Annotated in this window: 99 protein-coding genes and 3 pseudogenes; 34 read left to right on the forward strand and 68 right to left on the reverse strand. The window is 63.7% G+C overall.

The features are described from left to right. A partial coding sequence (locus tag SO140_RS00340) for a hypothetical protein (RefSeq protein ID WP_498542186.1) occupies nt 1–451 on the forward strand: 451 nt, incomplete at its 5' end. 700 nt (nt 452–1,151) lie between these two features. Here SO140_RS00340 and SO140_RS00345 read toward each other — a convergent pair. From SO140_RS00345 to SO140_RS00405, 13 genes are all read right to left on the reverse strand, one after another. Then, the gene (locus SO140_RS00345; protein ID WP_449379780.1) at nt 1,152–1,529 is read right to left on the reverse strand and encodes a hypothetical protein; all 378 of its coding nucleotides are present in this window, start codon (nt 1,527–1,529) and stop codon (nt 1,152–1,154) included. Nucleotides 1,530–1,564: 35 nt separating this feature from the next. Beyond that, entirely contained in the window at nt 1,565–3,355 is a 1,791-nt protein-coding gene (locus tag SO140_RS00350) for an adenylate/guanylate cyclase domain-containing protein (RefSeq protein WP_449379781.1), read from the reverse strand. A gap of 209 nt (nt 3,356–3,564) precedes the next feature. Then, nucleotides 3,565–4,299: an amino acid ABC transporter ATP-binding protein gene (locus SO140_RS00355; protein WP_449379782.1), complete on the reverse strand. Its 735-nt coding sequence runs from the start codon at nt 4,297–4,299 to the stop codon at nt 3,565–3,567. Then, complete coding sequence (locus SO140_RS00360; protein ID WP_449379783.1) at nt 4,283–4,930, reverse strand: amino acid ABC transporter permease; 648 nt, start codon at nt 4,928–4,930, stop codon at nt 4,283–4,285. Before SO140_RS00360 ends, SO140_RS00355 begins: the two co-directional genes overlap by 17 nt. Nucleotides 4,931–4,946: 16 nt before the next feature. After that, a complete protein-coding gene (locus tag SO140_RS00365) occupies nt 4,947–5,630 on the reverse strand; it encodes an amino acid ABC transporter permease (RefSeq protein ID WP_449379784.1) in 684 nt (227 codons plus the stop codon). Nucleotides 5,631–5,663: 33 nt separating this feature from the next. Next, nucleotides 5,664–6,461 (reverse strand): transporter substrate-binding domain-containing protein, encoded by a 798-nt coding sequence (locus tag SO140_RS00370; protein ID WP_449379785.1) that lies wholly within the window; start codon nt 6,459–6,461, stop codon nt 5,664–5,666. Nucleotides 6,462–6,798: 337 nt separating this feature from the next. Then, nucleotides 6,799–7,596 carry a shikimate dehydrogenase family protein gene (locus tag SO140_RS00375; RefSeq protein ID WP_449379786.1) on the reverse strand — a complete coding sequence of 266 codons (798 nt, stop codon included), beginning with the start codon at nt 7,594–7,596 and terminating at the stop codon, nt 6,799–6,801. Between the two features lie 27 nt (nt 7,597–7,623). Beyond that, on the reverse strand, nt 7,624–8,097 hold the full coding sequence (locus tag SO140_RS00380; protein WP_449379787.1) for a nuclear transport factor 2 family protein: 474 nt from the start codon (nt 8,095–8,097) through the stop codon (nt 7,624–7,626). Between the two features lie 4 nt (nt 8,098–8,101). Further along, nucleotides 8,102–8,833 carry an RraA family protein gene (locus SO140_RS00385; RefSeq protein WP_449379788.1) on the reverse strand — a complete coding sequence of 244 codons (732 nt, stop codon included), beginning with the start codon at nt 8,831–8,833 and terminating at the stop codon, nt 8,102–8,104. A 154-nt stretch (nt 8,834–8,987) separates the two neighbouring features. Further along, complete coding sequence (locus tag SO140_RS00390) at nt 8,988–10,103, reverse strand: mandelate racemase/muconate lactonizing enzyme family protein (protein ID WP_498542187.1); 1,116 nt, start codon at nt 10,101–10,103, stop codon at nt 8,988–8,990. A 136-nt stretch (nt 10,104–10,239) separates the two neighbouring features. Beyond that, complete coding sequence (locus SO140_RS00395; protein ID WP_449379790.1) at nt 10,240–11,892, reverse strand: IclR family transcriptional regulator domain-containing protein; 1,653 nt, start codon at nt 11,890–11,892, stop codon at nt 10,240–10,242. A 153-nt stretch (nt 11,893–12,045) separates the two neighbouring features. Continuing rightward, nucleotides 12,046–13,350, reverse strand: a complete 1,305-nt coding sequence (locus tag SO140_RS00400; RefSeq protein WP_449379791.1) for a TadE/TadG family type IV pilus assembly protein — start codon at nt 13,348–13,350, stop codon at nt 12,046–12,048. 308 nt (nt 13,351–13,658) lie between these two features. After that, the gene (locus SO140_RS00405; RefSeq protein ID WP_449379792.1) at nt 13,659–13,910 is read right to left on the reverse strand and encodes a hypothetical protein; all 252 of its coding nucleotides are present in this window, start codon (nt 13,908–13,910) and stop codon (nt 13,659–13,661) included. Nucleotides 13,911–14,022: 112 nt separating this feature from the next. Between SO140_RS00405 and SO140_RS00410 the strand changes: the two genes are divergently transcribed. Both SO140_RS00410 and SO140_RS00415 read left to right on the forward strand, forming a co-directional pair. Then, nucleotides 14,023–14,304, forward strand: coding sequence for a hypothetical protein (locus tag SO140_RS00410; RefSeq protein ID WP_449379793.1), 282 nt, complete (start codon nt 14,023–14,025; stop codon nt 14,302–14,304). A gap of 208 nt (nt 14,305–14,512) precedes the next feature. Next, on the forward strand, nt 14,513–16,093 hold the full coding sequence (locus SO140_RS00415; protein WP_449379794.1) for a GGDEF domain-containing protein: 1,581 nt from the start codon (nt 14,513–14,515) through the stop codon (nt 16,091–16,093). Nucleotides 16,094–16,256: 163 nt separating this feature from the next. Here SO140_RS00415 and SO140_RS00420 read toward each other — a convergent pair whose 3' ends face one another. Further along, a complete protein-coding gene (locus SO140_RS00420) occupies nt 16,257–16,817 on the reverse strand; it encodes a carboxymuconolactone decarboxylase family protein (protein WP_449379795.1) in 561 nt (186 codons plus the stop codon). A 219-nt stretch (nt 16,818–17,036) separates the two neighbouring features. On the opposite strand from SO140_RS00420, the gene SO140_RS00425 reads away from it, so the two are divergent. Next, a complete protein-coding gene (locus tag SO140_RS00425) occupies nt 17,037–17,234 on the forward strand; it encodes a hypothetical protein (protein ID WP_449379796.1) in 198 nt (65 codons plus the stop codon). A gap of 18 nt (nt 17,235–17,252) precedes the next feature. Here SO140_RS00425 and SO140_RS00430 read toward each other — a convergent pair whose 3' ends face one another. From SO140_RS00430 to SO140_RS00440, 3 genes and pseudogenes are all read right to left on the reverse strand, one after another. Continuing rightward, nucleotides 17,253–17,825 (reverse strand): peroxidase-related enzyme, encoded by a 573-nt coding sequence (locus SO140_RS00430; protein ID WP_449379797.1) that lies wholly within the window; start codon nt 17,823–17,825, stop codon nt 17,253–17,255. Next, nucleotides 17,822–18,292, reverse strand: a complete 471-nt coding sequence (locus tag SO140_RS00435; protein WP_449379817.1) for a CMD domain-containing protein — start codon at nt 18,290–18,292, stop codon at nt 17,822–17,824. The genes SO140_RS00430 and SO140_RS00435 overlap by 4 nt, the downstream gene beginning before the upstream one ends. A gap of 17 nt (nt 18,293–18,309) precedes the next feature. After that, a pseudogene (locus SO140_RS00440) lies at nt 18,310–19,466 on the reverse strand (PLP-dependent cysteine synthase family protein). An 86-nt stretch (nt 19,467–19,552) separates the two neighbouring features. Here SO140_RS00440 and SO140_RS00445 point away from each other — a divergent pair. Genes SO140_RS00445 through SO140_RS00455 form a run of 3 tightly spaced genes read left to right on the forward strand, consistent with a single transcriptional unit; the run spans nt 19,553 to nt 23,325 of the window. Beyond that, entirely contained in the window at nt 19,553–20,533 is a 981-nt protein-coding gene (locus SO140_RS00445) for a LysR family transcriptional regulator (protein WP_449379798.1), read from the forward strand. Continuing rightward, nucleotides 20,530–21,990, forward strand: coding sequence for an NAD(P)-binding domain-containing protein (locus tag SO140_RS00450; protein WP_449379799.1), 1,461 nt, complete (start codon nt 20,530–20,532; stop codon nt 21,988–21,990). The genes SO140_RS00445 and SO140_RS00450 overlap by 4 nt, the downstream gene beginning before the upstream one ends. A gap of 27 nt (nt 21,991–22,017) precedes the next feature. Continuing rightward, nucleotides 22,018–23,325 carry a citrate-proton symporter gene (locus tag SO140_RS00455; protein WP_449379800.1) on the forward strand — a complete coding sequence of 436 codons (1,308 nt, stop codon included), beginning with the start codon at nt 22,018–22,020 and terminating at the stop codon, nt 23,323–23,325. 59 nt (nt 23,326–23,384) lie between these two features. Here SO140_RS00455 and SO140_RS00460 read toward each other — a convergent pair whose 3' ends face one another. Further along, nucleotides 23,385–23,849, reverse strand: a complete 465-nt coding sequence (locus tag SO140_RS00460; RefSeq protein WP_449379801.1) for an Lrp/AsnC family transcriptional regulator — start codon at nt 23,847–23,849, stop codon at nt 23,385–23,387. Nucleotides 23,850–24,012: 163 nt separating this feature from the next. Between SO140_RS00460 and SO140_RS00465 the strand changes: the two genes are divergently transcribed. After that, entirely contained in the window at nt 24,013–25,029 is a 1,017-nt protein-coding gene (locus SO140_RS00465; protein ID WP_449379802.1) for a 1-aminocyclopropane-1-carboxylate deaminase, read from the forward strand. A gap of 209 nt (nt 25,030–25,238) precedes the next feature. Here SO140_RS00465 and recQ read toward each other — a convergent pair whose 3' ends face one another. The 5 genes from recQ to SO140_RS00490 form a co-directional block, all read right to left on the reverse strand. Next, nucleotides 25,239–27,104: a DNA helicase RecQ gene (recQ, locus tag SO140_RS00470; protein ID WP_449379803.1), complete on the reverse strand. Its 1,866-nt coding sequence runs from the start codon at nt 27,102–27,104 to the stop codon at nt 25,239–25,241. A gap of 247 nt (nt 27,105–27,351) precedes the next feature. Then, entirely contained in the window at nt 27,352–28,095 is a 744-nt protein-coding gene (locus SO140_RS00475) for a polysaccharide deacetylase family protein (protein WP_449379804.1), read from the reverse strand. Between the two features lie 110 nt (nt 28,096–28,205). Next, a complete protein-coding gene (gene metA / locus SO140_RS00480) occupies nt 28,206–29,201 on the reverse strand; it encodes a homoserine O-succinyltransferase MetA (protein WP_449379805.1) in 996 nt (331 codons plus the stop codon). Nucleotides 29,202–29,213: 12 nt separating this feature from the next. Beyond that, a complete protein-coding gene (locus SO140_RS00485; RefSeq protein ID WP_449379806.1) occupies nt 29,214–30,515 on the reverse strand; it encodes an O-acetylhomoserine aminocarboxypropyltransferase/cysteine synthase family protein in 1,302 nt (433 codons plus the stop codon). Between the two features lie 196 nt (nt 30,516–30,711). Beyond that, nucleotides 30,712–31,647: an alpha/beta hydrolase gene (locus tag SO140_RS00490; RefSeq protein ID WP_449379807.1), complete on the reverse strand. Its 936-nt coding sequence runs from the start codon at nt 31,645–31,647 to the stop codon at nt 30,712–30,714. 148 nt (nt 31,648–31,795) lie between these two features. Here SO140_RS00490 and SO140_RS00495 point away from each other — a divergent pair, with 148 nt between their 5' ends. Next, on the forward strand, nt 31,796–32,683 hold the full coding sequence (locus tag SO140_RS00495) for a branched-chain amino acid aminotransferase (RefSeq protein WP_449379808.1): 888 nt from the start codon (nt 31,796–31,798) through the stop codon (nt 32,681–32,683). A gap of 223 nt (nt 32,684–32,906) precedes the next feature. On the opposite strand, the gene SO140_RS00500 is transcribed toward SO140_RS00495, so the two are convergent. The 4 genes from SO140_RS00500 to SO140_RS00515 form a co-directional block, all read right to left on the reverse strand. Then, complete coding sequence (locus SO140_RS00500; protein WP_449379809.1) at nt 32,907–33,527, reverse strand: class I SAM-dependent methyltransferase; 621 nt, start codon at nt 33,525–33,527, stop codon at nt 32,907–32,909. Nucleotides 33,528–33,764: 237 nt separating this feature from the next. Continuing rightward, the gene (locus tag SO140_RS00505; RefSeq protein WP_449379810.1) at nt 33,765–34,640 is read right to left on the reverse strand and encodes an acyl-CoA acyltransferase; all 876 of its coding nucleotides are present in this window, start codon (nt 34,638–34,640) and stop codon (nt 33,765–33,767) included. A gap of 36 nt (nt 34,641–34,676) precedes the next feature. Next, nucleotides 34,677–35,657, reverse strand: a complete 981-nt coding sequence (locus SO140_RS00510; RefSeq protein WP_449379811.1) for an amino acid--[acyl-carrier-protein] ligase — start codon at nt 35,655–35,657, stop codon at nt 34,677–34,679. A 79-nt stretch (nt 35,658–35,736) separates the two neighbouring features. Beyond that, nucleotides 35,737–36,957 carry an acyl-CoA dehydrogenase family protein gene (locus tag SO140_RS00515; RefSeq protein WP_449379812.1) on the reverse strand — a complete coding sequence of 407 codons (1,221 nt, stop codon included), beginning with the start codon at nt 36,955–36,957 and terminating at the stop codon, nt 35,737–35,739. Between the two features lie 340 nt (nt 36,958–37,297). Between SO140_RS00515 and SO140_RS00520 the strand changes: the two genes are divergently transcribed. From SO140_RS00520 to mtnA, 3 genes are all read left to right on the forward strand, one after another. Further along, nucleotides 37,298–37,570 carry a phosphopantetheine-binding protein gene (locus SO140_RS00520; RefSeq protein WP_449379813.1) on the forward strand — a complete coding sequence of 91 codons (273 nt, stop codon included), beginning with the start codon at nt 37,298–37,300 and terminating at the stop codon, nt 37,568–37,570. A 266-nt stretch (nt 37,571–37,836) separates the two neighbouring features. Then, complete coding sequence (locus SO140_RS00525) at nt 37,837–38,712, forward strand: S-methyl-5'-thioadenosine phosphorylase (RefSeq protein ID WP_449379814.1); 876 nt, start codon at nt 37,837–37,839, stop codon at nt 38,710–38,712. An 18-nt stretch (nt 38,713–38,730) separates the two neighbouring features. Beyond that, the gene (gene mtnA, locus SO140_RS00530) at nt 38,731–39,840 is read left to right on the forward strand and encodes an S-methyl-5-thioribose-1-phosphate isomerase (RefSeq protein WP_449379815.1); all 1,110 of its coding nucleotides are present in this window, start codon (nt 38,731–38,733) and stop codon (nt 39,838–39,840) included. Nucleotides 39,841–39,954: 114 nt separating this feature from the next. Here the strand turns inward: mtnA and SO140_RS00535 are convergent, their stop codons facing one another. Then, nucleotides 39,955–40,590 carry an HAD-IA family hydrolase gene (locus SO140_RS00535; RefSeq protein ID WP_449379816.1) on the reverse strand — a complete coding sequence of 212 codons (636 nt, stop codon included), beginning with the start codon at nt 40,588–40,590 and terminating at the stop codon, nt 39,955–39,957. A 137-nt stretch (nt 40,591–40,727) separates the two neighbouring features. Here SO140_RS00535 and SO140_RS00540 point away from each other — a divergent pair, with 137 nt between their 5' ends. From SO140_RS00540 to SO140_RS00555, 4 genes are all read left to right on the forward strand, one after another. Beyond that, nucleotides 40,728–41,489 carry a S1 family peptidase gene (locus tag SO140_RS00540; RefSeq protein ID WP_474798603.1) on the forward strand — a complete coding sequence of 254 codons (762 nt, stop codon included), beginning with the start codon at nt 40,728–40,730 and terminating at the stop codon, nt 41,487–41,489. Nucleotides 41,490–41,608: 119 nt separating this feature from the next. Next, nucleotides 41,609–43,111 (forward strand): flavin-containing monooxygenase, encoded by a 1,503-nt coding sequence (locus SO140_RS00545; RefSeq protein ID WP_498542188.1) that lies wholly within the window; start codon nt 41,609–41,611, stop codon nt 43,109–43,111. Between the two features lie 420 nt (nt 43,112–43,531). Beyond that, nucleotides 43,532–44,947, forward strand: coding sequence for a beta strand repeat-containing protein (locus tag SO140_RS00550; RefSeq protein ID WP_498542189.1), 1,416 nt, complete (start codon nt 43,532–43,534; stop codon nt 44,945–44,947). Then, nucleotides 44,853–47,177: an autotransporter outer membrane beta-barrel domain-containing protein gene (locus SO140_RS00555; RefSeq protein WP_449384544.1), complete on the forward strand. Its 2,325-nt coding sequence runs from the start codon at nt 44,853–44,855 to the stop codon at nt 47,175–47,177. The genes SO140_RS00550 and SO140_RS00555 overlap by 95 nt, the downstream gene beginning before the upstream one ends. 194 nt (nt 47,178–47,371) lie before the next feature. Here SO140_RS00555 and SO140_RS00560 read toward each other — a convergent pair whose 3' ends face one another. From SO140_RS00560 to SO140_RS00585, 6 genes and pseudogenes are all read right to left on the reverse strand, one after another. Beyond that, complete coding sequence (locus SO140_RS00560; protein WP_449384543.1) at nt 47,372–48,193, reverse strand: MlaD family protein; 822 nt, start codon at nt 48,191–48,193, stop codon at nt 47,372–47,374. 84 nt (nt 48,194–48,277) lie between these two features. Beyond that, nucleotides 48,278–50,491, reverse strand: a complete 2,214-nt coding sequence (locus SO140_RS00565) for an acetate--CoA ligase family protein (RefSeq protein WP_474798598.1) — start codon at nt 50,489–50,491, stop codon at nt 48,278–48,280. A gap of 123 nt (nt 50,492–50,614) precedes the next feature. After that, a pseudogene (locus tag SO140_RS00570) lies at nt 50,615–51,608 on the reverse strand (glycosyltransferase family 2 protein). Nucleotides 51,609–51,784: 176 nt separating this feature from the next. Beyond that, complete coding sequence (locus SO140_RS00575) at nt 51,785–52,501, reverse strand: DUF1614 domain-containing protein (protein WP_449377835.1); 717 nt, start codon at nt 52,499–52,501, stop codon at nt 51,785–51,787. A 175-nt stretch (nt 52,502–52,676) separates the two neighbouring features. Continuing rightward, on the reverse strand, nt 52,677–53,246 hold the full coding sequence (locus tag SO140_RS00580; RefSeq protein WP_449377834.1) for a class GN sortase: 570 nt from the start codon (nt 53,244–53,246) through the stop codon (nt 52,677–52,679). Between the two features lie 305 nt (nt 53,247–53,551). Further along, complete coding sequence (locus SO140_RS00585; protein ID WP_449377833.1) at nt 53,552–55,816, reverse strand: marine proteobacterial sortase target protein; 2,265 nt, start codon at nt 55,814–55,816, stop codon at nt 53,552–53,554. Between the two features lie 186 nt (nt 55,817–56,002). On the opposite strand from SO140_RS00585, the gene SO140_RS00590 reads away from it, so the two are divergent. Then, nucleotides 56,003–56,764, forward strand: coding sequence for a helix-turn-helix domain-containing protein (locus tag SO140_RS00590; protein WP_449377832.1), 762 nt, complete (start codon nt 56,003–56,005; stop codon nt 56,762–56,764). Between the two features lie 48 nt (nt 56,765–56,812). Here the strand turns inward: SO140_RS00590 and SO140_RS00595 are convergent, their stop codons facing one another. After that, entirely contained in the window at nt 56,813–57,373 is a 561-nt protein-coding gene (locus SO140_RS00595) for a hypothetical protein (protein ID WP_474798595.1), read from the reverse strand. Here SO140_RS00595 and SO140_RS00600 point away from each other — a divergent pair. Then, complete coding sequence (locus SO140_RS00600; RefSeq protein ID WP_474798593.1) at nt 57,353–58,294, forward strand: hypothetical protein; 942 nt, start codon at nt 57,353–57,355, stop codon at nt 58,292–58,294. The genes SO140_RS00595 and SO140_RS00600 overlap by 21 nt on opposite strands. Nucleotides 58,295–58,297: 3 nt before the next feature. On the opposite strand, the gene SO140_RS00605 is transcribed toward SO140_RS00600, so the two are convergent. After that, nucleotides 58,298–59,851, reverse strand: a complete 1,554-nt coding sequence (locus SO140_RS00605; RefSeq protein WP_449377829.1) for an acyl-CoA synthetase — start codon at nt 59,849–59,851, stop codon at nt 58,298–58,300. A gap of 268 nt (nt 59,852–60,119) precedes the next feature. Here SO140_RS00605 and SO140_RS00610 point away from each other — a divergent pair, with 268 nt between their 5' ends. From SO140_RS00610 to SO140_RS00640, 7 genes are all read left to right on the forward strand, one after another. Continuing rightward, nucleotides 60,120–61,256, forward strand: coding sequence for an acyl-CoA dehydrogenase family protein (locus SO140_RS00610; protein ID WP_449377841.1), 1,137 nt, complete (start codon nt 60,120–60,122; stop codon nt 61,254–61,256). 117 nt (nt 61,257–61,373) lie between these two features. Then, on the forward strand, nt 61,374–62,534 hold the full coding sequence (locus tag SO140_RS00615) for an acyl-CoA dehydrogenase family protein (protein WP_449377828.1): 1,161 nt from the start codon (nt 61,374–61,376) through the stop codon (nt 62,532–62,534). An 83-nt stretch (nt 62,535–62,617) separates the two neighbouring features. Continuing rightward, on the forward strand, nt 62,618–63,274 hold the full coding sequence (locus SO140_RS00620) for a glutathione S-transferase family protein (protein WP_449377827.1): 657 nt from the start codon (nt 62,618–62,620) through the stop codon (nt 63,272–63,274). A 186-nt stretch (nt 63,275–63,460) separates the two neighbouring features. Continuing rightward, nucleotides 63,461–64,261, forward strand: a complete 801-nt coding sequence (locus tag SO140_RS00625; protein ID WP_449377826.1) for a helix-turn-helix domain-containing protein — start codon at nt 63,461–63,463, stop codon at nt 64,259–64,261. 199 nt (nt 64,262–64,460) lie between these two features. After that, nucleotides 64,461–65,327 carry a beta-keto acid cleavage family enzyme gene (locus SO140_RS00630; RefSeq protein ID WP_449377825.1) on the forward strand — a complete coding sequence of 289 codons (867 nt, stop codon included), beginning with the start codon at nt 64,461–64,463 and terminating at the stop codon, nt 65,325–65,327. Nucleotides 65,328–65,440: 113 nt separating this feature from the next. Beyond that, complete coding sequence (locus tag SO140_RS00635; RefSeq protein WP_449377824.1) at nt 65,441–67,057, forward strand: acyl-CoA carboxylase subunit beta; 1,617 nt, start codon at nt 65,441–65,443, stop codon at nt 67,055–67,057. Then, the gene (locus tag SO140_RS00640; RefSeq protein ID WP_449377823.1) at nt 67,054–69,042 is read left to right on the forward strand and encodes an acetyl/propionyl/methylcrotonyl-CoA carboxylase subunit alpha; all 1,989 of its coding nucleotides are present in this window, start codon (nt 67,054–67,056) and stop codon (nt 69,040–69,042) included. Before SO140_RS00635 ends, SO140_RS00640 begins: the two co-directional genes overlap by 4 nt. Nucleotides 69,043–69,130: 88 nt before the next feature. On the opposite strand, the gene SO140_RS00645 is transcribed toward SO140_RS00640, so the two are convergent. The 7 genes from SO140_RS00645 to kce form a co-directional block, all read right to left on the reverse strand. After that, nucleotides 69,131–70,117, reverse strand: a complete 987-nt coding sequence (locus tag SO140_RS00645; protein WP_449377822.1) for an ABC transporter ATP-binding protein — start codon at nt 70,115–70,117, stop codon at nt 69,131–69,133. Further along, on the reverse strand, nt 70,114–71,124 hold the full coding sequence (locus tag SO140_RS00650; RefSeq protein ID WP_449377821.1) for an ABC transporter ATP-binding protein: 1,011 nt from the start codon (nt 71,122–71,124) through the stop codon (nt 70,114–70,116). The genes SO140_RS00645 and SO140_RS00650 overlap by 4 nt, the downstream gene beginning before the upstream one ends. Next, on the reverse strand, nt 71,124–72,017 hold the full coding sequence (locus SO140_RS00655; protein ID WP_449377820.1) for an ABC transporter permease: 894 nt from the start codon (nt 72,015–72,017) through the stop codon (nt 71,124–71,126). Before SO140_RS00655 ends, SO140_RS00650 begins: the two co-directional genes overlap by 1 nt. 9 nt (nt 72,018–72,026) lie before the next feature. Continuing rightward, nucleotides 72,027–72,974 carry an ABC transporter permease gene (locus tag SO140_RS00660; protein WP_449377819.1) on the reverse strand — a complete coding sequence of 316 codons (948 nt, stop codon included), beginning with the start codon at nt 72,972–72,974 and terminating at the stop codon, nt 72,027–72,029. A gap of 43 nt (nt 72,975–73,017) precedes the next feature. Then, nucleotides 73,018–74,616, reverse strand: a complete 1,599-nt coding sequence (locus tag SO140_RS00665) for an ABC transporter substrate-binding protein (RefSeq protein WP_449377818.1) — start codon at nt 74,614–74,616, stop codon at nt 73,018–73,020. Between the two features lie 190 nt (nt 74,617–74,806). Continuing rightward, nucleotides 74,807–74,995, reverse strand: a complete 189-nt coding sequence (locus tag SO140_RS00670) for a hypothetical protein (RefSeq protein ID WP_449377817.1) — start codon at nt 74,993–74,995, stop codon at nt 74,807–74,809. Between the two features lie 98 nt (nt 74,996–75,093). After that, complete coding sequence (gene kce, locus SO140_RS00675) at nt 75,094–76,032, reverse strand: 3,5-dioxohexanoate:acetyl-CoA acetone transferase (RefSeq protein ID WP_449377816.1); 939 nt, start codon at nt 76,030–76,032, stop codon at nt 75,094–75,096. A gap of 68 nt (nt 76,033–76,100) precedes the next feature. Between kce and SO140_RS00680 the strand changes: the two genes are divergently transcribed. Beyond that, complete coding sequence (locus tag SO140_RS00680; protein ID WP_449377815.1) at nt 76,101–76,877, forward strand: SDR family oxidoreductase; 777 nt, start codon at nt 76,101–76,103, stop codon at nt 76,875–76,877. 96 nt (nt 76,878–76,973) lie between these two features. Here the strand turns inward: SO140_RS00680 and SO140_RS00685 are convergent, their stop codons facing one another. Together SO140_RS00685 and SO140_RS00690 are read right to left on the reverse strand one after the other, a co-directional pair. Next, a complete protein-coding gene (locus SO140_RS00685; protein WP_449377814.1) occupies nt 76,974–78,524 on the reverse strand; it encodes an AMP-binding protein in 1,551 nt (516 codons plus the stop codon). An 18-nt stretch (nt 78,525–78,542) separates the two neighbouring features. After that, the gene (locus SO140_RS00690) at nt 78,543–79,697 is read right to left on the reverse strand and encodes an iron-containing alcohol dehydrogenase (RefSeq protein WP_449377813.1); all 1,155 of its coding nucleotides are present in this window, start codon (nt 79,695–79,697) and stop codon (nt 78,543–78,545) included. A 387-nt stretch (nt 79,698–80,084) separates the two neighbouring features. Here SO140_RS00690 and SO140_RS00695 point away from each other — a divergent pair, with 387 nt between their 5' ends. The 3 genes from SO140_RS00695 (at nt 80,085) to SO140_RS00705 (ending at nt 85,841) form a co-directional block, all read left to right on the forward strand. Beyond that, nucleotides 80,085–81,284 carry an efflux RND transporter periplasmic adaptor subunit gene (locus SO140_RS00695; RefSeq protein ID WP_449377812.1) on the forward strand — a complete coding sequence of 400 codons (1,200 nt, stop codon included), beginning with the start codon at nt 80,085–80,087 and terminating at the stop codon, nt 81,282–81,284. Continuing rightward, complete coding sequence (locus SO140_RS00700; protein ID WP_449377811.1) at nt 81,281–84,436, forward strand: efflux RND transporter permease subunit; 3,156 nt, start codon at nt 81,281–81,283, stop codon at nt 84,434–84,436. Before SO140_RS00695 ends, SO140_RS00700 begins: the two co-directional genes overlap by 4 nt. Nucleotides 84,437–84,641: 205 nt before the next feature. Then, entirely contained in the window at nt 84,642–85,841 is a 1,200-nt protein-coding gene (locus SO140_RS00705) for an ABC transporter substrate-binding protein (protein WP_449377810.1), read from the forward strand. 191 nt (nt 85,842–86,032) lie between these two features. Here SO140_RS00705 and SO140_RS00710 read toward each other — a convergent pair. The 4 genes and pseudogenes from SO140_RS00710 to SO140_RS00725 all read right to left on the reverse strand — a co-directional run bounded on the left by SO140_RS00710 (nt 86,033) and on the right by SO140_RS00725 (nt 90,632). After that, nucleotides 86,033–86,418: pseudogene (locus SO140_RS00710) on the reverse strand (MAPEG family protein). A gap of 29 nt (nt 86,419–86,447) precedes the next feature. Next, nucleotides 86,448–87,530, reverse strand: coding sequence for a lipocalin-like domain-containing protein (locus SO140_RS00715; RefSeq protein WP_449377809.1), 1,083 nt, complete (start codon nt 87,528–87,530; stop codon nt 86,448–86,450). Continuing rightward, nucleotides 87,520–89,982, reverse strand: a complete 2,463-nt coding sequence (locus SO140_RS00720; RefSeq protein WP_449377808.1) for an ABC transporter permease — start codon at nt 89,980–89,982, stop codon at nt 87,520–87,522. The genes SO140_RS00715 and SO140_RS00720 overlap by 11 nt, the downstream gene beginning before the upstream one ends. Then, entirely contained in the window at nt 89,979–90,632 is a 654-nt protein-coding gene (locus SO140_RS00725; protein ID WP_449377807.1) for an ABC transporter ATP-binding protein, read from the reverse strand. Before SO140_RS00725 ends, SO140_RS00720 begins: the two co-directional genes overlap by 4 nt. 146 nt (nt 90,633–90,778) lie before the next feature. Here SO140_RS00725 and SO140_RS00730 point away from each other — a divergent pair, with 146 nt between their 5' ends. Then, nucleotides 90,779–92,110 (forward strand): MFS transporter, encoded by a 1,332-nt coding sequence (locus SO140_RS00730; protein ID WP_449377806.1) that lies wholly within the window; start codon nt 90,779–90,781, stop codon nt 92,108–92,110. A 172-nt stretch (nt 92,111–92,282) separates the two neighbouring features. On the opposite strand, the gene SO140_RS00735 is transcribed toward SO140_RS00730, so the two are convergent. From SO140_RS00735 to soxX, 10 genes are all read right to left on the reverse strand, one after another. Further along, a complete protein-coding gene (locus SO140_RS00735; RefSeq protein WP_449377805.1) occupies nt 92,283–93,491 on the reverse strand; it encodes an MFS transporter in 1,209 nt (402 codons plus the stop codon). A gap of 256 nt (nt 93,492–93,747) precedes the next feature. Then, complete coding sequence (locus SO140_RS00740) at nt 93,748–93,903, reverse strand: hypothetical protein (RefSeq protein ID WP_449377804.1); 156 nt, start codon at nt 93,901–93,903, stop codon at nt 93,748–93,750. Nucleotides 93,904–94,009: 106 nt separating this feature from the next. Further along, a complete protein-coding gene (locus SO140_RS00745; protein ID WP_449377803.1) occupies nt 94,010–95,050 on the reverse strand; it encodes an MBL fold metallo-hydrolase in 1,041 nt (346 codons plus the stop codon). A gap of 351 nt (nt 95,051–95,401) precedes the next feature. After that, nucleotides 95,402–95,860 carry a DsrE family protein gene (locus SO140_RS00750; RefSeq protein ID WP_449377802.1) on the reverse strand — a complete coding sequence of 153 codons (459 nt, stop codon included), beginning with the start codon at nt 95,858–95,860 and terminating at the stop codon, nt 95,402–95,404. Continuing rightward, complete coding sequence (gene soxB / locus SO140_RS00755) at nt 95,857–97,605, reverse strand: thiosulfohydrolase SoxB (RefSeq protein WP_449377801.1); 1,749 nt, start codon at nt 97,603–97,605, stop codon at nt 95,857–95,859. The genes SO140_RS00750 and soxB overlap by 4 nt, the downstream gene beginning before the upstream one ends. Nucleotides 97,606–97,662: 57 nt before the next feature. Beyond that, nucleotides 97,663–97,983, reverse strand: coding sequence for a hypothetical protein (locus SO140_RS00760; protein ID WP_449377800.1), 321 nt, complete (start codon nt 97,981–97,983; stop codon nt 97,663–97,665). After that, nucleotides 97,980–98,843: a sulfur oxidation c-type cytochrome SoxA gene (gene soxA / locus SO140_RS00765; RefSeq protein ID WP_449377799.1), complete on the reverse strand. Its 864-nt coding sequence runs from the start codon at nt 98,841–98,843 to the stop codon at nt 97,980–97,982. Before soxA ends, SO140_RS00760 begins: the two co-directional genes overlap by 4 nt. Beyond that, a complete protein-coding gene (gene soxZ / locus SO140_RS00770) occupies nt 98,843–99,154 on the reverse strand; it encodes a thiosulfate oxidation carrier complex protein SoxZ (protein WP_449377798.1) in 312 nt (103 codons plus the stop codon). Before soxZ ends, soxA begins: the two co-directional genes overlap by 1 nt. A gap of 12 nt (nt 99,155–99,166) precedes the next feature. Continuing rightward, on the reverse strand, nt 99,167–99,667 hold the full coding sequence (gene soxY / locus SO140_RS00775) for a thiosulfate oxidation carrier protein SoxY (protein ID WP_449377797.1): 501 nt from the start codon (nt 99,665–99,667) through the stop codon (nt 99,167–99,169). 49 nt (nt 99,668–99,716) lie between these two features. Continuing rightward, nucleotides 99,717–100,073, reverse strand: coding sequence for a sulfur oxidation c-type cytochrome SoxX (gene soxX / locus SO140_RS00780; RefSeq protein WP_449377796.1), 357 nt, complete (start codon nt 100,071–100,073; stop codon nt 99,717–99,719). A 238-nt stretch (nt 100,074–100,311) separates the two neighbouring features. Here soxX and SO140_RS00785 point away from each other — a divergent pair, with 238 nt between their 5' ends. Further along, entirely contained in the window at nt 100,312–100,998 is a 687-nt protein-coding gene (locus tag SO140_RS00785; RefSeq protein WP_449377795.1) for a DUF938 domain-containing protein, read from the forward strand. Between the two features lie 280 nt (nt 100,999–101,278). Here SO140_RS00785 and SO140_RS00790 read toward each other — a convergent pair whose 3' ends face one another. Further along, on the reverse strand, nt 101,279–103,348 hold the full coding sequence (locus SO140_RS00790; RefSeq protein ID WP_449377794.1) for a prolyl oligopeptidase family serine peptidase: 2,070 nt from the start codon (nt 103,346–103,348) through the stop codon (nt 101,279–101,281). A gap of 202 nt (nt 103,349–103,550) precedes the next feature. Between SO140_RS00790 and SO140_RS00795 the strand changes: the two genes are divergently transcribed. Beyond that, on the forward strand, nt 103,551–104,795 hold the full coding sequence (locus SO140_RS00795; RefSeq protein ID WP_449377793.1) for an MFS transporter: 1,245 nt from the start codon (nt 103,551–103,553) through the stop codon (nt 104,793–104,795). A gap of 137 nt (nt 104,796–104,932) precedes the next feature. Here SO140_RS00795 and SO140_RS00800 read toward each other — a convergent pair whose 3' ends face one another. Both SO140_RS00800 and SO140_RS00805 read right to left on the reverse strand, forming a co-directional pair. After that, nucleotides 104,933–105,427, reverse strand: coding sequence for a VOC family protein (locus tag SO140_RS00800; RefSeq protein ID WP_449377792.1), 495 nt, complete (start codon nt 105,425–105,427; stop codon nt 104,933–104,935). Nucleotides 105,428–105,517: 90 nt separating this feature from the next. Further along, nucleotides 105,518–106,063, reverse strand: coding sequence for a carboxymuconolactone decarboxylase family protein (locus SO140_RS00805; protein ID WP_449377791.1), 546 nt, complete (start codon nt 106,061–106,063; stop codon nt 105,518–105,520). 158 nt (nt 106,064–106,221) lie between these two features. Between SO140_RS00805 and SO140_RS00810 the strand changes: the two genes are divergently transcribed. After that, entirely contained in the window at nt 106,222–107,436 is a 1,215-nt protein-coding gene (locus SO140_RS00810) for an acyl-CoA dehydrogenase family protein (RefSeq protein WP_449377790.1), read from the forward strand. 139 nt (nt 107,437–107,575) lie between these two features. Continuing rightward, nucleotides 107,576–108,715: an acyl-CoA dehydrogenase family protein gene (locus SO140_RS00815; RefSeq protein WP_449377789.1), complete on the forward strand. Its 1,140-nt coding sequence runs from the start codon at nt 107,576–107,578 to the stop codon at nt 108,713–108,715. Between the two features lie 439 nt (nt 108,716–109,154). Here SO140_RS00815 and SO140_RS00820 read toward each other — a convergent pair whose 3' ends face one another. The 6 genes from SO140_RS00820 to SO140_RS00845 form a co-directional block, all read right to left on the reverse strand. Continuing rightward, on the reverse strand, nt 109,155–110,192 hold the full coding sequence (locus tag SO140_RS00820; protein WP_498542190.1) for an amino acid ABC transporter substrate-binding protein: 1,038 nt from the start codon (nt 110,190–110,192) through the stop codon (nt 109,155–109,157). 109 nt (nt 110,193–110,301) lie between these two features. After that, on the reverse strand, nt 110,302–110,895 hold the full coding sequence (locus tag SO140_RS00825) for a L,D-transpeptidase (protein ID WP_449377787.1): 594 nt from the start codon (nt 110,893–110,895) through the stop codon (nt 110,302–110,304). 196 nt (nt 110,896–111,091) lie between these two features. Next, complete coding sequence (locus SO140_RS00830; protein WP_449377786.1) at nt 111,092–112,078, reverse strand: hypothetical protein; 987 nt, start codon at nt 112,076–112,078, stop codon at nt 111,092–111,094. A 102-nt stretch (nt 112,079–112,180) separates the two neighbouring features. Further along, nucleotides 112,181–112,744, reverse strand: coding sequence for a thioredoxin family protein (locus tag SO140_RS00835; RefSeq protein WP_449377785.1), 564 nt, complete (start codon nt 112,742–112,744; stop codon nt 112,181–112,183). A 31-nt stretch (nt 112,745–112,775) separates the two neighbouring features. Further along, nucleotides 112,776–113,474 (reverse strand): cytochrome c biogenesis CcdA family protein, encoded by a 699-nt coding sequence (locus SO140_RS00840; RefSeq protein WP_449377784.1) that lies wholly within the window; start codon nt 113,472–113,474, stop codon nt 112,776–112,778. Nucleotides 113,475–113,926: 452 nt separating this feature from the next. Then, entirely contained in the window at nt 113,927–114,538 is a 612-nt protein-coding gene (locus SO140_RS00845; RefSeq protein WP_449377783.1) for a sigma-70 family RNA polymerase sigma factor, read from the reverse strand. Between the last annotated feature and the right edge of the window lie 117 nt (nt 114,539–114,655).

Raw genomic sequence — 114,655 nt, forward strand, 5'->3', positions numbered from 1 at the left:
ATCTATCGCCGATGCTCAGGCTTTGCCGCCGACCGCAAAGGACGCGCCGAGCCGCGACGAGATTACTGCCGCGTCTGAAGCCACCCGTCAGAGGCAGACGGGAAATAGTGAGCTGTCATCTGAAACCCTGTTTAGGCAATTCCAAGCTTGGGCGGCCAAGCAAGATGCGCAGGCACAGGTCAGGCCGGTAAAGCCCGTTCAAGATGCACCGGCACAGGTTGCGGAAAATGCCCGAGCACCGCTTCGGTCCAGGCAAACGCACCAACACGTCCGGCCCGTCCATCATGCCCGGACAGAGATACCGGCCGTGCAAAATCCGCAAAAAAAGATCCGGCGGGAGCAAACTGCACGGGCACAGGTCCCACCTGCACAAGACGCCCGAGCCCAGGACCAGTCTGTGCAAAATGCCCAGGCCCCATCGTACTTACAAATCTTCGGTTTGCGCAATTAGGCCCAGCAGGAAGTGAATCCCGGCGCGCTTAGGCGCGCCCGGAGAGGGACCCCTGTGCATCCTGCATTTACCATTGCCGGCGACTTGCATGGCTTCCGGGTCCGCGTTCTCGCTCCGCAACGCTTCGCCTTTTGTATATCCAAGAGCATGGGGTTGATCCTCCGATTTAGTTAGCACCCCACCCCCTGGACATTGCCTACGATAGCTTGCCTGCCGCTGTGGACGTGGACGTGTTCGACGGTCACTCTCTCCGCCATCTTCCCCATATCTCATTGAATCCAAGATATTCTTTGAATTTGATCCCCGCTTTGGGCCTGCAAAGTCTGCGTGACCCGCGTCGTTTCGTTGTCTTCACGGGATGAGACATAGCGCGCGTGGTGGCAAGCGGGGGTGTCAAGATCGGCCCAGCGTGTGTACCCTCCTATTTCCGACGACGCGGTTTGTCTTTTGTAGGGTCCATTCCTGTAATTGCCCGATACCACGCGGCGTCTGATTGCGCGCGTGCTCTCGCAGCGGCCAGATCGGATTGTCCCTGATAGAACTGACTTAGAGCGAGGTAGCAATCGGTGCGCGCCGGTCCGCGAGGTATCGTAGTGCAGTCCGCCTGCGCGCTCGCGACGCCGGGACAACCTGCCAGTAAGGTTGCGACAACACCCGCGATCCAATGTGTCATGTCGCCTCCAAGCGCGTGCAATGGACGCTATTTCATCGTCGCGTGCACGGTGATTACCGACGTGCCAGAAGCCGTCGGCCCCTGACCCGTTGCCTTGATGGCAAAAGTATCGCTCCCCTTGTATTTGGCCTTCGCTTTGTATTCGAACGTTGACGGGGTGAGCCTCTTCAGCTTGCCGTGTGACGGCTTTTGAGCGACGTCCGAGCCACTCACCGTGCCGCGCATTCTGATTGGAAATTGGCAACTTCCTCCGGACGTGAGGTCAATGTCGGCGGTGGAATTCTCGCCCCAATCCGCCAGTGTCCCAGAAACTGAACATTCGGGAGCGGCCTGCGCCAAAGACACGGACAGTAGGCTCAGACAGTCAACGATAAGCGTCAAAGCAGCGACCTTGGACAACCGCATAGTAGCTTCTCCGCAGCGTTATCTGGTTACGGACATCACTCTTCCGGCACATCAGCCAATCGCAAGCCTGTATACAGGCGTTCGCGGCCAGCGAGGAAGGTTGGATTGTCGCTTGGTTTGGAGGCATGCAAGCGGCGGACGGTGAAGCCAGGGTTGAGCGCTAGTCCAATCCGCGCAACTGTTCTTGCCTCATCAAGGAAGCCCTGCAAACCTAGTGCGGCGGCGAGCCCAAAATGCGTGAGAGGAGAATTTCGGTTGGCCTCGATGCTTCGCCTGAACCAACTGGCGGCTTCTGCGTCCGCACCAAGCTGTACCTTGGCCGCGCCTACAAAATGCAGCCACCGGTGGGCAAAGATATCGCGGGAAGAAAGACGGAGAGCGTCGAGTATATGACCTTCGGTCTCGGCTGCGCGACCCAGATAGTATTTAGCCATCCCGATAACGCCATGCGCATTAGCCAAATTGCGATCAAGCGTTAGCGCCTGCTCGCACTCGGCAATCCCCTGGGTAGCCCGGTTTGTCGAAATGTAGAGGTTACCTAGGATCAAGTGAGCCACTGCATGGTCCGGGGTTAATGAAAGTGCTTTGATCGCATTTTCTTCAGCTGCCGAATAGCGCACGGCTCGGTCATCCGTTAGTAGGTAGGCTCCTATTGTCAGATCGACCATTGCCATGCCGCTCAGTGCTCCGACCCCCTGGGGATCAATAGCCAAGGCACGTTCGAAGAAGCTCCGTGCTTGCGCCATGTGTTCGGGGGTCGGCCCCTTGTTGAACCGAGCGACGCCCTGAAAGTACAGGTCCATCACATCAGGATGCAGTGAGCGTTCCGCCCGTCGCGCTTCGGCCTCAACGAGTTGGGCATTCAGTGTATTGGCGAGCCGCGATACGATTTCGTCCTGTATGTCGAAGAGGTCCGCGACTGGCTTAGTGAAGCGCTCGGCCCACAGGTGATTGCCGGGTTCGGTGTCGATCAACTGCACATTGATCCGAAGCCGATCACCGCCCCGCTGCACCGAGCCTTCGAGCGCGTAACGGACGTTTAACTCGCGGCCGACCTGTTTAAGATCGACCGCTCTGCCCTTGTACGTGAATGCGGTGTGCCGACCGATAACGAATGAGCCGCTGATCCGTGACAAGTCCGTAGTCAGGCTCTCCGTCACTCCATCGACGAAATAGTCCTGCTCGGGATCGCCACTGAGGTTGGCAAAGGGCAGCACAACGATGGAAAGACGAGGCGGCGAACGCGGGGTCGGCCCGACGCTGTCAGCCGGTGTTATCGGGGTGCGTCCATGCGCGACCGCTGCATAGGCGCGGACCGGGCGGGCAATATTTTTGAGGTTTTGCTCACCCAGGTCAAGAAACTCAGCGCCGATCTTGCCTCGGATGTGGTCATAGGCAGAGGACGAAATGCAAATGCCGCCGGGTTCGGCGATGCTTTCAAGCCGCGCCGCAATATTTACATCGTCGCCAAAAACATCGTGCGGCTCGATAATCACGTCGCCAACATTGATGCCGACACGGAAAGCTATCCGCCTGTCTTCCGGATCGGCGGTTGTAAGCTCTCCGATGCGGGCTTGGAATTGGACAGCGGCTCGAACGGCTTCGACCGCGCTTGGAAACTCCGCCAGGAACCCGTCGCCGGTATTCTTCACGATCCGACCGCCGTGTGTGGAGATTGCGGGCGTGACACCGTCCGCGAGGAGCGTTGTCAGTTTAGCATGCGTGGCTTCTTCGTCATGGTGCATTAGCCGCGAATAGCCCGCAACGTCAGCGGCCAATATCGCCGCCAACCGACGTTCAACTCGGATGGGCGGCTCTTGCACCATGGCATGCAGTCCAACCCAGGGCCCACTCTACGGGGGATCAGAGGAGGGTGCCAAACCCGTTACTCGCGTAGCCATCATGCCGATCCGTTGGAAGAGGGTCAAAAGAATAAGTGTTGCCCAAATCCAAATTTCTTCCGAGCGTCGCGATCGGAAGGCCAGGGGGTACTGCGCAGGTGCAAGGAATGGACGTGGCGTTGACTGCCTATGTGTCAGTGCTCCGCCGACTCCGAGACGAACGTGGCCAGTTCGGGCGTTGCGGGAGTGCGCAGGATGTCCGAAGACCCCATTTCGTGGACCTTGCCGTCCCGCATGTAGATCACACGGTCCGCCACCTTGCGGGCAAACGCCATCTCATGCGTCACCAGGATCATCGTCATTCCGTCGGCTGCGAGCTGCTCCATGACGCGGAGGACTTCACCGGTGAGCTGCGGGTCAAGCGCCGAAGTGACCTCGTCGAACAGCATCAGCTTGGGTTCCATGGCGAGGCTGCGGGCGATCGCCACGCGCTGCTGCTGCCCGCCGGAGAGCTGCTCGGGATAGTAATCCATCTTCTCGCGCAGCCCGACCTTGGAAATCACCGTGTCGGCGATCTCGCGCGCTTCTTTCGGCTTGATGCCCTTCACCATGCGCGGAGCCAGCATGATGTTCTGGGCGACCGTCAGGTGTGGGAAGAGATTGTAGCTCTGGAAGACGATACCGACATCACGGCGCAGCGACTTCAGGTCGACGCCGTCATCGTGGAGCTGATGACCGCAGATCAGCATCGATCCCCCCTGGATCGTCTCGAGGCGGTCCATGCAGCGAAGCGCCGTGCTCTTGCCCGAGCCGCTTTGGCCGATGATCGCAGCGACCTCGCCCCTGTTGACCTCGAAGGTGACGCCTTTGAGGACCTCGAGATTGCCGAAGCTCTTGCGGACGTCCTTGAGTTCAACGATGGCCGACATTGAGTTTCCTTTCGAGGGCCCTGCTCTGGACCGACAGCGGATAGCAGATCGCGAAGTACATCAGCGCGGCGATCCCGAAATACAGGAACGGCTGAAACGTCGCGTTGTTGATGATCTTGGCGTTATAGGAGAGCTCGGCGTAGCCGACGACCAGCGAAGCAATCGACGTGTTCTTCACGATCTGAACCATGAAGCCGACGGTCGGGGGTATCGCAATCCGCAGCGCCTGCGGCAGGATGACGGCCGTCATGCGCTGCCAGCGGGTGAGGCCGAGACACTCGGCGGCCTCCCACTGCGGCTTCGCCACCGCCTGAATACATCCACGCCAGATCTCGCCGAGATAGGCGCTGGCATATAGCGTGAGCGCAAAGGTGGCAGCCCCGAGCGGCGACAGGGAATCGTAGCCGAAGATGCTCGGGCCGTAGAAGCAAAGGCCCATCAGAACGAGAAGCGGCAGGCCCTGCATGATTTCGATATAGGCAGCCGCCACGCGCGAGACCGCGGCAATCGGTGAGATGCGGGCGAGCCCGACGAGGAAACCGATCAGGCCGCCGAACAGGAAGGTCAGCAAGCTAAGGACAATGGTCCCCCAGAGTCCCTTGAGCAACGAGATGATGAAAGCACTGTTCATTTGCTGTTTCCCGCGCTCAAAGAGGAGTTCCGAGCTTGCGGCGGCGTGGAAACATCGCGAGCCCCAGCAATGTGAAGCCGGCGCGCACAAGCACGGCCAGCATCAGGTAGATGATTCCAAGCACGACGAAGATCTCGAAGTTGCGAAATGTCTCGCTCTGAATGCGGTTTGACATTCCAAAGAGCTCTTCGACGCCAACGGACGAGACAATGCTCGAGGCAAGCATCAGCAGCACATATTGGCTCGACAGGGCGGGATAGACGCGCTCAAGGGCAGGTCGAATGACCACATGCAGATACGTCTGCGCACGGGAAAGGCCGAGGCAGGTCGCCGCTTCGAGCTGTCCGCGATGGATCGAGTCAATGCCCGCCCGAACGATCTCGGTCGTGTAAGCGCCGATGTTGACCGTCAGGGCGATGGTCGCGCCGACCAGGATCGGCAGTCGGATGCCCAGGCTTGCGATGCCAAAGATCAGAAAGTAGGACTGCACCAGCAGGGGCGTATTGCGAATGAACTCGACATAAAGCGAGACGATTGCGCGCGCCCAGGATGGTCCGCCGGTTCGGACCACCGCGCAAAAGGCGCCGATCAGGATCCCGAACACGGTGGAGAAGAAGGTGAGGCGGAGCGTCGTCCAGACACCCTCGAGCAAGAGAGGCCAGTACGCCAGCACGGCTCCGAAGTCGAATTGATATGTCATGAAACTCCGCCTGCTCCACCGTGAGGGACCACATCACTGAGATGCGGCGACGACCTCTTTGGGGAGATCCGTGCCCTGGAACTTCCTGAAGATTTCCTGCAGTTTCCCGTTCGCGATGTTCTTTTTGACCCACGCGTCGACCCATTGCTTCAGCTCCGTGTCCTCTTTGCGCATGCCGACGCCCATGGGAGCGGTGCGGAGAGGGAGTTTGGGTTCGAGATTCTTATCCGGATTCTTCTTGTTGATGAGATCGACCAGGGTCGGCACTTGCGCCACGAGGTCAGCCTGGTTCGATACCACCGCGGTCATGGTCGTGGCTTCGTCTTCGAAGCGGATGATCTGGGCATCGCGGGGCGCCGCCGCGGTCAGGTCGGCGTCGTTGGTGGTCCCGCGCGTGACCGCAATGCGCTTGCCCGACAGGTCGGCGAAGGTCCTGATTTCCATGCTCTTCGGTGCGGCCACAAATGTCGTCGCGCCGGCATAGGGAAGCGAGAACGCGATCAGCTTCTTGCGTTCGTCGGTGATCGACAAGGCCGACATGATGGCGTCGGCTCGATTGGAGAGCAGGAACGGAATGCGGTTCGCGCCGTTCGTTGCGACGACCTCCATCTTCACACCAAGGTCCGATGCCAGCAGCTTGGCCGCCTCGACCTCCGACCCCGTGGGATTGAGGTTCTCGTCCTTGAACGACCATGGCGGCACGCTGAGATCAATGGCGATGCGGATCGTGCCGGCGGCTTTGATTTTCTCCAGCGTGTCGGCGGACGCGGCCTGATTGATCGCCGCAAGCGAGATCATGGTGAATGCGAATATCCTTGCAAGACGTTTCATGCGTCCCTCCTGATTGGAAATGATCGGTCAGAGTGCCGGTGGAAGTGTTTCGCTGATCTCAGCGAGAAGCGGCGCAAGTGTATCGACGATCAACTCGAGCGAATTTTTCCAATTCGTCCTCCCAAAGCTCATCGGATGTTTTGATTGTTTGTTTGAGACGTTATCGAGCGTCGGTTCCGAGGAGAAGCTTATCTTTCGCCTTCGGAAAAAGTCGTCTCACTTCGTGAGACTGCGTCGGCCGATCCTGCCGTTGCGAGGGGTGAATCGGAAACGACAGCAGCGCCTTCACTGGTGCTCCACAGTCCACTGGCCCCGCTTGCGAATAACGGTTGGCCGTTCAGCACTTGCCGAGCATGAAAGAGAACAGCAGGTCGATTTGTCCGTCGAGCATGTGGGTGCCGTCGCGCGTCGCGCAGCCGCGTTTTGCGGCCTCGGCGAGCAACCTCGTCGGCACCGGATCGGTGATGACGTCTGCGACGACCATCTGCGACGTGAGCTCGCTCGGGTCGATGGGAAGCGGATCGCCGTCCCGCAAGCCCGCGGATGTCGCGTTGACGACGATGTCGCAATCCTGCGGAACCGTGCTGCCAATGGAGACTCGGCCCGCGTACGCCGCGCCGAGTTTGTCGAGCAGTGCGTTCTGGCTGTTGGCGTTGACGTCGTGAAACGTCAGGTGGCGTGCGCCTTCCTCCAGCATGGAGACGCCGATAGATGATCCGGCGCCACCGGCGCCGACCATGTACACGCTCTTTCCGCCTATGGTGTGTCCAGCCTTCTTGAGGCCGGCAGTCAGGCCCGCTCCATCGAAATTGTCGCCGAACCAGAGGCCATCGCCCTCGCGACGCATCGCATTGATCGCGCCAAGCACGCGAGCACGCTCCGACAGACGATCGCAGTGAGCGACCGCTCCGAACTTGTGCGGCAAGGTTATGAGGATGCTGTCGATGTTCGGCATCGCCTTGAGCACAGGCAGCGCCGAATCGAGGTTGCCCTTCTCGATATGCAGGGGCACCAGAACGCCGTCATAGCCGGCTTCTCGCATTCGCTCGGTCAACCAGCCCGGTGCAAGGACCTGGGCGATGGGTGAACCGATCAGCGCGTGAACGCGCGTTCTTCCTGTGATCGCCGGGGCCACGACTATGATCCGAGCTCCGTTTGCCGCTCAGGACAATTTCGGCGCCGGCGAGGGCGGCGCCATGGCATAACCTCTGGCCTCGTAGTCGAACTCGTGCAGCTTGTTTACCGCCTCGGCCTTGTTGACGGGGGAAGCGTAGTAAGCCCGTATTTCGGCGATGCGCGTGATATCATCATTGAAGATGTACCATTCGTCGCCGCGGAGGACCTCGCCGATGGCGGTCTTCCAGTGCGTCCATTCGATGACGGCTTCGTGCCCGTTCTCGCTCGCGAGCACCTTTTCGATCGTCCAGCGCGACCCCAAGGTCTTGACGCACCAGACCCAGCCGTCCGCGATCGCCTCGGCCCCACGCCAGGGTGCGCCCGGCAGACCCGGGGGGAAGTAGTGGACGGCGTCGCTCGTGAAGCAATTGATCAGGGCGCTATGGTCGGCGTCGTTGCAGGCCTGGAAGTAACGCCGAATGAGAGCTTCGGCCTGCTGAGCCTTGGTCGGCGCGGCCATCGCCTTACTCCGCCGCCTGCTGACGGGCACGCCATTCGGCGTATTCCTGCAGCGTTGCTTCGTTCGGCGGATAGGTTCCCCAGAGCGGTGCGCCGGCATCGATCTTCGTGAACAAGAACTTCTCGCGAAGCTCCTGCTCGTAGGAATCGTTCGCCAAGTCTTCGGCGATCGTGCGCGGCACGACAACGACACCATCGCTGTCACCGACGATGATGTCGCCGGGATAGACGGCGACATCGGCACAGCCGATCGGCAACTGCATATCGACAGCGCGATGGTAAGCAGGGCGTGTCGATGCCGTGTTGGCCGTGCAGTAGGCGGGAAAGGGCATCCTGGAGATTTCCGTCCCGTCGCGGAATGCCCCGTCGGTGATCGCGGCTGCGACGCCCTTGCGCATCATGCGCGTCATCAGCATGTTACCTGCGGACGCCGCACGGGGATCGTTGCGGCTGTCGATCATCAGGACCTGGCCTGCGCCGATCGCTTCGACCGCCTCCCACTGCATGTTGTCTTCGCCGCGCTTGCGCAGATCCGCGAGATCCCAATCCTTGTCTTCGCGCGACGGAATGAACCGTAGCGTGAATGCCTCGCCTGCGAAGGACCCGGCATTCGGATTGAGTGGCTTCACGCCGACGAGGAACTGCTGGCGATAGTTGCGTTTGAACAGTTGGGTGGTGAGCGTCGCGGTCGAACAAGCCTTCAGCTTATCCAGGGTTTGGTTTGAAATCGGGGCCATTGTGGTCTCTCTCCAGAGGGATCAGCGATCGAATGACGGAGGTTCCTTCAAAGCAGGGCGCCAATGCTCCTTGACTGGAGTCACCATAGCTCTCGTTGGCGCTGGAGGAAGATGCACCGGCTGCGGAAGCGGAGGGATGTCTCATATCGTGAGATCATGTCCGAGCGGCATATCGCTCGATCACATCGATGCTCGGTTCAAAGCCTATTCCGTGGCTGCTCGATGCAGTCACGACGCCGTTGGTGGGTTGTGGTGTCGCGGCGAGCCATGCCTCCGGCTCGACGAACAGAAACTCGACCAGCGTTCCCTCGGACGCGAGAGGCAGCATCGCCAGCGTCGCAAAATACCCCGGCCCGAAGTACGGCGTGTGTGGCATCGCGACCTTTCCCGCCCGTTTGCAAGCTGCCAGGATCTGGAGAAACTCCGACGTGCCGCCGACCTTCGTCATGCTCGGCTGCGGATAGGTGACGGCGCTTATGATGCGGTTGAAATCGAAGGCTGTGCTGGCATTCTCGCCCGTTCCGACGGGGACGCCAGCCGTCTCGATCTCCACCATGCTTTGATAATCGTCAGGTGGAAAGACCGGTTCTTCCACCCAGAGGACGTCGCACGTCCTGAAGGTATCGCGCAGTGCCAACGCTTCCTTCATCGACCAGGCGCAATTGGCATCAACCATGAGGAGAATGTCGGGCCCAATCACCTCTCGAGCGCGCCTGATGATGTCGGGTGCGATCTCATGCAGCTTGATGTGACGATAGCCGAGCTCGAGGGCGCGCTCGCACTGCCTGGCGACAAGATCCTTGTCGCCGTACCTGACGAGACTTGCGTAGGCGGGACGGTGCGATGGACCATCAGCTCCCAGCAGGCGCCAGAGTGGCAGGCCTTGGCGCTTTGCTTTCAAGTCCCAGAGCGCAATGTCGACGCCGGACAGCGCGAAGAGAGTAATGCCGTAGCGGCCAAACAGATGAAGCTTTCGCTGCACGTCCAGGTTCCACGCGGCGATGTCGTCAATGCTTGCCATCGTCACGAAGGGCGCGATCATGTGGTCGACGGCCGCTTTCACTGCCTCCAGGCAGAAATAGGCGAAGGCGTCTCCCCAGCCGACGTTTCCCGCCTCGTCTTCAACCCGAATCAGAACCATGTCGAGCGTGTGCCAGCGAGAGGGAGTGCCGCCCACGCCCTCTCCGCCGTCGGCAAATGGAATTCTTGTCGGAAAGGTCTGCAGCGAGACGATTTTTGGCACGGAGGTGCTGTCGCGATCGGCGGGCATGAATTCTCCTAGAGCATGATCCGGAAAAGTGTGAAGCGGTTTTCCCTCGCGACAAACGCGGAACGCGTTTGCGCGGAGATCATGCTCAAACAATAACCCAAAGCGCGATGACGATTCATCCCAATCTCATCGCGATTTAGAGACTTGCGATCGAGTCTGCGAAGCCGCGCTCGCCGACGTCGATCGACAAGAGGTGACCGGACAGGGGTGCCTTGGTGAGACTTTCCCGAGACAGGCCGGCACGTGCGCTCGTCACGAAGAGCTCGGACAGGGAATTCCCGCCGAATGTGATGCCAGTCGGGTTTGGCACCGGCAGCGCGACCGTTCGCTCGATTTCTCCGCTGTCATTGAGCTTGATCACGCTCCAGCCCTCGGACAGCCCGATCCATGGATTGAAGTTTTCGTCGACGGCCAGGGCGCAAGGCGCGCCCGCGACTTTGGGGATGTCGGCGAACTTGCGCCGCCGGCCGGTCTTACGTTCCAGGGAGTAGATGCACTGGCGACGCGGCTGCGTCGCGAACAGCGTTGCCTCGCCAGCGAAGGCGATGTCGGTCACTTCGCCCTGCAACTCGAACGCGGGCTGGACGCCGGACTGCTTTCGCCATGGGCCGATCCTGCTGAGGTTGGCCTCCACGTCGAATGCGGCGGCCCAAATCTCTCGGTCCGGAGACGCGCGCAGCACTTTGAGCGAGATACCTGGCGTTCCCTTGATGCGCTCCTGACGACCCGATAGATCGTCTATGACGACATCATTGCCGACGGAGAAGGCGATGCCATTTTCGACGAGGCACATCGAGTTGATGCTCTCGGCCAAGGCCTGCAGCGAGATCATGTACGAATTGTCGCCCTCCGCCCTGATGGCAGGCGCCAGCAGATCAGCCCAAACCAATGTCCGCGTACGCAGGTCCCAGCGAGGCGTTGCGCCGATGAACGCCGCGTCTTGTGTCCACACCTTGTAACCGTCCGGCGCATGCCGGGCGCTCTTGATCGTCGGCGCAAGCAGGTCCGAGATTCGCTTTGCGACTTCAACGAGCTCTTGTCCCAACTGCTCGGCGCGCTGCGCGGTGATGCGGAACGTCGGACCGGCCACGCTGATGGCGGCCAACGGCTTCCCGCCGGGATCCAGAATTGCCGTTCCGACGCAGCGCGTGCCGAGGATGATTTCCTCGTCGTCGATTGCATAACCGCGTGCGCGGACGATTGCGAGATGAGCCCTCAATTGCTGGGGATCGCAGATCGTATTGTCCGTGAATTTCGTGAGCTCGCCGCGCAGCGCCAGCTCGAGCTGAGACTCCGAGAGATGGGCAAGAATTGACTTGCCCTGACTCGTGCAATGCATCGGTTTCAGTGCCCCGAGCCTTGCATTCGACCGTTCGGAATGAACGCTTTCGAAACGGCCGAGCGACAGAACATGACTGCCCTCTTGCACCGCAAGGTAGGCTGTCTCTCCCGTCAAGTCGCGTAGTCGCCGAAGTTCAACGGAGGCGATCGATGCGAGATCCGACGACGACCACGCGTTCTGTGCCAAGTCGAGGAAGTTGAAGCCGAGCGTGTAATTTTGAGTTCGAGGATCGGCGCGGATCAACCCGCGCGAGATCAGCGCAGCCAGGATGCGGTAAAGCGTTGCGCGCGGAATGCCGGTTTGCTCGGCGAGTATCGCTTGATCCAGGGAACCCGGCGACCTGCCGATCAATTCGAGGATGTCGCAAGCCTTGCCCAGCAGCGCCGTTCCGGCGACGCTCTTGGGATGGATCAGGTCTGGCGACCACTCGATCTCGCGTTCAGGCATGGCTCGAGTTTAGTTTCAATGGATGAGACGATCCAGCCTGGTGCGCTGCACCAAAGAGCTCAATTGAACTGAGCTGCCCACATCATGGGACTTGGATGCCGGTGGCTTTTGCCGCGCCAGCTCGGAGCTGCGACGCGCCGCCAGCGGGTACGGCTACTGCGTCAGGTGCGCGGAGGAGATGGCCTTCTGAAACAGCGCCGTCAGCGCGTCGCTGATGCTGCTGTCGCTCGACACCTCATAGTAATAGCCGGAGGTTGCGCAGGCCTTCATCTGGGTCGCGATCGAGCTGCGCCAGGGCGCGATGTAGGTGGTGTACCAGCTGTTGTTGGTGATCGCGAGATACGTGGTGTAGAGGATCGCGATGTTGATGCCACGATTCTTGATTGTATCGCAGATCGTGGTGGTGAGCGGCTCCTGGCATCGTCCCGACGAGGTGATGACGGTCTCGGAGCAACTCGACGGGTAATAATAGTCGGCCACACCGTCCGAGATGAAGAATAGCCATTTTTGCGGCGAGGATGCAGTTCCGGTGCCGGGAGTAGGAATCGTGCTGTTCATCGAGGACAGAATGCCGTCGAAGTCGGTGCACATGTCGTTGTTGTAGTTGGTGTAGGGAATCGTCATCAGGTCGACAGAAGAGACGGCCGTCTTGACCGACGAGAGGTTCGACGTGAGCGATGAGATCGTCGTCAGGCCGATGGAGCTGCAATCGCTTCCCATGGTGTAGACCGCCATCCGGTATTGGTTGCTGACGAGCTCGCTTGATGTGGCGGTATCCGTCAATGACTGCGTTGCGGTCCGCACCAGGTCGATCCGCATCGTGATGCCGAGCTTCTTCGCGATCGAATAGTAGCTGCTGGTTTGTTTCGTCTTTTTGGAGCTCGACGTATAGGTGTCGTGGCAGGCGAAGGCGCAACTGTCGGAAGTTGCGGCCTGCAAGGCGGTCATATCAGCAGTGGTCGCGCCAAGCCCCTGCGATGGCGAGTTGTCGAGCAGCACGTAGAAGTCGATATAGCTGGGCAGCGAGGCCGCCGCCGACGAGCTCGCCGAAACCGTCATGGTCTTGTAGCCCACTAGACCCATGAAATAATTCGAAACGGTCAATGTTGCCGTGCCGGTAGCCGTCCGGGTGGTCACGGTATCTGTCACCGTGATGGACACTGAGCTCGTTGTCATGCCGTATGCGGACATCTGCGCGGCATACGTGTTCAGTGCATCGCTCTGTGCCGTGGCTGCGGCGTTTGTGATCTCGCTCTTTGCGGTGGCGACCAGCACCGCGGTGTCGAGTGCTGCCGTCAGCTTGGCTCGGGCCCGCACTGCGAGGGAGTAATCGACCGCGGCGCCGACGGCGGCGAGAACGGGCAGTGATGTAATGGCGAAGATCACGACGACATTTCCGCGGCGATCGGAGCAGAAACGCGAGAGCAGGCGACCAAAACGCGTGGCAGCAAACGTCAACTTGGTGCACCCCCTAAGCGAAGAATTGAGCGCTTCAACGTAGCGCCCAGATGCTTACGGGTCGGTTGCTCAACGCGTGAGGAGACGTTTCCGCAGCGTTGCTGACTGTGTCGCGTACTCGCGGCACAGCGTATCGAATCATCGACGTGGAAAGGTGGGCGCCGATCGTCCCTTGGTACTGCTGAGATTGATTCGGTAGTCGTCCTGGAGCGCCGCTCTCTCATTTGAGCGCAGAAGTGGAGCGTCTCTCCAGAACAGTCGCCGGGGGCAGCCGATGCCACCTTCTCACGCAAGAGGAGGAAGAGAGCTCAGCCTCTTGCGCTCAGCACCGCTCGGGCCGCTGCCACATACTCCCGCCAATGCGTTTCCGCGAAGCGCTCGGCCTGTCGTGCGCAGGTGATGTCGGGCGCGTGCGCGGCCGCGATCATCCTGGCGAAGCGTTCTTCGGCTATCGTCAGGTCCACCACATCGTCGGTTGAAGCCAAGGCGCTGCTTGCGGCCTGCGGCGCGGCGACGAGCCCTGCCATTCCGGCCAACAAAACACGGCGTGATGTCTTCATTGCTTTCATCCTCTCTGGTCCTGATCGCGCGGTTCTGGCAGGCGAGTGTGTCGTTGCGATCACGGCAGGGTAACGGCGTGCGCCCGGACAGTCCACAGATTGCAGATGCGGCTTGACGCTGCGGGCGATCGCGGCCCAACTTGCACGAAGCAATCCGCACCGAGCAATTGTAGGGGGCACCGGCCGCGCCGACGTGCAATCGTTCGGCGGGGCGCGGCTTGGCCGCCTGGCACAGGTCCAGCCCCTCACCCAACCGATCGTGCGGCTCCAGCTCGATCGCATGAACGACGACGGCAACCGCCTGTTCGGTATCACGACGCTTGTCGCGCGGATGCCGAAACCGTCTTGTCAGGTGACTTTGCAACGGAGTTCCTGCGTGGTGGATTTTCGGTAAAGCAAACCCATCGCAATTGTCCGGATGACGGTGCTACGGCTTCTCTTGCACTCACTGATGGACAAAGGCTTTTGTCACGCGTCGACCTTCGCCCGGCAGCGTTGCCCGTCAACAGATCGTTAGCCTTTCCCGCGAAATCGCCCGCTGCGTTATCCTGCCGCAAGGGGCATTGCGGCAGACTGGAACAGATTTCGTCTGGGAGGTTGCGATGCCCCGCTTGACGCCGGAACGAACGTTCCTGGCCGGGAAGATTATCTTCAACTTTGGGCAATCGTCGCTCGATTGCGTGGTGCGCCGCATGTCGGAGGAAGGCGCCACGCTTCAGCTCGAGACCGGTCTTGGCGTACCCGACCAATTCCAGTTGAAGCTTGCGGACGACGAGTTGCTGGCGTGCCGCGTGGTTTGGCGTTCCGATCGCGAGATCGGTGTCGCGCTCGGCACGGCTGGTGGCGAGGCGAGAAACGAGGAGGCGCCGACCCGGCGCGGCGACGCCTTGATGCGTAGCCAGATGCTGGCGCTGCGCGCCGCGCTCGATCACGTGCCGACCGGCATCGTGCTGCTCGACGCGCAGCTCAGGGCGCGCCTGATCAATCGGTCATTCCGCCAGATGTGGCGGCTGCCCCAAGAGGTCGCCGACAGCAATCCCTCGATACTCACACTGCTCTATCACGGACGGGATACGGGAGCCTACGAAGTGCCGGCCGCCGAGCTTGATGCGCTCGTTGCAAGGCGTGTTCGCCAGATCGAGGCAGGAGACCCCACGCCGGTCGATCTGCGCCGAACCAATGGCGATGTCATGCGCGTGCAGTGCACGCCGTTACCTGACGGCGGACGGATGCTGACCTACACGCCCGTCACCGATATCGTGCGCTCCTCCGACGAGCTGAAGCTATTGCGAGATGCGCTGGAGAACGTCCAGGATGGCGTGCTTCTCCTCGACTCCGAACTGAACGCGAGCTTCATGAACCGGCGGATGCGGCGGTTCTGGGAGGTCAGCGACGAGGAGGCAGTAGGCCGGCCAGCCTACGCGTCGCTGGTGCGGCGCGTGCATCGCGCCAGCGCGCCGGATCTGCCCCCAAGCGAACTCGCAAAATTTCCAGCCAAGCGCGTCGAAGAGGTCAAGGCCGGCGATCACGTGCGTGACCTTCAGACGCCGGACGGTAGGCGCATCCGCGCCCATTGCACGACGATGTCGAATGGCGGCCGCATGCTGACCTATGTCGATATCACCGATCTTACGCAAAAGGCCAAGATGCTGGAGACGCTGGCCACCACCGATCCGCTCACCGGCCTCTTCAACCGCCGCCATTTCCTGGAAAGCCTCGATGCCGAATGGAGTCGCTTCCAGCGCTACTATCGCTCGGTGTCGGTGTTGATGCTCGACATCGATCACTTCAAGTCGGTCAACGACCACTACGGCCATGCGGTCGGCGATGCCGCGATCAAGACGGTCGCTGCCGCATGCCTCGATGGCAAGCGCAAGTCTGATATCATCGGCCGTCTCGGCGGCGAGGAGTTCGCGGTTCTCCTGCCCGAGACCAGCCTGTCCCGCGCCAGAACGGTCGCCGAGCGCATCCGCAAGCGCGTGATGTGCTCGCATATCGCCGCCCACAAGATCCAGTTCGGCGTCACCGTGAGCATTGGCATCGCCGAGGCCAGCGTCAGCATGTCCGGCACCGATGCGTTGATGAGCGCGGCCGATCACGCGCTCTACCAGGCCAAGGCCGGAGGTCGCAATCGCTGCATTGCCTGGTCGCCACCGCTGCCCGCAAGCAAGGCGGCGGAGTGATCGCCGAAGTCGCTTCTATTTCTACCGTGTCACAAGCACTCTTCCTCATCCTGAGGAGCGCGGAACGCGCGTCTCGAAGGATGGCCGCGGGTGATATCCGGGCCTTCATGGTTCGAGACGCGCTCCGCGCTCTTCACCATGAGGGTCTTGTGACGCAGTAAGACTAATCCGGCACCGGCACATCGAACGTGTTCAGCGTGACCGAGACCATGCAATAGACACCGACGAGATAGGACAATTCGGCTGCGCCGTGCTCGCCGAACTCCTTCACCGCGGCGCGCCAGGTCAACTCGGGCAGCACGCCGCCGCTCACCAGTGCGGATGCCATGTCGTAGGCGACGGCTTCCTGCTTGGTCAGGTCGACCGGCCGTTGGCCGGCCACGATGGTCGCGAGCTTCTCATCCGACAGGCCGCGCTGCTCGGCGACCAGCACATGGGCATAGAGTTCGTAGCCGGAGCGGAAATGCGAGCCGGTGACGAGGATCGCGACCTCGCGCACCGGCGCCGGCAGCAGCGGATTCGATGCGATCGCCTTGACCAGATCCCACACCGGCCTGCCGAAACGCGGTTCGCGGAGCCAGGGATTCCACGGGCCGAGCAGCGCGCCGTCCTCGCGCATGTTCACAAAGCCCTTGAAATGATCCTTGATGCCCGCTCGCATGTCGTCATACAGCGGCTTCTGCTCGGCGGTCAGCTCTTTCGGATCGAGAATGGGAAGGCGCATGGCAGCTCTCCTCGTTCAGGGAGTGCCGAACGTTGCCCGGGCAGCGGCGCAAGGCAAGTGAAGTTGCCGTGACATGCGCGTCGCGATCCTGGTGGCATGGAGGCGCCGCTGCAACCGTGCTATGTTTTGGCGGGAGTCGCAGGCCGCACAACGAATTGAGGCGCCCGTGTCCTGGGTCTGCCAATTTGGACAATAAGCTTCTTGCTAAATGGATTTGAGATGAGAAAGGTTCTGGTTTTCGCTTTGGCCATTGTGATGCTGCTTGGAGGTCTGTACGTCGCGGGCCTCCAATTGTTCTTCAGCAGCAAGATCTATCTTTGGTTCGTCATTGGCGGGGTCACGGTGGCTACGGTGGGCGCCCATCTTTTGTGGACCGATATTCTCGCTCCAATGCTCAATATCCAAGCTAAAGACTGATTTTGCTCGTTGAACCGCTTACGCCACCGGTTCGCCAAGTGTGTGCATCAGCCGGTTGGCCCAGCCGAAGATCGCGGCCGACAGCACGAGGTCGAGCTGTTCGAGCCCGCTGAGGCCAGCGTCCGCCAATCTGCGCGCGTCGTCCGTCGTAGCCTCGATCGGCGTCGTCGATAGTTTCGTGGCGAAATCGAACAGTGCCTGCTGTCGCGCCTCCAGCCTGGCGTCGCGCTCGCCGGCAAAGATCTCCTCGACCACATCGTTCTGCCCCGTGAGGCCGATGAAGCGTGAGGCGTGAACGGCAGCACAATAGATGCAGCGGTTGACGATGGAGGCGCTGAGCGCGCCGAGCTCGCGCTCGGCAGTGGACAGGCCATCCTTGCCGTACATGATCATGTTGAACAGCGGCGAGCGGACCTCGAGCGATTCCGGATCATGCGCCAGCGTCAGCACGTAAGGCGACACGCCCTTGTTCGACGGCGTGACTTTCATCGCCGCGAGCTGCTCCGGCGTTGCGGAGGCGAGCTCTACCGGGGTGACGTAGGGCGACCAGGTCGGGATCGTGGCAGTGAAGCTGTGAACGACCTCGCTCATCTGGCCTCGACTGCCTTGAGAAGTTTCAGGCCGGCAACGACCCGCAACTGATAGTTCACGAAAGCGGCGAGTTCAGACAGCCGCACGATGTCGGCCTCGCTGACCCCGGCGGCCTTCAGCGTCTCGACGTCCTGTCGCGTCGCCTCGCGCGGGGAGAGCGTCAGGAGGTCGGCGTGGCGCGCCATGGCGTCGTTCAGCGCATCGCCGCAGGCTCCGCCGGGCTCGGCGAGGGTGGCGACATCCAGATCATGCGAATGCGCGAGATAGGATTCGTAGTGCGCAGTCAGGGCGGCATCGCCGACATGCCGGCACATCCGCGCCGCGAGCGCCGCGCGCAGGCCGTGGCTCAGCCCGCCGGGTTCGCGCGGCAGCAGCACCGCGTCATGCGCAGCTTCACTCAGGCGCAGGATCTCAGCGCGCGTTTTCAACGCCTGATTAAGCCGCGATCCCTCGGGCACGCCGGCCATCGTTTCGATCAGCGTGGTCACGCACCACCTCGTGAGTTCCGTGGGTTTGCGACATCCGCGACCGTAAAGCTGAGCGGCTTGCCCGTCTCCAGGAAGGCCGACAACTCGGCTTCATACGGCGCGGGATCGAGCCCACGCGCGGCGAGCCATTGTGGCTCATAGTAGGTCTGACGGTAGCGCTCGCCGGAATCGCAGATCAGCGTGACCAGCGAACCCGTCTCACCCGCGTTACGCATCTCGTTGGCGAGCCGGCACAGCGCCAGGAAATTGGTTCCGGTTGAGCCGCCGACCGCACGGCGCAGCCGGCGCGTCAGCAAATTCATCGCCGCGATCGTCGCGGCGTCCGGGATCTTCATCATGCGGTCGACGAGCCCGGCACGAAGGATGGCTCGCAACGCGGACGGCCGACGCCTTCGATCAGCGAGGGCCGCTCGCAGGTCTGCGTGCGATCCTGGGTCCGGAAGCACTCGAAGAAGGCGGAATGCTCGACGTCGGCGACGCAGAGTCGCGTTTGGTATTGCCGATAGCGCAGATAGCGCCCGATGGTTGCCGAGGTGCCACCGGTGCCGGCGCCCATCACGATCCAGTCCGGCACCGGGCGTGGCTCGCCCTTGAGCTGGGTGAAGATCGACTCGGCGATGTTGTTGTTGCCGCGCCAGTCGGTGGCGCGCTCGGCAAAGGTGAACTGGTCCATGTAGTGGCCGTTCAGGCGCGCGGCGAGCGCGGCGGCCTCCGCATAAAGCGCGCGGCCGTCGTCGATCAGATGGCAGTTGCCGCCATAATGCTCGATCGCGGCGATCTTCTCCGCCGAGGTCGTGCGCGGCATCACCGCATAAAAGGGTACGCCGATCATCTGCGCGAAATAGGCTTCCGAGACCGCCGTCGATCCCGATGACGCCTCGATCACTGGCGTACCTTCGCCGATGTGACCGTTGCAGAGCGCGTAGAGGAACAGCGAACGCGCGAGGCGATGCTTCAGGCTGCCGGTCGGATGGGTCGATTCATCCTTCAGATAGATGTCGATGCCGGCGAGCGCCGGCATGATGAGGCGGATCAGGTGGGTATCCGCCGAGCGGCACTGATCGGCCTCGATCGCCGCAACGGCCTCGTCCACCCAGCCGCGCCTGTAGGCCGGTCCGACCGGGTTTTGGTGGCGGAAAGGGACTGGCTCCATCGGCATGGCAAAAATCTCTCATAATTCTTCTTGCGCATCAAGAAATATTGTTCATGCTATATCCGAATAATGCAAGCGCGCTGCCCATGAACAATGAAATTATCGACATCCGGCTCTTGGAGGCCTTCGCGGCGGTGATGTCGGCCGGCAGCATCACCGGCGCGGCGCGGTTGCTCGGCCGCTCGCAGCCGGTCGTGACGCGCCAGATCCAGGACCTCGAGGCCGATGTCGGCTACCTCCTGTTCTCCCGCAACGGTCCGCGCATCAGCCCGACGCCGAAGGGCGTGCTGTTTCATGCCGAGGTCGAACGGCTCCTGATGGGCCTGAAACACATCCGCCAGCGCGCCAACGCGATCGGCGCCGGTGCGTTGCCTGTACTGAGTCTCGCGGCGATCCCGGCGCTGGCCGCGGGCTTCGTCCCGGCCGCGCTTGCCGCGCTGGAGCGCGAGCTGCTGCCGGGGCAGGTCCATGTGCAGGCGCTCTCGGCTGAGAACGTCGTGCAGTCGGTGCTGTCGCAATCGGTGGATTTCGGGCTCGCCAGCCTGCCGGTCCAGCATCCCGGCCTCGACGTGCAATGGGTCTGTGAGGTGCCGTGCGTCGCTTGCCTGGCGATGGATCATCCGCTCGCGAAGAAGAAGGTGATCCGGCTCAAGGATCTCGGCGGCGCCCGTCTGCTGACGATGGCCAATCCCTACCGTCTGCGCCGCCGGGTGGACGAGGCGCTGGAACGCGAGGCCGTGCTGCCTGCGGAGGTCATCGACACCAATTCCTCGATGACCGCGATCGCGATGGCCAAGCAGTCGCTCGGTGTCGCCATCGTCGAGCCGGTGCTGACGTCGAGCCTTCCGGTGGAAGGCGTCGTCACCCGGCGCTTGGATGTCGTTATTCCCTTCCTGTTTGCCGCGCTCTCGCCGACCGGACGCGAGCTGACGCCGACGGTCGTCTCCCTCAACGACGCACTACGCGCGGCGGTGGCGCTGATGCCCGGCGCGAAGCTGCACAGCGGCGCGGCCGCAAGCCTCGAGCCCGATGAGGCGGCCGGCGAATTCGAGAAAGCCAATTCATGACGATGATGACGCCAAACGCGGCCGGCCTTGCGGCGCTCGAAGAACGACTCAAGCAGGACCTTTCGTGGCTGGAACTGCCGGCCAAATCCTGGGTGCCACGTCGCGTCGTGAACGGTGAGGCCACCGTCGACGTCGTGATCGTCGGTGCCGGCATGGCGGGCCTCGTTGCATCGGCCATGTTGAAGCGGCTTGGCGTCGACAACCATTTGGTGCTCGACCGTGCGCGCGCCGGCGAGGAGGGACCGTGGGTCACGTTCGCGCGGATGCGCACGCTGCGCTCGCCAAAGGAGCTGACCGGCCCCGCGATGGGAATGCCGGCGCTGACCTTCCGCGCGTTCTATGAAGCGCAATACGGCCGCGACGCCTGGAGGACGCTCGACCGCGCGCCGCGCACGATGTGGATGGATTATCTCGTCTGGTACCGCAAGGTGCTCAACCTGCCGATCCGCAACGAGGTGACGGTCGAGCGCATCCGCGCGCGTGCCGACGAGCTGTTCGAGCTTGATGTCGGCGAAGGTGGCGCGCCGCGAAAGATCCTGGCCCGCCATGTCGTGCTGGCGACGGGACGCGACGGTCTCGGCGGCGCCTACGTGCCGCCGCTGGCGAACAGCATCGACCGACGCTTCTGGGCGCATTCCTCCGATACGATCGACTTCGAAAAGCTGCGGGGCAGGCGTGTCGCCGTGGTCGGCGCGGGCGCATCCGCGATGGACAATGCGGCGGTCGCGCTGGAGAGCGGCGCCGCGCGGCTCGATCTCTTCATTCGGCGCGCGGATATTCCGCGCATCAACAAGTTCACGGGCATTGGCAGCCAGGGCGTCGTACACGGCTTTGCAGGCCTGTCCGACGCGTGGAAATGGCGCTTCCTCGATCACACGCTGAAGGCGCAGACGCCACCACCGCGCCAGAGCGTGCTGCGCGTCTCCGCCTATCCGCATGCGCATTTCCACCTGGCAAGTCCGATCGATGATCTCGTCATTGAGGGCGACCACCTTGTCGTGACGACGCCGAAGGGGCGCTATGAGACCGACTTCATGATCTTCGGCACCGGCTTCAAGGTCGACCTCGCGTTACGGCCTGAGCTTAGGGAGTTCGCACCGCATATCCGCTTCTGGCGCGATCGCTGCCCGACGCCTGTGGGCATGGACAATGCCGAGCTGGAAGGCTCGCCCGATCTCGGCGACGTCTTCCAATTTCAGGAGAGGGTAGCCGGCGCCTGTCCAATGCTGTCGCGGCTCTACTGTTTCAACTATCCGGCGACGCTCAGCCACGGCAAGCTCTCGGGCGACATCCCCGCGATCAGCGAAGGCGCCGACCGGCTCGCACGCGGCATCGTCCGTCGCCTCTTTGTCGAGGATCGCGAGATCCACTTCGCCAATCTCAAGGCGTTCGCCACGGCCGAAATTCTCGGCGACGAATGGATCGACGCCGACGCCACCCACCAACCCGCCGAGTAACCCAGCAACCGGACAGGCAAGCGCGAGATGCAGACGAACAAAAAAGCCATCGTGGCAGCGATCGCCGGCAATGCGATGGAATGGTACGACTTCACGGTGTTCGCGCTGATGACGCCGGTCATCAAGAACCTGTTCTTTCCGGTCGACCCGAAAGTCCCGGGCAGCGAGATCAACGCGCTGCTGCTCACCACCGCGCTGTTCGGCACCGGCTTCTTCATGCGGCCGGTCGGCGGTCTCGTGCTCGGCTATTTCGGCGATCGCAAGGGGCGGAAGGCGGCGATGACGCTCGGCATGGGCATCATGGCGCTCTCGGTCGCGCTACTAGCGTTGACGCCAACCTATGCGACGGCCGGTATCGCCGCGCCGTTGATCGTGCTGCTGGCGCGGCTGCTGCAGGGTTTTTCCGTCGGGGGTGAGTTCGGCACCTCGACCGCCTATCTGATCGAGGCGGCTCCTGCCGGCCGCACCGGCTTCTACGGCTCCTGGCAGATCGCAGGCCAGCTCATGGCGAACGTGCTGGGCGCAGTGCTCGGTGCCATCCTCACGCTGACGTTCACGCAGCAGCAGCTCGCGGCCGGCGCCTGGCGCATTCCGTTCTTCGTCGGCCTCGTCATCGTTCCGATCCTGCTCTACATGCGCGCCAAGGTCGTCGAGCCCGAAGCCTCCCGGCGCAACATGGCGGCCGTGCACAAGGAGCACTTCATCGCCGCCCTGAAACATCCCGGCCGCAATTTCCTGATTGGCATGGGCATGGTGGTCGCGAGCGCCGTCTCGTTCTACGTCACGTTCGGCTACACCGTCACCTATGCCAAGGAGGTGCTGAAGCTGCCGTTGATGCAGAGCTTTCTGGTGCAGATGATCGCGGCGATCGTGATGGTGGTCGTCGTCCCCATCGCTGGCGCCGTGTCCGACCGCTATCCGCGCAAGCCGCTGCTGCTCGCCTCGCTCACCGGCTATTTCGTCTCGCTCTATCCGCTCTATGCCTGGGTGATCTCCGAGCCGTCGATCGCAAAGCTCCTGGTTGCCCAGGTCGTGATTGGCTTCTTCAGTGCGTTCTTCCTCGGCGTCTACTGCACCACGCTGGTCGAGCTGTTTCCGATCCGCGTCCGTTCGACCGCGCTTGCGATCGTCAACAATGTCGCGGTGCTGATCTTCGGCGGCTTCGCCCAGTTCTTCGTGACCTGGCTGATCGCGCTCACCGGCTCTCCGCTCGCGCCGATCTTCTACGTCATGATCGGCGTCGGCCTCGGCCTGATCTCGGTGATCGCGATGCGGCCCGAGGACAGCGAGCGGGGCGTGGCCGTGGCGGAGCGCGTCGCCGAACAGGTCTCGTGACGCCGCGCGCCGCTCAAAGCGCGATGAGATGAGGATCTCATCGCGCTCCGGATCATGCTCTAGAACTCCAGCGGTGCGTTGTCGACGACCTCCTTCATCACGAAGAAGGTGCGGGTCTGGCGCGCGCCCGGTAGCGCGATGAGCTGCTCGGCGTGGATGCGGTTGAAGTCCTCCATGTCGCCGACCCGGATTTTCAGGAAATAGTCGAAATCGCCGGCGACGAGGTGGCAGTCGAGCACGCATTTCAGCTTCGCCACCGCCTGCTCGAAGAGCGCAAAGCTTTCCGGCGTCGAGCGGTCGAGCACGACGCCGACCATCACCAGCGTGCCCTTGGCCACCTTCTTCGGCGCGACCATCGCGCGCACCGAGGCGATAAAGCCGTCCTCGAACAGGCGCTGGGTGCGGCGATGACAGGTGGCGGGACTGATGGCAGCCGTTTCGGCCAGCTCCGCATTGCTGAGCCGGCCGTTATTCTGCAGCAATCGCAATATCTTAAGGTCGGTGCGATCGAGTCTTCCGGACATGGAAGATAATTCCGTTTTTGAGATATATTATGAGAGAAAAGATATCATCATGCGGCTGCAGTGCAAGACTCGGTGAAAGTCTAGCGCAATATTCGAGAGCACATTTCATCTGAGGAGTGATAGTTCCTCCCTTCAGTTCAACGCCAGATCGGGATGATTTCGCATGAAGCTGGAAAAATTCGAGCGCTATCCACTGACCTTCGGGCCGACCCCCATCGAGAAACTGGAGCGGCTGTCGAAGCATCTCGGCGGCAATGTCGAGATCTATGCCAAGCGTGAGGACTGCAATTCCGGTCTTGCCTATGGCGGCAACAAGCTGCGCAAGCTCGAATACATCATTCCCGATGCCATTGCCTCGAATGCCGACACGCTGGTGTCGATCGGCGGCGTGCAGTCCAACCACACCCGCATGGTCGCCGCTGTCGCGGCCAAGATCGGCATGAAGTGCCGCCTGGTGCAGGAAGCCTGGGTGCCGCACGAGGACGCCGTGTACGACCGCGTCGGCAACATCCTGCTGTCGCGCGTGATGGGCGCTGATGTACGTCTCGTCGAGGACGGCTTTGACATCGGCATCCGCAAGAGCTGGGAGCAGGCGATCGATGAAGTGAAGGCCGCGGGCGGCAAGCCCTACGCGATTCCGGCCGGCGCCTCCGTGCACAAATATGGCGGCCTCGGCTATGTCGGCTTCGCCGAAGAGGTGCGCAAGCAGGAGCAGGACCTCGGCTTCAAGTTCGACTACATCGTCGTCTGCACCGTCACCGGCTCGACCCATGCGGGCATGCTGGTTGGATTCGCCGCGGACGGCCGTGCGCGAAAAGTGATCGGTATCGACGCCTCCTTCACCCCTAGCCAGACCAAGGCACAGGTTCTTTCGATCGCGCAGAACACGGCAAAACTCGTCGAACTCGGCAAGGAGATCGTCGAAGACGACGTCGTGCTGGTCGAGGACTACGCCTATCCGACCTATGGCGTGCCGTCGGAAGAGACCAAGGAAGCCATCCGCCTCACCGCGCGTCTCGAAGGCATGATTACCGACCCCGTCTACGAGGGCAAGTCGATGCAGGGCCTGATCGACCTCACCAAGAAGGGCTATTTCGAGAAGGGCGCGAAGATCCTCTACGCCCACCTCGGCGGTGCGCCCGCGCTCAACGGCTACGCCTACGCGTTCCGCAACGGCTGAGGTCGGCCCGGATCGCGCCCTCCTGCCGGTGTCGTCCCGGCGAAGGCCGGGACCCATCAGGCAGTGGTTTGGCGAAGACTCTGGGTTGCCAGCTCGCGCAACTCCGCCCTGTGGTCATCGCGACGAGCGCAAGCGCTCGCGCGGGGATCCCGGATCAGCGCTCCGCTTCGCTGCGCTTGTCCGGGATGACAGCGGAAATATGGCGCGCTCTATCGCGTCCTGACCAGCCGCAGCAGCTCCTCGCCGTAATGCTCGAGCTTCTTGTCGCCGATGCCGGCCACGTTGCGCAGCTCGTCCAGCGTCGTGGGCCAGGCGCGCACGATGCCGTCGATCGTTGCATCATGCAGCACGACATAGGCGGGCACGCCGCGCTCGCGGGCGACCTCGGAGCGCCAGGCGCGCAGGCGTGCGCGCAATTCGGGATCAACGTCGCCCTGTGGCGCGCTAGCGGCGGGTGCAAGGTCGCCGCGGCGGGATTTTGCGCGGCTGGCGCGAATGCGCGAGCCAGGGGCTTCCTCGCGTAGCCAGACTTCCGTCTCGCCGCGCAAGACGCCGCGTGAGGACTCCGTCAGCTTCAGCGCGCCGAAAGCCTCGCTGTCGCTCTGCAGGTGCCCCATCGCCACCAATTGCCGCAGCACCGTGCGCCACTGCTTCTCGTTGAGCTCGCGGCCGATGCCGAACACCGACAGCTTGTCGTGGCCGAACTGCGTCACCTTCTCGGTCAAACGTCCCACCAACACGTCGATCAGGTGCATGGCGCCGAAGCGCTGTCCGGTGCGATAGACGCAGGACAAGAGCTTCTGCGCCAGCACCTTGCCGTCGCGCATTTGCGGCGGTGTCAGGCAGTTGTCGCAATTGCCGCAACTCTCCGCCGTAACCGTCTCGCCAAAATAGGCAAGCAGCCGCCTGCGGCGGCAATGCGCCGTCTCGGCAAGCCCAACCAGCGCGTCGAGCTTGCCGATCGATGCCCGCTTGAACGCGTCGGAAGCGGCGGACTCGTCGATCATCCGGCGCTGCTGCACGATGTCGGAGAGGCCGTAGGCCATCCAGGCGGCGGACGGATTGCCGTCGCGGCCGGCGCGCCCCGTCTCCTGGTAATAGGCCTCAATGCTCTTGGGCAGGTCGAGATGCGCGACGAAGCGCACGTCCGGCTTGTCGATGCCCATGCCGAAGGCGATGGTCGCGACGATGACGATGCCGTCTTCGTTCAGGAAACGATCCTGGTTGCGCGAGCGTACGCTGCCGTCGAGCCCGGCATGATAGGGCAGCGCCGGAATGCCGGCATCGCTCAAGGCGGCAGCGACCTCCTCGACCCGGTTGCGCGACAGGCAATAGACGATGCCCGCATCGCCGGCATGGCGCTCCCTGATGAACTCCTTCAGTTGCGCCACGGAATTGCGCTTATCGACTATCTCGTAGCGGATGTTCGGCCGGTCGAAGCTGGAGACGAATTGCGGCGCGTCCGCGAGTTGCAGCCGTTCGACGATCTCCTTGCGCGTCAACTCGTCGGCGGTGGCGGTGAGCGCGATCCGCGGCACGTCGGGAAAGCGCTCGGCGACGACCGAGAGCGCGACATATTCAGGACGAAAATCATGGCCCCATTGCGAGACGCAGTGCGCCTCGTCGATCGCAAACAGCGCGACCCTGGCCTGCGCCAGCATCGACAGGCAGCGCGGCGTGACCAGCCGTTCGGGCGCGACATAGAGCAGGTCGAGATCTCCGGCGATCAGGCGCCGCTCGACCTCGGAGGCCTCTTGCGGCGTCAGCGAGGAGTTCAGCGCGGCCGCGTTGACGCCGGATTCGATCAGGCCCGCGACCTGGTCGCGCATCAGCGCGATCAAAGGCGACACCACGATGCCGCAGCCTTCGCGCAACAGTGACGGCAACTGGTAACACAGCGACTTGCCGCCACCGGTCGGCATCAGCACCAGGCAATTGCCGCCTGCTGTCACATGCCTGATAATCTCGCCTTGCGCACCGCGGAAACCGGAGAGCCCGAACACCGAATGCAGCACCGACAGCGCGTCGCGGCCCTCGGCTGGCGCGGTCTGCGGGGCGGTGGAGGGGGCGGACATGGGCGTGTCGGTCCGGGCCGTGAGATTCGGTCAACGGCAGTGGCATGGCGAGGCGGCGGTGGCAAGGGTGTTTGCGCGGAACGGACGCTCTTCTCCTCTCCCCCTGTGGGAGAGGTGCCAAGCGAAGCTCGGCGGGTGAGGGGTTTCTCTCCGCGCGTGGATCTGGCGCAATGTGATGCGCGGAGAGCCCCCCTCATCCGGCGCTTCGCGCCACCTTCTTCCGCAAGGGGAGAAGGGAAGAAGTGTGCTACGCCCCAATTCGGCGTAGGGCTTCAGCGACCGTCACGATCGGAACGTCGCGCTTCTGCGCCGCCTTCAACGCGTGGTGCAACAGCGACGGCGTGCAGCCATAGGGGCTCGGCCGATTGACGACGTCGTGGCCGTAGAAGATCAGCCAGCCGCCGCTGGCCAGGGCCTCGTCCAGATAGCGATCGACGCCGCCGACATCGATATCCTTGTCGACCAGGGGAGACGAGCGCAGGAACTGCAGGTCGATGACGTCGCGATTGACGCCGGGAAGGATCCCGCGTGCTGAGCGGAAGCTCTTGGTGAGCTGCGGCTTGCGCCAGATCGAGGCGAGACCATACGGATAGGCAAAGTTCTCGAGCTTGATCGTCGGATCGAGCGCGTGAAAATAGTTACGGTTCAGCTCAATCTCGCGCGCCAGCGTGGCCTCGTCGAGATCCACCGCGCGGCGATGCGAGAAGGTGTGGCAAGCGATCTCGTGGCCGCGATCATGAAGCCGCAGGATGGCGTCGTTGGACAGCCCGAGCCAGTGATCGGACTTCTGGCCAATTTGGCTGCCGGCCAGATAGAAGGTCGCGCGGCCGCCATACTCTTCCAGCATGGGGGCGCCACGGCTCGCGGCGCTGTCGGGAGCATCATCGAAGGTGAAGCTGACCATCGGCGCGTGGGTCGGCAGCCGATGCGGCATCACGGCAAAATGCCGAGCCAGCCGATTGCTTACGCGTCCGTTGATTGCCGACCACACCAGGTTGTTTCCCTGTATTTCCCAAACGGGCGGTAGCAATGAACCATCCGCCCTTGGCCGAACGCAAGTTGTACAAGTCGTTATGCCTAACGAGGAAACCACCCCGCCCTTCAGCGCAGAGACAGCGGTGCGGCGGCATCCTCGGCGAGAAAATCGAGCCAGTTCCTGAAAAGCACGGCAGCAGCGCTGCCGGCGGCGATATCGCCGCGCAAATTCAGCGCAGGCAGTTCGCTCGCCATTGCCGGATGACGCTGATGCCTAGCGCGCTTTTCGAAGCGGCTGAGCTTCTCCTCGGTCGCCGCGTCGAAATAACTCGTGGGTAGCGCTGGATAGGCCTCGCGCTCGCGCGCGAGGAAACGGCCGATATCGCGCAGATATTCACGCTGCAGCGACAACGCGTCATACTCGGGATGGCCCTGGAAGAACACGAACCGGCTGGCATACTGCCGGGCGAAAACGTCAACGCCCGCCTTTGCCGAGCGTGTCAGCACCTGGTAACCATGCTTGGTGAGGTCGGCTTCCGCGACCTCATTCAGTCGCGAGTGCGAGACTTTGAGATGCGCCGGCGCGGCACGCGTGAGCGGATCGTTCGCGATCGTCTCGCAGTCGAAAATGCCGTGGCATTTGACGGCAAGCGGCCGCCGCACGATCCGGTCGAGATGCAACACCGCTGCATGCGCGGCAAGGCACGACCAGATCGCCGAGCGCGTATTGGTCCGCGCCCAGTCGATGATGTCGGTGAGATCGCGCCAATAGGGCTCCTGGTCGAGATCGGGCGCGACCGGCTCGGCGCCGGTCACGATCAACCCATCGAATCTTTGCCGCGTCAGATCGGAGAGATCGGAATATTCGCTCTCGACATGCCAGCGCGCCTCCGGCGAACGCTTGACCGAGGGCAGCGAGAAACGCTGGAAGCGGATACGGCGCCCGCGCCCGGCGGCTTGCAACAGCTTCATGAACTGTCGCTCGGTCGCCTTCAGTGCCGGATCCGGCATGTTGTTGATCAGCCCGATGGTGATCTCGCGGCCGTCACCGCGCGCGTCCTCCAGCGCCGGCACCAGGGCCGGGCTCAAAATACCTTGATCCTTGTCGATCAAGATGGTCATCGGCGCTGCCGTCTACTCCGCAGCTTGAAGCCGTTTCGACGGGCAGGCCTTTGCCAGCGCTTGGTCGATGTCTTCGATGATGTCGGCGATATGCTCGATGCCGATCGAGAGGCGGATCGTCTCCGGCAGCACGCCGGCGGCACGCTGCTGCTCCGCTGACATCTGGCGGTGCGTGGTCGAGGCCGGATGACAGGCGAGTGATTTTGCATCGCCGATGTTGACGAGTCGCGTGATCAGCTTCAGCGCGTCATAGAACGCCTTGCCGGCCTCCATGCCGCCCTTGATACCGAAGGTGAACAGGGACGAGCCGTTGCCGGCGAGATATTTCTGCACCAGTGCGTAATATGGGCTGTCCGGGAAGCCGGCATAGTTGACCCAGGCTACGCGCGGATCAGCGCGCAGGAATTCCGCGACCTTGCGTGCGTTCTCGACGTGGCGCTCCATGCGCAGCGCCACGGTCTCGATACCCTGGAGTAGCAGAAAGGCGTTGAAGGGCGACAGCACCGAACCCATGGTGCGCTGATAGATGCTGCGCGCGCGCTCGATGAAGGCGGTCTTGCCGAATCGCTCGGCATAGACGAGTCCGTGATAGGACGCGTCGGGCGTGTTGAAGGCCGGGAAACGTGCGGCGCGCTGCGCCCAGGGAAAACTTCCGGAATCGACGATCGCGCCACCGAGCGTGGTGCCGTGGCCGCCCAGAAATTTCGTCAGCGAATGCACGGAGATGTCGGCGCCGTAGTCGAACGGCTTGAGCAGGATCGGCGTCGCCACCGTGTTGTCGACGATCAGCGGCACGCCATGGGCATGTGCGATCTTCGCCAGCGCCTCGATGTCGCAGACATTGCCGGCAGGATTGCCGATGGTCTCGGCGAACACCGCGCGCGTGCTCTCGTCGATCAGGCGCGCGAGCGCTTCGGGCTTATCGCTCTCAGCGAAGCGGCCCGTGATGCCCTGGCGCGGCAGGATGTGGGAGAGCAAGGTATGCGTGGTGCCGTAGAGCTGCGGTACGGAAACGATGTTGCCGCCATGATCGGCGATGTTGACGAAGGCGAAATGCAGCGCCGCCTGTCCGGTTGCGACCGCAAGCGCGCCGACGCCGCCTTCGAGCTCGCTGATGCGCTTCTCCAGCACCGCGGTGGTCGGATTGGCGATACGGCTGTAGCGATAACCTTCCGCTTCGAGATTGAAGAGAGCTGCGCCATGATCGGCGCTGTCGAACGCATAGGCCGCAGTCTGGTAGATCGGCACGGCGACCGCATGCGTGGTCGCTTCTGGTTCGTAGCCGGCGTGAATAGCGATCGTTTCGTTGCGCATCGTCCACCTTCGCGTCCAGCGGGTCGCACTTTTGGGCACGTCAGTGGATGTGCGTTATCCGCCGTCCTCGTGTTAGAGGCGGGTGGTAAAGCGGGCAATAATTCGTCTAGAGATCGACGAAGTAACCCTAACGATTGATGCCGAATTAGCTAAAATTTGAATCAGGTTGCCGGCGCAGTCTGCGAACGCTCCTTCGTCACTTCGAGACCGCCCGCCGGACCTGTTCGCCGATCTGCGAGAGCACGAGCTGCGCCTGCGGCAGGATCGCGCCCATGGCGTGGAAATTGTGAACCATGCCATCGTGGCAGACATGCTCGACGACGACGCCGGCCGCCAGCAGCTTGCGCGCGTAGGCGTTGCCTTCGTCGCGCATCGGGTCGAACTCGGCGGTGTGGATGATCGCCGGTGGCAAACCGGCCAGTCGCGTCGCGCGGAGCGGCGAGATGCGCGGATCGGCGGCGTCGGTCCCGTCCGGCAGATAATCGGCGAGATCGGCGTCGATCGTGACGCGATCGATCAGGTGATTCTCGGCGAAGGCCTCGCGCGAGGGCGAGGTCTCCTCGAAATCGAGCACCGGGCAGATCAGGCATTGCGCGACGATGGAGAGCCCGGCGTTCTGCGTCGCCTCCTGGCACACGACGGCGGCAAGCGTTGCGCCGGCGGAATCACCGCCGATCACCAGCCGCTCGGCGTCGATGCCGAGGAGCGAAGCGTTTCGCGCCACCCATTCGGTCGCCGCGATCGCGTCGTCGATCGCGGCAGGAAATTTGTGCTCGGGCGCGAGGCGGTAGTCGACCGATACCAGGCGGCAACCGGTCACGTGCGCGATGCCGGCGGCGATGCGGTCATGGGTCTGGATGCTGCCGGCGACGAGCCCGCCGCCATGGAAGAACATGAAGCCCGGAGCTCGCGGTGCCGCGTTCTCCGGCGCATAGAGACGGTAGGCCAGCTCACCGCCGGGGCCGGGCAGCGTGCCGTCGGACGTCGCAACGCCAGGAGCCTCCGCGCGCGCAAACTGCATCAGCTTCGCCAGCGACTGCCGCCGTCCCTCGACGCTCGGGCGAGCGCGCGCCGCCGGCCCGGCCGCGGCCATCATGGTCAACAAGCGCTTCGCAAGGGGATCGAGCGGCATGGGGCGTTCTCTCGGGATCGCTGCCTTGAATCTGTGGATCAGCAATCCAGAATCGAGCCCCGTCGGTCAAGTTCCAAGCAGGAAATCCTTTAGGAATTCGGCCAATAGTGACGCATATTGCGGCATCACGGTAAGGGGAGGCTGGCTAATGGCCGAGAGCACAAAATCCATCGAATACTCGGCGAGCTGGACTTTCTTTGAAGGCAAGTGGCACGAAGGCAACGTACCGATCATGGGACCGCGCACGCATGGCGCCTGGCTCGGCTCGGTCGTGTTCGACGGAGCCCGCGCGTTCGAAGGCGTTGCGCCCGATCTCGATCGCCACGTCGCCCGTGCCAATCAATCCGCGATCAATTTTGGCCTCAAGCCAGTCGTCGAGACCGCCACATGGATGACGCTCGCGCACGAAGGCATTGCGCGCTTTGCGCCGAAGGCCGAGCTCTACATTCGTCCGATGTACTGGGCGCAGAACGGCTCGGGTGGCGGCGTGCTGTTCGACCCTGAAACCACCAACTGGTGCCTCTGCATCTACGAGGCGCCGATGCCGAAGCTGGTCGGCAACGCGATCACGCTGTCGCCCTTCCGAAGGCCGACGGCGGAATGCGCGCCGGTCGAGGCGAAGGCGGCCTGCCTCTATCCGAACAACTCGCGCGCGCTCGCGGAGGCGGCCTCCCGCGGCTTCCAGAACGCCCTGATGCTCGACATGCTCGGCAATGTCGCGGAGTTCGGCAATTCCAACGTGTTCATGGCGAAAGACGGCGTGGTCTTCACGCCGGCGCCGAACGGCACCTTTTTGAACGGCATCACGCGCCAGCGCGTGATCGGCCTGCTGCGTGCCGACGGCGTCACCGTGATCGAGAAGACCTTGCGCTATGCCGATTTCGTCGCCGCCGACGAGATCTTCTCGAGCGGCAATTTCGCCAAGGTCGCCCCCGTCATCCGCATCGACGACCGCGAGCTGAAGCCGGGCCCGTTCTACACCAAAGCGCGCAAGCTCTATTGGGACTTCGCGCATGCCGTGAAGCTCGCGGCGTAGGATTCTCTGCGCTCACATGACGATCGGGCGCGAGCTCGCCTTGCTCTCCGCTGTCATCGCCCGGCCTTGCCGCCTCCGCTAAAGCCTCGGCGAGCCGAGTTCGCAAGCCTCGTCGGAGCCTTGGCGGAGACGGGACAGGGCGATCCAGTATTCCAGAGGCTGTGACGAATACGGAGAAGCCGCGGCGTACTGGATGCCCCGCCTTCGCGTGGCATGACCGACGCTATTGGCTGCGCCTCCGAAAGCGGCTGAACTGAAACGCCTGCGTCGAATCCCAGGGCGTACGGTGGACGTCGTGACGCGTCTCCAGCAGCGCGAAATCCGGGCCGAGCTCTGCGGCGAGACTGTTGCCGTCGTGGCGTTGTACGGGCAGGCCGCTGCATTTCTCGGGACCGTCGAGCGCGAAGGTGCCGATGATGACGTGACCGCCCTCGCGCACTGCCGATCGCAGGCGATCGATATACGCCGCCCGATCGGTGGGCTCGGTCAGGAAATGGAACGCGGCTCGGTCGTGCCAGACGTCGTATGAGCGTGCCGGCCGCCATGTCGTGACGTCGGCAACGATCCAGTCGATATCAGCGGCGGCAGCGCCGATCCGCGTCTTTGCGGCGTCCAGCGCATGGGCGGAGATATCGAGCACCGCAATGGAGCGATAGCCCTCCCGCAACAGCGTATCAACGAGCCGCGATGCGCCGCCGCCGACATCGATGATGGCGGCACCATGGCCTGGACTCGCTGCGCGGATCATTTGAAGCGAGATCGCCGGGCTCTCCTGGAACCAGCTCACTTCGGTCTCGCCCTTGGTCGTGTAGACCTTTTCCCAATGCGTGCTGCGCTCGGACATGACGGCGGCTCCCGTGATCGCGAGAGCTTACCACGTCGGTCGTGCCATTGCCCCGTGAATGCACGAACTCGCCACACACCCCGCCGTCATCGCCCGAAGCTTGACCGGGCGATCCAGTACTCCGAGGCGCCTGTGATTGAACCGCGACAACGCGGCGTACTTGATGCCCCGGGTCAAGCCGGGGCATGACAATGGAGAGCGAGGCCAGGCTTGCGGTCTCTTGCCGCCCGCTGCGGCCTACGGCCCGTACAGCACGAGCTCCGTATCCGTGAGATCGGCCAGTTGCGGCTGGTGCGGGCCCTTGAAGTATTTGCGGCCGCGCCGCTCGGTATAGACGCCGGTGAGGCCGGGTATCGGGCCGTTGGAATCGACGATGACCGAGATCTTGCCGAGCCGCAGCAGCAGGCGGCCGATGCGACCGGCGCAGGTGACGAATTCGGTGATGCTGCGGCAATAGATCAGCTGCATCGCAGGCGGCGCGATCCAGCCGCGGCGGATGCGCACCGGTTGCAGGATGAAAGGGAATACACCCTTCGGCGTGCGGACCACAAGGCTCAGGCAGTTGTAGCGCGCGTGCCGGGTCAAAAGCTCGGTCTCGACCTCGTCGAGGCCCTCGATCTGCTTGGCGTGCGACGCGATCACCTCGATCCTGGTCCAGCGCGGCACGCGCGACAGCACCGGCACCGAGAAGAACAGGCCGCGGCAATAGGCCCTGAATCCCTGGGTCTCGATGATCGGCCAGGTCCACACCGCCGGGCTGATGTTGAGGTAGGTCACGTCCTTGTGCCGCTGCGCGATCTTGGTCAGTAGCGGCGCGTAGTTACGGAACGCCGGCTCGACATACCAGCTCGACAGGTTGCAATGGATGGCGATGGCCTCGCCATCCTTGCGCGCCGTGTAGATCAGAAGCAGCACGCCGACCGGCATGCCGTCATTGTCGAGCATGTAACCGAAGCGCGGGTAGCCCTCGGGCACGGGCCGGAAGGCCTGCCTGCGCAGGCCCTGGATCCAATAGTCGCGCGTGCGGCCGACGAAGCCGCGCGTCAAGAGGTCCGCGATGGCGTCGACATCGGACTCCGTGATCTCGCGGCATCGGACCTTGGTATGGATCACGCTCGTCTTGCCCGTGGAAATGATCGGCCTCGTCGCTTAGCGCCAGCCTTCGACATGGACGTCAGTCGTCACATGCGGCGACAGGCCCAGGATGTCCCGCACCTTGGCGGGCCAGGCGGCAAGATCGGTGCCGTGGGTGTGGAACATCGCGACAGCGAGGCGATCCATGCCGAAGGCGACGCAGCCCGTGTGGGCGGGCTCGCCGTGGGCGTCCTGGATGCCCCAGGTCGTGCCAAAGTGCTCGCGATGATAGTTGAAGCTCATGCAGGCCGTCGGCTGCTCTTCCGAGCGCAGCGGAATGAGCAGCTCGAACTTGAGCTGCTGCTGCTTCTGGCTCACGGCCTTCATCTGGCCGACGCGGCCGAAGAAGGGATCACTGGCATAGTCGACCCGAAAGGTGAGACCGAGATCGCGGGCGATTGCCTGCGCGCGCACCATCCAGCGCTCGCGGAAATCGGCGACGTCGTCGGGGCTGCCGATGCAGACATATTCGCGCATCCGGAACGACTGCAGCCGGTCGAGATGACGCGACGGCTCGCGGCGGAAGCAGTCTGCGGCGACGTCGAAGCGCAGGCCGCCCTTCGGCAGCTGCCCGCGGCTCGCCGCGATCGGATAGACGGGATAGCAGGCTGCCGGCGACAGCACGAGATCGGCGGGCGACAGCGACGTGGTCCAGTCGCCGCCGGCATCGAAGCGGCTCACGGCGGCGTTGATTTCGCGCTCGGTGCCATGCAGGCCGCAGACGCAGCCGAGCAGGTTCGGGAAGCTCTTGAGGTAGCCGGATTTTTCCAGCTGCGCCCGGCTCATCACCGGCGGAAAGCGCATCACCTCGGTGCCGGCCTCACGGTGCCGCGTGATCAGCGCGGCGAGCCGCTCCACGACATCCTCATAGAGCGCGGTGCGAGCGTAGACGCCGTCCGAACCCATGCGGTGGAACAGCACGTCGGTGAGATGGTCGAGCGGATCGATGGCTTGCGGCGCGGTGTCGGGCGAGGTCGGGAGAACGGCAACGTTCATGGCCAAAACTTCCTGTTATCTGCAATTCTTCTTGTTGGTCGCGTAGGTTCGTCGAAGGCTCGTTAGTCGCGAAGGCTTATCAGTCCCTAAGGCTTGCCGGCACGCCGCTCATCAAGGTCGAGGTCGCAGCATTGGCGAGGATGCGGTCATTGTTGATCATGATCGGCGCGGACAGTACGTCGCGCAGGTGGCGGCCCATGGTGAAGTCGCCGTCGTTGCGATAGCCGGCAAGGCCGGTCGTGCGCATCGCGTGCATCACGGTCTCGACCGCAAGCTCGGAGGCCTGCACCTTGAGGAGCGTGATCGAGGACTGGACGTCGAGCGAGCCGAGCGCGCGCTCGTCATGCTCATGATGGGCGAAGGTGTCGATATTGGAGGCGATCAGCGCGCGGAGTTTTGCCAGCGACATCTTCGCGGCGGTGAAATGGGCGGCCGCCGGTGGCATCTGCCCGCCGGAGGCCCGCGCCGCCTTGCGAACGAATGCCTGCGCGCGCGTCACGGCGGCAGCGGCAACGCCGGCCCAGGCCGACGACCAGCACAGATGTGCAAACGGCGTCATCGTCTGCGCGTGGATCTTGTCGTAGGATTCCGGGAAGACGCGGTCCGCGGGGCAGTCGACCCTCAGCTCGAAGCCGGTCGAGCAGGTGCCGCGCATGCCGAGTGTTTCCCAGCCGAGCGTCCGCTTCAGCGAATAGTCATCCTTGGCGAGCGCCAGCAGCACCTGGTCGGAGGCGACAGCATCGCTCGTGCGGCGCGCGATGGTGACGAGGCCGTCGGCCTCGGCGCCGTAGGAGATCACGGTGGCATCGCGCGTCAACGCGATCATGTCGCCTTCATGATCGACCGCGGCCGCGCTCGCGCGGATGTTGCCGCCGTTCTGGCCTTCGGTGGTGGAGGAAGCGAGCAGCCACTGGTCGCGGCCGACCCGGCGCATCATGGTTTCCATCCAGGGAATGCCGTGGCCGTGCCGGATTACGCAGGCGACCTTGGTGGTATGCATCGCATAGATCATTGCGGTCGAAGCGCAGGCGCGCCCGAGCGTGTAGCAGATGTCGGTGACGTCGTAGATCGAGGCACCGAAGCCGCCGAATTCGACCGGGATCATCACGCCGAGCAGTTTCTGCTCGCGCGCGGCGTCGAATGCCTTGTGGGGAAAGCGGCCGTCGCGATCGACGCCCTCGGCTTCGCCGGCCGCCACCGTCGCCACGCGCGCGGCGCGCTCGACCAGAGAAGGGCTGTGCTCGAGAAAGCTTGCCTGGGCATCGTCGACAGGTTGAAGGGCCGCTTCGCGCACGTTCATGATGGTCCGCCTCCGATTCGTCGTTCGAGATCGGTACGGTCACGCCATGCCGATCATCCGACCATGTTTGCTTGGCCCAGAGGCTTACGGATTTAATTCAAATTCGTCGACGAAATTGAAGGTAAACAAGGCTTAATTCGGAACGAGCAGTTAAGGCTTGGTTTTTCGCAGCCCCCTACTTTTCGTGAACGCGTTAGTGATCAGAGGAAGCACGAGTTTTAGTCAATCTGAGTCATCGTTTACTAAGAAACGGGAGTTAAGAGTCGCGCCCGTTGCAGGATCGGCCCGTCATGCCCATCGTAGACGGTGGTCCGGACCTTATCAGAGTGGGATATTGCAGATGCAGGCGTTCGATACCGATGTGCGGGATCGCATCATCAAGCTGGTGAAGGGCATCCTCGAACAGAATTCGCTTGCTACGAACCTCACGCCGAGCGCGCGCCTCGTCGATGTCGGCCTGACCTCGATGGACATGGTCAACCTGATGCTCGGCGTGGAAGCCGAGTTCGACTTCACCATCCCGCAATCCGAAATCACGCCGGAGAATTTCCAGTCGGTCGATACGCTCGAGCGGATGGTGGCGAGCCAGTTGCAGCCGGCGACCGCGGCGTAGCCGCCCCCACGGGGTCGTCCTGGCGAAAGCCAGGACTCATAACCCCAGGGAGCAGTTTGACGAAGACAAGTCGTTCGGAACTGCCACCATCAACTATCGATAGATTCCGCGGTATAGGTCCTGGTTTTCGCCAGGACGACATCGAATGTGTGGCGAGCGCCCACGCTAGCTTGCAACGTCACTACCCCCACCATCCCCGTTCCAAATCCGTCCCAAAACTGGCATAGCTTAACCACGTTGCACATCGCGGACGGGGTGAAGCAGGCATGGCGCAGGCGGTATTGGGCATCATCGGCGGCTCCGGCATCTACGACCTGCCGGGGCTCGAGGGCGCGCACGAAGAGGTGATCAGCAGTCCCTGGGGCGAGCCGTCGGCGCCGGTCAGGCGCGGCACCATCGCCGGTCTGCCGATCGTGTTCCTGCCGCGGCATGACAAGGGCCACCGCCTGTCGCCCTCCGACATCAACTATCGCGCCAATATCGACGTCCTGAAGCGCGCCGGCGTCACCGATCTGGTGTCGCTCTCGGCTTGCGGTTCCTTCAAGGAGGAACTGCCGCCCGGCACCTTCGTGCTGATCGATCAGTTCGTCGACCGCACCCACAAGCGCGAGAGCTCGTTCTTCGGCAAGGGCTGCGTCGCGCATGTGTCGATGGCGCATCCGGTCTCACCGCGGCTGCGTATCCATCTCGCAGCCGCGGCCGAAGCCGAAGGCATCGCAATTGCGCGCGGCGGCACCTATGTCTGCATGGAGGGGCCGCAATTCTCGACGCTTGCGGAAAGCATGACCAACAAGACGCTGGGCTATTCCGTGATCGGCATGACCAACATGCCCGAGGCCAAGCTCGCCCGTGAGGCGGAGATCTGCTACGCCACGGTCGCCATGGTGACGGACTTCGATTGCTGGCATCCGGATCACGACGCCGTCACCGTGCAGGATATCATCCGTGTGCTGACCTCGAACGCGGACAAGGCCAAGGCGCTGGTGGCGCGTCTGGCAAAGGATTTTCCGCGCGAGCACCAGCCGTGTCCAATCGGCTCGGACCGCGCGCTCGATACGGCGCTGATCACCGCGCCCGAGGCACGCGATCCCGAGCTTTTGAAGAAGCTCGATGCCGTGGCGGGGCGCTTGCTCCGCGCGTAGGACGAAAGGCAGAACGCCATGAAGGTCGACGGCAAGCATTACCGCAGCATCTGGCGCGAGCGCGACGGCTGGTCGGTCGGAGCCATCGACCAGCGCCGGCTGCCGCACGAATTCGTCATCGCTCGTCTCACCACGAGCGAGGAGGCGGCTGACGCGATCCGGACCATGCTGGTGCGCGGTGCGCCGCTGATCGGCGCCACGGCCGCGTTCGGCGTGGCGCTCGCCATGCGCGAGGACGGTTCCGACGCCGCCTTGAAGCGCGCCTACGAGACGCTGGTGGTGGCGCGGCCCACGGCCATCAATCTCAAATGGGCACTCGACGAGATGCGTGCGACGCTGGCGCCGATCGACCGCCTGGAGCGCGCCGAAGCGGCTTACGCGCGGGCCGACGAGATCCTGGAGCAGGATGTCGAGATCAACCGGGGCATCGCCCGCAACGGTCTGGAGCTGATCGAGACGATCGCCGCGAAGAAAAAGCCGGGCGAAACCATCAACGTGCTGACCCATTGCAATGCCGGCTGGCTTGCCACCGTCGACTGGGGCACCGCGACGGCGCCGATCTATCTGGCGCATGACCGCGGCCTCAAGATCCATGTCTGGGTCGACGAGACGCGGCCGCGCAACCAGGGCGCCTCGCTCACCGCCTGGGAGCTCGGCCATCACGGCGTGCCGCACACCGTGATCCCAGACAACACTGGCGGTCATCTGATGCAGCACGGCATGGTGGATCTCGCCATCGTCGGTACCGATCGCGTCGCGGCCAATGGTGACGTCTGCAACAAGATCGGCACTTACCTGAAGGCGCTCGCTGCACACGACAACAACGTGCCGTTCTATGTCGCACTGCCCTCGCCCACGATCGATTTCGCGGTCAATGACGGCATCCGCGACATCCCGATCGAGCAGCGCAACGGCGTGGAGGTCACCGACATGACCGGCCGCACCGCCGACGGGCGGCTCGAGACGGTGCGGATCGTGCCCGAGGGCTCGCCGGTCGCCAACTACGCCTTCGATGTGACGCCGGCGCGGCTGGTGACGGGCTTGATCACCGAGCGCGGCGTGCTCAAGCCCGATCGCGCCTCGCTCGCGGCCGCGTTTCCTGAGCGGATGGCCGCGGAAGCGGAGTAGCTCTGGTCTCTCGGTGGGCAAAGGCGCATCGCGCCGTGCCCCACCACTTTTCTTGATGTCATTGAAAGTGGTGGGCACGCTTCGCTTTGCCCACCCTACGGTTCGTCGATGCGGCTAACCGAGTTTCAGCCCCGTTGCTGCCTCGAGCTCGGCGATCGCCTGCGCGCCGCTCACGACCTTGATCGTCGTCATTCCCATCTCGCGGGCGGGCTTCAGGTTGACGCCGAGATCGTCAAGGTAGACGCAGTGCGCGGGATCGACCTCTAGCGCCTCGACCATCATCCGGTAGATGCGAGGATCCGGCTTGCGCAGACCGATTTTGGCGGACTCGATGACGTGGTCGAACAGCACCATCACGTCGGCGACGTAGAGCGAGCGGCCAGTCATGCTGCCGATCGCGTTGGCCGGCAGATTATTGGTGATGCAGCCGGTCTTGAACTTAGTCTTGATGCGCTTCAGCGCCTCGACCATCTCGGGGCGCAGATCGCCCTGCAACAGCGGCAGCACGTCGCGGCCGCGCACCTCCGCGCCGAGCGCAAGTGATTCCGCGGCGAACAGCTGGTCAAATGTTTCGATGTCGACCTCGGCGCGCTCGAACTTCGCCCAGGCGTTTTCCAGATGATTGGCGGCATTGGTGCGGCGGATGATGTCGGCAGGTAGGCCGCGCTCCTGTTCGAAGCGCGTGAAGGCCTCGAAGGGCGAGCTCGTCAACACGCCGCCAAAGTCAAAGATCACAGCCCCGATCGCCACTGTCCTACCCTCGTCGATATCAGGTGAAAACCGCTAGCACGCTGCTGCCACAACGGCCAGCATGAAGGATCTCTTCCAGAAGGCGCTTCTAAGGGGTCTCTTGGCTAATGACGCCCCAGCGGCTACCACACTCGCCCATGAACAAGACGTCCATCCTGCTCGCCGCGACGGCGATGCTCTTCACCGTGCCGGCGCAGGCCATCGTCGGCGGCGGTACGCCGCAGTCCGAAGGCGTCGCACGCTCCATCGTCACGATCGTCGGATCGCGTGGCAATTTCTGCACCGGCAGTCTGATCGCAACGAGGCTGGTGCTCACCGCCGCACACTGCGTGCAGCCCGGAGCGGAATACAAGATCCTCGACTATGGCGCCGACGGCAAGCCGCAATTGCAGAACGTGCGCGCGGTCGCGATCCATCCAAGCTTCAACATGCAGGCCATGCAGTCGCATCGCGCGACCGCCGATGTGGCGTTGCTGCAACTCGAAATTCCGCTCAAAGGAAAATCGACATCCCAGATGGGCGCGCCGCAAATTCCGATCGTGATCGGCAGTCGCTTCACCATCGCTGGTGTCGGTGTCACGGTGCCTGGCGATGGCAAGAGCAGTGGCGTGACGCGCGTTGCTGGCCTTGTCGTGACCGGCCAGCCCGGTACCTTGCAAATGAGGCTCGTGGACCCCGTAACCAACGGCGTTCGCGCCGGAATCGGCGCCTGTACTGGCGATTCCGGCGGTCCCGCATTCGAGGACAAGCTGAGCGGTCCGGTCGTCGTCGGAGTCATCAGCTGGTCGACGGGGCCGAATGGCAGCGCGGGCTGCGGCGGTATGACCGGTGTCACGCCGCTCACGCTCTACCGCGACTGGATTCTGCAGACAGCGCGGAGCTGGGGTGCGGCGCTGTGATTTGATTGCGATTTGATCTATGTCATTTTGAAGCGGGAGCGCGGTGGGCGACCATGATCCCGTCGCGGAGGAAACGCGTCGCCTGATCAAGGGCGACCTCAAAAGGCAAAGAATCAACAATGAATGTCGCCGTCCGTACGCAGCCCACCACGCAGCAAGCCACTGAACATTTCGATGTCCTGATCGTCGGCGCCGGCATCTCCGGTATTGGCAGCGCGTATCATCTGACAAAGCAGCTTCCTGGCACGAGCTTCGTCGTCCTGGAGACGAAAGACAGCTTCGGCGGCACCTGGATCACGCATCGCTATCCCGGCATCCGCTCCGACAGCGATCTGCACACCTTCGGCTATCGCTTCAAGCCATGGGTGGGGCCGCCGATCGCGACTGCCGAGGAGATCCTCGCTTACATGAACGACGTGATCGAGGAGAACGATCTCGGCAGGCACATACGCTACAAGCACAAGATCCATTCGGCACGCTGGTCGAGCGAGAGGAATCTCTGGACCATCGAATCTGTGACCACCGACACCGGTGAGGCCAAGACCTTTACCGCAAACTTCCTCTGGATGTGCCAGGGCTATTATCGCCATTCCGAAGGCTACACGCCGGAATGGAAGGGCATGGACCGATTCAAGGGCCGCGTCGTCCACCCGCAGACCTGGCCGGATGATCTCGATCTCACGGCCAAGAGGGTCGTGGTGATCGGTTCGGGTGCAACGGCCGCGACGCTGCTGCCCAACATCGCCGACAAATGCGCACACGTCACCATGCTCCAGCGCTCGCCGACCTATTTCCGCATCGGGCGCAATGCGATCGAGATTGCGGAGGAGTTGCGCAGGCTCCAGGTGGATGAGGAGTGGATCCACGAGATCGTGCGGCGGAAGATCCTGTTCGAGCAGGATGCATTCACAAAACTCTGCGTGGCCAAGCCCGAAGAGGTGAAGAAGGAGCTGATCGGGCAGATCAGTGCGATTCTCGGTCCGGACTACGATGTCGAGACGCATTTCACGCCGACATATCGGCCATGGCGGCAGCGCATCGCTTTCGTGCCGGATGCCGATCTGTTCAAGGGCATCGCCGGCGGCAAGGCCTCGGTCGTCACCGACGAGATCGAGTGCTTCGTCGAGAACGGCATCCAGCTCAAATCCGGCAAGCTGCTCGAAGCCGATGTCATCGTCACCGCCACCGGTTTCAATCTCGCCGCGCTCGGCGACATCGCCTTCGAGATCGACGGCAAACCGCTCGCCTTCGGCGACACCGTCACCTATCGCGGCATGATGTTCACGGGCGTGCCGAACATGGCCTGGGTATTCGGCTATTTCCGCGCCAGCTGGACGCTGCGCGTCGATCTCGTCGCCGATTTCGTCTGCCGGCTTCTCGGCCACATGAAGGAGAAGGGCGCCAGCAAGGTCGAGGTCAAGCTGCGTGCCGAAGACCACAACATGCCGATCCTGCCCTGGATCGATCCGGAAAACTTCAACCCCGGCTACATGATGCGCAACATGGACCTGCTGCCGAAGCGCGGCGACAAGCCGGAGTGGCAGCATAGCCAGGATTACTGGACCGAGAAGGACGCGATTCCGAAGACTGATCTCGATGACAAGGCGTTCGTTTACGGGTGAGGTGGCTAGCCGTTGCCACACCACCGCTGTCGTCCTCTCCTAGTGCGCAATTGCGCACGGGGGCTGGGTCCCGTACCGCGGAATCTATCGAGCAAGGATGCTGGTCGTCTTACGGCAACAAGTCTTCGCCAAACTGCTCCCCGTGGTCATGGGTCCTGGCCTTCGCCAGGACGACATCGTTTGTTGCGCGAGCAGCGTCCGAACTCATTTGTAGCAAGGGAACGCCTCAACGGGCGAATCGTGCTCTGGTTGAGAGGACCAGCCGACCAAGCGTTGCGCGGGTACAACACCCCCTGCGGAAAGTTCCACTTTCGGAAGCAGTTCAGCAAAATTCAGAAGCCAACCGCAAAATTGCGGAACACCCCGTGCTAGCGTTGCGTCCGACGGCGCCCCAGGGCGCCGGGGGAATGGGGCGTTGAAGTGTTTTATTTGTTGTTTCGAGGCCGGGCGCTTCGAGGCTCGACGGCGCTGGCCTTCTGCGCCGCGGCCGCCGCAAGCCTGTTGCTGATGGGATCGGCGCGCGCGCAATTTTACACTTGGGGCGGTACCGGCAGCACGACTGCGACGTCCATCTATAATCTTGGATCCAACTGGTCCAATCCGCCTGCCGGCGCGCCGCCCGTGACGAACGGCCAGGGCGCGATTTTTGACGCGACCGGATCGGCGTCGATCGACGTGACCAGTACGGTCACGCCCTATTCGTGGACCTTCACCGCGAATTCGCAGTCTTATTCGGTGAGCGGTGCCGACATCAAATTCGACTCAGGCGCCTATGGTATCTTCAACCAGGCGAACTCGGGCCAGGTCATCTCGATCTCCAACAACATAGGTCAGCTTTCACTCGCGCAAGTCTGGCAACTCGGCGCGAGCACGCTCAATTTATCAGGCAACAACACCTACACCGGCGGTACTTTGATTTCGGCCGGCACCGTGCAGGTCACCAACAACAACTCCGTCGGCACCGGCGCGGTGAGGCTTAACGGCGGCACGTTCCAGACCGATGGTGCCAGCGACCTGACTTTCACCAATGGCTTTATTGTCACTCCGAATGGCGGCGCTGTCGACAACAATGGGGTGGTCTTAACGCTATCCGGTGTTATCGCCAACGACAGCGGCTTCGTCGCCACTGGTGCGCTGCGGCTGATCGATTCCTCCGGCGGCTCCGGCACGACGGTGCTCTCCGGCGTCAACACCTATTCGGGCGGCACAAGCGTGATCGGCGCTACGGTGCAGGTAACCAACAATTCGTCGGTCGGGTCTGGCACCGTCACGCTTCAGGATGCCTTGTTCCAGGCTGACGGTCTGAGCGATCTGACCTTCACCAACAATTTCAAGTTCGACAATTCTGCGAGCGGCAGCGCGATCGACGCCAATGGCGTGGTGCTGACCATCGCCGGCAACGTCACCGACGGTAACGGCGCCGGCAAGCTGACTGTTCTCGACAGCACCTTCGGCAACGGCGTCGTCACGCTGCTCGGCACCAACACCTATACCGGCGGCACGACGATCTGCGTCTGCGCCAGCCTGGTGCTCGGCGACGCCACCCATACCGCCTCCATCGTCGGCACGGTCACCAATGAGGGGCGGTTTACCTTCGTCAACGCCAACAATTCGGGCATCACCGCACTGATCAATGACGGCGGCTTCACGACCTTCATGGGCGCGACCAGCGGGAGCGCGATGACCATCACCAACACCAATGTCGGTGCGGTCGCGTTCCTGGAGTCGAGCAGCGCCGGCAGTGCCACGATCAACAACCAGATCGGCAGCGTCACGCTGTTCGGTACCCACGGCGGCACCGATACGGCGACCGGCGGGCACCGCCAGGATCGATAACGACGGTGCGGGCACGATCTTTTCCGCCCTGACCAATGCGGGCACCGCCACCATTACCAACCGCAATGGCGGCGGCACCGTCTTTGTCGACCAGTCGTCGGCCTCGGGCGCAAACATCATCAACACGGGTGGCTTGACCGCGTTCGGCCAGCCGTTCGGCACCGACACGCCGACTGCCGGCAACGCCGTGATCACCAACAACAATGGCGGCGAGACCGACTTCAACGCCTTCTCCACTGCCGGCAGCGCTGTCATCACCACCAATGACGGCGGCGCGACCTACTTCTTCGACAATTCAACCGGCGGCACCGCGCAGCTCATCACCACTGGCACCGGCTTTGTCGATTTCTCCGGCAGCCTCGGGCCGAACGGCGACGGCCGCATCCCCGTGGGCTCGATCGCGGGCTCCGGCTTCTACTATATCGGCGCCGGCAACACGCTGGTGGTCGGCGGCAACAACCTGTCGACCAAGGTCAGCGGCGTGATCGCGGACACCAATCCGTGCGTCTGCGGGGGCGCCGGCCCGGGCAACCTCGAGAAGGTCGGGGCGGGCACGCTGGCTCTGTCTGGGCTCAACACCTATACCGGCACCACCGTCGTCAATGGCGGCATCCTGCAAGTCGACGGCTCGATCGCAGCCTCGAGCCTGACCACGGTGAATGCCGGCGGCGCGCTCTCCGGCAGCGGCACCGTCGGCAACACCACGATCGCAACCGGCGGCATCTTCCTGCCCGGTAACGGCACGCCGGGGACGTCAATGATCGTCGCGGGGAATCTCGCCTTCCAGTCCGGCGCGCTCTATCTCGTCAGCGTCAACTCGACCGCCTCGAGCTTCACCAACGTGACCGGCAGCGCGACGCTCGGAGGCTCGGTCGGCGTCAGCGTCGCGGCCGGCACGACGCTGGCCAAGCAGTATACGATCCTCACCGCGACGGGCGGCCGCAGCGGCACGTTCAGCGGCGCCGATACGGTCGGAGCGCCGGCAGCGATAGCCACCCTCAGCTATGACGCCAACAACGTCTATCTGAATTTCGCGCTGGATTACGGCGCCAAGGGCAATCTCAACGTCAATCAGACCAACGTCGCCAACGCGCTGACGAACTTCTTCAATGCCAATGGTGGCATTGACGTGGTCTATGCCTCGCTGTCGCCGAATGGTCTGACGCAGGCCTCCGGCGAATCCGCGACCGGCGCGCAGCAGACCACGTTCAATGCGATGAACCTGTTCCTCAGCCTGCTGACGGACGTTTACGGCACCAGCCGCGGTGGCGCGACCGGCGCAACCCCCTTCGCACAGGAAACCGGCGCCGCGGCCTATGCCGCAGCAGGCAAGAGCACGCGCGATGCTTTTGCATCCATCTATCGCAAGGCGCCGCCGGTCGATTTCGATCAGCGCTGGAGCGTGTGGGCGGCGGGCTATGGTGGCTCGCAGACCACCAACGGCAATGCGGCGCTGGGTTCGAACAATACAACGAGCAGCCTCTACGGGACTGCTGTCGGCGTCGACTATCGCTTCTCGCCGTCGACACTCGCCGGCGTTGCGCTTGTCGGCGGCGCGACCAATTTCGGCGTCAACGGGCTTGGCTGGGGCCACTCCGATCTGTTCCAGGCTGGCGCCTTCCTGCGTCACACGGCCGGGCCGGCCTATGTGTCGGCGGCGCTCGCTTATGGCTGGCAGGACGTCACCACCAACCGCACCGTCACGGCTGTCGGCTTCGACCAGTTGCGCGCGCAGTTCAACGCAAACGCGTTCTCCGGCCGCATCGAAGGTGGCTACCGCGTTGTCACGCCGTGGATGGGCGTGACGCCCTACGCCGCGCTACAGGCGACCAATTTCAACCTGCCGAACTATGCTGAGAATGTGGTGGTCGGCACCAACGCCTTTGCGCTCGCCTATGCGGCCAAGAGCGTGACCGACACCCGCACTGAGCTCGGCCTGCGCACCGACAAGTCGTTTGCTGCCTACGACGGCGTCGTCACGCTGCGCGGCCGCGTCGCCTGGGCGCATGATTTCAATCCGGATCGCAGCATCGGCGCCGTCTTCCAGGCGCTGCCGGGCGCGGCCTTTGTCGTGAACGGCGCGGCCCTTTCCCGCGACTCCGCGCTGACAACGGCCTCCGCCGAGATGAAGTGGATGAACGGCTGGTCCGCGATCGGAACGTTTGAAGGCGAGTTCTCCAACGTCACCCGCTCCTACGCCGGCAAGGCCGTCGTGCGCTACGCCTGGTAGCGTCACCCCGCCATGGCCCGCCGTTGAGTTCATGCGCTGCGGATATGCGACTATCGGCGCGCGATGGGCGCGTGCCGCCGATTTGCCCGACATATCAGGGGCTTCCGGTGTGATTCACCTCATCCGGGCTGGCGGGGCCATCCTACTTTGCATGGGGTTGTTTTCGACATTTTTGTGGGGGGCCGTCCGGGCGCTCACTGCTTCTGCTGCGTGGGCTTGCGCGGCGGTCGCGGTGCCACCGGCGTGCCGGCCATCTTGTTGGCGGCCTCGCTGATGTCGAGGAGGGTGCGGCGCCCGTCCTCGATGAAGCTCGCCGACTTCTTCTTCATGGTATCGGCGAGCTCGCGCAGCCCCTTCACCTTCTCGAACAGCTCGTCGGCCTTGCCATCGGCGAAGCCGGGCACGACGTTCTCGATCTTGGTGACCGCATTGTCGAAGCTCGCGAAGCCATTGTCGATCTTGCCCATCACGGCGTCGATCTCTTCCCCCTTGCCCTTGAGGTCGGCGGTATAGTCTTCGAATGTGCGCAGGCCGTCCTTGATCGCGGCCGAGTTGCTCACGATCATGCGGTCGACATTGTGCAGGGTCTCGACGATCGATTCGGCGTCGCTGAGATCCGCGGTCAGCACGGGAATGCCGTCGTCATCCAGCGGCACGGGCGGTGCCGAGTGCGCGCCACCGATCAGCGAGATCGCGGCGATCCCGGTCAGGCCCTGGAACTCGATGCCGGCCACGGTGTCCTTGCGGATCGGGGCGGCGTTGTCGAGCATGACGAGCGCGACGATCTTGCGGGGATTGTCGAGCTTGATCGAGATGATCTGGCCGGCCGGTACGCCGTCGAAATTCACCGGGCCGCCCCGGCGCAGGCCGCTGGCCGAGCCGCCCTCGAACACGACGCGCAACTGGCTGCGGCTCTGGGCCGCGCGATATTTCTGCACGCCAAGCAGGCCGCCGAACGCGACGGCGAGCGCCAGCAGCGTCGCGGTTCCGATCATCAAGTTGCTTCTGCGCGCCATTATCCGTTCCGGCTCGTGCCCCGCGTCAGGGAAAGCGGAGTCGCTCGCCAATTTTATGGGCAAAGCGCGGCCAGTGGAAGCCGATCAATGCCGGGCCGCGCGCCGGGCGGCTGCGTTGTTGAGGACGATCAGTGCGTCTACGGCGACACCGGTCCTGGTATTGATCAGGAACGGATTGACGTCGATCGAAGCGATCCGGTCGCCGGCGTCTGCGATCAGGTTGGAGAGGCCGACCAGGGCCTTCACGGCGGAGGCCTCATCCAGCTTCGGCTTGCCGCGATAACCGCGCATCTTGACCCCGGCCTTGGTGCGGCCGATCAGCTGCCGAGCCTCGGCAGGATTGAGCGGCGCGCCGGCCAAAGCGACGTCCTTCATCAGCTCGATGTCGACGCCGCCGGTGCCGAACAGCACCACCGGCCCCATCTCGGCGTCGAGCGATGCGCCGACCACGAGCTCGAGATCGGCCTTGACCTGCTGCGCGATCAGGATGCCGTCGAGCCTGGGCTTGCCCTTCAGCTTCTTGACGCGCGAGGTGATGTCGTTGAACGCCTGCTTCACCTCGGTCGCGCTGTTGAGGTTTAGAACCACGCCGCCGATGTCGGATTTGTGCAGGATCTCGGCGCTGACGACCTTGGCGACCACGGGGAAACCGATCTGCTTGGCGATCTTCACGGCGTCGGCCGGCGTCTGCGCGATTCCTTCCTTGGAGATCGGGATGCCGTAGGCCTTCAACAGCTTCTTCGATGCGACCTCGTCGAGCGCGGCGCCGGTGGCGGCCCTTAGCGTCTTTTCCAGCAAGTTGCGCGCCGCGGGCTTCGAGCTTGCGACGACATCAGGCACTTCCTTGGCGAGCTTTGCGTAGTCGAGCAGCGACTTGACCGCGGTCACGGCACGGTCGAGGCCCTGCATGACAGCGATATGCGGTAGCGATTTGCGTAAGGCTTTCGTGAACTCGGTGAAGCCGATCGACATGGCGCTGATGTAGATCACCGGCTTTGCCGCCCTGGTCGCCATCTCGTTGACGATGCGCAAGTTGCGCTCGCGCTGCTCATGTGGCGCCTTCGGCAGCTCAGCATCGATGATGACGATGTCGATGTCGGGATCGTCGATCATCAGCTTGATCGATCTCATGTACACGGAGGGATCGACCACCGCCGCAAAGCCGGCGTCGAGCGGATTGCCGACGATCGAGCCGGGACCCAACATCTTTGCGAGCTCGCCGCTGACATGCGGGCTCAGCGCCGCAAAATCGAGCCCGGCCGCATAGAAGGCATCGATCAGGAGCCCGCGTTTGCCGCCCGAGAGTGTCACCGCCGCAAGGCGATTGCCTTTCGGCACAGTGCTGTGCACGAAACATTCGGTGGTCTCGATCAACTCGTCGAGACCGCGCACGCGGATCACGCCCTCGCGCGTTGCGATCGCGTCGAAGGTTTCGATGGACCCCGCAAGCGCACCGGTATGCGCCATTGCCGCCGCCCGGCCGCCCTCGGAGGCGCCGAGCTTGAGCGCGATCACCGGCTTGCTGGCGGCACGCGCCGCCTTGCAGGCGTCGCGAAACGCCTTGGTGTTACGCACGCCCTCGAGATAGACGACGATCACGCGGACACTCGGATCCTCGGCGAAATAGCGCATCAGATCCGGCGTCTCGAGTCCGGCCTCGTTGCCGGTGGTCACCATGTAGCCGACACCAACGCCGCGATCCTCCAGCGCTTGGCGGATCGCCATCACGATGGCCCCGGACTGTCCGGCGATCGCCACCGTGCCCCGTTCCATGGTGACGACGCGGTCGTCGATATTGGTGAAGAGTTTTTCGCCCGCGCTTAAGTTTCCCAGGCAGTTCGGCCCGGTGACGGCGAGGCCGGTCTCGCGTATCGCCTGCTGCAATTCGGCTGCGAGTTTCTGGCTCTCCTCATCCTGCAACTCGCTGAAGCCCGAGGTGACGATGGTGGCAGAGCGCGCGCCGGCTGCGGCGGCATCGCGGATCACTTGCACGGCAAAGCGCGCCGGCACCAGCACCAGCACGTGATCGGGCGTTTCGGGGAGGCTTGAAAAGTCCTTGTAGCAGGACACGCCCCAGATCGTTTCGCGCTTTGCGTTGATCGGAAACAACGAGCCTGCGAATCGGTACTTGATCAGGTTGTTCCAGATGCGCTCGGCATAGTTGCCGGGCTTGTCGGTGGCGCCGACCAGCACGATGTTGCGCGGATGCAGCATCGCGTGGATGCCCTTCACGACGTCGCTGGCATCGGGAGCTGGAGACCATGGCAGGGCGGTCGCAGCAGTTACCTTTGCTTCCATGGTTCCTCACCTTGTTCTTCTTGGCGCGCGTTCTTGTCGGCACGTCCGCTTTTGTAGGGTGAGTTCGCATGGGTGGCAACCGTGCGGCCCGCATGCCGCCGCGCGGAATAGGGCGTGCCGCAATCAGTATTTCAGGAGGCCGAACTTGTAGCCGTAGTGATAGGCGATCTGGAGCGCGAGATAAGGCGCGATGACACGGCGGATCTCGGCCTGCGTCGGATCAATACCCAGCACGCGCCGCCGCAGGATTCCCATTTCCTTCACGCCGACCGCATAGGTGGCGGCGGTCTTCTGCGCATCGTGGATGCGGAAGCACGATAGAAAGCGCGGCAGGCGGACGAATTTGAAGCCCGCCGCTTGGGCGCGCAGAATGAAGTCCCAGTCCAGCGCATAATGGAAGTTCTCGTCGATCGGTCCGACCTTGTCCCACACCCGCTTGCGCCAGAACATGGTCTCTTGCGGAATGTAGTCGGCATATCTGAGCGTCTTGCCGTGATAGGGCGGTAGCACGGCGCGGCCGACCTCCAGCCCGTCGCGGTCGACGAACACGCGATGTCCATAGACGATGTCGACGTTCGGATTGGACATGAAATAGTTGGCGACATAGGCAAGCGTGCCGGGCAGCAGCATATCGTCGCTTGTTGAGGTACGCCATGATCTCGCAGTCGACGCCGGAAAAGCCGATGTTGATGGCGTTGGACTGGCCCCTGTCGGGCTCGCTGCGCCAGCTCAGGCTGTTGCCGCGCTTGCTCAGCAGCTCAGCCGTTCCGTCGATCGAGGCGCCATCCTGCACGTGATAGTGCAGGTTCGGATAGTTCTGGTTGAGGATGCTGTCGATGGTGGCGTCGAGATAGTGCACGTGATTGTAGCTCGGTGTCACCATCGCGATCCGCAGTGCGTTCGCAGGTGCCGGTGGCGCGGGCTGAAAGCCGTTCACGTTGAGCAGGCGCGGCGGATATTGCTCGAACGTCCACATCGGCGGCCGCCGCCAGAGGCTGCGCAGCGACTCCCGTCTTTGTCCCGCGGCGATGAGATGCTGGTTTCTCTCGAGAAGTGCGATGCGACTTTCGATCTGATCGAGCTGTTGCAAGACCTTCTGCTTGAATTCGTTGTCCATCAATAAAAGTTCCGCAACAGGAATGCAGTATCAAAATTCGACCGGCCGAGCCGCTCGCTACGAGCCGCTCTGTATACGTCTACGGCCCGAGATGCCAGTTCAGTTCCCCGCTCAAAACGGGTGTCCGGAAGCCATGGTTAGAAGCCACCGTTAATTGTGCGCGACATGAGAAGCTCTCACCAGACCTCCCTGGGTCTTGGGGGCGAGGCGATGCCAGCCAGCAGCACGGCCAGGATGCCCGTCAGGAAGATGCCGTCGAATGTGCCGGCGCCGCCGATCGACGCGACGGGGGCGCCGAGATTGCCGATCTTGTCGAGGTTGAGTAAATCGGCTCCGATCAGGGTGCCCATCGAGCCGCCGATATAGGCGAGCGGTGCGGCATATTCGCGCGACAGCAGGAAGGCCAGGATCGCCGTGACCACGACAGGCGCGAAGACGGGAACCGCAATGCCGACACCCTGCACTGGTGTTGCCATCATGTGGATGACGAAGGCGATCGCGATCACCGCGATCGCAGCCTTCAGCCAGAGCTGGTAGCGCAGCACGAGATAGCTCGACATCAATGTCGGGATCACAGCGCCGCCGACATTCACCGCAAGCACCGTGCCCGGCCATTGCGTCACCAGCGGCACAACATAGCGCATGCCGAAGAAATCGACGATCTCGCCCGAGCGCACCGCCTTGCCGGGCAGCACCGTGACCGGGATGTTGAAATAGCTGCCGATCAGCGAGCCGAACAACAGCAGCAGCGCAACGCCCGGTCCGACGCCAAGCTTCATATAGGCATAGCGCAGGATGCGGAGCTGGATCAGGACGATCAGCCCGGCGAACAGCAGCACCAGGACGGAAAACAGGCCGGGTGTGATCGGCAGGTACTGAACTTGTGAATGCATGGTCACACGGTTGGATCTGGCGCGGTACGGCCTTGCCACCATCCCACGGGATGGCCGCGATGACAAACTCGGAGCATGATCGCGAAAAGTGTGAAGCGGTTCTCCCTCGCGACAAACGCGGAACGCGGAGATTCATGCTCGAACAAGAACCCAAGGCGCGATGATAATTCGCCCTTTAGCTGCCGGTTCCAATCAGCGTCGCGTGCAGGATGTAACGGTCCGGACCCGGCGTGAGCGCGTTGAACGGCCAGCAGGTCGACAGCACGAGCTCGTAGCCTTGCGCGTTGGGATCGATGCCCGAGGCGTCGAAGCGCACAATGGCGGAGGAGTCGGCCCGGTAGTCGAAGCGCTTGCCGTCGCCACGTGTGACCTCGATCTCGTCGCCGATCGCAACATCCTTCAAGAAACGGAAATGCGTGTCGCGGTGTGCTGCGTAGACGGCGACGCCGCGCTCGCCCGCGTCCGCGGTCTGTTCGACATGTCCGGGACCGAAGGCGAGTGCCTGGCCGCTGCTGCCGGCGAGCACGATGGCGCTGGCGCCGATCCGCTTCACCTCGATCCGTGCCACCGGCCACGTATCCGCCCATGACCATGGCTTGATCGGCTGCCCAGTTGCGATGCTCCTGATGAACGCGCGTTCCAGCAGCACCTGCGCCAGCCATGCCTTGGCGTGGATGTAGGCGCCGTCGCCAAGCAGAACGAGACCAACGAGGGCCAGAACGAGGGGGGAGATTAGGCGGGGCATTTGTGTTCACTCCCGGCGTTGCGAGCGTGTGTGAGCTGTCCTGCGTTCGCGAGCCTCGCCTCAGCCACCGTTGTCATTCCCCGCGAAAGCGGAGAATCCAGTACGCCGCAGCCTCTCCGTATCCTCGCACGCTCTCTGGAATACTGGATCGCCCGCTTTCGCGGGCGATGACGATGAGAGTGTGGCGCGTGCGCGCCCCAAACTCGCAATGACGGTGTTGAGACAAAAGGCGCGCGCGGCTGTTTGGGGCGGGTGACGGGCAGCCGCGCGCGCTGAAGAAGAGGAGGTGGCTGAGACCTCCTCTTTCATCCGGCGTCAGTGAGCAAAGGCTGACGCCGGTTGAACACGAACAGGACCAGGCTGAGCAGCAGCACGATCAGTCCCGCGATCATCTTCAACTCGGCCGAGGTTGCCGTCTTCGGCAGGCGGACCGTGTCGGCTGCCGCAGGCGTCGGACGCCGCGCGGTCGGCTTGGTACTCGCATCGGCATGACGCTCGCGGAGCTGCGTCGGCGCTAGTTGCGGTCGTTCGCCGAACACCTTTTCGAAGTCCCAGCCGGCCGGCAGGTTGATCGGCAGCTCACTGAGCCTCAGCGGCTGGCCTTCGGGGCGGCTCGGCGTCTTGTCGACGGCGACGAGGCTGGTCAGTCGGGTGACGATCTGGTGCTGCAGCGCCAGCCGCAAAATGGCCTTGTCGGCATCCTCGGGGCTCATCTGGCGCATCGTCCGCGCCACCTCGGCGTCGCCGATCTTGCGATTGGCCCAGAGCTTTGACAGACCCTTGCCCTCGGCGGCGTTCTGCAGAGGCAGCGTCACTGACCACGGCCGGTCACCGACGCGGCCCTTGATCTCGAGCGAGCCAGCAAGCTTGTCGAGCTTTGCCGCAAGCACCAGCGGCTCGTCGCGATACACGTCGGGAATGATCGCCGGCGTAATATCGGCCGAGGCGTCCGAGAACCTGGCGGAGAGGCCAGTCACGGCCGGATTTTCCAGCTTGGCGAACAGGCCGCGCATGCGTTCCTCGACCTGCTCGACCGAGCCGATATGGGTGAAGGCGCCGCGTCCGAGCTCGGACGCGCGGGTCATCAGATAAGTGTTGGGCGCAGAGCCGATGCCGACCATGAAGATGCGTGAGCGGCCGCGCATCGCCGTGATCGTTTCGAACAATTGCTGCTCATTGCCGATTGCACCGTCGGTCAGGAACACGACCTGGCGGACCATGCTGGTGTCGCCGAGACTGTCGGTCAGCGCGGCGCGCATCGCCGGCACCATCTCGGTGCCGCCGCGGGCTTGAAGCGCGTCCACGAAAGCGGTTGCCTGCCGCACATGCTCGATGTCGGCGGGCACTGATGTCGTGAACAGCACGTCCATGGTGTCGTCGAAGCGGATGACGTTGAAGCGATCGTTCGGCTGGAGGCGCGCGAGGGCGTAGTTCAGGCTCGCCTTGGCCTGGATGATCGACGTGCCGCCCATCGAGCCGGAATTGTCGATCACGAACACGACTTCGCGCGGCAAGGGCTTTTGAGTCGCTTGCTCGATCGACGGCGGGGTCACGAAGGCGAGCAGGTAGTCGGCGTCGCCGACATGCTCGCGGAACAGGCCGACCGATGGCGCCTTCTCGGCAGCGGGCTTCCAGGTCAGCTCGAAATCGCGATCCGCAGGCACGGTGTCGTCTGCGAGACGAACGACCCGCGTTGCATTGTCGGGACTCTCGATCTTGACGGCATGGTGATGGCTCTTGACCTCGCCGAGCGCAAAGCCGCCCTGGAGGTGAACCGTGATGCTGGTCGGATTGACCGGCAGATTCTTGGCGGGATCCAGCACGGGCGGCGATATGCGATCACGATCCGGAACCGGGTCGGTCTTGCTCGCGCCCCAGCCGGAGCCATCGGACTGGAAATCGACGCTCTGTACGATCGGCGCCGGATTGTAGCGTGGCCCGACCACGAGCGGCACGCGCAGCGAATATTCGTTGCCGGACTGGTGCACCGGTTCCTGATATTCGATCTGCACCAGCACGGTTTCGCCCGGGCCGATATTGGCAACCGAGTTGGTAAAGATGTTCGGCCGTTCCTGTTCGGTGAGCGCGGCCTTCTGGCCGTCGCGGCGCGCCTGCTCGTAGATCACGCGCGCCTGTTGCCGCTCCTTGATGTCGCCGACGATGACGCGGTCGCCGACCACCATCTTCAGCGTGTCGACGGCACCGTTGTTGGCCATCGGATAGACGTAGGTCGCCTCGACCCAGTCCTTGGAGGGATTCCTGAACACTTGCGTGACACGGGCCCGCAGCGTCGGGCCGGAGACGGTGATGTCGACGTCGATGCCGAGACGGATGGCCTCTGTGGTGGCACCGTCGTCCTTCAGAAACAGCGTCCCCGAACGGGCCTCGCCGGGTTGCAGCAGGCTTGCCTGCTCTGACGTGGCCGACCAGCTCGGCACGAAGCTCACGAGCAGGGCCACGAAGGCGATCAGGATCACGGCAACGCCCTGCGCCAGCAGAAACAGCCCCAGATTGATCAGCTTTCGCAGCATGGGGTGCTCGTCATTGTCGGTCTCGTCATAAATGCTCATTTCACCTGCTCCCGAAGCACGTTTGGCTGGCCTCTATTTCGGCCGCGGAGGCTTGATTTCGCGAGCAGAATGATCGGCAATGTTCGGCCGCCGGCCACCTGGGCCGGCCGCCGCGGAGACGGCCCCGTACGGTTTTGTGCTGATTTGTCCGGCCTGCTAGAATGTCCGTCTGGAGCAGGAATAACGATGCATACGCCGGACAAGCAGCTTACCGATGAGCAAAGCCGCGAGGTCGCGGAGAAAATCCGCGAGGAGCTTGCCAAACGGCGCATCTCCCGGCAGGCGCTGGCCGAGCAGGCCAAGCTCAGCCTGTCGACGCTGGAGAAGGTGCTGGGCGGCCGGCGCCCGTTCACGCTGGCGACCACGGTGCGGCTGGAGCAGGCCCTGGGGGTCGCCTTGCGGAAAAATCACGCCGCGCCGCCGGCGCCTGCCGCAGGCAACGATGTCGCGCCCGACAGTCTCGGCTCCTATTCGCACCGCGCGGTGACCTGGCTCGAGGACGTCTACATCACGCTGCGGCCGTCATTTGGCGACAAGGATGCGCTCTTTGCCTACCGCACCGAGATCGCCTGGGAGCCGAAGGTATCGTCGCTGGTCTTCCGCGAGGGTGAGCGCACGGACGCTGCCTATGAGCATACCGGCGAGGTCGCCGTTCCCCATCAGTCCGGCTTCATCTATCTCGTCATCAACCGGCACGGGCAGCATCGCGTGATCACGGTGTCGCGGCCGACAGTGGCCGGCGAGATGTATGGCATCATCTCGACGTTGCGCGCCGGACCGGGCTCCCAGCTGACGCCGATCGCGGCACCCATTGCCCTCGTGCCGGCGCGAAACGTCAAGACGCCGACCTTGGGGCGGATTTCTCCCGACAACGTCAATTACGCGCTGTACCGTGACCATCTGCGCCGCACGGTGGACGAATCGTTCGCGCTTTTCCTTCCGGTCTAGCGGCTCTTTCGTTCCGGCGTCGCTTTTTGTTGAATTCATTTGCCCGTGTCATTCATGCCCAGTTCGCAAGCCGAGCCCGACGCCGAGCGTCCGCTGTTCTCCGTCATCATTCCACTCGATGATCACCGCGGGCAGTGGCAGCGATCCTGGTCCGGTTGGAACGCGCAGAGCGTCGATAGATCCTTGTACGAGATCATCTTTGTCGTACCGCCCGACCGGCTGCTCCGTGCCGAGCTCAAGAGTATCGTTGGAGATCAGGCTCATCTCGAATATGCCGAATCCGATCATGATATCGAGCTGAGCGCGCTCGGCGCCACGAAAGCCCGAGGTCGCTTCCTCTTCTTCACGGAATCGCATTGCTGGCCCGAGCCCGACGTCCTCGAACTCTGCATCCGAACTATCGAGGATCAACCCGGCTGGTCGGGCTTCTCCTGCAAATCGATTCCGATTTGCCACAATTCTCTGTCGGAAGCGGAAGCTGCGATGTATCAGGCCGACATCGAGTTCGGTATGAAGTTGCATCCTTGGCTCAAGGTGCTCGACCAATGCTTTGTGACGCGACGTGATGCATACGAGGAGTGCGGAGGCTTGCGCAGCGAGTTCGGCCATTTCGCCGAATGGCTCCTCGCTGCCAGCTATCATACGCGCGGCCACGCGATTGGCTATTTGGAAGAAGCCCGCGTACATCACTATTACATCGGCAGGCTCGATGAGCTCGAGATGTTCACGCGCGATTTCGTGGAAGGTGAGATTCGCTACCTGAGCGAAGGACGGCGTGAACCCGGCAGCGAGCTTCTGGAAATTCCCGTCGAATGGAGCCGCCAGGACAATTTCGATCCCGCGCTTGCGCGGAGAGCGTTTGGCGCGCTGGTGCTTGATGGCCGTTCTTGGTCGAAGCCAACTCACGAGACATGGCGCGGATTCCGGCGCTGGATCGGACCTGCGCTGTTTGGCGACCTCCACTCGCGCAGTGCGGCGCGGTTCGCGGCTGCCTATGACCGCTGCGTCCTGACCGTTCTGACGCGTGTCGGCTCGCGCGAGAGCGTAGCGCGATGGATGAAGCGTTACATCGCGGCCCTGATCGATTTTCAGCGTCTCGAAAGCATCCACCGCGTTCGCAACGCCAAAGGCGCTCCCTTGCAGCGGTTGGGCGATCCCGTGCTTGCGCAGGCCGGCTTCAATGCGGCGGAGATCTGGCAGGGCCGCGCCTTCCGCTGGAGTGAGCCCGAAGCCGCGGTCCGGATCAGCGCACGACCCGGCCGCAATGTCGTCCGTGTTCAATGCCTCAACGTCCGCGGACCGCTCGACCGAATCGGGCTTCGCTTCTATCTCGACGGCGCGCGTATCGCCGACCGATCGATCGCGATCCAGGAGGACGGCTTCGAGCTGCGCCTTCAGCTGCCATCGTCGGGCGAGTCCACGCTGGCGTGGACCTGCCCGCGTTTTGCGGCCGCGGGCGATCCGCGCCGCCTCGGCTTGCCGGTGGTGGCAATCGAAGTGACTAATGACGTTCAGCCGCGCGAGGCCTGAGGCTCAGGCGGTCGCGGGCGTGGCTTTGTCGGCTTCCGAAGCCGCCGAAAATTCCTTGCGCAGCGTCGGCTTGTGGATCTTGCCGGTGGCGTTGCGCGGGAGCGCGTCGACGAAGCGGACCTGGCGCGGGCATTTGAAGCGCGCGAGATTGGCGGCGCAGTGCGCGAAGATGTCCGCTTCGCTCAAGGCTAGTCCGGGCTTGACCGCGACGATGGCAAGGCCGACCTCGCCCCATTGTGCATCGGGAATGCCGATCACGGCGGCTTCCGCGATGGCCGCGATCTGATGCAGGGCGTTCTCGACCTCGGCCGGATAGACGTTCTCGCCGCCGGAAATGTACATGTCCTTCCAGCGGTCGACGATGTAGTAAAAGCCCTCCTCGTCGACGCGGCTGGCATCGCCCGTGTGCAGCCAGCCGTCAGTGAAGGAGGATCTGTTGGCTTCCGGCCGGTTCCAGTAGCCGGGCGTGATGTTCGGTCCTTTCACCCAGAGCTCACCAAGCTCGCCGACAGTGGCATCACTGCCGTCCGGCCGCACGATCCGCACCTCCGTATGCAGCACCGGCTTGCCGGCGGAGCCTGCTTTCCGCGCCGCATCCTCGCGGTCAAGCACCAGCACCGCCGGCGAGGTCTCGGTCATGCCGTAGCCCTGCTGAAGCGCGACACCGCGCGCCTCCCAGACCTTCAGCAGCGGCACCGGCATTGGCGCGCCGCCGACGCCGCAGGTCGCCAGCCGGCCCAGATCGGTGGTCGTAAAGGCTGGATGCTGCGCCATGAACTGGTAGATCGCGGGCACGCCGAAGAACACGTTGATGCCCTGCGCGGGATCGCCGATCAGTTGCAGCGCAAGGCCGGGATCGAAGGCGCGCATGATCAGCACGGTGCCGCCGGCATGCAGCGCAGGGTTGGTGTAGCAATTGAGCCCGCCAGTGTGGAACAGCGGCAGCACGGTGAGCAGCACCGTGGACGGCCCGATGCCGGCGGGGCCGCCGAGGTTGACGCAATTCCAGAACGTCATGCCATGGGTGATCGTCGCACCCTTGGGATGGCCCGTGGTGCCCGAGGTGTACATGATGGTCGAGATGTCATCGAGCGTCACTTGCTCGATCCTGTCGAGCGGCTTTGACGCCGCGATGCCCGCTTCGTACGAGCCCCCAGGGCCAAGCAGCAGCGTCGTGCCAACGCCGCAAAGCTTCGTCACCGCAAGCGCGGTCTCGCCGAGATCGCCGTCATGGACCATCACTTTCGGCGCGCAATCGGTGACGATGAACTGCAATTCCGGAACGGTGAGGCGTGTATTCAGCGGCACGAAGACCGCGCCGAGCCGGAAGCAGGCGAACTGCACCTCGAGCGTATCGGTCGTATTTTGAGCCAGCACGGTGACGCGATCACCGCGCGTGACGTTCAGGCCGTCGCGCAGATGCGTGGCGAGGCGCGAGATCCGCGCGTCGAATTGTTCGTAGCTGAAGCGACGCCGGCTCGCCAGGTCGACGACCGCGATCTTGTCAGGCGCGCGGCGGCTGTGATGAGCGATCCAGTCGTAATGGCGAACGGTCAAGTGTCCCTCCATTTGCGGTCTTGCGCCGTCTGCCTCTCATTGCCTTGCAACATGCCAGGCCGGCCCCGAGGGGCTGGCCTGAGTTTTTTGCAAGTTTCTTTTTTGGTTCGGAGTTGCTCCGCGAGGGGCTAAACTGTCTTGCGTTGAGTTGCTGGAGCATGGCCCGACGGAAGTCGGATGCTCCCGGCCAGCCACTCGACGCAAGTGGGCGGGTGGTGTTCCGGCCATGGTGGCAACAAGAATCGCCGCCAGCGAAAGCGACCACGCGATGACGAGCCCGTTCTATACCGCCGAGCACGACGCTTTCCGCGCCGTGATGCGCCGCTTCGTCGAAAAGGAGATCGAGCCTCACGCCCAGGAATGGGACGAGGCCGGCGAATTCCCGCGCGCGTTGTATCGCAAGGCTGCGGAGATCGGCCTTTTGGGGCTCGGGTTCCCCGAACAATTTGGCGGCAGCCCCGCCGATCAGTTCATGAAGATCGTGGCCAGCCAGGAGCTGGCGCGCGCCGGTGCTGGCGGTATCAGTGCGTCGCTGATGAGCCATACCATCGGCTCACCGCCGATCGCGCGCGCAGGCCGCGCCGAGATCAAGGCGAGGGTGCTGCCGCAGATCCTCGCCGGCGAAAAGATCTCCGCGCTCGCGATCACCGAGCCCAGCGGCGGCTCCGACGTTGCGAACCTGCGCACCAGGGCACAGCGCGATGGCGATCATTACGTCGTGAGCGGCGAGAAGACGTTCATCACCTCGGGCATGCGCGCCGACTATCTGACCGTTGCCGTGCGCACGGGCGGCGAGGGCGCCGGCGGCGTCAGCCTGCTTCTGATTGATGGCGATACGCCCGGCCTGTCGCGCACCAAGCTGAAGAAGATGGGCTGGTGGGCCTCCGATACCGCGACGCTGCATTTCGACGACTGCCGCGTGCCGGCCGAGAACCTGATCGGCGAAGAAGGGCAGGGCTTCAAGATCATCATGCAAAACTTCAACAGCGAACGCATGGGCATGGCGGCCGGCTGCACGGCCTTTGCCCGCGTCTGCCTCGACGAGGCGGTCGCGTATGCCAAAGAGCGCAAGACCTTCGGCAAGCCGCTGGCCCAGCACCAGGTGATCCGTCACAAGATCGTCGACATGGCGCAGAAGGTTGCTGCCAGCCAGGCTATGCTGGAAATGCTGGCCTGGCGGCTCGAGCAGGGCGAGAGCCCGGTCGCTGAAATCTGCATGATGAAGAACCAGGCGACGCAGACGATGGCGTTCTGCGCCTCGGAAGCTGTGCAGATCTTTGGCGGCGCCGGCTTCATGCGCGGCATCAAGGCCGAGCGCATCTACCGCGAGGTCAAGGTCAACGCCATCGGCGGTGGTACCGAGGAGATCATGAAGGATCTGGCTAGCCGGCAGATGGGGTTGTGATCTTCACCGTCATTCCGGGGCGACGCGAAGCGTCCAATCCGGAATCTCGATATGTAGGACTCATCTCTGGATTCCGGGTTCGCGCTTCGCGCGCCCTGGAATGACGAAGGGAAAGAAATGCTGTTCACTGTCGACCACGACGACATCCGCCGCTCCCTGCAGAAATTCATCGCAGGCGAGATCAACCCCCATGTCGATGACTGGGAGAAGGCGGACGTCTTCCCAGCGCACGAGCTGTTCAAGAAGATGGGCAGCCTTGGCTTCCTCGGGCTGAACAAGCCGGTCGAGTTCGGCGGCTCGGGGCTCGACTACTCGTATGCACTGATGATGGCGGAGGAGTTGGGGTCCATCACCTGCGGCGGGGTGCCGATGGCGATCGGCGTGCAGACCGATATGGCGACGCCTGCGTTGGCCCGCTTCGGCTCCGACGAGGTGCGGCGTGAGTTCCTGGCGCCCTCGATCGCAGGCGATTTCGTCGCCTGCATCGGCGTCTCCGAGCCCGGCGCGGGCTCCGACGTCGCCTCGATCAAGACCAATGCGCGTTCCGACGGCGACGACTACGTCATCAATGGCGGCAAGATGTGGATCACCAACGGCACGCAGGCCGACTGGATCTGCCTGCTCGCCAACACCGGCGATGGGCCCGTTCACCGCAACAAGTCGCTGATCTGCGTCCCCATGAAGAGCAAGGGCGTCACGGTGGCACGCAAGCTCGACAAGATGGGCATGCGCTCCTCCGACACCGCGCAGATCTTCTTCGACAATGTCCGCGTGCCCAAGCGCAACCGGATCGGCGACGAGGGCAAGGGCTTTACCTATCAGATGATCCAGTTCCAGGAGGAGCGGCTGTGGGGTGCGGCCGCCTGCCTGAGGGCGCACGAATACATTATCGACCAGACCATCGAATATACCCGCAACCGCAAGGCCTTCGGCCGGAGCATTCTTGACAACCAGGTCGTGCACTACAAGCTTGCGGAGATGCAGACCGAGGTCGAGCTGTTGCGTGCGCTGGTTTATCGTGCCGGCGAGGCGTTGGTGGCGGGTGAGGACGTGACGAAGCTCGCGACGATGGCCAAGCTCAAGGCCGGCCGTCTCGGCCGCGAGCTCACCGATGCCTGCCTGCAATATTGGGGCGGCATGGGCTTTACCAACGAGACGCCGGTCAGCCGCGCCTATCGCGATAGCCGCCTGACCTCGATCGGCGGCGGTGCCGATGAAGTGATGCTGATGGTCTTGTGCAAGATGATGGGAACGCTGCCCGATAGCATCAGAGTCTGAGCATGATCTTTTCGGAAAACCACTGCACACTTTGCGCTGCCGCGGCCCTTCGGGTCCGGATCATGCTCTAGGGGAACCGCCCGATGATCACGCTCTATCACTGCGACGCCGCGCGCTCCTTCCGCCCGCTCTGGATGCTGGAGGAAATGGGTCTGCCGTATGAGCTGAAGATGCTGCCGTTCCCGCCGCGCGTCTTCGCCAAGGAGTACTTGGCGATCAATCCACTGGGCACGATCCCTTTTTTGATCGACGGCGAGACACGGATGACGGAGTCTTCCGGTATCTGCCACTACCTCGGCACCAGATACGGGCCAACTCCGCTGATGGTCGATGCCAATGATCCCGATTTCGGCGCGTTCCTGAACTGGATGTATTTCAGCGATGCGACACTAACCTTCCCGCAGACGCTGGTACTTCGCTACGCCCAGCTCGAGCCGGAAGAGCGGCGCAATCCCCAGGTCGCCGGCGACTATGCAAAATGGTTCCTGGGTCGCCTGCGCGCGGTGGAGGCAGCGACCGCAAATGCCGAGGCCTTGTGCGCCGGCCGCTTCACCGCCGCCGATATCGTGATTGGCTACGCCCTGCGGCTTGCAGAAAGCATCGGGCTTTCGCGCGATTTCGGTCCAAATGTCGCAGCCTACTGGGCGCGCCTGCAACAGCGCGAGGGTTTCAAGCGAGCAGTAGCGGCGGAGCGTAAGGCGGGAATCGAGCAGAACGTCGCGCCAAGGCTGAGGGCGTGAGGGAACCGTCATTCCGGGGCGCCCGAAGGGCGAGCCCGGAATCTCGAGATTCCGGGTTCGATGCTTCGCATCGCCCCGGAATGACGACTATTTGTGACAGCGCTATCCCGTCGTGACACCATGCAAAATTCCGCTAAGGTGGCCACGTCCGCAGCGGCCAAAAGAGCTGTGCGAGGAGGACCGCCGATGGAAGATAAGGGTCGCGAATCCGACCATTTGATGCTGATCACGCCGGAGCGCGTGTTCTATGCGGGGTTACTCGGCCGGCCGCGCCGGCGGACCGCCGGTTGCTGCCACGTCTATGTCGCGATCAAGGGCAGCCTGCATCTGACCATCGACGACGTCCACACCACCGACATCCTCGTCGTGACCCTGCCGAACCAGCGGCACACCATCGCGAGCGACTATCGCACGGTCATCAGCGTGACGCTCGAGCCCGAGAGCATGCCGGACGGCGTGATTGAGGCACTGGCCGAGCGCCTGACCGGACCGGACAAGGCAGCCTACGCGCGAAAGATCCTCGCGGCTTATGCGTTCCTGCGCCAGCGCCGCTATGGCGATGTCACCACCGCCGAATTCGACGAGATGTGCTTTGGCGAGGCATTGTCGCGCCGTGTGCTCGATCCGCGCGTGATCCGGGCGATCGCGCGCATCGAGCGCTTCTCCGGCGAACCGGTGACGGCGGACACCTGTGCGGCGGAAGCCAGCCTCTCGGCTTCGCGCTTCCTGCATCTGTTCAAGGAAGAGACCGGCATTTCCTTCCGCTCCTTCCGCGCCTGGAAACGCGCGCGGCATCTCCTTCATTTCGCCAACCAGGACCTCAACCTCGCCCATCTCGCGCAGGACATCGGGTATCCCGACAGTACTCATTTCAGCCATTCGATTCGCCGCTTCTATGGCCTGAAGCCGCGCGCCATCTTCGTCGGTTCGCGCGATCTTGCGATCTATCGCAGCGGCGAGACGGCGAAGCTTGCGGAAGCAAGCTAGACTCGCTTCGGGTGGGTTAGCCGAAGGCGTAACCCACCACTTCTGCATCCGCGGGACGCGCCTGTGGGTTACGCTTCGCTAACCCACCCTACGCAGCTACTGCTACGGCAGCCATCCCTAGCTTCTCCGCGCAAGAAGCCGCAGCTTTCGCGTCACATGATCGCAGCGTTGCATTCTCAACCTGCGAGAACCCCAACGCATGAGCGACAAGGCCGTCATCACATGTGCGCTCAACGGCGTGCTCACCGACCCCCGGCAGCACAACGTGCCGGTGACGCCCGAAGAGATGGCGCGCGAGGCCCGGGCTGCGTTCGACGCCGGCGCCAGCATCATGCACATCCATCTGCGCCAGCAAGCGCCGAACAAGGGGCACTTGCCGTCCTGGGAGGTCGGCGTCAGCAAGGAGATCCAGCAGGCGATCCGCGAAGCCTGCCCCGGCGTGATCATCAATCACACCTCGGGCGTGTCGGGGCCGAACTACAGCGGCGCACTCGATTGCATTCGCGAGACGAAGCCGGAGATCGCCGCCTGCAACGCCGGCTCGCTGAACTATCTGAAGGTGAAGGCCGATCACACCTGGGCCTGGCCGCCGATGATGTTCGACAACGCAGTCGAGAAGGTGAAGGACTATCTCGACGTCATGAACGCGGTCGGCACCATCCCCGAGTTCGAATGCTTCGACGTCGGCATCGTCCGCTGCGTCGGCATGTACACCCAAGTCGGCATGTACGAGGGGCCGCTCGAATACAATTTCGTCATGGGCGTTGCCTCCGGCATGCCCGCTGATCCCGAGCTGCTGCCGATCCTGCTCAAGCTGAAGCGTCCCGAGGCGCATTGGCAGGTCACGGCGATCGGCCGCGAAGAAATCTGGCCCCTGCATCAGCGCTGCGCCGATCTCGGCGGGCACCTGAGGACCGGCCTCGAAGACACCTTCTATCTCGCTGACGGCAAGAAGGTGACGTCGAACGGTCAATTGATCGAAGCGGTGGCCGCTTGTGCACGTCGCGCCGGCCGCGAGATCGCGAGTCCGGCCGAGGCGCGGAAGATTTTTGGGACGAACCGGTAGGTATTACCCCCACCGTCATTGCGAGCGAAGCGAAGCAATCCACAATGTATCCGCGGAAACAGCCTGGATTGCTTCGTCGCTTCGCTCCTCGCAATGACGGGTAGGATAGAGCTATGTCCATCATCGAAAACACCATTTCCGCCGGCAACGCCGCCTACCACGCCAACCGTGACGGCATGCTGGCGCTAATCGACCGGATGCGTGCGCTGGAAGAGCGCACGCGCGGGGCGTCCGCCGCCGCAAAGGATCGCTTCCACAAGCGCGGCCAGCTGCTGCCGCGCGAGCGTGTCGCGCTGGTTCTCGACCCCGGCGCGCCGTTCATCGAGCTCTCCACGCTGGCCGGCTACATGTTCGACGTGAGCGATGCCAACACGAGCGTGCCCGGCGGCGGCGTCATCGCAGGCATCGGCTTCGTCTCCGGCATCCGCTGCATGGTCAGCGCCAGCGACGCCGGCATCGATGCCGGCGCGCTGCAACCCTATGGCCTCGACAAGACGCTGCGCGTGCAGGAGCTCGCGCTGGAGAACAGGCTGCCCTATGTGCAGCTCGTCGAAAGCGCCGGCGCCAATCTCCTGCGCTACCGCGTCGAAGACTTTGTTCGCGGCGGCAACATCTTTCGCAACCTCGCGCGGCTCTCTGCGGCGGGCCTCCCCGTTGTCACCGTGACGCATGGTTCGTCGACCGCGGGTGGTGCCTATCAGACGGGTCTGTCCGACTACATCGTCATGGTGCGTGGCCGCACCCGCGCCTTCCTCGCGGGACCGCCGCTGCTCAAGGCCGCAACCGGCGAGTTCGCGACCGAAGAGGAGCTCGGCGGCGCCGAGATGCATACGCAGATCTCCGGTCTCGGCGACTACCTCGCCGAGGACGACCGCGATGCCCTGCGCATCGCGCGTGAAATCATGGCAGCGCTGGAATGGGAGCGGCCGGGCCGGGCGAGCGCGCACTACAAGCCGCCACGCTACGATCAGGACGAGCTGCTTGGCATCATGCCGATGGATCACAAGCGCCCCGTCGACATGAAGCAGGTCATCGCGCGCATCGTCGACGATTCCGACTTCACCGAGATGGCGCCGAATTATGGCCCCGCCACCATTTGTGGCCATGCCCGCATCGAAGGTCAGGCGATCGGCATCATCACCAACAACGGTCCGCTCGATCCGGCCGGAGCCAACAAGGCGACGCACTTCATCCAGGCTTGCTGCCAGACCCGCACGCCGTTGCTGTATCTGAACAACACCACCGGCTACATGGTCGGAAAATCCTATGAAGAGGCCGGCATGATCAAGCACGGCTCGAAAATGATCCAGGCGGTGACGTCGGCGACGGTGCCGCAGATCACCATCTATTGCGGCGCTTCCTTCGGTGCCGGCAATTACGGCATGTGCGGCCGCGGCTTCCATCCGCGCTTCTGTTTCTCCTGGCCCAATGCCAAGACCGCCGTGATGGGCGGCGAGCAGGCGGCCGAGACCATGGCGATCGTGACGGAAGCTGCTGCCGCGCGCCGCGGCAAGCCGATCGAGAGGGACAAGCTCGAGGCCATGAAGGCAGAGATCATCGGCGTATTCGACGGCCAGATGGATGTGTTTTCGACCAGCGCCCGCGTGCTCGATGATGGCGTGATCGATCCGCGCGACACTCGCGCGGTCCTCTCCGAAGTGCTCGCGATCTGCCGCGAGGGCGACGCTCGGACGCCCCAGCGCATGCAATTCTCGGTGGCCCGCCCATGAGGAACGGATCAGTGCAGCACCGGCCGTTCTTCAAGGTGTTGGTCGCCAATCGCGGCGAGATCGCGCTGCGGGTGATGCGCAGCGCGCGCCGTCTCGGCCTTGGCGTCGTCGCGGTCTATTCGGATGCGGATCGCGATGCCTTGCATGTGCGGCAGGCTGACCAGGCCGTACGGATCGGCGAAGCCTTGCCGGCGCAATCCTATCTCAACATATCAGCCATCATTGCCGCTGCGAAAGCGAGCGGGGCGGATGCCGTGCACCCCGGCTATGGCTTCCTCGCCGAGAACGAGGCGTTTGCGAAGGCTTGCAAGGATGCCGGCCTCGTCTTCATCGGCCCGTCGACCCAGGCAATCGAGGCGATGGGTAACAAGGCCGGCGCCAAGGAGATCATGAAGAAGGCCGGCGTGCCTATCGTGCCGGGCTATCAGGGCGCCGACCAGAGTGACGAGGTGATGCTCGCGGAAGCCGGGAAGATCGGCTTCCCCGTGATGATCAAGGCGGTCGCCGGCGGCGGCGGTCGCGGCATGCGGCTGGTGGCTGATGCCGCGGCCTTCCCCGACGCGCTGTGCAGCGCGCGCTCCGAAGCGAAGGCCGCGTTCGGCGATCCCACGGTTATCCTCGAACGCGCGATCCAGGACCCGCGGCACATCGAGATTCAGGTATTCGGCGACTCCTATGGCAACGCCATTCATCTCGGCGAGCGCGATTGCTCCGTGCAGCGACGGCACCAGAAGCTGATCGAGGAGGCGCCGTCGCCGGCAGTGACGCCGGAGTTGCGTGCGAGAATGGGCGAGGTCGCGGTCGCAGCCGTGAGGGCGCTGCGTTATGAGGGCGCCGGCACGCTGGAATTCCTGCTCGACGAAAGCGGCGAGTTCTACTTCATGGAGATGAACACGCGCCTGCAGGTTGAGCATCCCGTGACCGAGGCGATCACCGGCCTGGACCTCGTCGAGCTGCAACTGCGCGTCGCCCGCGGTGAGCCGCTGCCGGTCAAGCAGCAGGACATCAGGTTCTCCGGCCACGCCATCGAAGTGCGGCTGTGCTCGGAGGACGCCGCACACGATTTCATGCCGCAGTCCGGCCGCATCGCGCGCTGGCAGGTGCCGGACGGCATCCGCGTCGAGCACGCGCTGCAATCGGGAACGGAGATTCCGCCGTTCTACGATTCCATGATCGCCAAGGTCATTAGCCATGGCGCGACGCGCGAGGAAGCGCGAGGTCGCCTGATCTGCGGGCTGGAACAGCTCACCGCCTTCGGCGTCGCCACCAACCAGGCGTTCCTGATGTCGTGCCTGCGGCATTCCGGCTTTGCCAAGGGCGAGACGACGACGGCGTTCATCGGCGCGCATCGCGATGAGCTTCTGGTGCCGCGCAAGGACGGAGCGTTCGGCGCTGCGCTCGCAGGCCTGTTGCTTTACGTCACCAACCCGCACGCCCCGTCGTGGCGCGGCGGGCGGAGCTTGGCGACGACGTTTCCGCTGCCGGTGAAGATCGAGATCGAGGGGCACACGCATGAGCTCGAAGTCACGCGCGAGCGTGATGGCAGCTACGTGGTCTCCACTGATGGACAAATGCATCGGTTCGAGGTCGATGAGCTAGATTCAGAGACGATTCGTTTCCATCACGCCGGCCTCATGGACACCGCAAAATTCCTGCGCGATGGCGGTCGGCTTTGGCTCCAGCACCGCGGCTTCCCGCTCGTGGTCGCCGATCTTACCCACGCCGCGCCGAAAGCCGCCGCAGCGAATGGCGGCGACGGCAAGGTCCGCGCCGCCATGAACGGCCGCGTCGTCGCAGTGCTGGTCAAGCCAGGCGACCGCGTCCTCGCCGGCCAGCCGGTGATGATACTGGAGGCGATGAAGATGGAGCACGTCCACAAGGCCGGCATCGATGGCGTGGTCGTGGCGATCGATATCGCCGAGGGTGAGCAAGTGAAGACGGGGAAGGTCGTGGTGGAGATCGAGCCGCAAACACCGCAATCGTAGGGTGGGTTAGCCGGAGGCGTAACCCACCACTTCTCTCGACGTAGAAACAAAAGAGGTGGGTTACGCTTCGCTAACCCACCCTACAATTCTATTGCCCTCGCCCCGTTCCCTCATTGAGCAAGCACGCCACCTGGTGCCCCTCGCTGGCCTCCACCAGCGACGGTCGCTCCGTGTTGCATCGCGCCATCGCAAAGCGGCAGCGCGTGTGGAAGGCGCATCCCGATGGCGGATTGACCGGGCTCGGCACGTCGCCGTCGACCAGCGGCGTGAGCCGCTTCGCGTGCGGATTGGCGATCGGGACCGAGGCGAGCAGCGCCTGCGTATAGGGATGGCGCGGATTTCTGAACAGCTCATCCTTGTCCGCGATCTCGACGATGCGACCGAGATACATCACGGCGACACGGTGGCTGATGTGAGCGACCACCGCCAGATCATGCGCGATGAACAGATAGGAGAAGCCGTGCTGGCGCTGCAGGTCGATCAGGAGGTTGATGACCTGCGCCTGGATCGAGACGTCGAGCGCGGAGACGGGCTCGTCGCAGACGATTAGCCGTGGCTGAAGCGCGAGCGCGCGGGCAATGCAGATGCGCTGGCGCTGGCCGCCGGAGAATTGATGCGGGAAATTGCGCATCTGGTCGGGCCGCAGGCCCACCTGCTCGAACAGTTTTGCGACGCGCGTCTCCAGCGCTTTCCCGCTTGCGAGGCCATGCACTGCGAGAGGCTCGCCGACGATGTCGCCCGCTGTCATGCGCGGGTTGAGCGAGGCAAAGGGGTCCTGGAACACGATCTGCATCGAACGGCGATGCGGCCGCAGCTCGGTCTTGGAGAGATGCGTGATATCCTCACCGTCGAGGCGAATCTGGCCCGAGGTCGGCTCGACCAGCCGCAGCACGCTGCGCGCCACTGTCGACTTGCCGCAGCCGGATTCGCCGACGAGGCCGAGCGTTTCGCCCGTATGAAGCGAGAAGCTGACGCCATCGACTGCATGCACGGTGCCGACCCGCTTGCGCAGCACGCCGGCGCGCACCGGATAGTGCTTGAAGAGGTCGGTGACCTCGAGCAACGTCTCGCTCATGCCACCTCCTCCGCGACCTCGGCCGCACGCCAGCAGGCGGCGAGATGGCCGCCACCCCAATCCTGAAGCGGCGGATATTCGGCCTCGCAGCGCTTGATGGCGAGCTTGCAACGCGGCGCGAAGGCGCAGCCTTTCGGCAGCCGCACCAGCGACGGCACGGTCCCGGGAATCTCGTTCAGCCGCGCCTGCGCCGCGACGCCGGATGCCGGGACCGCCGGGATCGAAGCCATCAACCCGCGCGTATAGGGATGTTTTGGTGCAGCGAACAATGCTTCCACCGTCGCTTCCTCGACCTTCTTCCCCGCATACATTACGATCACGCGCTGCGCGGTCTGCGCCACGACGCCGAGGTCATGCGTGATCAGCACGAGGCCGGTGCCGAGCTCCTTCTGAAGGTCGAGGATCAGCGCGAGGATCTGCGCCTGGATCGTGACGTCGAGCGCGGTGGTCGGCTCGTCCGCGATCAACAGCGCCGGCCGGCAGGCCAGCGCCATCGCGATCATCGCGCGCTGGCGCATGCCGCCGGAAAGCTGATGCGGATATTCCTTCGCGCGCCGGGCCGGCTCGGGAATGCGCACCAGCCGCAGCATCTCGACCGCGATGTCTTGGGCCTCTCTGGTCGAGATGCTGCGATGCAGCCGCACGGCCTCCGTGATCTGGTCGCCGATCCGCATCACCGGATTGAGCGAAGTCATCGGCTCCTGGAAGATCATGGAAATGCGGTTGCCGCGAATGGCGCGCATCTTCGCATCATCCAGTGCGAGCAGGTCAGTGCCCTCGAGCGTCACTGAGCCGCCGACGATGCGGCCGGGCGGGTTGGGCACGAGCCGCATCAAGGAGAGCGCGGTGACGCTCTTGCCGCAGCCGGATTCGCCGACGATCGCCAGCGTCTCGCCGCGCCGCACCTGGAATGAGACGTCGTCGACGGCCTTGAAGAGTCCGGAATTGGTGAAGAACACCGTTTTCAGGTTCCTCACATCGAGCACGAGATCGGAGGTGTCGCTCATCAGCCCCGCTGCCTCGGATCCAGGATGTCGCGCAGCGCGTCACCGAACAGATTGGTGCCGAACACGGCGAGGCTGATCGCGATCCCCGGGAAGATCACCAGCCACGGTGCGGTGCGGACATATTCGGCAGCCGATTCCGACAGCATGCGGCCCCAGGACGGGTAGGGCTCGGGAATGCCGAGGCCGAGGAAGGAGAGCGAGGCCTCGGTGAGGATGGTCGAGCCGAGCTGCGCCGTGGCGAGCACGATCAGCGGCGCCAACGTGTTCGGCAGCACGTGGCGGAGCGCGATCCGCATCTCGCTCATGCCGATCGATTTGGCGGCTTCCACGAACGGCTGCTCGCGCAGGGCCAGCGTGTTGGCGCGGATCACGCGTGCCACCGTCGGGATCAGCGGAATGGCGATCGCGATGATGACGTTGGGCAGCGACGGCCCAAGCGCGGCCGTCATCACCAGCGCCAGCACCAGGAGCGGCAGCGCCTGAAGGATGTCGGAGACACGCTGAAACACGAGATCGACCCAGCCGGAGAGATAGCCCGAGGTGAGGCCGACGATCACGCCGATGGAGGCGCCAAGCGCGGTCGAGCCGATGCCAACCGCGAGCGATATCCGCGCACCGTGGATGATGCGGCTGAAGACGTCGCGGCCGAAAGAATCCGTGCCCATCCAGTGCAGCGCGCTCGGGCGTGCCAGCGCATGCGCGGCATCGACGGTGAGGGGATCGAAGCGGGCGAGGAAATTGGCGAAGATCGCCGTGAACACGAACAGCGTCATGATGATCAGCCCGGCCGCGCCCAGCACATGCCGCTGCGCCAGGAACAGCACGCGCCGCCAACCGCCTGTCGCGCCCGCACCGGCGCGCTTCAGTTCGAGATCATAGTCGATCGCGGCCAAGCAATTCTCCTAGTCCGTATACCGGATGCGCGGGTCGAACACGGCGTACAGCATGTCGACGGTGAAGTTCGCGAACACCACGACGACGGCGATGAACATCACGAGGTTCTGCACGATGGGATAATCCCGCCAGCGGATCGCCTCGACCAGGAAGCGCGCGACGCCGGGAATGTTGAACACGGTCTCGGTCACGATGAGGCCGCCGATCAGGAAGGCCGCTTCGATGCCGATCACGGTGATCACGGGCAACATCGCGTTCTTCAGCGCATGCTGATAATTCACGGCGGCATCGGAGGCACCCTTGGCGCGTGCGGTGCGGATATAGTCCTGCCGCAGCACCTCCAGCATCGAGGAGCGCGTGATGCGCATGGTGAGCGCGGCGCTGCGGAAGCCGACCGCGGCAGCCGGCACCGCATAGGTCGCAAACGCCTCCACCCAGGTCTGCGGATTGGGATTGAAGATCGGCATCTGGCCGAACATCGCGACCGACGCGGTGAGGATCAAAAGCCCGAGCCAGAACGAGGGTAGCGACAGCCCGCTGAGGCTGACGACACGCAACGCATAGTCGAGTTTTGTTCCCTGCTTCACCGCGCTGATGACGCCCAAGGGAATGCCGATCGAGGCGGAGAACAGCAATGCGAGCCCGGCAAGCCGCGCGGTGATGGGAATCCGTGGCAGTATCTCCTGGAGCGCCGGCTTCTCCGAGACATAGGAGTAACCAAAATCGCCGCGAAGAAAGCCGCCGATCCAATGCAGATACTGCATCACCAGCGGCTGATCGATGCCGAGCTCCTTTTCCAGATTGGCCTTGTCTGCGGGATCGACGTAACCGGCAGCCGCAAACAGGATATCGACGATGTTGCCCGGCACGATGCGCAGCAGGAAGAAGATGACGATCGAGATCCCGAACAGGGTCACGAGCATCAGGAAGAGGCGGCGCACCAGATAGGCAAACATCCCAACGCCTCCTGCCGAGCCCCTCAGCTGCCCGTCCGCCGCATTACTTGTCCAGCCACAGATCCTCGTAGCGGTAGCCATTATAGGACGAGTTGGTCATGATCGTCACACCCTTGACATAGGGCTGCCAGCAGGTGCCCATGCGGCTGTGGAAGATGATCGGGCGGGCGACGTCCTCCTGCAGCTTCTTGTCGATCTCCCAAACCAGCTTCTTGCGCTTGCCAGCGTCGGTCTCCTGCGACTGCACGTCGAACAGTTTTTCGATCTCCTTGTTGCAGTAGTTGGTGTAGTTGCGTTCGGAGCCGCAGGAATAGTTCTCGTAGAAGGACTGGTCGGGATCATCCACCGCATTGCCGGTGAGGTTGAGTCCGATCATGTAGTCCTTGCGCGCGACCTTCGGGAACCAGTTCGCGGTTTCCACGACGTCGAGCTCACCGTCGATATAGATGCTCTTGAGCTGGTCGATCAGGATCACCGCGGGGTCGCGATAGACGGGAATGTTGCGCGTGGAAACCTTCACGGCGAGATGCTTATCCGGCCCATATCCGGCCTTTTGCATCAGCTTCTTCGCCTCCTCGCGGTTGGCGTTCACGTCCGGGCCGTAGCCGGGAATGGTCTCCAGCATCTCCTTGGGCATCCCCCACAGGCCGTTCGGCGGCGGCAGCATGGTGCCGCCGATGTCGCCCTGGCCCTCGAACATGATCGAGATGAACGCCTTGCGGTCGAGCGCCAGCGCCATGGCGCGGCGGATGTCGCTATTGTCGAACGGCGGCGCGCTGGAGTTGACGATGATGTTGGTCGCGACATTGGTCGACGCGATCTCGCAGATCGCATTCGGCGCCTGCGACTTGACGTCCTTCACCAGCGGGATCGTCACCTCGGTCGGGAAGGTCATGTCGAACTTGCCGGCGACGAAAGCGAGGATTGCGGTCGAACGGTTCGGGATGATGGTGAACTCGATGCCGTCGAGATAGGGCCGGCCCTTCTTCCAGTAGTCGGGATTGCGGGTCAGCTTGATCGATTCATTGGCCTTGAACTCGACGAACTTGAAGGGACCGGTGCCGATCGGATGCGTGCGCATGTCGCCGGGCGTGACGTGGCAGGGATAAACCGGCGTGTAGCCCGAGGCGAGCAGCGCCAGCAGCGAGGGCTGCGGCCGCTTCAGGTTGAACGAGACCTCGAGATCGCCATTCGTCGAGATGTCATTGACCTCGTTGTACCAGGCCTTGCGCGGGTTCTGCCGGAACTTTTGCTGCGACTTGCCCATCAGCATGTCGAAGGTGCATTTGACGTCGGCCGAGGTGAACGGCTTGCCGTCGTGCCATTTCACGCCCTGGCGCAGCTTGAAGGTCAGCGTCTTGTTGTCATTGACCCAGGCCCAGCTTTCGGCGAGCTCGGGGACGATGTCGTCCATGCTGTTCTGCGGCTCGTCCTGCTTGTAGATGACGAGATTGTTGAAGACGGGCATGAAGGGAATGTTGACCGAATAGGTCGCGCCTTCGTGGATCGAAGCATTTGCGGGGCTGTCGCGGTGGTACATCCGCAGGATGCCGCCTTGCTTGCCCTCGTCGGCCAACGCGATGGTTGAGACCGTCAGCACCGAAAGCGCCGCCATCGCGGCGAGCGCCGTCACGCTCCGCATGCTTCTCTCCCTCGAGCCTCAAGGCCTTGTGCGGCCTGTTTGATCACGACGATAGCCATGCGCGCGAGGGCAGGCAACGGCCAAGGCTGGCGGCGGCCTTGGCAATTCGGATGACGTAAAGCCGCATGCCGCAGTCTCTCACGATGTGAGAGAGGCTGATGTCGTCATTTCGATTGGAACCAGATCGTCTTTAGCGTTGCGCCTGCGCGCGGGATGGCAGCAGCGCCAGTGCGATCGAGGGCAACGGAAAGAACAGGGCGCCCAGGACGAACCAGACGCTCCGCGAGCGTCCCTTCTCCGCCGCGAATTTCGCAGTGCAGCGGCCGCACAGGATCAAGATGGCAAGAAGGCCGGCAATGAAGAGAAACGCGGCGAGCATGGGGGCTCCTGTCAATGCCTGCTGAGCATACAGGACCGCGGTCGCGGCGACGACGGGCGACAACATCCCAGCGAAATCAAAATCCAGAGAGTTGCGGACTACACCTGCAACGTGTCGCCACCCTTCAAATGCAGCATCTCGCGCGCCTCGTCGGAGCTGGCGACCTCGAGGCCGAGGCCCTCGATGATCTTGCAGGCAAGGCGCACCTGCTCGGCATTGGAAGAGGCCATGCGGCCGGGCGCGGCCCAGAGCGAGTCTTCCAGGCCGACGCGGATATTGCCGCCCATGGCGGCGGCCATCGCCGCGATCGGAAGCTGATGCCGTCCGGCGCCCAGCACCGACCAGATGAACTTGTCGCCGAACAGTCGCTCCGCGGTGCGTTTCATGTGCAGCACGTCCTCGGGATGCGGGCCGATGCCGCCCTGCAGGCCGAATACGGTCTGAATGAACAGCGGTGGCTTCACCAGGCCCTGATCGAGGAAGTACTGGAGATTATAGAGATGCGCGGTGTCGTAGCATTCGAACTCGAAACGGGTTCCGGTCTCGGACAGCGTCCTCAGCACGAACTCAATGTCCTGGAAGGTGTTGCGAAACACGATGTCCTTGTTCTCGACATGCTTGCGTTCCCAATCATGCTTGAAGGTCTTGAAGCGGTTGAGCATGCCGAAGAAGCCGAAATTCATCGAGCCCATGTTCAGCGAGGCCACTTCCGGCTTGTAGACCGCGGCAGGCCGCACGCGCTCGTCCACCGTCATTGTTGGCGAGCCGCCGGTGGTGAGGTTGATCACGGCGTTGGAACGCTGCTTGATGATCTTGAGGAACGGCGCAAAGGCCTCCGGCGATTGATCCGGCTGACCGGTTTCGGGGTTGCGCGCGTGCAGGTGCACGATCGCTGCACCGGCTTCGGCGGCTTCCACCGCGGCGTCCGCGATCTCCTGCGGCGTCACAGGCAGGGCAGCGGACATCGACGGCGTGTGGATCGCGCCGGTGACGGCGCAGGTGATGATGACTTTGCGGGCCGATACCTTGCTAACCATGGGTTTGCAACTCCGAGGCGGCTGTGATCTACCGTCACGCTTAGCATCAAGACACGATCGGAGCCATCATGGATCTCGACATCAAGGGGTTGCGCGTACTGGTGACCGCGGGAGCGGGCGGCATAGGGCTTGCAATCGCCCGCCGCTTCCTCGCCGAAGGCGCAAAGGTGCATGTCTGCGATGTCGACGAGATGGCGCTTGCCGCGCTTGCGAACAGCGATATCGCAATTACGCGCTCGCAATGCGACGTCGCTGATCGCGCCGCGGTGAAGACGATGTTCGACGAGGCGGTCCGCGCGCTCGGTGGGCTGGATGTGCTCGTCAACAACGCCGGCATCGCCGGCCCGACCGCGAAGGTCGAGGAGATGAATCCGGAGGACTGGGACCGCTGCGTCGAGGTCTGCCTTACCGGCCAGTTCAACTGCACGCGGCTCGCGGTGCCGCTGCTCCGCGAGAGCGAGAACGCCTCGATCGTCAACATCTCGTCCGCTGCCGGAAAGGTCGGCTTCGCCATGCGCACGCCTTATGCGGCGGCGAAGTGGGGCGTCATCGGCCTCACCAAGTCGCTGGCGATCGAGCTCGGCCCCGACAAGATCCGCGTCAACGCCATTCTGCCCGGTCTCGTCGCCGGCGACCGCCAGCGCCGGGTGCTGGAAGCGAAGGCGCAGCAGCGTGGCATCTCCTACGCCCAGATGGAGCGCATCGCGTTCTCCTATACCTCGATCAAGGACTACGTCACGCCGGAGCAGATCGCGGACCAGATCCTGTTGATGGCAAGCCCCCGCGGTCGCACCATCTCCGGCCAGGCGATCTCGATCTGCGGCGATACGCAGATGTTGGGGTAGGGCGTACCGACAAATTCAGTCGTCGTCCCGGCCTTCGCCGGGACAACACAGAATGTGTGGCGCGCACTTTCCCCATCCATGCCGCGCAAGAACGCCTCACACGATCCTGGACGTCTTGTTCCCCCAATAGCGATCCCGTAGCAGGCGCTTGTAGAGTTTTCCGGTCGGCAGGCGCGGCAATTCCTTTTCGAAGTCGACCGAGCGCGGCACCTTTTGCCGCGACAGTGATTTGGCACAGAACACGATCAGCTCCTCGGCGAGCGCCGGCCCCGGCACCACGCCCGGCATCGGCTGCACCACTGCCTTCACTTCTTCGCCGAGATCGCTGTTGGGCACGCCGAACACCGCGGCGTCGGCGACCTTCGGGTGCGTGATCAGCAAATTCTCGCATTCCTGCGGATAGATGTTCACCCCGCCCGAGATGATCATGAAGGTGGCGCGGTCGGTGAGGTAGAGGAAGCGGTCCGCATCGACATAGCCGACGTCGCCGACCGTGCTCATGCTGCCATCGGCCGAGCGCGCTTCCTTTGTTTTCTCGGGATCGTTGAAATATTCAAAGGCCGAGGCCGTCTTGAACCACACCGTGCCGGCCGTGCCCGTCGGACACTCCTTCATGGTCTCGTCGAGAATATGCAGGTCGCCAAAGAGCACCTTGCCGACGGTGCCGCGATGGGCGAGCCACTCTTCAGTGTTGCAGGCGGTGAAGCCGAGCCCTTCGGTCGCGCCGTAATATTCATGAATGATCGGCCCCCACCATTTGATGATGTCGTCCTTCACCAGCGCCGGGCAGGGCGCGGCAGCATGGATCGCTATCTCGAGAGAGGACAGGTCGTGGCGGGCGCGCACCTCCTCCGGCAGCTTCAGCATGCGCGAGAACATCGTCGGCACGAGCTGGGTGTGGGTGACGCCCCATTTCTCCACGAGCTCGAGGTAACGCTCGGGATCAAAACTCTCCATGATGATCACGGTGCCGCCCATGCGGATCGTCAGATTGACCGCGGCCTGCGGCGCGGAGTGATAGAGCGGCGCCGGCGACAGATAGATCATGCCCTCGCGGTAGTGCCAAAGTTTCGTGAGGAATTCGAACAGTGGCATATTGTGCCGCGGCGGCTCCTCCGCCAGCGGCCGCAAGATGCCCTTCGGCCGTCCCGTCGTGCCTGACGAATACAGCATAGCCGTGCCCAGCCATTCATCGGCGATCGGCGTCTTCGGCAGGCCTGCCGTTGCCTGCTCCAGCCCGACGATGCGGTCGCTCTCACCGGGTCCATCGGCGACGACGCAGAGCTCGACCTTTGGACATTCCTTCAGCGCTTCGCGCGCGATGTCGAGCTTGGCCACCGAGGTGATCAGGATACGCGACTGGCTGTTGGTCAGGATGTAGGCGAGCTCGCTCGGCGTGAGGAACGAGTTGACGCACGTATAGTAGAGCCCGGACCGCTCGCCCGCGCCGCAGGCTTCGAGATAGCGCGAATTGTTCTCCATGAAGATCGAATAGTGGTCGAGCCGCTTCAAGCCCTGCTCGCGAAACAGATGCGCCAAGCGGTTGCTGCGCGCGTCGAGCTCGCGATAGGTGACGGTCTCGCCCGTGCCGGCCATGATGAAGGCGGACTGCAGCGGGCGCCGACGGGCATGCGTACCTGTGTACATCGATCCTCCGAGGTTGCGTCATGCGGCGAGAAGCAGGATTTCGCGCACTTGCGCTGGCGTATCAATCTTGCGTGGGTTGCGCGGCACCCAGGGGGTGCGCATCGCCTGCTCGGCGATGCCATCGAAATGCTCGGGCGATACGCGCACATCGGCGAGGCTGCGCGGCATGCCCAGCGAGCGGATGAAGGCACCCAGCACGTCGGCGGCATCTTTACCGGGAAAGCCCATGGCGGCGGCGACGATCGCCTGGCGCTCGGCATTATCGGGCGCGTTCCAGCGCATCACTGCCGGCAGCATGACGCAGGAAGTGTAGCCATGCGGCACGTCGAAGGCCGCGCCCAGCACGTAACCGATGCCGTGGCTCGCGCCCATGGGAACGCCGGCGGCGAGCGCGCCCATCGACAGCCAGGTGCCGATCTGCGCATCCATCCGCGCGTCGAGATCTGAAGGGTTGGCCTTCACCCGCGGCAACGCATCGGCGAGCATCGCAAGCCCCTTTACCGATTGTGCGTCGGCATAAGGGTGCGTCTCGCGCGAGCAGATCGCCTCGACGCAATGGTCGACAGCACGGATGCCGGTCGAGAGGAACAGCCATTCCGGCGTATGCACGGTGATGGCGGGATCGAGGATCGTCGCGCGCGGCACCATCAGCGGATGGCGCAGCATCTGCTTCACATGGGTGCTGCGGTCGGTGACCCCCGCGATGGAGCTGAACTCGCCGCCGGCGATCGTCGTCGGCACGCTGATCTGGCGGACGCTCGGCGCATTCATCTCGGGCACGACGCCCTTGCGAACGCGGATGCGCTCGATGCCATCGGTGCTGTCGATGTCGTTGGCAAGGCAGAGTTGCACCGCCTTGGCGCCGTCGGTGATCGATCCGCCACCGACGGTGACGATCAGGTCCGCCTTCACGTCTCGCGCCATGTTGGCGGCCGCGATCACCGCCTCGCGCGGCGTGTGCGCTTGCATGGCGTCGAATACGCCCGCACAGCGTGCGCCCAGTGCTTCTCTGATCGTTTGGATTTCGTCGGTCTGCCGATTGAGCGTGCCGGAGACCATGAGGAAGGCGCGGTTCGAGCCCAGGCGGTCCATCTGCGCCAGAATCGCGCCTGCGGCCGGATGGCCGAACACGACCTCCTCGATCGCGCCGAAAACGACACGCCCTTGGTGCACGCCTGTCCTCCCGGACAATTCGTCTTTTCTGTTTGGAATAATCTAGCCGAGCTTGCCCCGCGCGTCATGCGCGAAGACGCTGGTGCAGAGAGATGCCGTAGGGCAAAGGCGGACGCTTTGCCCACCCAGCACAGTTGGGCAAGCGGGGAAAAACGAAAACGTCCTGCCGTTCACGAGCCCGGTGAACAATCTATCCGGGTTCGGCCACCTAATCGCCGCCTGCACGACCGACTGTGTCCGCACAACCCGCCATCCGGCTAGGGCACACCGCCCAGGATTGCCTTGTCGTCCGTCTTGAAGAGTTCATCATTGAAACCCATCTTGTGCCCCCTGCGGGTAAGTAAGTACCCTGTTTGCCGGCGCAGCCACCAAGGAAGGGGGCAAGACATGAGCGAGCCGAACCCGAGGCAGCATTCAGTCCGACGGCGATGCGCGCCGCGTTCTTTCCTGGCGGCGCTCGCGCTCACGGCTGCTGGCCTCCTCGTCGGCTGTGACAAGCCGGCCTCGCAGGCGGCAGCTCCGCCGGCGCCCTCCGTCACCATCGCTCAGCCGGTCAAACGCACCGTCACCGATTGGGAAGAATTCACCGGCCGCTTCGAGGCGGTGGAGGAGGTACAGGTACGCCCGCGGGTCGGCGGCTTCGTCACCTCGGTCGAATTCCAGGACGGTGCGATCGTTCACGCCGGCGATCTTCTTTATGTGATCGACTCGCGTCCGTTCGAGGCGGCTGCCGAGCAGGCTGACGGTCAGCTTTCGGACGCGCGCGCCAAGGTGGAGCTTGCCAAGCGGGAGCTCGATCGCGGCCTGAACCTGGTCCAGACCAGCGCCGTCTCCGAACAAGTCGTCGACCAGCGCCGTCAGGCCTTGCAGGCCGCGCACGCCGCCGAGATGCAGGCCGAAGGCGCACTGAAGGCCGCCAAGCTCAATATCGAGTTCACCCATGTGGCTGCGCCGCTCACCGGCCGCGTCAGCCGCCACCTCGTCAGCCCCGGCAATCTCGTCCAGGGCAGCGACACCGGCACGTCGACACTGCTGACCTCGATCGTGTCGCTCGATCCGATCTACATCTATTTCGACATGGACGAGGCGACCTACATCAAGAACAGCAAGCTCTGGTTCGAAGGCAAGCGCCCAAGCTCGCGCGATACGCCGAACCCGGTGCAGGTGACGTTGGCCGGCGAGACCAAGCCGTCGCATGACGGCACGATCAACTTCCTCGACAACCGCCTCGATGTCTCCACCGGAACGCTGCGCAGCCGCGCCGTCATCCAGAACACCGATCTTTCGATCCTGCCGGGGCAGTTCGGCCGTGTGCGGCTGATCGGGAGCGCGCCCTACGAGGCGCTGCTGATTCCGGACGTCGCGGTCGCGACCGATCAGTCCCGCAAGATCGTCTTCGTGGTCAAGCCGGACGATACCGTCGAGGCGCGCCCTGTGACGCTCGGTCCGCTCGATGAGGGGCTGCGCGTCATCCGCGAAGGGCTGAAGGCCGACGACCGCGTGATCGTCGACGGCATTCAGCGTGCGCGCGTCGGCGCCAAGGTCAATCCGCATCAAGCCCAAGCGCCAGCGGGTGGCAAGTCATGAATCTCGGCCGCCTCTCCATCAACCAGCCCATCCTGGCGATGGTGCTGTCGATCGTGCTGCTGATCGTCGGCGCGCTCGCCTACACCACGCTGCCGGTCTCCGAATATCCGCAGGTGGTGCCGCCGACGGTTGTGGTGACCACGCAATATCCCGGCGCGTCCGCGCAGACCGTGTCCGACACGGTTGCCGCTCCCATCGAGCAGGAGATCAACGGCGTCGAGGACATGCTGTATCTCTACAGCCAGGCGACCTCGAACGGTCAGCTCACCATCACCGTCACCTTCAAGCTCGGCACCGATCTCGACAAGGCCCAGGTGCTGGTGCAGAACCGCGTCGCGATCGCGCAGCCGCGTTTGCCTGAGGAAGTCCAGCGCAACGGCGTCACGACGCGCAAGAACTCGCCCGACATCCTGATGGTCGTGTTCATGCTGTCGCCCGACGACACCTTCGACCAGCTCTACATCTCCAACTACGCGCTGCTCCAGGTCCGCGACCAGCTGCTGCGGCTCGACGGTGTCGGCGACATCCAGATTTTTGGCGCGCGCGACTATTCGATGCGGCTGTGGCTTGATCCCGATCGCATCGCCAATCTCGGCCTGACCTCGACCGAAGTGCTGGCCGCGATCCGGTCGCAGAATGTGCAGATCGCGGGCGGCCAGATCGCCGAGCCACCGATCGCGGACCGCGCCTTCCAGCCGAACCTGACCTTCACCGGCCGCCTGAAGGACCAGAGGCAGTTCGAGGACATCCTGATCAAGGCCGGCTCCGACGGCCGCACGGTGCGCCTGCGCGACGTCGCCCGCATCGAGCTCGGCGCGCTGTCCTACACCACCAACAGCTTCCTGCTGCGCAAATCGGCGGTCGCGATGTTGGTCACCCAGAGACCAGGATCGAACGCGCTCGCGACGGCGAAGAACATCTCCGACACCATGGTCCGGCTCAAGGCGAGCTTCCCGAAGGGCCTCGACTACAACATCGGCTACAACCCGACCGAGTTCATCGCGCAATCCGTCCACGAGCTGATCAAGACCATCTACGAAGCCATGCTGCTCGTGGTCATCGTGGTGCTGGTCTTCCTGCAGGGCTGGCGGCCCGCGATCATTCCGATCATCGCGATCCCGGTCTCGCTGGTCGGCACCTTCGCGGTGATGGCGGCACTCGGCTTCTCCATCAACAATCTCACGCTGTTCGGCCTCGTGCTCGCCGTCGGCATCGTCGTCGACGACGCCATCGTGGTGGTCGAGAACGTCGAGCGCCATCTCGAGCACGGCATGAGCAGGCGCGACGCCGCGCTCAAGACCATGGAGGAGGTCGGCGGCGCGTTGGTGTCGATCGCGCTCGTGCTGTGCGCGGTGTTCGTGCCGACGGCGTTCCTGGGCGGCATCTCAGGACAGTTCTTCCAGCAATTCGCCGTCACCATCGCGGTCGCGACCGCAATCTCCTGCTTCTGCTCGCTGACGCTGTCGCCGGCGCTGGCCTCGCAGATCCTGGTGCCTCACGAAGAGAAGCGGCCGCCGGCGCGCTGGAATTTCATCGCGCGCGGCTGGGACGCGTTCACCGGCGTCTTCAACCGCGCGTTCGAGCGGTTGTCGCACGGCTATGCCAGCGTCGCCAACTTCGTGATCCGGCATTCGGTGGTGATGCTGCTGATTTACGTGGGCCTGATCGGCAGCGCCGGCTGGCTGATCGCGACCACGCCGCAAGGTTTCATCCCGGCGCAGGATCGCGGCTATGTCATCGTCTCCGTGCAATTGCCGGGCGCGGCGTCGCTGGCGCGCACCACCGAGGTCGTGCGCGAGATCGAGCGCATCGCGCTGGATACGCCGGGCATCATCCGCGTCGCCGCCTTTGCCGGCTTCTCGGGCGCCACGCGCACGCAGGCCGGCAACGCTGCAGCGCTGTTTCCGGTGTTCGACGAGCCGGAGGTGCGTCTGAAGAAGGGTCTGTCCGCGAACGCCATCACCGCCGAGCTGCGCAAGCGGCTGTCGAGAATCGAGGGCGCGTTCATCATCGTCATTCCGCCGCCGGCCGTGCCTGGCATCGGCACCGGCGGCGGCTTCACCATCCGCATCCAGGATCGCCAAGGCCGCGGGCCGGAATTGCTTGCGGCAGCGACCGACGAGCTCGTGGCTGCCGCACGCAAGACGCCGGAGCTCACTTCGGTGTTCTCGCCCTTCACCGCGAACACACCCCAGGTCTTCGTCGACATCGACCGCACCAAGGCGCAGAAGCTCGGCGTTCCCATCGCCAACATCAACGATACGATCCAGACCTATTTCGGATCGACCTATGTCAACGACTTCAATCTGTTCGGCCGCACCTATCACGTCACCGCGCAAGCCGACCAGCCGTTCCGGAAAGAGACCAGCGATCTCGCGCGGCTGCGCACGCGCAATGCGTCCGGCGATATGGTGATGCTCGGCAGCGTCGTCGATTTCCGCGACGTCTCGGGCCCCGACCGCGTTGCACGCTACAATCTCTACGCGGCCTCCGAATTGCAGGGCGAGCCGGCGCCGGGCACGAGCTCGACCACCGCGCTCAACGCCATCAAGAAGCTCGCGGACGACACCTTGCCGAGCGGCTTCTCCTTCGAATGGACGGACCTGTCCTACCAGCAGGTCACCGGCGGCAATGCCGGCCTCTATGTGTTCCCGATCTGCGTGCTGTTCGTCTATCTCGTCCTCGCCGCGCAGTACGGCAGCTGGACCTTGCCGTTCGCGGTGATCCTGATCGTGCCGATGTGTTTGCTCGCTGCCACCATCGGCGTGCGCATCATGGGGCAGGACGTCAATATCCTCACGCAAATCGGCTTCGTCGTGCTGGTGGGGCTTGCCGCCAAAAACGCCATCCTGATCGTCGAGTTCGCCCGCGACATCGAGCTCGAGGGCAAACCGCGGCTGGAAGCCGTGATCGAAGCCTGCCGCCTGCGCCTGCGGCCGATCCTGATGACGTCCTTCGCCTTCATCCTCGGCGTGCTGCCACTTGTGGTCTCGACCGGCTCGGGCTCGGAGATGCGCCAGGCCGTCGGTGTCGCCGTGTTCTTCGGCATGCTCGGCGTCACGCTGTTCGGCCTGGTCTTCACCCCGATCTTCTACATGATCGTGCGCAACCTCGCCGACGGGCGCGGGAAGAAGCCGGCGGCCGCAACTTGATGGTCATTGTGGCCAAGGGCGTATCCGCGCTCACAGTGTCGTCCCGGATCTGCGCTCTGCTTCGCTGCGCTTGTCCGGGACGACGAGCTGAGTTTGGCACGCCTGCGCCCATACTAACGGCTGAGGCCGAAATGGATGGGCATTGCCGGGGTTCTTCACTAGTATCCGCGCGATTTCAAAACAGAAAACTGCTGGGAGTTAAAATATGAAATCAGCATTTTTGGCCGCCGCCGCGGTGTCCGTGTTGTTGGTGGTGCCGGCCTCCGCGCAAACCGCCAATCAAGGCGTCAAGATCGGCATCCTCAACGACCAGTCCGGCGTATATGCCGATTACGGTGGCAAATGGTCGGTTGAAGCCGCCAAGATGGCGATCGAGGATTTTGGCGGCGAGGTGCTGGGGCACAAGATCGAGCTCGTCACCGCCGATCACCAGAACAAGCCAGATCTTGCCACCTCCATCGCGCGGCGCTGGTACGACGTCGAGAACGTCGACATGATCACGGAGCTGACGACATCGTCCGTCGCGCTCGCGATCCATGAGCTCTCCAAGGAAAAGAAGAAGATCGACATCGTCGTGGGTGCTGCGACATCGCGCCTCACCGGCGATGCCTGCCAGCCCTATGGCTTCCACTGGGCCTATGACACCCGCGCGCTCGCGGTCGGCACCGGCGGTGCGCTGACCAAGGCCGGCGGCGACACCTGGTTCTTCCTCACCGCCGACTATGCCTTCGGCTACGCGCTGGAAAAGGACACCAGCGAGATCGTCACCGCCAATGGCGGCAAGGTGGTCGGCTCGGTCCGCGTGCCCCTCAACTCGTCGGACTTCTCCTCCTTCCTGCTCCAGGCGCAGAGCTCGAAGGCCAAGATCGTCGGCCTTGCCAATGCAGGGCTCGACACCACCAACTCGATCAAGCAGGCCGCCGAGTTCGGCATCGTCACCGGCGGCCAGAAGCTTGCTGGCCTCCTGATGACACTGGCCGAGGTCAATGGCCTTGGCTTGCAGGCCGCGCAAGGCCTGGTGCTCACCGAGGGCTATTACTGGGATCTCAACGACAAGACGCGCGGTCTCGGCGAACGCTTCTTCAAGCGCACCGGGCGAATGCCGAGCATGATCCACGCTGGCACCTATTCGGCGACGCTGAGCTACCTGAAGGCGGTCAAGGCCGCCGGCACCAAGGATCCGGAGGCGGTCGCCAAGAAGATGAAGGAACTCCCGGTTGACGACGCCTTCGCGCAAGGCAAGGTGCTCGAGAACGGCCGCATGGTCCACGACATGTATCTGTTCGAGGTCAAGAAGCCGTCGGAATCGAAGAAGCCCTGGGACTACTACAAGCTGCTCGCCACCGTCCCCGGCGACAAGGCCTTCTTTACCGTCAAGGAGAGCGGCTGCCCGCTGACGAAGTGAGTGGCAAGGGCAACGTCAGCTCCACAACTCCGGTGTCGTCCCGGCGAAGGCCGGGACCCAACCCCAGGGAGTAGTTGCGGCGCAAGATCGCGTTTATCAATCTTCGCCAAACTCCGCCCTGAGGTTATGGAGACCGGATCTGCGCTTCGCTTGTCCGGGACGACGATGGTGATTGTTGCCGCCACCTTGCCTCAATGCACCAGCCGCCACAGCACCGCGACGAGCGATCCTATCCACAGCGCGATGCTGGCGAAGGCCTGGATGGCAAATCCCCGGCCGCGCTTGGCGGCTTCCTTGGAATAGCCGATGAAATAGACGATGCGGCCGATGATCCAGACCGCGCCGATTGCGGCCGCGATGGCGTCACTGACATAGATCGCGAACAGCCAAAGCGATGGCAGATCGGCATCCATTCCAGCGTGTTCATCTGGATGCGGAAGGCGCGCTCAAAGTCGGGATGGCCCGACATCGCTGGCACCTTGACGCCAGTCTTCGCACGCGACCGTGCGACATTGATGGTGGTGTAGAAGCAGAACGCTACGGCGAGCAGCGTGATGAGCGCGGTCAGGTGATACATCGCACGGTTCCCCTCGGATCGGCCGATGCTCAATAGCCCGTCAGCTCGAGATAGCCAACGCCGTCATGGCTGCCGGAAAAGCTGATCGGGCCCTCCCAATAGGAAAAGCCGGTGCCCATCCAGGCCGCGGGGTTGAGCGGCTTGCAGGTGATCGTCAGGGAACGCGAGGGGACTACGATCTGCCATTCCACCGGCAGTTTGCGCCCCGCAACCTCGGCCCATCCCCTCGGCGTCATCCGGATGTCGGCGGCAAAGATTTGCTGCGTGCGGCCGTCGGGCGAAATCCAGTTGCCGAACGGATCGTCCTTGCCGTCCTTCTGCCGCAGCCGGTACAGCATCAGCTTGTCGCCAGATGAGAGATGCAGCGACAGCCAGTCCCAGCCGGTCTGGTCGGCGCCAAGCGGCTGGCTGCTCCATTCGCGGTCCATCCAGGCTTGCCCCGACACATCGACCGCCTTGTCGTCGATGACGAGGCTGCCGTGCGCACGGAAAAACGGCTGGCTGTAGTAATACGACGCCTGGCCGCGCTCGGACTTGCGGCTGAAACCACCGTCGCCTTGCAGCACCACCGGACGATCAGCCTGAAGCGTCAGTGCGTAGCTGAAATCGGTGCCTGACGCCTTCAGCGTCAGCGGCGCCAGCTTGCTATCATCGGTGCTCTCAGTGCCCTTCATCTCCCAGTCGTCGATCCAGGCCGCGAACGGCTTTGCATCCACACCCGCCTGCCCGACGCCGCCGCGGGCGAACAGCTCGTTGAAGCGATGGGTGTCGGCGCGGGTCACCGCGGCATGGCCCATCCAGAGCTGTTGATTGGCCCAGCCCTCGCGCTGCGGCCCAGCCTCGGCGGCCTGGCGAAACAGCGTCCATTGCAGGCCGCAAGCCGCGCCACTGGCATCGATCAGATTCGCCGTGAGGTACCACCACTCGATGCGGAAATCGGGGTGCGGGCCGTGGTCGGCGAGGAAGGAAAACACTTTTCCAGGCGTGACCTGCGCAAAGCCATCTGCGGTCTCGCCGAGGCCGGCGTAACCTTGCGCCGCCGTGCGACGCGACAGCGCCAATGCGGCGAGGGCGCCGGCAAATGCGCGCCGCGATAGTCCGTCAGCGCTCATTGGCAAACACCTTCACGAGATCTGCCGGCTGCATCCGCGCGAGCCGCGCCACCGGCAGCAAGGCGGCCAGCAGCGAGGCGAGTAGCGCCACCGCGACCAGCTCGACCAGTTGCAGCGGAAACACGTGGAACGGCAGGCGCCAGCCGAACGCTTTTACGTTGACGATCGCGATCAGGCACCAGGCCACGACGAGACCCAACGGCAATGCCAGCAGCGCCGTGAACAGCGCAACCGCCAGCGTCTTGGTCAGTTCGATCGCAGCAAGGCGCGACCGCGTGAGGCCGATCGCCCAAAGCGGCGCGAGCTGCGGCAGGCGGGAGTTGGCGAGCGTCAGCAGGCTGGTCAGCAGCGCGATGCCGGCGACGCCGAGAGTGAAGGCGTTCAGTGCTCCCGTCACCGCAAAAGTGCGGTTGAAGATGCGGATCGATTCCGCTTTCACCGTTGCCTGGTCGGCGACGCTGCGGTCGTCGAGAGCAAACTGCTTCTGCAGCGCCGTGATCAGGCCGGGAATCCTGTCTCGGGGAACGATGAGTCCGATCCGTGTCTGCGGCGTCTGGGGAAAGCGCCGGATCAACGCCGCGACGTTCACGGCGAGCTGCCCCTTGGGATTGCCGTAATCGGCATAGATGCCGGCGATGTCGAGCACCCAGCTACCGCCCGGCGCGGGGATCTCGATGACATCGCCGACGCGCAGGTTCAATCGCCGGCTCAATTGCTCGCTGACGAAGGCGGCATCGCCCGGCACGAGCTGCGCCCAGGCGCGCGGCGCGGCTTCGAGTAGCGGCCAGCGCTCGCGATAGAGCGGGTGGTCGGGCAGGCCGAACAGCTCCACCGGCTGTCCTTCGAGTTGCGTCTCCGCCCGCCCGCCGCTCAGGATCGCCTGCACCTCGCCGCGCTCGCGCAGCCAAGTCCGGATCGCAACCGCCTTCGCGTTGTCGGGCGCGCCGATATAGACGTCGGCGGCCAGCCGTCCGTTCAGCCAGGTGACGAATGTGCGGCTGAAAGTTTCCACCATGGTTGAGACGCCGACATTGACTGCGAGTGCGAGCAGCAGCGCCATCAGCGCCAGCGAGAGGCCTGATAGCTGCTGTCGGCTGTCGGCCCAGAACCACAACGCAAGCGGGCGGCGCGCGCGGCGCTGGCCAATGAGCAGGATGATCTCGAGCAGCGCGGGAAGGATCAGCGCCGCGCCCAGCATCAGCGCAGCGAGCACGCCGAAGCCGGCGATCAGCGTATCGCCATAGCGCAACAACAGCAGCGCGATTGCGAACACCGCACACGCTGCCGCACCTTGCAGGATCAGCCAGCGCTGCTGCGCCTGCTGCCAGGCCTGCGGTTGCGCAGTTGCAAGCAGCGGCAGCCGCATCGCCTTGACCAGACTCGTTGCCGCCGCGATCATCGCGCCGATGATGCTGATCCCGATGCCGGCGAGCCACCATTCGCCGCGGAGCGAAAGTTGCCCCGGAATCTGCGCGCCATAGAGCCCGCGCAGCGAGGCCGCGACATCCGGCAGCAGCGCCGCCGCGATGACATAGCCGCAGACGAGCCCGACGAGCCCCGCAGCGAGCGCCAGCACCACCAGCTCGATCACCAGCACCGTGTTGAGCAACCGTGCCGAGGCGCCGCAGGCCCGCAGCGTACGCAGCATCGGCAATCGTTGCTCGAAGGCGAGGCCGACGGCCGAATTGACGATGAAAAGTCCGACGAAGAACGACAGCAGGCCAAAGGCGGTGAGATTGAGATGGAAGCTGTCGGTGAGGCGTTCGAGCTCGGTCTCCGCGCTCGGCTCCATCAGCTGCAAGCGGTCGCCGACGACGCTCGCGAGCGGCGCAGGCTTGCTCTTGGCCTTGCCGATCAGGAGCCGCGAGAGCTGGCCTTGCTTGCCAAGCAGCCGCTGTGCGACGCCGATGTCGACCACCAGCACGTCGGGCACGAGCTGCGGCTGCGCATGCAGTGGTGGCAGCTTTGCGCCGCTGCTGATCAGCGGCGCCGCGCCCTCCGCCGCGTCGAGATCGGCGAGCGTCTCCGGCGCCACCAGTGTCTGGCCGGGCGCGGCGACGAAGGCGCGCAAGTCCGACGCGCCGAGCCGCGGCGCATTGCCGACCTCGGCCGGCAGCGTCACCGGCTCGATGCCGAGCAGGCGGAACGAGCGTCCGTTGATCTGGACGCGGCCCTCCACGACCGGCGACACCGGCCAGCCGGCGCGGCTGAGCGCAACGAACAGGTCCTGAGAGAACGTCGCGGCATCGGGCGCGACCAGCATCGGCGTGCGCACGCCGCCGAACGTCGCCGCAGCGCGATCGTAGGCATTGCGCGCCTGCTGGTTGATCGCCTGCACGCCGCTCCACAGGGCGGTTGCCGCAATCAGGCCGATCAGCAGCGTCGCGAGCTGCATCGGATGTCGCCGCCAATGGCTGAGCAGCACGGCAAGGATCCAGAGCGCGCGCCTCATGTGATCCGCCCCGCATGCAGCGTGACGTGGCGGTCGAGCGTGCCGGCCAGGTGCAGGCTGTGCGTCACCATCAAGAAGCCGCAGCCGGTGCGCGCCACGAGATCGCGCGCCAAGGCGAGCACGTCGTCCGCCGTGGATTCATCCAGATTACCCGTCGGCTCGTCCGCGAGCAGCAGTGACGGCTTGATCGCGAGTGCCCGGCCGATCGCGACCCGCTGCTGCTGGCCGCCAGAGAGCTGCTCGGGGTAGCGTCTCAACAGCTTGCCGAGGCCGAGTCGCTCGATCAGCTCGCCGTGCCAGGCGGCATCGTGCCGGCCGGCGATCCGCGCCTGGAAGGCGAGATTGTCCTCGACCGACAGACTCGGGATCAGGTTGAACTGCTGGAAGACCAGCCCCAGCCGGTCGCGCCGCAGCGCTGCCCGCCCTGCATCCGGCAGCGCCGTCATATCGGTGCTTTCGAGCATGATCGTGCCGCCGTCGGCGCCATCCAGCCCCGCGATCAGGTGCAGCAGCGTGCTCTTGCCGCTGCCGGATTCGCCGGTCAGCGCGACACGCTCGCCGGGGCGCACGTCGAGATCGACGCCGCGCAACACATGAACCGGCTCGCCGGCCGAGGAGAAGCTTTTGGAGAGGTTTTTGATGCTCAGCACGATGAATGGCGCCGCACGGAATTAACTGGAATGTTGCGTAGCATAGTTGATGCGGAAATGTCGGGGTTGTGTTGCCGTTCAAGCCGTTGTTAGCTCGCAAGACGGCCAGATCAAAAGCGCCGAAAAACGGCGAGACGGGGAGAAATATGAGCGCTCAGGGAACGCCCAAAGCGGCGGGCAGCACGACAGCCAAGGCAACGCCGAAGGGCGCCTGGACCGTCACCTTTCTCCTGTTTCTCTTCATGGTGGTGAATTTCGCCGACAAGATCGTCGTGGGACTCGCCGCTGTGCCGATCATGACCGACCTGAAGCTCGCGCCGGAGCAGTTCGGCCTGCTCGGCTCTTCCTTCTTTGTCCTGTTCTCGATCTCGACCATCGTGGTCGGCTTCATCGTCAACAAGGTGCCGACGCGCTGGGTGTTGCTGACGCTCGCGGTCATCTGGTCGCTGGCGCAGTTTCCGATGGTCGGCACCGTCAGCTTCGCCACGCTCGTGATCTGCCGCATCGTGCTCGGCGCGGGCGAGGGGCCGGGCTTCTCGGTCGCCGCACACGCGATCTACAAATGGTTTCCAGACGAGAAGCGCACGCTGCCGACCGCGATCCTGTCGCAGGGTTCGGCCTTCGGCGTCATTCTCGCGGTGCCCGCGTTGAACTGGATCATCGTCAACCACTCCTGGCACTATGCCTTTGGTGCGCTCGGCGTCGTCGGCCTGATCTGGGTCGCGGCCTGGCTTGCGCTCGGCAAGGAGGGGCCGCTGGAGGACACGCAACTGCTGGCGGCCACCGAGCCGAAGATTCCCTATGTCCAGCTTCTCACCTCGCGCACCTTCATCGGCTGCGTGGCGGCGACCTTCGGAGCCTATTGGGCGCTGTCGCTCGGTCTTACCTGGTTCACGTCCTTCATCGTCAAGGGACTCGGCTTCTCGCAGTCGGATGCGGGCTGGATATCTATCCTGCCGTGGGTATTCGGTGCCACCATCGTCATTCTCACGGGCTGGATCTCGCAGGTGATGATGGTGCGCGGCGCGACCACGCGCGTTGCGCGCGGCGTGCTCGGCTCGGTGCCCCTCGTGGTCGGCGGCCTCATCCTCGCGGCGATGCCGCACGTGCAGGGGGCGGGGTTGCAGATCGCGCTGCTCGTGGTCGGCTCGGGCCTGTGCGGGGCGATCTACGTCGTCTGCCCGCCGATGCTTGGCGAGTTCACACCGGCTTCGCAGCGCGGCGCCGTCATCGCGATCTACGGCGCACTCTACACGCTCGCCGGCATCATCGCGCCGGCCGTAATGGGCAGCGTGATCCAGCGCGCCGGCTCAATGGTCGACGGCTACTTGACCGGCTACACCATCAACGCCGTGGTCATGATCGGTTCTGGCGTGCTCGGCCTGCTGCTGCTCTGGCCGAACACGGAAAAGGCGAGGCTAACGCGTGGGGCCGGCACTCAGGCCGGTGTGTTGAAGGGCGTGGTGTCGCCGACGTAACGCGCCGCCACCACCACTGTCGTCCTGGACCAGCGAGCGTAGCGAGTGCTGATCCAGGGCCCATGATCACAGGACAACGGAATTGGCACGCTGGTCGCTCCAGCGTGTTTCAAACAACTGCCATTCGGGGTAATGGGTCCTGGCTTTCGCCGGGACGACAGCGGAGAGAGCGCTACTTGGCGCCTTCCGGTCGCCGCTCCGTCAGCAGCGACAAGAACACCGTGGCCACCATGAACACCACCGACGCGCCGAATACCCAGTGCGGCGCGTTCTGGTCCATGATCCAACCGAACAGCAGCGGGCTGATGATGCCGCCGAGGTTGAAACCGGTTGAGACGATGCCAAAGGCGCGCCCGGCTGCGCCCGCCGGCGCCGCATTGCGCACCAGCATGTCGCGCGAGGGTGCGATCACGCCGGAGAGGAAGCCCGCAACAGTCATCGCAACCGTCAGCAGCAAGCCGGGCAGTGCGACGAGCGCAATCAGAAGCACGATCGCCGCGTTCACGGCAAAGCAGGCGGCGGCGAGCTGGCCGTGGCGTTCGGTGCGGTCGGCGAGAAAGCCGCCCGCGAGCACGCCGACGGCGCTTGACCCCAGAAATGCCGTTAGCGCGACATTGGCGGCGGAGTAGGACGCGGCATAGCCGCTCATCAGCGCGACCACGCCGAAATTGCTGATGCCGGCAACTGACAGGCTGAGCAGCATGAACAGCACGGTCAGCATGATCAGCGCCGGCGTGATGACCGCCTGTCTTGGCGCGGCTTCGTTTCCCGGCTTCTTCCTGTGCGCGCCGGCGTCGGGAATGTTGATCACGATGAGCAGCAGCGCGCAGAGCACGCCGATCGCGCCCGATGCGATCAGCGCGCCGGTGCCGCCCGAAACCGTGACGAGCGCAGCCACGATCGCCGGTGCCACCGCGCCACCGAGATAGCCGGCAAATGTGTGGACCGAGAAGGCGCGGCCCATCCGCGCCTCGTCCATGTGCTCGGCGAGGATCGCATAGTCGGCCGGGTGATAGACGCTGTTGGCAAGGCCGAGCAGCACCGCGCAGATGATCAGAGAGACGTAGCTTAAGTGCAGGCCGAGCAGTACGAGGGAGAGTCCGCCGATTACGAGCCCGGTCAGCAGGATCTTTCGCGCGTCGAAATGGTCGACGAGGTAGCCGGTCGGTGCCTGGGTCAGGCCGGACACGACCGCAAACACGGTGAGCGCAAAGCCGAGCTCGATATAGCCGACGCCGAGCTGGCTTTTGAGGAACGGAAACAGCATCGGCAGAACCAGGATGTGGAAATGGCTGATCCAATGCGCGATCGAGATCCCCGTCAGCGTGCGTAGCGCGCTGTCGGTCTTTCCCTCTTGCGGTGCGGCGAGAACGTCGGCCATCGCAGTTCCGTTTCACTTCCTACTATCGAAGCGCAAACTATCGGCGCGCGCGGTTATTTGTCCATGAATGCCCGCGCATGGCAGGTAGTGCGGGCATAGTGCGTCCCCACAGTCGTTCTGGCGTAAGCCAGGACCATTACCCCAGGGCGTAGTTTGGCGAAGACTCGTCGTTCGGTACCGCGACCGATCACAATCGAGAGATCACGCGGTATGGGTCCTGCTTTCGCCAGGACGACATTGGAGTGCGTTGCCGCCCTCACAACGGCTCGTCATCGGTGCCGTAGCGGTCGCGTTTGGGGGTGGCGATGTCGCCGTCTTCATCGTCGTCGTCGGTATCGGGCGGCGGCTGCGGCTTTCTCTTGGTGTCGTCCGCTTTCTTCGGCGGCGGGTTCTTGTTGCCGGCCTTGGCCATGACCTTCTCCGGATGGTGATGCGTCAGCGCATGTTAGCCGGCTTGGGACCAATTTTCTTGACCTCTCTCAAATGGCGAGGCGCTAAGCGGCGCCACCTGGATGGCATCACACCCGTACCACCGGCCCGCCCGCCTTCTTCCAGGCGTCGATGCCGCCCGCGATATGCGCGGTGTTGGCGAGCCCGGCCTGTTTCGCCGCGGCAACCGCCATCGCCGAGCGCTCGCCGAAGGCGCAGAAGAACAGCACGCGGCGACCAGTGGCGGCCGCCACCTCGCGCAGCATGCCACCGGGTTTCAGGCTCTCCTCGATCGACGGATAGGGTGCATGCAGCGCGCCCTCGAGCATGCCGTGCTTGGCGCGCTCATTGCTCTCGCGCAGATCGACCAAGAGGATGTCGGGCCGGCCGAGTGCGCGCATCGCATCGACGGCGCTGAGCGCGCGGCCTTCCTTCTCAAGCTCCTCCTGATGCAGGCCGACATGCATGTTGGCCGGCACCGCCACATCCATCATCTTCGGATTGGGCAGCTTCAGGTTGGCCATCAGCTCGATATATTCGTCGACCGAGCGCACCTGGAGACGGGGATTGTGGCGCTTCTCCTCGCCGATGGTGGAGACGGTATCGCCCTTGTAGTCATGCGCGGGGAAGACCAGCGTCTCCTCCGGCAACTTCAAGAGGCGATTGAAGATCGAGTCGTATTGTGCGCGCGAAGAGCCGTTCTGGAAGTCGGTGCGGCCGGTGCCGCGGATCAGCAGCGTGTCTCCGGTGAAGACGCGGTCGCCCATGAGATAGGAGTAGGAGTCATCGGTATGGCCGGGCGTATACATCACGTCGAGCGACATGCCCTCGATCGTCACTTTGTCGCCGTCGGAGACCCGCATCGCCACCACGTCGGCCTTGCTCTGGTCGCCCATGATGGTCATGCAGTGGGTGCGGTCGCGTAGTTCGCCAAGCCCGGTGACGTGGTCGGCATGCAGGTGGGTGTCGACGGCCTTGACCAGCTTGAGGTCGAGCTCGCGCAGCAATTGGCAGTAGCGGTCGACCTTCTCCAGCACGGGATCGAGGATCAGTGCCTCGCCGCCGGCGCGACTGGCCAGCAGATAGCTGTAGGTCCCGGAAACGCTGTCGAACATTTGGCGGAAGATCATGGCGGAACCCCCGGCGTGAACTGGCTTCCAAGATTCTACTACGGCGCGGGTCAAAAAGAGAAGTAATTCACTGCCTAAACAGGAAGATTTAGAAAATTTTTATTCCGCGTGATGAGGGGGCAAGAGGCCGATTTGGGGCCGGCAGGGCCCAAGAGACGTTAGGGTCATGTTGCCTCAATTACCGCTGTCATTCCCCGCGAAGGCGGGGAATCCAGTACGTCGCAGCTTCTCCGTGTCCCCTGGCCAACCTGTCAGCGATGTGTCCGAACAGGTGTCAGCCATGTCCCCGGGCTAAACACTTCGCGGGCGATGACACCGAAGGTGTCGCGACGCTGTGCCACGGCAACAGGCTTACGGCCTTACCAGCGTGTAGCCATTCTCGGTCAGGAACAGGATCTGGCCGACCCCGACCTGAACGGGCGTCGCGGATGGGATGAAATCCGGCCGCCGGCCGCTCTCCCGCTCGATCGTGTCGACGGTGTTGAGGCAGATGTCGAAGCGGACGCCTTGCGCGATCAGGCTTTCGACCTGCTTGCGGTGGTCGTTGGCGCTGAGCAGGAGGTCGATGCCGGGACCGAACGCGACCACCTCGATCGCAACCTTGTCGGGGTCATAGGCTTTCAGGAGATTGTTGGCGACGCTGAGCACCAGCGCCTGCTTCTTCGCATCACCATCGGAGAGCTGGAGCACGATCTTGTGCTCGGCAAACGGCTTGTCCTGCAAGGGCACCTGCTGCGCGAAGGCAGGCAGCACCATAGGCCAGGCGACCAGCGCCAACAGCATCGCGCGACGATTTGGCGAACGCATCATCCCTGTCCTGCAATTCCCGGATTGTCCTCGACGCCCCTCAGCGCGACGCCGGAGCTTTTGTTCTCGGGCATCCGTCCGGAGCGCAGATATTTTGCGACCACGTCCCAGACAGGCGCGCCCTGCTGGGCGTTGACGGACGCCCAGCCCGCGACCTTGTAGCGTCGGTGCGCCTCGACCGGCATGCCGCTGTCGAGCGTCAGCGCCGAGATGCGGCTGCCGATCGCGGCTGTCGGCGTGCAGGTGTAATTGAGCCCGCCGGCGCGCACCATATCACCGCCCTGCTGGTGGTAGGGATCGGGGTTGAAGAGGTTGTCGCAGATGTCCTCCAAGACGTCCTTGATCTGGCCGCCCGTCATCTCCTGCACATAGGTCTCGGGATAGGAGATTGCGGTCTCCGCCAGCACATCCTCGAGCGTGAGCGGCTGGCCGGCGAGCGCGGTGACCCCCCAGCGAAAGCCCGGAGACAGCGCGATCTCGGTATCGAGCTCGTGGCGCAGTGCCGCGCAGATGAGCTCATCCACGGGGCCGGAAAAGTTGCCGCGGCGATAGAGCAGGCGGTCGGGCGTTGCGAGCTTCTCCGACCAGTCGGTGACGTGCGGCGCGCGCACCTTGCCGATCAGCTCGGCCATCGCCGGATCCGGCTTCAACAGCTCGGAATAGACCGGCAGCAGATGGTATCTGATGTCGCTGACCTTGCCCTTGGCGAGCTGGAGATCGAGCACGGCGAGAAATTTTCCGTTCGAGCCGGCATTGCTGACGAGCGTCGTGCCATTCGCATTCTTCACCGCCACCGGTTGCGGGACGGCGTCATGGGTGTGGCCGCCGAGAATGACGTCGATGCCGGTGACGCGGCTCGCAAGCTTCAGATCGACGTCCATGCCGTTGTGCGAAAGCAGAATCACGGCATCGACCTTGTCATTGCCGCGCAAGCCGTCGACCAGTTTTTGCAGCTCCTCCTCGCGGATGCCAAAGGTCCAATCCGGCGTGAAGCGCTTCGGATGCGCGATCGGCACGTAGGGGAAAGCCTGGCCGATGATCGCGGCGCGATAGCCGCCGAACTCCTTGATGGTCGAGGGCTTGAACACGCGCCCCGTCGCCTTGTCGAATGCGCGTGCGTCGTTGAACGCGGCTTCCTCAGTCAGGAAGACGTTCTGCGCCAGAAACTCGCCCTTGAAGCGCTCGAGATTGTCGCGCAGCGCCTGCTCGCCATAGGTGAACTCCCAATGGCCCGTCATCGCCTCGATGCCGAGCAGATTCGCCACCTCGACCATGTCGCGGCCCTGCATGGTGTTGGCAAGGCCGGTGCCCTGCCAGAGGTCGCCGCCGTCGAGCAGCAGCGAATGCTGCTCGCCGACGTCGTTGCGTAAGCGGTCGATCAGCGTCTTCAGATGCGCAAAGCCGCCGAGCCTGCCGAAGCGGGCCGCGGACTTCTCGAACTCGAAGCAGGTGAAGGCATAGGCGTCCGCGCTGTCGGACCGGATGCCGAAACGCTCGAGGAAGGCGCGGCCGACCAGATGAGGCGGCCGTCCCGCCATCTCGCCGATGCCGATATTGACGCTGGGCTCGCGGAAATAGACCGGGTTGAGCTGCGCATGGGTATCGGTGAGGTGCAGGACGCGCGCATTGCCGAAGCGTTCGAGGTCGTAGATGCTGGTGGTCTCCGCGCCGCGCGCAAGCCGCGGCAGCCCGGCCGTGACGGCGGCAGCGCCTGCGGCTCTCAGGAAATCGCGGCGGCGGATGGTCATCCCAAATACTCCGCCCCTTAAAGAAGAAGATCGTCCAACAGTTCCACGAGAGCCAGTCTAGCGGATTTCCATCGCCTTCCAGGCTTCTTTTTCCGACGTCGCCTGGAAGATCGAGGCCTTCGCCAGCGCTTCGGCCTCCTTGGCGGCGGCAACCGCACGGTCGAAATCGCCGCCATCGCCGGCCTTCTTCGCGGCGGCCAGAGCCGCAATGGTCGGCGTCCACTGGTTGCGCAAGCCGGCCGCTTCCTTGCTGGCGGCTTCCGCCGCAGCATAGGCCGCCTTGTAGTCGGCCTCGCTCGCCGCGCGCGCTGGCGCTGCGGCAGCCATCAGCAGCAACACGAGTGCGACTGATCGCATTCCGATCATCGACGGGGTCATGGCCGCGCTCCCGGGCCGGAGATCGGCAGGCCATTGGCGACGTAGGACAGGAAATATTCGACGTCGCGGTATTCGTCCGACTGCGGTTCCAGTGGAACCGCGCGGGTCTGGCTGTTGCAGGTGACGAAGCGGCGGCTGGTCGTGCCCATGCCGCTCCATTCCGAGCGGTAGATCGGCATCGCGTTCAAAATGCCAAGCGCCGGCGCCAGCACTTCCGCGCGGATGCGCTCGCCCGGGCTCTGCACATGGCAGCTCGCGCAGGAGAAGTTCATCTGCCCACGCCGCGTGTAGAAATAGCGCTTGCCGTTCTCAAAGGCCTCGAACGCGCGCGGATCGTCGGGAATCTTGATGTCCATCAGTTTGCCGCGCGAGGTGAAGGCCATGTAGGCGGTCAGCGAGGCCATCTCGTCCTTGACGTAGGAGTAGGGCGCCTCGCCATTGGCCTCGCGGCAGCGGTTGAGCGCGAGCTCGAGCGTGACGACCTTGCCTTCCTTCTGGTCGAAGTAAGGATAGTTCTGGCGGATGCCGATGCCGCCGTTCGGGAAGCAGTCGGCGTAGGTCTTGCCGTTCTTGAACGGGGTCGAAAACATCTCCTTGCCGGCATCGAGCGCGAACTCGTAAGGCGGGAATTCCTCCTTCTCCTGCCACTGCCGCTTCATGTCCTCGTTCATGGAATAAGGACCGTTGACGAAATCCTCGTGCTTCACGTTCGGAAATTTCTGGAAGAAGAAGTTCTGGAACGCCTTGGCATCGGTGGCCGGATCGATTTTGTCAGCGGCGATCACGCGCTGTGCGGTGAAGCCGAGCGCTGTGAGCGCGACGATCGCGGAGCCGAGCCAGATTGCGGAACGCGTCTTCATCACGAGATCTTCGCGGTGGTCGTATCCGACGCACCCTTGTTGTCGACCCAGCTGATCTTGAGGTCGTCGCCCTTCTTAGCCCCCTTGAAGCTGAACTTGACGTAGGGATCCTTGGAGACCGCAGGCCCCCAATCGGCGACGAACACGTCCTTGCCGTCGTGCGCGAATTTCAGTTCCTGGATGAAGTGCGCCGGGATCAGCTCGCCCTTCGAATCCTTGACGAAGCCGGAATCCATGGGGTGCTGGATCAGCGCCTGCACCTCGGTGATGTCGCCGTTGGCGGTGGCGCGTACGCGAATGGTGGATGCCATCGAACTTGTCTCCTAGCCGCCGCAGCCGCCGACGGTGACCTTGACCTCTTTGGTCGCGCTGAAGAGCTTGCCGTCGGCCTCGACGATCGCGACCACGTTGGTGGTCTTTGCCATCTTCAAACGGTTGGCGACGCTCGGGACCGTGCCGTCCGGAATCTTGTAGCTTGCGGCCAGCGCGTTCGGGTTCTCCGCGACGAGGAACGAGATCGAGGTCACCTTGTCGAGCGTCGTCGTCACCGAGATCGGCACCACGCCGCCGTTCTCGGCGATCTCGGGCGCATCCAGCTTGATCTTGTCGGACGGCTCGGCGGTCCTGCCGTAGAGCGCCTTGATCGCGTCGGCCTCGCTCTTCTGCTTGAATGCTTCTTCCGGATATTTGTCGTTGGCCGCGGCGCGCGCCGGCGAGCTCGCGAACGGCAGATTGCCCAGATTGCCGAGGCCGATCAGCGCAACGGAGGCCGCGCCCTGCAGGATCAGGCGCCGCGTCGCGAGAAGGCCGGTCGTTGCACTCATCTCAGTCTCCTGGTCGATCGCCTCAGCGATCCCTTGGGTATCGGCGCCGCTACAGAGTCTGGAGGAAATCAACGATCGCGTTGATCTCCTGTTCGGTCAAAATCCGGTTCCGTCCGAACGGCGGCATCATGGTCTGCGGATTGCGCTTGGCCTCGTCGAACAGGATCGCGAAGAGCTCGTTGCGATCGGGGTATTTTGTCTTGATGTCCTTCAGCTCGGGCCCGATCGTGCCGGGCAGGTCGCCGCCCCTGATCACGTGGCAGGTCAGGCAATTGCCCTTGCCGCGGTCGAAGGCGAGCTTTTGTCCCTCGCTGGCGGCGGATTGGGCGCGCGCGGGCCCTGCGACGACCGCGGCGAGGGCGGCCAGAATGAAGACCAGAGCGGGCTTCCGGGGAAAGGCGGTCAAGGCGTCGGTCCGAGGCGTTAGGTCGATGATCTCGTGTCGAAATATAGTGCTCAAAGCACAAAGGACCTCGCCTGACAATCGCGACTATGCAGGCCGCAAATTGGAGTTAATATCTTTCGCGTTGCAACCGAAGAGACTATCTGTTCGGCAGTTTCGGCTCTGACAGGCCAATGTTTTTGGGGCGTTTCGGCGTCCGGTGGCATTTTTATTTCGTTATCGTTTTTCCGGGGAGCCTCAATTGGCTGAATATGTCGTCGAATTTGGCAAGGACGGCGGACGGGTCGAGCCCGATGGACGGCTCGATGCGCCGGCGTTCCATCGCAATCACGAGCCGATCTGGGCAGCGCTGGAAAAGCATCTTGCTGGCCGCCGCGGCGATGTGGTCGAGGTCGGCAGTGGAACCGGCCAGCACGTGGTCCACTTCGCTCGCCATGCGCCCGATCTCGTCTGGTGGCCGAGCGACCTCAATCAGCGGCATCTGAAAAGCATCGAGGCCTGGCGCGTCCATTCCGGCCTGCCAAACATCCGTCCGCCGCTGCGGGTCGATCTGTCCGATCCGGACTGGTGCCCGGAGATGAAGAGCGGCGAGGGGCCCAAAGAAGGTCCGAAGGATCTCGCGGCGGTGTTCTGCGCCAACGTCATCCACATCGCACCGTGGAACGTCGCCGAGGGGCTGTTTGCCGGCGCCGGCCGCTATCTGCAGCCCGGCGGAACGCTGTTCCTCTACGGTCCCTTCAAGCGCGGCGGCAAGCACACCGCGCTCAGCAACGCGGTGTTCGACACCTCCTTGCGTGAAGGCAACGCGGAATGGGGCGTGCGCGACGTCGGCGACGTCGAGAAGCTCGCGCAGCACGCCGGCCTCCGCCTCGTCGATCTCATCGACATGCCCGCCAACAATCTCACCCTGGTGTTCGCGAAAGCCTGAGGCGCTGTCGACTAAGGTCTGGGCCACACGCCGCGAAGGAGATGTGCCCCCTCCCCCGCTTGCGGGGGAGGGTTGGGGAGAGGGTGCTTCCACAATCGAGAACCCCCAAGAGGAGAGAGCCCTCACCCGGCGTCGTAGCCGATGCAGCGCATCGGCGTCTCCTAAGAACGGCCGCCCAAGGCGGCCTATGCCGACCTCTCCCGCAAGCGGGAGAGGTGAAGAGAGCCCTTGGCTCGCGCTGATGTAATCAATCGGCCGTTCTGGTTAAGCCGCAACAGCGTCACGCCTCGCCGTCGCGCCAGCCGATCCTGCTCTTCAGGAATTCAAAGCCGAGCACCTGGAAGCCGGCGCGCTCCTTGTTGTCCTTGCCGTAGCCATGGCCGCCTGCGGCCGGCTCGTAGAACCAGGCCTCATATCCCATCGCCTGGAGCTTTGCCGCCATCTTGCGCGCGTGTCCGGGATGAACACGATCGTCCCGCCGCGTCGTGGCGATCAGAATCGGCGGATAGGGCTGGCCGGGCTTTGCGGCATGATAGGCCGAATAGGTCTTCAGCCAGTCCCAATCCTCGGGTTTATCAGGGTCGCCATATTCCGCGATCCAGCTCGCGCCCGCGAGCAGCTTTGTGTAGCGGCGCATGTCGATCAGCGGGATCGTGCAGAACAGCGCGCCGAAACGCTCAGGGTACCGTGTCAGCATGTTGGTGATGAGGATGCCGCCGTTCGAGCCGCCCTGCGCCGCGATGCGCTTGGCTTGCGTCACGCCACGCCGCACGAGATCGGCTGCGACCGCCGCGAAATCATCATGCGACAGCCGCTTGCCCGCCAGCCGTCCGGCATCGTGCCAGCGCGTGCCGAACTCGCCGCCGCCGCGCAAATTCGCCTGCACCGTGGTGCCGCCGCGCTCCAGCCACAGCCTGCCGAGCGCCGGATTGTAGTACGGCTTCACCGAGTGAGCGAAGCCGCCATAGGCGCTCATATAGACCGGCGCCGCGCCGGTCTCACCAGCGGGGCCGGTCTGCACATAGGGGATGCGCTCGCCGTCGATGGAGATGGCCTCGTGCTGCGTGACCACGAGACCGTCGGCAGTGAAGGTCTTCGGCGCCTGCTTGAGCACGGTCGGGCTGGCAACGCCGCGCTCGAGCAGCAGCAGCGACGGCGGCGTCAGCGGATCCTGGACGTTGGCGAGCAGGTCGCCATTGCTTCCGAACTCATGGTGGTCGAGGCGCCAGACGTCGACGACGCCGATCTCGGGAAGCCCGCGCAGCGTCTCGCGACTCCAGCCGCCGGGCGAGGGCGTGCAGATCTCATGGACCGGCCGCAACTCGTCGAGGATCGGAAGCACCAGCTTGCCGGCAGTCCAGAACAGTCCTTGCAACGCACGCCGCGGGCCGGGCACGAACAGGACGGTGAAATCGCGGTTGCCGGCGAGAAAGGCCGAGAGCGAGATGCCGAGCACGCTGTCCGCCGCGTACTCTCGCCCTGCAACGATCCATGGCCGCCGCAGCTTCATGGCGAACCAGTCGCCGTGCGCCTGCATCCACACACCGGTCGGCAGGTCGAGTTTTGTGAGCGCGCCGCCCGTGTCGCGGAGCCAGATCGCGAGATTGAAGAAGTCGACCTGATCGACGATCCAGGCGCGCGGCGCCGGTCCGGTGTCGTCGACGCCGCAATAGACCCGCATGCGGTCGGCGGTGGTCTCGAAGATCACCTGCGCCTGCTCGACCTGTTGGCCGCGCTGCCACAGGCGGATCGTTCTGGCATAGCCCGACGTCGTCGCCATGTCCGCGCCATAGGCGCTGGAGAGCAGCAGCGTATCGGCATCGAGCCAGTCGACGCTGCCCTTTGCTTCCGGCAGCACAAAACCATCGTCGACAAAGCTCCTCGTCGCGATGTCGAACTCGCGCATGGTGACGGCGTCGCTGCCGCCGCGCGACAGGTTCAGGATGACCCGCTGATGTCCTGGGCTCGACGTGATCCAGTTCAGAAGCCAGTCCTCGCCCTCGCTGGCGGCGAGCTGGTCGATGTCGAGCAAGGTCTCCCAGGCCGGCGAGGGTTTGCGAAATTCCGCGAGCGTGGTGCGCCGCCACAGGCCGCGCGGATTGGTTGCATCCTTCCAGAGATTGTAGAGATGGTCGCCGCGCCGGCCGACATAGGGAATATTGTCCGGCCGGTCGTAGATGCCAGCCAGAAGATCGCTGTCGCGCTTGAACGCCGGGCCGCCGAATGTCTCCAGCGTCAGGCGATTCTGCCGCTCGACGAAATCGAGCGCCCGATCGCCTTCGATGTCTTCCAGCCAGAGATAGGGATCGTCGTCAGGCGCGGACGGCGTGGGCCTGTCGTCAACGGGCATGATCCGAACTCCGAAAGCGAACTTGCAAAGGCGAATTTGCAAAGGCTGACTTGATCGAGCGCAAGGCTTTGATAGCGCGGCCTGCTAGGTGCTGTCCAATTGCACCCCCGGCATGGCCCGCGCCCGTTTGCGCCGGTTGTTCGTCCTGCCGCGCCCCTTCATAGTGCCGGGAATCAACAAGCGCCGCCGGGTGGGAATGCCGATGTCAGACGTGACTTTAGCCGACGAGATTGCCAATGACCGCGTACGCGCCAATGTGGTGCGCCTTGCGGCGGCGCAGGCGCTGACCGGCGCCAATTCGGCCGTGATCTTCGCTACCGGCTCGATCGTCGGCGCGACGCTGGCGCCTGACATGTCGCTGGCGACCGTGCCGCTGTCGATGTATGTCCTCGGCCTTGCCGCAGGCACGCTGCCGACCGGCGCGATCTCGCGGCGCTTCGGCCGCCGCATGGCCTTCATCATCGGTACGGCTTGCGGCACGCTCACCGGCCTCGTCGGCTCGTTCGCGATCCTCAATGGTTCGTTCGCGCTGTTTTGCGTCGCGACGTTTCTCGGTGGCCTCTACGGCTCGGTCGCGCAATCCTACCGCTTCGCCGCCGCCGACGGCGCCAGCGCGGCGTACCGGCCCAAGGCGGTGTCATGGGTGATGGCGGGCGGCGTGTTCGCCGGCGTGCTCGGTCCGCAGCTCGTGCAGTGGACCATGGACGTCTGGCCGCCCTATCTGTTCGCCTTCAGCTTCGTGGTGCAGGCGGCGGTGGCGCTGATCGCGATGGGCATCGTTGCCGGCGTCGACATGCCGAAGCCGGCGGCGGCCGATCTGCATGGTGGGCGGCCGCTGCTGCGCATCGTGCGGCAGCCGCGCTTCATCGCGGCGGCGCTGTGCGGCGTCATCGCCTATCCCATGATGAATCTGGTGATGACCTCGGCGCCGCTCGCCATGAAGCTCTGCGGCCTCAGCGTCAGTGATTCCAATTTCGGCATTCAATGGCACATCGTCGCCATGTACGGCCCGAGCTTCTTCACGGGCGCCCTGATCGCGCGCTTCGGCGCGCCGAAAATCGTCGCCGCCGGTCTCTTGCTGGAGGCGGGCGCCGCGGCGATCGGCCTCTCCGGCATCACCGCGATGCATTTCTGGGCCACACTGATTGTGCTCGGCGTGGGCTGGAATTTCGCCTTCATCGGCGCTTCCGCGCTGGTGCTGGAAACGCATCGCCCGAACGAGCGCAACAAGGTGCAGGCGTTCAACGATTTCCTGGTGTTCGGCATGATGGCGATCGGCTCGTTCTCATCGGGCCAGTTGCTCGCGAATTACGGCTGGTCGGCGGTGAACATGGTGGTGTTCCCGCCGGTGCTGCTCGGCCTCGCCGTGCTGTCGTTCGCGTCCTGGGCGCGCCGCCGCAAGGCGCGGCTGGAAGCTGCCATGGGCGAGTTTCCGGATGCGATTTGAGGTGGCTGCTGTTGAGTTCTTCCCGCAGCCTCAGAATCGTAGCGTGGGCAAAGGCGCAAAGCGCCGTGCCCGCCACTTGGCTCTCCGCTGCGTAACAAGAATTGGTGGGCACGCTTCGCTTTGCCCACCCTACGAAGTCACACCTCGCGCTGCTTCAGTAAATCCTCCAGATCCAGCCGACGCGTGAACATCGCGAGCTTGCCATCCGGGGTAAGCGGCCATTGCTCCTTCGGCCGGTCCCAATAGAGCTCGACGCCATTCTCGTCGGGATCGCGCAAATACAGCGCCTGGGACACGCCGTGGTCGCTCGCACCATCCAGCGTAATGCCGGCCGAGAGCACGCGATGCAGCGCATCGGCCAGCGCCGGCCGCGTCGGATAGAGGATCGCGGTGTGATAGAGTCCAGTCGTGCCAGGCGGCGGCGGCGAGCCGCCCTTGCTCTCCCAGGTGTTGAGGCCAATGTGGTGGTGATAGCCTCCGGCCGAGATGAAGGCCGCGCCGGAGCCCATGCGCTGCATCAGCTCAAAGCCGAGCACGCCGCAATAAAAGCCGAGCGCGCGGTCGAGATCGGCGACCTTCAGGTGAACATGGCCGATCCGGGTCCCGGGATTGACTGCTGGATTTTGCGACATGCTGCTGCTCCGTTTCTCCGCTCCACATAGGGGTTGCTGCGAGACAGTGGAACTGGCCTATCCAGAAACCCAGCGTTTCCGGATTGGCAATTAGCTCAGCTCGGACACCTCGCCCTCAGGCAGCTCGAACTCGAAACTGTTCAGCGTCATCGACACCAGCGTGTAGTAGCCGCACAGGCCGATCACCTCGACGAGCCCGCGCTCGCCAAGCAGCGCGACCGCCTCGTCATAGAGGCCCTTCGCCAGCCCATGAGCCTCGTGCAGCGACTTCGCGACGTCGTAGATCATCTTGCCCTTCGGATCGTCGAACTCCGGCGTGCGGCGGTCGCGGATCGCGTCGATAATCTCTATCTTCATCCCGCCCTGAAGCGCCAGGCGCTTGTGCGCATACCATTCGTAATGCGCGGTCCAGTGCCGCGCCGTCACGAGAATCGCAATCTCCGAGAGCTTTGCGGGAAAGACGGTGTTGAAGCGCATGACCTCGCCGAGCCGCGTCGCGTGGCGCGCCATCTCGGGGCTGTTGAGCCAGGCCATCATCGGCGCCGGCGGCTTGCCGCGTTTTCCGGCAATCGACTCGTCATAGGTCTGCCGCTGGTCGTCGCTCATTTCGCCAGGCGAAAGTAGTTTTAGGCGCATCGTCGTTTTTCCTGTCTTTTCAAGCTTCGCCGTGACGGCGAGTATAGCCCGATGACGAATAAGGTGAGTAGCCGTCGCACGCGGAATAGGTTGAATTCCGCGGTGCGATGGCCCAGAGTCATCAGCAACAAGCTGACCTTGATGGACGGAAACGACCCATGACTGACTCTAAAGCGCCGGATGCTGAATCAATCGAGCTCGAAACATTCCGCAACGAGACCCGCGCCTGGCTGGAAGCCAACTGCCCGCCGGAGATACGCAAGCCCGCAACGTCGGATGCCGACGTGTTCTGGGGCGGGCGCAACGCGAAGTTCTCGTCCGAGCCGCAGCGCGTCTGGTTCGAGCGCATGCGCGACAAGGGCTGGACCGTGCCGGACTGGCCGAAGGAATATGGCGGCGGGGGCTTAAGCGCTGCCGAGCACAAGGTGCTGCGAAGCGAGATGGCAAAGATCGGCGCGCGGCCGCCGCTGTCGAGCTTCGGCATCTGGATGCTCGGCCCGGCGCTGCTGAAATACGGCACCGAGGCGCAGAAGAAGGAGCATCTGCCGAAGATCGCGGCGGGCCTGATCCGCTGGTGCCAGGGTTACTCCGAGCCCAATGCCGGCTCCGATCTCGCTTCGCTGCAGACCCGCGCGGAGAGCGACGGCGACGATTTCGTCATCACCGGCCAGAAGATCTGGACGTCCTATGCGAACTACGCCGACTGGATCTTTTGCCTGGTGCGTACCGATCCAGCGGCGAAGAAGCATGACGGCATCAGCTTCATCCTGTTCGACATGACCTCGAAGGGCGTCTCGACCAAGCCGATTCTCTTGATCTCCGGCTATTCGCCGTTCTGCGAGACCTTCTTCGACAATGTCCGCGTGCCGAAATCGCACGTCGTCGGCAGCGTCAACCGCGGCTGGGACGTCGCAAAATATCTGCTCCAGCACGAGCGTGCGATGATCTCGGGCATGGGCGAGCGCGGCGTCGGCCGTCCGCTTGGCCAGATCGCAGCCGATTCCGTCGGCTCCGATGCGCTGGGGCGGCTCGGCGATGCGATGCTGCGCGGCCAGATCGCGAGCTTCGATGTCGATGAAGCGGCGCTTGCAGCCTGCGCGGAGCGTGCGGTCGACCTCGCCAAGGCCGGGCAGGCGCATCCGGCGTTCTCCTCCGCGATGAAATATTACGGTACCGAGCTCAACAAGCGCCGCTACGAGATCCTGATGTCGGCCGGGGGCGTCGACGCGCTGGAATGGGAGAGCGAGCGTTCAAAGCAGGGCGCCCGTCCGCGGGCCTGGCTGCGCACCAAGGCCAATTCGATCGAGGGCGGTACGTCCGAGGTGATGCTCGGCATCGTCGCAAAACGCATCCTCGATCTGCCGGGGGCTTAAGAGAAGTCCTCGTCCTGAGGAGCGGCCGCAAGGCCGCGTCTCGAAGGACGGCCTCATGGTTCGAGACGGCGCTGACGCGCCTCCTCACCATGACGATCAACACCGAATCCAGTCGAACAGCACTTTGTTGGAGCCCACCATGGCCCTCGTCCTCACCGAAGAACAATCGATGCTCCGCGACTCCGCGCGCGGGCTGATCAGCGACAAGGCGCCGGTGTCGCATTTGCGGCACTTGCGCGATAGCAAGGATCCGACCGGCTTCTCCAAGGAGCTCTGGCACTCCTTCGCCGAGATGGGCTTTTCCGGCCTCCTCGTGCCGGAAGAGTTCGGCGGCAGCGGGCTCGGCTGCGTCGAAGCCGGGATCGTCATGGAGGAGATTGGTCGCACGCTGATGCCGTCGCCGTTCCTCGCCACCAGCGTGGTCGCCGCGTCCGCGCTCACGCGGGGCGGCAATCCCGTACAGAAATCGGACTATTTGCCGAAGATTTCGAACGGCTCGCTGCTCGCCAGCCTCGCGATCGACGAGGGCGCCAAGCACCGGCCGCTCCAGACCAATCTGCAAGCCGTCCGCGCCGGCAACGGTTTCAAGCTCTCCGGCGCCAAGGCGCTGGTCGTCGACGGCCATGTCGCCGACCTCCTGATCGTCGCGGCGCGCACGGCGGGGTCCGCCGGCGAGCGCGAGGGGGTGACGCTGTTCCTGGTCAACCCTGCGGCGAAGGGTGTCGCCGTCGAGCGCACCATCATGGTCGACGCGCATAATGCGGCGCGCATCGAGTTCAACAATGTCGAGGTCAATGCCGACAGCGTGCTCGGCGAGGTCGATCAGGGCGCCGGCCTGCTCGACGGCGTGCTCGATATCGGCCGCGGCGCGGTCGCCTCGGAAATGGTGGGCCTGAGCGAAGAGGTGTTCGGCCGCACCGTCGAGTATCTGAAGCAGCGCAAGCAGTTCGGCAAGCTGATCGGCGAATTCCAGGCGCTGCAGCACCGCGCAGCCGAGCTCTATGTCGACATCGAGGTCACCCGCGCCGCCGTCATGAAGGCGATGCAGGCGCTCGATGCCGACGTCGCCAAGGCGGCCTCAGCCGTCGCGGTCGCCAAGGCGCGCGCCGGCACCACCGCGACGCGCGCGGTGCAGGAAGGCGTGCAGATGCATGGCGGCATGGGCATGACCGACCAGTTCGACATCGGCTTCTTCATGAAGCGCGCCCGGGTCTGCGAGGAATTGTTCGGCGACGCGAACTACCATGCCGAGCAGCTGGCACGGGCACGAGGGTATTGAGCTCTATCCCCTCATGGTGAGGAGGCGCGAAGCGCCGTCTCGAACCATGAGAGCCCGGCTCTCGCGTCTCGGCCTTCATCCTTCGAGACGCGCGTTCCGCGCTCCTCAGGATGAGGGGAGAGAGCGGCACTTGCGTTGAACGAAGGTAGGCGTCATCGCCCGGCTTGACCGGGCGATCCAGTACGCCGCGGCTTCTCCGCATACGTCTGACGCCTCTGGAATACTGGATCGCCCGCCCCAGTGCGCAATTGCGCACTGGGCGGGCGATGACACTTGTGCTTGTGGTGGGTGCGCGCCTCAAGCTCGTCATTGCGAGGAGCGAAGCGACGAAGCAATCCAGCCTGTCACCGTGGAAAGACTCTGGATTGCTTCGCGGAGCCTGTCATCGGGCCGCGCTTCGCGCGGACCCGGTGGCTCGCAATGACGGCACAGAGACCTCTCACCGCATCGGCGGCGCGTACTGCACACCGCCCGCGTTCCAGAGCTGGTTCACGCCGCGCGGGATCTTCAGCTTGGATTTCTCGCCGATATTGCGCTCGTACATCTCGCCGTAATTGCCGACGTGGCGGATGATGCGCACGGCCCAGTCCTTGGTCAGGCCGAGCTGCTCGCCGTAATTGCCTTCGGTGCCGACCAGGCGCATCACCTCGGGCTTCTTCGACTTCAGCGCTTCGTCGATGTTCTCCGAGGTGACCCCTAATTCCTCGGCGTTGATCATGGCGTAGAGCGTCCACTTCACGATCATCATCCAGTCGTCGTCGCGCTGGCGCACGACGGGTGCGAGCGGCTCCTTGGAGATCATGTCCGGCAGGATCAGGTGATCGCCGGGCTTGGACAGGTTGAGCCGCAGCGCGTAGAGCTGAGAGACGTCGGCGGTCAGCGTGTCGCACTTGCCGCTGTCGTAGGCCTTGACCACGTCCTCGAGCTTGTCGAACTTCACCTCTTCATATTTCATGTTGTTGGCGCGGAAGTAGTCGGCGAGGTTGAGCAGCGTCGTGGTACCCGACTGCACGCAGACCTTGCTGCCGTCGAGATCCAGCGCAGTCTCCTTGTTGCGCGAGCGCGGCAGCATGAATCCTTCGCCGTCGTAATAGGCGACCGCCGGGAAATAGAGGTCGTAGTCGAGCTCACGCGCCATGCTCCAGGTCGAGTTGCGCGAGAGGATGTCGACTTTTCGGCTCTGCAACTCCTTGAAGCGCTCGCTGGCGTCGAGCGGAATGAACTTGGCCTTGCTCGGATCGTTGAAGATGGCGGCCGCAACCGCGCGACAGAAATCGACGTCGAAACCGGTCCAGTTGCCCTTGTCGTCGGGAATCGAGAAGCCCGGCAGACCCTTGTTGACGCCACAGAAGACCTCGCCGCGCCGGACCGTGCGCTTCAACGTGCGGGTGTCGTACATCTCGTAGACAACGGCCAAAGCACCGACCAGGACGGCGACCGCGAGCCCGATCAGCAGGCCGCCTCGAAAACTGCGCATGATTTGTCTCTCTCGAAAAATCGGGAAAAGGAGTTTGGACGAAGGGGGACAGCATGATCCGGAAGAGTGCGAAGCGGTTTTCCAAAAAGATCATGCTCAACGATAACCCCTAGAGTTCGGGCTTCTGCCGGATCACCACCTTGGTCCCGACCGGGACGCGATCGTAGAGATCGGCGACGTCATTGTTGACGAGACGGAAGCAGCCCGACGACACCTTGGTGCCGATCGTATCAGGACGGTTGGTGCCATGGATGCGGTAGACGGTGGTGCCGAGATACATGGCTCGGGCCCCCAACGGATTGCCGGGGCCGCCGGCCATGAAGCGCGGCAGATAGGGCTGGCGCTGGATCATCTCGGGAGGCGGCGTCCAGTCCGGCCACTCCTTCTTGTTGGTGATGTTCACCAGCCCCTGCCACTGGAAGCCATCGCGGCCGACGCCGATGCCGTAGCGGATCGCGCGCCCGCCGGGCTGCACCAGATAGAGGTGACGCTCCGAGGTCGAGATGATGATGGTGCCCGGCGCTTCGGTCGTGCGGTAATACACGACCTGCTTCTGCCATTCCGGGTCGAGCTCGTAGCTGTCGTCCGCGATCAGGCCCGGCTCATCGCCGCGGTCGGGCTGCTGGGCGGAGGCGTAGGAGGTGGAGAGGATCAGGCCGAGCGTGGCGATGAACATCCCGGTCAGACGACGAAAATCCTTCATTTCAAGCTCTCCCCGCTGCCACAGCGTAAATCAATCGGACGCATCAAAACTCAGGGGCAGCTTCATGGCAAGTTAATGGCGCGCCCGACTGGTATGTCATTAGGATGCTTTGGTTTTTTGACATGTATCAATGCCACAAACCAAGGGGCATGGCGCGAAAAGCCGTGCTTGCCACATCCCCGTGGGGCGAGGCCTGCTAGATCCGGTTGTTCTCAGGCCCGATCCCGAGCCGCCGGACGATCTCAGTGCCCACGGCGCGCGCCTCTTGCCGCGAGCCGATGCGGGGGCTGCGAAATCTTTGTCCGGACCGCAATCTGATCACGACGATGCAGTGCTCGTCCTCGGATCGGCCGCGGCGCTCGACCGTGATCGCCTCGACGTCGCGGCCTTCGATATGGTCTGCGCGCAGGCTGCCATCGCCCGACAAGCGTTCAACGCGAATATCGCTTTGCCGGATGATCCAGAAGGCGCCGGTCACGAGATTGGCATATCTGTGAACGGCGAATGCGGCGATCGCGCCGATCGGCAGGAGCATGATGTCGATCAGGCCGGGCGGCAGGCCACGCCAGAGCTTGTAGGCGTAGGGAACGGCGGACAGTCCGACGACAATCAGTGCGACGATCCTGATATCCCTGCTGGAGAACGGCTCGACAGGCTCGCCGAGATGCATCTCGGGATTGGCGGCATCGAGCGGATTGACCGGCGCCTCGACATTGGGAACGCCGAATTGTTCGGCGATCCGGGCGACGGTGTCACGGACATGCGTGACGTCGGAGAGGGGCGGGGACGTCAGGCGCTCCCCCGACTTAAGCGTGAAGGCCAGATGGAAGCGCGTCGTGGAAGCCTTCCGTCCCTGGACCTGTCCCTGCACCTGCAGTTGCGAGATTTCATCTTTCGTGACGATCCTGGTGCGGAGCCGTCCGAACGGACGCTGCTGACCGATCAGGATTTCATTCGGCGTGATGATCCACACCACTGCCGGTGCAAGCATGACGCCGCCGATGAACGCCGCTCCGAGGAGCAGCGCAACCACGGAGATGATCAGTTCCAGGATATCGTGCGCGAACAGCCCTGGCGTGAAGCAAAGCGAAACGATTGCCGCAAAGCCGGCCACGACCAGCCGCTGCGCAATTGAGGAGCCTTCACGAAGGCGGATGTCGTCGCTGGTGGTCGCGTCGTCCATTTCGGGCGGTCGATTCCGTCAACGCGAAACTCCACGGACGCATCCGTGGAGTCAAGCAACAACGGCGGCATCCGAAACCAGACTAGTGATGCCCGCGCAGGCTCAGCTATTGGCATTGAGCAGGCGCGCGACCGTGCGGTCGATTGCGTCATAACTGCCTTCGCCTTCGTGCTGGAAGACGATCTTGCCGGACTGGTCGATGACGTATTGCGCCGGCCAATACTGGTTGCGGTAGGCATTCCAGGTCCGGGAATCGTTGTCCTGCGCCACCGGATAGGTGATGCCATGGCGCTTCAGGGCGGCCTGCACGTTTGAGGCCGAGCGCTCGAACGGGAATTCCGGCGTGTGCACGCCGACCACGACCAGGCCCTTGTCCCTGTATTTGGCGTAAAGCTCGGTGACATGCGGCAGCGTGTTGACGCAGTTGACGCAGCCATAGGTCCAGAAATCCACCAGCACGACCTTGCCGCGGAGATCGGCGAGGCTCAGCGGCTTCGAGTTGAACCAGTTGCTGATGCCGGTGAAGTCCGGTGCGGTGTTCTGGCTGGCGGCTGCGACCTTGATCTGCGCCGCGGGCGCGGCCTCGTCGCAGATGCCGGGAATGACGGCGCCGGTCACAGCGAAGCCGATCAATGCGGCGGAGACGGCGAGCAGTTTGAGAGTCATGAAAACGTCCTCCGGTGAAGATGAGGGATGGTCACAGGCCGATCTGGCCGGTGGGATAGAATCCGGTGAGCCACGCCACGATCAGCGTGTCGTATTGGAAGTAGGCGGCGAGCGCGAAGGCGATCACGACGACGCCAAATGCCTGCTGCAGGCGCGGCGAGATGCGCGCGACGCTGGCTACGCGCGTGGTGACGGCCTGTCCGCCATAGGCAATCGCGAGCATCGGCAGCGCTACGCCGACCGCGTAGGCGATCAGAAGCGTGCCGGCCCAGGCCAGGTTCTTCGAGGTCGCAACCAGCGTGAGGATCGAGCCGAGCACGGGACCCGCGCAAGGGGTCCAGACCAGGCCGAGCGTGGTGCCGAGCAGCAGCCCGCCAAGCGCGCCTTCGCGCTGCGCGTTCTGCGAGGCGCCCAAATCAAGCCAGCCATTCAGCCGGATCGACAGCCACTCGAACGGTGCCGGCCACAGCATCAACAGGCCGAAGCCGAGCAGGAGAACGGCGGCCGTCGAACGCAGTACGTTCGGGTCGAAATCGAACAAGCGCGTGATCGCGCCGAGCAGCAATGCGGTCGCGGAAAACGAAATGACGAAACCCAGTGCAATCATTGCGGGCCGCAAGTATCCGGCGCGGCCGATGGATGCGCCGAGCAGGATCGGCAGCACCGGCAGCGTGCAGGGCGCGGCGATGGTGAGGACGCCGGCAAGGACAGCAAAGATCAGGTCGAGCATCAGGGCACTCGTGGATGGGTCACGAGGCTATTCGGGATGAAGCCGCACGTCGTTACAGAGCGTCACGCGTTCGTGACGGGCCGCTGTGGCCGTCTGCTACGCTGCGTTCCGGGGAGGGCTGGGGAGAGGGATAGCCCCAGGCGGGGTCGGAGCTCGTGGCATCCCTCCCCCGCAAGGGGGGAGGGAATGAGAGACTTGGTGCCCGCCTCACTCAAGCGCGTCGCACCAGTGTCTCGTGATCACCCCCAAATAGAAAACGACCCGGAGGCGGGCACACCGTCCGGGTCGCTAGTGGTTCTTGGGAGGTTTAAGCAAAACCGTATGGGAGGTTTATAGGCAGGAAGTTTTTCCGCCTGATGTTGTGGTTCGTTTCAATTGTTTCGTCGGCGGTAACGCTTGCGTGTCCCGGGATGGGGCCGTGGAGGGTTCTATCCCTTTGAAATCACAAATCTTTAAGCGGCGAAGCGGTCGACGCCGGCAACCTTAAGCAAATCGGCGAGCTGCTTGCGGGCGTAGAACATCCGGGTCTTCACCGTGCTCTGGGGGATGCCGATGATCTGGCCGACCTCCTCCACCGATTTCTCGTGGTAGTAGACGAGGTTGATGATCTCACGGTGCGCCGGCGACAGCTTTGCCACGCAGGCGCGCAGGATCGCGCTGGTGTCGTTGCGGTCGAGTGCGGTTTCCGGGGTGTCGTGCTCGTCCGGGATCTGGCGCACGTCCTCCTGGTCGATGTCCTCGAAGCGGCGTTGGCGCATCGCGGTCAGCGCCTTGAAGCGGGCGATCGAGAGCAGCCAGGTCGAGACCTGCGAGCGGCCCTGGAATTGGCTGGCGGTCCGCCAGACGTCCAGGAAGACCTGGCTCACGAGGTCTTCGGCGGTGGTGGCGTCGCGCACGATGCGCAGGATGAAGCGGTACACCCGCACATTGTGACGGCAGTAAAGAATATGCATGGCCGTCCGATTGCCGTCCGCAATGCTCTCCAGAAGCATTTCGTCCGATGTCGCCTGAGCGGCAATGATGCCCTGGCTGGCCTGGGCGTTGATGGCGACGACGTTCTGCATGACTAGCTCCCCGTAGCGCCGCAACCGAGCGGCGTTTCCTTAGGTGAAAGTGTTAAAGAGCCAGCGTTTCGGGACGTCTGCGCGACAAGCGGAAAATGGTTTCGTGCGCCGCCAAAT

This window comes from Bradyrhizobium sp. UFLA05-108, from assembly GCF_059803455.1.

What these genes read in the sequence shown, in the direction of transcription:
- SO140_RS00390 (WP_498542187.1), bottom strand. Translation starts at nt 10,103, where the DNA reads ATGCCCGCCGATCGCGACAGCACCTCCGTGCCAAAAATCGTCTCGCTG.
- SO140_RS00490 (WP_449379807.1), bottom strand. Translation starts at nt 31,647, where the DNA reads ATGCCGCTCGATCCCCTTGCGAAGCGCTTGTTGACCATGATGGCCGCG.
- SO140_RS00345 (WP_449379780.1), bottom strand. Translation starts at nt 1,529, where the DNA reads ATGCGGTTGTCCAAGGTCGCTGCTTTGACGCTTATCGTTGACTGTCTG.
- SO140_RS00800 (WP_449377792.1), bottom strand. Translation starts at nt 105,427, where the DNA reads ATGTCGCAAAATCCAGCAGTCAATCCCGGGACCCGGATCGGCCATGTT.
- SO140_RS00430 (WP_449379797.1), bottom strand. Translation starts at nt 17,825, where the DNA reads ATGAGCGAGGTCGTTCACAGCTTCACTGCCACGATCCCGACCTGGTCG.
- SO140_RS00695 (WP_449377812.1), top strand. Translation starts at nt 80,085, where the DNA reads ATGAGCGAGCCGAACCCGAGGCAGCATTCAGTCCGACGGCGATGCGCG.
- SO140_RS00610 (WP_449377841.1), top strand. Translation starts at nt 60,120, where the DNA reads ATGACGAGCCCGTTCTATACCGCCGAGCACGACGCTTTCCGCGCCGTG.
- SO140_RS00790 (WP_449377794.1), bottom strand. Translation starts at nt 103,348, where the DNA reads ATGCCCGTTGACGACAGGCCCACGCCGTCCGCGCCTGACGACGATCCC.
- recQ (WP_449379803.1), bottom strand. Translation starts at nt 27,104, where the DNA reads ATGTCCGCCCCCTCCACCGCCCCGCAGACCGCGCCAGCCGAGGGCCGC.
- SO140_RS00510 (WP_449379811.1), bottom strand. Translation starts at nt 35,657, where the DNA reads ATGAACGTTGCCGTTCTCCCGACCTCGCCCGACACCGCGCCGCAAGCC.
- kce (WP_449377816.1), bottom strand. Translation starts at nt 76,032, where the DNA reads ATGGTTAGCAAGGTATCGGCCCGCAAAGTCATCATCACCTGCGCCGTC.
- SO140_RS00500 (WP_449379809.1), bottom strand. Translation starts at nt 33,527, where the DNA reads ATGTCCGAGCGCAGCACGCATTGGGAAAAGGTCTACACGACCAAGGGC.
- SO140_RS00565 (WP_474798598.1), bottom strand. Translation starts at nt 50,491, where the DNA reads ATGGAAGCAAAGGTAACTGCTGCGACCGCCCTGCCATGGTCTCCAGCT.
- SO140_RS00615 (WP_449377828.1), top strand. Translation starts at nt 61,374, where the DNA reads ATGCTGTTCACTGTCGACCACGACGACATCCGCCGCTCCCTGCAGAAA.
- SO140_RS00425 (WP_449379796.1), top strand. Translation starts at nt 17,037, where the DNA reads ATGAGAAAGGTTCTGGTTTTCGCTTTGGCCATTGTGATGCTGCTTGGA.
- SO140_RS00455 (WP_449379800.1), top strand. Translation starts at nt 22,018, where the DNA reads ATGCAGACGAACAAAAAAGCCATCGTGGCAGCGATCGCCGGCAATGCG.
- SO140_RS00350 (WP_449379781.1), bottom strand. Translation starts at nt 3,355, where the DNA reads ATGGTGCAAGAGCCGCCCATCCGAGTTGAACGTCGGTTGGCGGCGATA.
- soxY (WP_449377797.1), bottom strand. Translation starts at nt 99,667, where the DNA reads ATGAGTGCAACGACCGGCCTTCTCGCGACGCGGCGCCTGATCCTGCAG.
- SO140_RS00595 (WP_474798595.1), bottom strand. Translation starts at nt 57,373, where the DNA reads ATGGCCGAACTCGCTGCGCAAGCCTCCGCACTCCTCGTATGCATCACG.
- SO140_RS00540 (WP_474798603.1), top strand. Translation starts at nt 40,728, where the DNA reads ATGAACAAGACGTCCATCCTGCTCGCCGCGACGGCGATGCTCTTCACC.
- SO140_RS00670 (WP_449377817.1), bottom strand. Translation starts at nt 74,995, where the DNA reads ATGCTCGCCGCGTTTCTCTTCATTGCCGGCCTTCTTGCCATCTTGATC.
- SO140_RS00450 (WP_449379799.1), top strand. Translation starts at nt 20,530, where the DNA reads ATGACGATGATGACGCCAAACGCGGCCGGCCTTGCGGCGCTCGAAGAA.
- SO140_RS00815 (WP_449377789.1), top strand. Translation starts at nt 107,576, where the DNA reads ATGGCCCTCGTCCTCACCGAAGAACAATCGATGCTCCGCGACTCCGCG.
- SO140_RS00645 (WP_449377822.1), bottom strand. Translation starts at nt 70,117, where the DNA reads ATGAGCGAGACGTTGCTCGAGGTCACCGACCTCTTCAAGCACTATCCG.
- SO140_RS00360 (WP_449379783.1), bottom strand. Translation starts at nt 4,930, where the DNA reads ATGAACAGTGCTTTCATCATCTCGTTGCTCAAGGGACTCTGGGGGACC.
- SO140_RS00385 (WP_449379788.1), bottom strand. Translation starts at nt 8,833, where the DNA reads ATGGCCCCGATTTCAAACCAAACCCTGGATAAGCTGAAGGCTTGTTCG.
- SO140_RS00520 (WP_449379813.1), top strand. Translation starts at nt 37,298, where the DNA reads ATGCAGGCGTTCGATACCGATGTGCGGGATCGCATCATCAAGCTGGTG.
- SO140_RS00830 (WP_449377786.1), bottom strand. Translation starts at nt 112,078, where the DNA reads ATGGACGACGCGACCACCAGCGACGACATCCGCCTTCGTGAAGGCTCC.
- SO140_RS00515 (WP_449379812.1), bottom strand. Translation starts at nt 36,957, where the DNA reads ATGAACGTGCGCGAAGCGGCCCTTCAACCTGTCGACGATGCCCAGGCA.
- SO140_RS00730 (WP_449377806.1), top strand. Translation starts at nt 90,779, where the DNA reads ATGAGCGCTCAGGGAACGCCCAAAGCGGCGGGCAGCACGACAGCCAAG.
- SO140_RS00525 (WP_449379814.1), top strand. Translation starts at nt 37,837, where the DNA reads ATGGCGCAGGCGGTATTGGGCATCATCGGCGGCTCCGGCATCTACGAC.
- SO140_RS00795 (WP_449377793.1), top strand. Translation starts at nt 103,551, where the DNA reads ATGTCAGACGTGACTTTAGCCGACGAGATTGCCAATGACCGCGTACGC.
- soxB (WP_449377801.1), bottom strand. Translation starts at nt 97,605, where the DNA reads ATGACCATCCGCCGCCGCGATTTCCTGAGAGCCGCAGGCGCTGCCGCC.
- SO140_RS00495 (WP_449379808.1), top strand. Translation starts at nt 31,796, where the DNA reads ATGGCCGAGAGCACAAAATCCATCGAATACTCGGCGAGCTGGACTTTC.
- SO140_RS00560 (WP_449384543.1), bottom strand. Translation starts at nt 48,193, where the DNA reads ATGGCGCGCAGAAGCAACTTGATGATCGGAACCGCGACGCTGCTGGCG.
- SO140_RS00575 (WP_449377835.1), bottom strand. Translation starts at nt 52,501, where the DNA reads ATGCATTCACAAGTTCAGTACCTGCCGATCACACCCGGCCTGTTTTCC.
- SO140_RS00650 (WP_449377821.1), bottom strand. Translation starts at nt 71,124, where the DNA reads ATGAGCGACACCTCCGATCTCGTGCTCGATGTGAGGAACCTGAAAACG.
- SO140_RS00685 (WP_449377814.1), bottom strand. Translation starts at nt 78,524, where the DNA reads ATGTACACAGGTACGCATGCCCGTCGGCGCCCGCTGCAGTCCGCCTTC.
- SO140_RS00635 (WP_449377824.1), top strand. Translation starts at nt 65,441, where the DNA reads ATGTCCATCATCGAAAACACCATTTCCGCCGGCAACGCCGCCTACCAC.
- SO140_RS00460 (WP_449379801.1), bottom strand. Translation starts at nt 23,849, where the DNA reads ATGTCCGGAAGACTCGATCGCACCGACCTTAAGATATTGCGATTGCTG.
- SO140_RS00405 (WP_449379792.1), bottom strand. Translation starts at nt 13,910, where the DNA reads ATGAAGACATCACGCCGTGTTTTGTTGGCCGGAATGGCAGGGCTCGTC.
- SO140_RS00545 (WP_498542188.1), top strand. Translation starts at nt 41,609, where the DNA reads ATGAATGTCGCCGTCCGTACGCAGCCCACCACGCAGCAAGCCACTGAA.
- SO140_RS00660 (WP_449377819.1), bottom strand. Translation starts at nt 72,974, where the DNA reads ATGTTTGCCTATCTGGTGCGCCGCCTCTTCCTGATGCTCGTGACCCTG.
- SO140_RS00415 (WP_449379794.1), top strand. Translation starts at nt 14,513, where the DNA reads ATGCCCCGCTTGACGCCGGAACGAACGTTCCTGGCCGGGAAGATTATC.
- SO140_RS00435 (WP_449379817.1), bottom strand. Translation starts at nt 18,292, where the DNA reads ATGGCCGGCGTGCCCGAGGGATCGCGGCTTAATCAGGCGTTGAAAACG.
- SO140_RS00640 (WP_449377823.1), top strand. Translation starts at nt 67,054, where the DNA reads ATGAGGAACGGATCAGTGCAGCACCGGCCGTTCTTCAAGGTGTTGGTC.
- SO140_RS00420 (WP_449379795.1), bottom strand. Translation starts at nt 16,817, where the DNA reads ATGCGCCTTCCCATTCTCGATCCGAAAGAGCTGACCGCCGAGCAGAAG.
- SO140_RS00840 (WP_449377784.1), bottom strand. Translation starts at nt 113,474, where the DNA reads ATGCTCGACCTGATCTTTGCTGTCCTTGCCGGCGTCCTCACCATCGCC.
- SO140_RS00395 (WP_449379790.1), bottom strand. Translation starts at nt 11,892, where the DNA reads ATGCCTGAACGCGAGATCGAGTGGTCGCCAGACCTGATCCATCCCAAG.
- SO140_RS00680 (WP_449377815.1), top strand. Translation starts at nt 76,101, where the DNA reads ATGGATCTCGACATCAAGGGGTTGCGCGTACTGGTGACCGCGGGAGCG.
- SO140_RS00745 (WP_449377803.1), bottom strand. Translation starts at nt 95,050, where the DNA reads ATGATCTTCCGCCAAATGTTCGACAGCGTTTCCGGGACCTACAGCTAT.
- SO140_RS00585 (WP_449377833.1), bottom strand. Translation starts at nt 55,816, where the DNA reads ATGAGCATTTATGACGAGACCGACAATGACGAGCACCCCATGCTGCGA.
- SO140_RS00805 (WP_449377791.1), bottom strand. Translation starts at nt 106,063, where the DNA reads ATGCGCCTAAAACTACTTTCGCCTGGCGAAATGAGCGACGACCAGCGG.
- SO140_RS00715 (WP_449377809.1), bottom strand. Translation starts at nt 87,530, where the DNA reads ATGAGCGCTGACGGACTATCGCGGCGCGCATTTGCCGGCGCCCTCGCC.
- SO140_RS00820 (WP_498542190.1), bottom strand. Translation starts at nt 110,192, where the DNA reads ATGCGCAGTTTTCGAGGCGGCCTGCTGATCGGGCTCGCGGTCGCCGTC.
- SO140_RS00365 (WP_449379784.1), bottom strand. Translation starts at nt 5,630, where the DNA reads ATGACATATCAATTCGACTTCGGAGCCGTGCTGGCGTACTGGCCTCTC.
- mtnA (WP_449379815.1), top strand. Translation starts at nt 38,731, where the DNA reads ATGAAGGTCGACGGCAAGCATTACCGCAGCATCTGGCGCGAGCGCGAC.
- soxA (WP_449377799.1), bottom strand. Translation starts at nt 98,843, where the DNA reads ATGAAGACGCGTTCCGCAATCTGGCTCGGCTCCGCGATCGTCGCGCTC.
- SO140_RS00750 (WP_449377802.1), bottom strand. Translation starts at nt 95,860, where the DNA reads ATGATGCGTTCGCCAAATCGTCGCGCGATGCTGTTGGCGCTGGTCGCC.
- SO140_RS00625 (WP_449377826.1), top strand. Translation starts at nt 63,461, where the DNA reads ATGGAAGATAAGGGTCGCGAATCCGACCATTTGATGCTGATCACGCCG.
- SO140_RS00445 (WP_449379798.1), top strand. Translation starts at nt 19,553, where the DNA reads ATGAACAATGAAATTATCGACATCCGGCTCTTGGAGGCCTTCGCGGCG.
- SO140_RS00620 (WP_449377827.1), top strand. Translation starts at nt 62,618, where the DNA reads ATGATCACGCTCTATCACTGCGACGCCGCGCGCTCCTTCCGCCCGCTC.
- SO140_RS00355 (WP_449379782.1), bottom strand. Translation starts at nt 4,299, where the DNA reads ATGTCGGCCATCGTTGAACTCAAGGACGTCCGCAAGAGCTTCGGCAAT.
- SO140_RS00485 (WP_449379806.1), bottom strand. Translation starts at nt 30,515, where the DNA reads ATGCGCAACGAAACGATCGCTATTCACGCCGGCTACGAACCAGAAGCG.
- SO140_RS00825 (WP_449377787.1), bottom strand. Translation starts at nt 110,895, where the DNA reads ATGAAGGATTTTCGTCGTCTGACCGGGATGTTCATCGCCACGCTCGGC.
- SO140_RS00760 (WP_449377800.1), bottom strand. Translation starts at nt 97,983, where the DNA reads ATGACCCCGTCGATGATCGGAATGCGATCAGTCGCACTCGTGTTGCTG.
- SO140_RS00720 (WP_449377808.1), bottom strand. Translation starts at nt 89,982, where the DNA reads ATGAGGCGCGCGCTCTGGATCCTTGCCGTGCTGCTCAGCCATTGGCGG.
- SO140_RS00705 (WP_449377810.1), top strand. Translation starts at nt 84,642, where the DNA reads ATGAAATCAGCATTTTTGGCCGCCGCCGCGGTGTCCGTGTTGTTGGTG.
- SO140_RS00370 (WP_449379785.1), bottom strand. Translation starts at nt 6,461, where the DNA reads ATGAAACGTCTTGCAAGGATATTCGCATTCACCATGATCTCGCTTGCG.
- SO140_RS00380 (WP_449379787.1), bottom strand. Translation starts at nt 8,097, where the DNA reads ATGGCCGCGCCGACCAAGGCTCAGCAGGCCGAAGCTCTCATTCGGCGT.
- SO140_RS00740 (WP_449377804.1), bottom strand. Translation starts at nt 93,903, where the DNA reads ATGGCCAAGGCCGGCAACAAGAACCCGCCGCCGAAGAAAGCGGACGAC.
- SO140_RS00590 (WP_449377832.1), top strand. Translation starts at nt 56,003, where the DNA reads ATGCATACGCCGGACAAGCAGCTTACCGATGAGCAAAGCCGCGAGGTC.
- metA (WP_449379805.1), bottom strand. Translation starts at nt 29,201, where the DNA reads ATGACCATCTTGATCGACAAGGATCAAGGTATTTTGAGCCCGGCCCTG.
- SO140_RS00580 (WP_449377834.1), bottom strand. Translation starts at nt 53,246, where the DNA reads ATGCCCCGCCTAATCTCCCCCCTCGTTCTGGCCCTCGTTGGTCTCGTT.
- SO140_RS00735 (WP_449377805.1), bottom strand. Translation starts at nt 93,491, where the DNA reads ATGGCCGACGTTCTCGCCGCACCGCAAGAGGGAAAGACCGACAGCGCG.
- SO140_RS00465 (WP_449379802.1), top strand. Translation starts at nt 24,013, where the DNA reads ATGAAGCTGGAAAAATTCGAGCGCTATCCACTGACCTTCGGGCCGACC.
- SO140_RS00630 (WP_449377825.1), top strand. Translation starts at nt 64,461, where the DNA reads ATGAGCGACAAGGCCGTCATCACATGTGCGCTCAACGGCGTGCTCACC.
- SO140_RS00835 (WP_449377785.1), bottom strand. Translation starts at nt 112,744, where the DNA reads ATGACTCTCAAACTGCTCGCCGTCTCCGCCGCATTGATCGGCTTCGCT.
- SO140_RS00665 (WP_449377818.1), bottom strand. Translation starts at nt 74,616, where the DNA reads ATGCGGAGCGTGACGGCGCTCGCCGCGATGGCGGCGCTTTCGGTGCTG.
- soxZ (WP_449377798.1), bottom strand. Translation starts at nt 99,154, where the DNA reads ATGGCATCCACCATTCGCGTACGCGCCACCGCCAACGGCGACATCACC.
- SO140_RS00845 (WP_449377783.1), bottom strand. Translation starts at nt 114,538, where the DNA reads ATGCAGAACGTCGTCGCCATCAACGCCCAGGCCAGCCAGGGCATCATT.
- SO140_RS00810 (WP_449377790.1), top strand. Translation starts at nt 106,222, where the DNA reads ATGACTGACTCTAAAGCGCCGGATGCTGAATCAATCGAGCTCGAAACA.
- SO140_RS00700 (WP_449377811.1), top strand. Translation starts at nt 81,281, where the DNA reads ATGAATCTCGGCCGCCTCTCCATCAACCAGCCCATCCTGGCGATGGTG.